At 62.6% G+C, this 115,343-nt stretch carries 98 protein-coding genes, 5 tRNA genes and 1 riboswitch (2 of these 104 only partly in view); of the genes, 69 read left to right on the forward strand and 34 right to left on the reverse strand.

Translation table 11 applies throughout. The features are described 5' to 3' along the window. Positions 1–9,714, forward strand: the 3' portion of a protein-coding gene (locus tag LOY22_RS08405; protein ID WP_258597111.1) for a non-ribosomal peptide synthetase. It extends 3,249 nt beyond the left edge of the window; only the last 9,714 of its 12,963 coding nucleotides appear in the window; its start codon lies off the left edge, out of view; its stop codon occupies positions 9,712–9,714. Positions 9,715–9,718: 4 nt separating this feature from the next. On the opposite strand, the gene LOY22_RS08410 is transcribed toward LOY22_RS08405, so the two are convergent. The 4 genes from LOY22_RS08410 to dsbD form a co-directional block, all read right to left on the reverse strand. Continuing rightward, complete coding sequence (locus tag LOY22_RS08410; RefSeq protein WP_045200489.1) at positions 9,719–10,198, reverse strand: YkgB family protein; 480 nt, start codon at positions 10,196–10,198, stop codon at positions 9,719–9,721. Between the two features lie 76 nt (positions 10,199–10,274). After that, positions 10,275–11,039 carry a thiol:disulfide interchange protein DsbG gene (dsbG, locus tag LOY22_RS08415; protein ID WP_045200491.1) on the reverse strand — a complete coding sequence of 255 codons (765 nt, stop codon included), beginning with the start codon at positions 11,037–11,039 and terminating at the stop codon, positions 10,275–10,277. Next, on the reverse strand, positions 11,024–11,881 hold the full coding sequence (locus tag LOY22_RS08420) for a TlpA disulfide reductase family protein (protein ID WP_045200576.1): 858 nt from the start codon (positions 11,879–11,881) through the stop codon (positions 11,024–11,026). The genes dsbG and LOY22_RS08420 overlap by 16 nt, the downstream gene beginning before the upstream one ends. After that, complete coding sequence (dsbD, locus tag LOY22_RS08425) at positions 11,881–13,584, reverse strand: protein-disulfide reductase DsbD (RefSeq protein ID WP_258597112.1); 1,704 nt, start codon at positions 13,582–13,584, stop codon at positions 11,881–11,883. The genes LOY22_RS08420 and dsbD overlap by 1 nt, the downstream gene beginning before the upstream one ends. Before the next feature lie 174 nt (positions 13,585–13,758). Here dsbD and LOY22_RS08430 point away from each other — a divergent pair, with 174 nt between their 5' ends. The 3 genes from LOY22_RS08430 to LOY22_RS08440 all read left to right on the forward strand — a co-directional run bounded on the left by LOY22_RS08430 (position 13,759) and on the right by LOY22_RS08440 (position 17,335). Next, the gene (locus tag LOY22_RS08430; RefSeq protein ID WP_045200496.1) at positions 13,759–14,442 is read left to right on the forward strand and encodes a response regulator transcription factor; all 684 of its coding nucleotides are present in this window, start codon (positions 13,759–13,761) and stop codon (positions 14,440–14,442) included. After that, positions 14,439–15,764 (forward strand): ATP-binding protein, encoded by a 1,326-nt coding sequence (locus LOY22_RS08435; RefSeq protein ID WP_093385393.1) that lies wholly within the window; start codon positions 14,439–14,441, stop codon positions 15,762–15,764. The genes LOY22_RS08430 and LOY22_RS08435 overlap by 4 nt, the downstream gene beginning before the upstream one ends. A gap of 158 nt (positions 15,765–15,922) precedes the next feature. After that, the gene (locus LOY22_RS08440) at positions 15,923–17,335 is read left to right on the forward strand and encodes an aspartate aminotransferase family protein (protein ID WP_093385389.1); all 1,413 of its coding nucleotides are present in this window, start codon (positions 15,923–15,925) and stop codon (positions 17,333–17,335) included. Positions 17,336–17,549: 214 nt separating this feature from the next. On the opposite strand, the gene LOY22_RS08445 is transcribed toward LOY22_RS08440, so the two are convergent. Further along, positions 17,550–18,521, reverse strand: coding sequence for a siderophore-interacting protein (locus LOY22_RS08445; RefSeq protein WP_258597113.1), 972 nt, complete (start codon positions 18,519–18,521; stop codon positions 17,550–17,552). Positions 18,522–18,666: 145 nt separating this feature from the next. Here LOY22_RS08445 and LOY22_RS08450 point away from each other — a divergent pair, with 145 nt between their 5' ends. After that, positions 18,667–20,289, forward strand: a complete 1,623-nt coding sequence (locus LOY22_RS08450; protein ID WP_213602012.1) for a twin-arginine translocation signal domain-containing protein — start codon at positions 18,667–18,669, stop codon at positions 20,287–20,289. A 79-nt stretch (positions 20,290–20,368) separates the two neighbouring features. Here LOY22_RS08450 and LOY22_RS08455 read toward each other — a convergent pair whose 3' ends face one another. Genes LOY22_RS08455 through LOY22_RS08465 form a run of 3 tightly spaced genes read right to left on the reverse strand, consistent with a single transcriptional unit; the run spans position 20,369 to position 24,919 of the window. Continuing rightward, positions 20,369–21,769, reverse strand: coding sequence for an efflux transporter outer membrane subunit (locus tag LOY22_RS08455; RefSeq protein ID WP_258597114.1), 1,401 nt, complete (start codon positions 21,767–21,769; stop codon positions 20,369–20,371). Between the two features lie 3 nt (positions 21,770–21,772). Beyond that, entirely contained in the window at positions 21,773–23,740 is a 1,968-nt protein-coding gene (locus tag LOY22_RS08460; RefSeq protein ID WP_093385375.1) for a MacB family efflux pump subunit, read from the reverse strand. Next, on the reverse strand, positions 23,741–24,919 hold the full coding sequence (locus tag LOY22_RS08465) for an efflux RND transporter periplasmic adaptor subunit (RefSeq protein ID WP_213602007.1): 1,179 nt from the start codon (positions 24,917–24,919) through the stop codon (positions 23,741–23,743). It abuts the gene before it with no gap. A gap of 227 nt (positions 24,920–25,146) precedes the next feature. Here LOY22_RS08465 and LOY22_RS08470 point away from each other — a divergent pair, with 227 nt between their 5' ends. The 4 genes from LOY22_RS08470 to LOY22_RS08485 all read left to right on the forward strand — a co-directional run bounded on the left by LOY22_RS08470 (position 25,147) and on the right by LOY22_RS08485 (position 28,331). After that, positions 25,147–25,626: a sigma-70 family RNA polymerase sigma factor gene (locus tag LOY22_RS08470; RefSeq protein ID WP_093387632.1), complete on the forward strand. Its 480-nt coding sequence runs from the start codon at positions 25,147–25,149 to the stop codon at positions 25,624–25,626. Between the two features lie 181 nt (positions 25,627–25,807). Next, a complete protein-coding gene (locus tag LOY22_RS08475; protein WP_045200513.1) occupies positions 25,808–26,293 on the forward strand; it encodes a hypothetical protein in 486 nt (161 codons plus the stop codon). A 96-nt stretch (positions 26,294–26,389) separates the two neighbouring features. After that, a complete protein-coding gene (locus LOY22_RS08480; protein WP_093385367.1) occupies positions 26,390–27,700 on the forward strand; it encodes an MFS transporter in 1,311 nt (436 codons plus the stop codon). A gap of 229 nt (positions 27,701–27,929) precedes the next feature. Next, positions 27,930–28,331 carry a type II TA system antitoxin MqsA family protein gene (locus LOY22_RS08485; RefSeq protein WP_045200518.1) on the forward strand — a complete coding sequence of 134 codons (402 nt, stop codon included), beginning with the start codon at positions 27,930–27,932 and terminating at the stop codon, positions 28,329–28,331. 63 nt (positions 28,332–28,394) lie between these two features. Here the strand turns inward: LOY22_RS08485 and LOY22_RS08490 are convergent, their stop codons facing one another. Then, the gene (locus LOY22_RS08490; protein ID WP_045200520.1) at positions 28,395–30,059 is read right to left on the reverse strand and encodes an electron transfer flavoprotein-ubiquinone oxidoreductase; all 1,665 of its coding nucleotides are present in this window, start codon (positions 30,057–30,059) and stop codon (positions 28,395–28,397) included. Between the two features lie 544 nt (positions 30,060–30,603). Between LOY22_RS08490 and LOY22_RS08495 the strand changes: the two genes are divergently transcribed. The 10 genes from LOY22_RS08495 to LOY22_RS08540 all read left to right on the forward strand — a co-directional run bounded on the left by LOY22_RS08495 (position 30,604) and on the right by LOY22_RS08540 (position 38,408). Continuing rightward, positions 30,604–31,353 carry an electron transfer flavoprotein subunit beta/FixA family protein gene (locus tag LOY22_RS08495; protein ID WP_010224703.1) on the forward strand — a complete coding sequence of 250 codons (750 nt, stop codon included), beginning with the start codon at positions 30,604–30,606 and terminating at the stop codon, positions 31,351–31,353. Further along, entirely contained in the window at positions 31,354–32,283 is a 930-nt protein-coding gene (locus LOY22_RS08500) for an electron transfer flavoprotein subunit alpha/FixB family protein (RefSeq protein WP_045200521.1), read from the forward strand. It abuts the gene before it with no gap. A 113-nt stretch (positions 32,284–32,396) separates the two neighbouring features. Next, entirely contained in the window at positions 32,397–33,221 is an 825-nt protein-coding gene (locus LOY22_RS08505; RefSeq protein ID WP_093385362.1) for an ABC transporter substrate-binding protein, read from the forward strand. A gap of 9 nt (positions 33,222–33,230) precedes the next feature. Continuing rightward, on the forward strand, positions 33,231–33,584 hold the full coding sequence (locus LOY22_RS08510; protein ID WP_045200525.1) for a DUF4398 domain-containing protein: 354 nt from the start codon (positions 33,231–33,233) through the stop codon (positions 33,582–33,584). Next, complete coding sequence (locus LOY22_RS08515; protein ID WP_045200527.1) at positions 33,581–34,390, forward strand: OmpA family protein; 810 nt, start codon at positions 33,581–33,583, stop codon at positions 34,388–34,390. Before LOY22_RS08510 ends, LOY22_RS08515 begins: the two co-directional genes overlap by 4 nt. Positions 34,391–34,796: 406 nt before the next feature. Continuing rightward, on the forward strand, positions 34,797–34,982 hold the full coding sequence (locus LOY22_RS08520) for a hypothetical protein (protein ID WP_258597115.1): 186 nt from the start codon (positions 34,797–34,799) through the stop codon (positions 34,980–34,982). 425 nt (positions 34,983–35,407) lie between these two features. Next, the gene (locus LOY22_RS08525; RefSeq protein WP_045200530.1) at positions 35,408–36,853 is read left to right on the forward strand and encodes a PLP-dependent aminotransferase family protein; all 1,446 of its coding nucleotides are present in this window, start codon (positions 35,408–35,410) and stop codon (positions 36,851–36,853) included. Between the two features lie 217 nt (positions 36,854–37,070). After that, positions 37,071–37,388 carry a translation initiation factor 2 gene (locus tag LOY22_RS08530; RefSeq protein ID WP_309475569.1) on the forward strand — a complete coding sequence of 106 codons (318 nt, stop codon included), beginning with the start codon at positions 37,071–37,073 and terminating at the stop codon, positions 37,386–37,388. A 127-nt stretch (positions 37,389–37,515) separates the two neighbouring features. Beyond that, a complete protein-coding gene (locus LOY22_RS08535; protein ID WP_045200534.1) occupies positions 37,516–37,770 on the forward strand; it encodes a YkgJ family cysteine cluster protein in 255 nt (84 codons plus the stop codon). Positions 37,771–37,802: 32 nt separating this feature from the next. After that, a complete protein-coding gene (locus LOY22_RS08540; protein WP_213602003.1) occupies positions 37,803–38,408 on the forward strand; it encodes an START domain-containing protein in 606 nt (201 codons plus the stop codon). Between the two features lie 142 nt (positions 38,409–38,550). Here LOY22_RS08540 and gltA read toward each other — a convergent pair whose 3' ends face one another. Further along, the gene (gltA, locus tag LOY22_RS08545; RefSeq protein WP_010224685.1) at positions 38,551–39,840 is read right to left on the reverse strand and encodes a citrate synthase; all 1,290 of its coding nucleotides are present in this window, start codon (positions 39,838–39,840) and stop codon (positions 38,551–38,553) included. Between the two features lie 350 nt (positions 39,841–40,190). Here gltA and sdhC point away from each other — a divergent pair, with 350 nt between their 5' ends. The 11 genes from sdhC (at position 40,191) to LOY22_RS08600 (ending at position 54,145) form a co-directional block, all read left to right on the forward strand. Continuing rightward, the gene (gene sdhC / locus LOY22_RS08550; RefSeq protein WP_174242293.1) at positions 40,191–40,577 is read left to right on the forward strand and encodes a succinate dehydrogenase, cytochrome b556 subunit; all 387 of its coding nucleotides are present in this window, start codon (positions 40,191–40,193) and stop codon (positions 40,575–40,577) included. Next, a complete protein-coding gene (gene sdhD, locus LOY22_RS08555; RefSeq protein WP_028945358.1) occupies positions 40,571–40,939 on the forward strand; it encodes a succinate dehydrogenase, hydrophobic membrane anchor protein in 369 nt (122 codons plus the stop codon). Before sdhC ends, sdhD begins: the two co-directional genes overlap by 7 nt. A gap of 3 nt (positions 40,940–40,942) precedes the next feature. Further along, the gene (gene sdhA, locus LOY22_RS08560; protein ID WP_045200538.1) at positions 40,943–42,715 is read left to right on the forward strand and encodes a succinate dehydrogenase flavoprotein subunit; all 1,773 of its coding nucleotides are present in this window, start codon (positions 40,943–40,945) and stop codon (positions 42,713–42,715) included. An 11-nt stretch (positions 42,716–42,726) separates the two neighbouring features. Then, entirely contained in the window at positions 42,727–43,431 is a 705-nt protein-coding gene (locus LOY22_RS08565) for a succinate dehydrogenase iron-sulfur subunit (protein ID WP_010224678.1), read from the forward strand. A 246-nt stretch (positions 43,432–43,677) separates the two neighbouring features. Then, positions 43,678–46,509 carry a 2-oxoglutarate dehydrogenase E1 component gene (locus LOY22_RS08570; RefSeq protein ID WP_045200540.1) on the forward strand — a complete coding sequence of 944 codons (2,832 nt, stop codon included), beginning with the start codon at positions 43,678–43,680 and terminating at the stop codon, positions 46,507–46,509. A gap of 42 nt (positions 46,510–46,551) precedes the next feature. Further along, complete coding sequence (odhB, locus tag LOY22_RS08575; RefSeq protein WP_045200542.1) at positions 46,552–47,772, forward strand: 2-oxoglutarate dehydrogenase complex dihydrolipoyllysine-residue succinyltransferase; 1,221 nt, start codon at positions 46,552–46,554, stop codon at positions 47,770–47,772. Positions 47,773–47,877: 105 nt separating this feature from the next. Continuing rightward, the gene (lpdA, locus tag LOY22_RS08580; protein WP_038996215.1) at positions 47,878–49,314 is read left to right on the forward strand and encodes a dihydrolipoyl dehydrogenase; all 1,437 of its coding nucleotides are present in this window, start codon (positions 47,878–47,880) and stop codon (positions 49,312–49,314) included. Between the two features lie 175 nt (positions 49,315–49,489). Continuing rightward, entirely contained in the window at positions 49,490–50,656 is a 1,167-nt protein-coding gene (gene sucC / locus LOY22_RS08585) for an ADP-forming succinate--CoA ligase subunit beta (protein ID WP_010224674.1), read from the forward strand. Continuing rightward, entirely contained in the window at positions 50,656–51,540 is an 885-nt protein-coding gene (gene sucD, locus LOY22_RS08590; RefSeq protein WP_045200545.1) for a succinate--CoA ligase subunit alpha, read from the forward strand. The genes sucC and sucD overlap by 1 nt, the downstream gene beginning before the upstream one ends. A 361-nt stretch (positions 51,541–51,901) precedes the next feature. After that, positions 51,902–53,215, forward strand: a complete 1,314-nt coding sequence (gene brnQ, locus LOY22_RS08595) for a branched-chain amino acid transport system II carrier protein (protein WP_045202210.1) — start codon at positions 51,902–51,904, stop codon at positions 53,213–53,215. Between the two features lie 189 nt (positions 53,216–53,404). After that, positions 53,405–54,145 carry a DUF599 domain-containing protein gene (locus LOY22_RS08600; RefSeq protein WP_045202208.1) on the forward strand — a complete coding sequence of 247 codons (741 nt, stop codon included), beginning with the start codon at positions 53,405–53,407 and terminating at the stop codon, positions 54,143–54,145. 86 nt (positions 54,146–54,231) lie between these two features. Here the strand turns inward: LOY22_RS08600 and LOY22_RS08605 are convergent, their stop codons facing one another. Continuing rightward, a complete protein-coding gene (locus LOY22_RS08605) occupies positions 54,232–54,507 on the reverse strand; it encodes a hypothetical protein (RefSeq protein ID WP_045202206.1) in 276 nt (91 codons plus the stop codon). 152 nt (positions 54,508–54,659) lie between these two features. On the opposite strand from LOY22_RS08605, the gene LOY22_RS08610 reads away from it, so the two are divergent. From LOY22_RS08610 to LOY22_RS08625, 4 genes are all read left to right on the forward strand, one after another. Beyond that, a complete protein-coding gene (locus LOY22_RS08610; protein ID WP_045202204.1) occupies positions 54,660–55,136 on the forward strand; it encodes a PaaI family thioesterase in 477 nt (158 codons plus the stop codon). Further along, a complete protein-coding gene (locus LOY22_RS08615) occupies positions 55,133–55,594 on the forward strand; it encodes a PaaI family thioesterase (protein ID WP_045202202.1) in 462 nt (153 codons plus the stop codon). Before LOY22_RS08610 ends, LOY22_RS08615 begins: the two co-directional genes overlap by 4 nt. 94 nt (positions 55,595–55,688) lie before the next feature. Next, positions 55,689–57,593, forward strand: a complete 1,905-nt coding sequence (htpG, locus tag LOY22_RS08620; protein ID WP_093385340.1) for a molecular chaperone HtpG — start codon at positions 55,689–55,691, stop codon at positions 57,591–57,593. Between the two features lie 56 nt (positions 57,594–57,649). Beyond that, positions 57,650–58,375 (forward strand): dienelactone hydrolase family protein, encoded by a 726-nt coding sequence (locus LOY22_RS08625; RefSeq protein ID WP_213601999.1) that lies wholly within the window; start codon positions 57,650–57,652, stop codon positions 58,373–58,375. A gap of 84 nt (positions 58,376–58,459) precedes the next feature. On the opposite strand, the gene LOY22_RS08630 is transcribed toward LOY22_RS08625, so the two are convergent. Then, on the reverse strand, positions 58,460–59,320 hold the full coding sequence (locus tag LOY22_RS08630; protein WP_093385334.1) for a pirin family protein: 861 nt from the start codon (positions 59,318–59,320) through the stop codon (positions 58,460–58,462). Between the two features lie 104 nt (positions 59,321–59,424). On the opposite strand from LOY22_RS08630, the gene LOY22_RS08635 reads away from it, so the two are divergent. From LOY22_RS08635 to LOY22_RS08645, 3 genes are all read left to right on the forward strand, one after another. Then, positions 59,425–60,432 (forward strand): amidohydrolase family protein, encoded by a 1,008-nt coding sequence (locus tag LOY22_RS08635; protein ID WP_195883428.1) that lies wholly within the window; start codon positions 59,425–59,427, stop codon positions 60,430–60,432. Between the two features lie 66 nt (positions 60,433–60,498). Then, positions 60,499–60,963, forward strand: coding sequence for a DUF3859 domain-containing protein (locus tag LOY22_RS08640; protein WP_045202191.1), 465 nt, complete (start codon positions 60,499–60,501; stop codon positions 60,961–60,963). A gap of 139 nt (positions 60,964–61,102) precedes the next feature. Next, positions 61,103–62,728: a methyl-accepting chemotaxis protein gene (locus LOY22_RS08645; protein WP_045202189.1), complete on the forward strand. Its 1,626-nt coding sequence runs from the start codon at positions 61,103–61,105 to the stop codon at positions 62,726–62,728. 57 nt (positions 62,729–62,785) lie between these two features. On the opposite strand, the gene fabB is transcribed toward LOY22_RS08645, so the two are convergent. The 5 genes from fabB to LOY22_RS08670 form a co-directional block, all read right to left on the reverse strand. Then, positions 62,786–64,006: a beta-ketoacyl-ACP synthase I gene (gene fabB, locus LOY22_RS08650; RefSeq protein WP_045202187.1), complete on the reverse strand. Its 1,221-nt coding sequence runs from the start codon at positions 64,004–64,006 to the stop codon at positions 62,786–62,788. 11 nt (positions 64,007–64,017) lie between these two features. After that, positions 64,018–64,533 carry a 3-hydroxyacyl-[acyl-carrier-protein] dehydratase FabA gene (fabA, locus tag LOY22_RS08655; RefSeq protein ID WP_045202185.1) on the reverse strand — a complete coding sequence of 172 codons (516 nt, stop codon included), beginning with the start codon at positions 64,531–64,533 and terminating at the stop codon, positions 64,018–64,020. Between the two features lie 205 nt (positions 64,534–64,738). Beyond that, positions 64,739–66,667, reverse strand: coding sequence for an ATP-binding protein (locus LOY22_RS08660; RefSeq protein WP_045202183.1), 1,929 nt, complete (start codon positions 66,665–66,667; stop codon positions 64,739–64,741). Then, the gene (locus tag LOY22_RS08665; protein ID WP_258597116.1) at positions 66,664–67,557 is read right to left on the reverse strand and encodes an ABC transporter substrate-binding protein; all 894 of its coding nucleotides are present in this window, start codon (positions 67,555–67,557) and stop codon (positions 66,664–66,666) included. The genes LOY22_RS08660 and LOY22_RS08665 overlap by 4 nt, the downstream gene beginning before the upstream one ends. Beyond that, entirely contained in the window at positions 67,557–69,668 is a 2,112-nt protein-coding gene (locus tag LOY22_RS08670; protein ID WP_195883432.1) for a TonB-dependent siderophore receptor, read from the reverse strand. Before LOY22_RS08670 ends, LOY22_RS08665 begins: the two co-directional genes overlap by 1 nt. A 171-nt stretch (positions 69,669–69,839) precedes the next feature. Here LOY22_RS08670 and LOY22_RS08675 point away from each other — a divergent pair, with 171 nt between their 5' ends. The 8 genes from LOY22_RS08675 to LOY22_RS08710 all read left to right on the forward strand — a co-directional run bounded on the left by LOY22_RS08675 (position 69,840) and on the right by LOY22_RS08710 (position 75,842). After that, positions 69,840–70,865, forward strand: a complete 1,026-nt coding sequence (locus tag LOY22_RS08675) for an NAD(P)H-dependent glycerol-3-phosphate dehydrogenase (RefSeq protein ID WP_045202177.1) — start codon at positions 69,840–69,842, stop codon at positions 70,863–70,865. Between the two features lie 13 nt (positions 70,866–70,878). Continuing rightward, positions 70,879–71,226 carry a DUF4389 domain-containing protein gene (locus LOY22_RS08680; protein ID WP_045202175.1) on the forward strand — a complete coding sequence of 116 codons (348 nt, stop codon included), beginning with the start codon at positions 70,879–70,881 and terminating at the stop codon, positions 71,224–71,226. Next, positions 71,223–71,678: a phosphohistidine phosphatase SixA gene (sixA, locus tag LOY22_RS08685; protein ID WP_045202173.1), complete on the forward strand. Its 456-nt coding sequence runs from the start codon at positions 71,223–71,225 to the stop codon at positions 71,676–71,678. The genes LOY22_RS08680 and sixA overlap by 4 nt, the downstream gene beginning before the upstream one ends. 100 nt (positions 71,679–71,778) lie before the next feature. Further along, entirely contained in the window at positions 71,779–72,126 is a 348-nt protein-coding gene (locus LOY22_RS08690; protein WP_045202171.1) for a hypothetical protein, read from the forward strand. A 92-nt stretch (positions 72,127–72,218) separates the two neighbouring features. After that, the gene (locus tag LOY22_RS08695) at positions 72,219–73,013 is read left to right on the forward strand and encodes an alpha/beta fold hydrolase (protein WP_093385316.1); all 795 of its coding nucleotides are present in this window, start codon (positions 72,219–72,221) and stop codon (positions 73,011–73,013) included. After that, positions 73,010–73,864 carry an alpha/beta hydrolase gene (locus tag LOY22_RS08700; protein ID WP_093385311.1) on the forward strand — a complete coding sequence of 285 codons (855 nt, stop codon included), beginning with the start codon at positions 73,010–73,012 and terminating at the stop codon, positions 73,862–73,864. The genes LOY22_RS08695 and LOY22_RS08700 overlap by 4 nt, the downstream gene beginning before the upstream one ends. A 145-nt stretch (positions 73,865–74,009) precedes the next feature. After that, complete coding sequence (locus tag LOY22_RS08705) at positions 74,010–74,777, forward strand: DUF4892 domain-containing protein (RefSeq protein WP_249744445.1); 768 nt, start codon at positions 74,010–74,012, stop codon at positions 74,775–74,777. Between the two features lie 12 nt (positions 74,778–74,789). Further along, on the forward strand, positions 74,790–75,842 hold the full coding sequence (locus LOY22_RS08710) for an AI-2E family transporter (protein WP_045202231.1): 1,053 nt from the start codon (positions 74,790–74,792) through the stop codon (positions 75,840–75,842). Positions 75,843–75,851: 9 nt separating this feature from the next. On the opposite strand, the gene LOY22_RS08715 is transcribed toward LOY22_RS08710, so the two are convergent. The 10 genes from LOY22_RS08715 to LOY22_RS08760 all read right to left on the reverse strand — a co-directional run bounded on the left by LOY22_RS08715 (position 75,852) and on the right by LOY22_RS08760 (position 85,310). After that, on the reverse strand, positions 75,852–76,346 hold the full coding sequence (locus LOY22_RS08715; protein WP_010224632.1) for an Lrp/AsnC family transcriptional regulator: 495 nt from the start codon (positions 76,344–76,346) through the stop codon (positions 75,852–75,854). A 12-nt stretch (positions 76,347–76,358) separates the two neighbouring features. Continuing rightward, on the reverse strand, positions 76,359–77,210 hold the full coding sequence (locus LOY22_RS08720; protein WP_258597117.1) for an ABC transporter ATP-binding protein: 852 nt from the start codon (positions 77,208–77,210) through the stop codon (positions 76,359–76,361). A 3-nt stretch (positions 77,211–77,213) separates the two neighbouring features. Next, entirely contained in the window at positions 77,214–77,927 is a 714-nt protein-coding gene (locus tag LOY22_RS08725; RefSeq protein WP_258597118.1) for an ABC transporter permease, read from the reverse strand. After that, complete coding sequence (locus LOY22_RS08730; protein WP_038996184.1) at positions 77,924–78,649, reverse strand: ABC transporter permease; 726 nt, start codon at positions 78,647–78,649, stop codon at positions 77,924–77,926. The genes LOY22_RS08725 and LOY22_RS08730 overlap by 4 nt, the downstream gene beginning before the upstream one ends. Before the next feature lie 75 nt (positions 78,650–78,724). Continuing rightward, the gene (locus LOY22_RS08735; protein WP_045202161.1) at positions 78,725–79,504 is read right to left on the reverse strand and encodes an ABC transporter substrate-binding protein; all 780 of its coding nucleotides are present in this window, start codon (positions 79,502–79,504) and stop codon (positions 78,725–78,727) included. Between the two features lie 248 nt (positions 79,505–79,752). After that, entirely contained in the window at positions 79,753–80,799 is a 1,047-nt protein-coding gene (locus LOY22_RS08740) for an ornithine cyclodeaminase (RefSeq protein ID WP_093385303.1), read from the reverse strand. A gap of 20 nt (positions 80,800–80,819) precedes the next feature. Then, a complete protein-coding gene (gene ctlX / locus LOY22_RS08745; protein WP_093387627.1) occupies positions 80,820–81,737 on the reverse strand; it encodes a citrulline utilization hydrolase CtlX in 918 nt (305 codons plus the stop codon). A 133-nt stretch (positions 81,738–81,870) separates the two neighbouring features. Further along, positions 81,871–82,803 (reverse strand): ABC transporter substrate-binding protein, encoded by a 933-nt coding sequence (locus LOY22_RS08750; RefSeq protein WP_093385298.1) that lies wholly within the window; start codon positions 82,801–82,803, stop codon positions 81,871–81,873. Further along, positions 82,800–83,186: a ferredoxin gene (locus LOY22_RS08755; protein WP_045202155.1), complete on the reverse strand. Its 387-nt coding sequence runs from the start codon at positions 83,184–83,186 to the stop codon at positions 82,800–82,802. Before LOY22_RS08755 ends, LOY22_RS08750 begins: the two co-directional genes overlap by 4 nt. A gap of 105 nt (positions 83,187–83,291) precedes the next feature. After that, a riboswitch (cobalamin riboswitch) is annotated at positions 83,292–83,496 on the reverse strand. 5 nt (positions 83,497–83,501) lie between these two features. Beyond that, on the reverse strand, positions 83,502–85,310 hold the full coding sequence (locus LOY22_RS08760) for a sigma-54-dependent Fis family transcriptional regulator (protein ID WP_258597119.1): 1,809 nt from the start codon (positions 85,308–85,310) through the stop codon (positions 83,502–83,504). 244 nt (positions 85,311–85,554) lie between these two features. Here LOY22_RS08760 and LOY22_RS08765 point away from each other — a divergent pair, with 244 nt between their 5' ends. The 6 genes from LOY22_RS08765 to LOY22_RS08790 are packed head-to-tail and all read left to right on the forward strand — an operon-like array spanning position 85,555 to position 91,489. Continuing rightward, the gene (locus LOY22_RS08765) at positions 85,555–86,649 is read left to right on the forward strand and encodes an ABC transporter ATP-binding protein (RefSeq protein ID WP_213601983.1); all 1,095 of its coding nucleotides are present in this window, start codon (positions 85,555–85,557) and stop codon (positions 86,647–86,649) included. Beyond that, the gene (locus tag LOY22_RS08770) at positions 86,649–87,746 is read left to right on the forward strand and encodes an ABC transporter ATP-binding protein (protein ID WP_093385287.1); all 1,098 of its coding nucleotides are present in this window, start codon (positions 86,649–86,651) and stop codon (positions 87,744–87,746) included. Before LOY22_RS08765 ends, LOY22_RS08770 begins: the two co-directional genes overlap by 1 nt. Further along, positions 87,743–88,606 carry a carbohydrate ABC transporter permease gene (locus tag LOY22_RS08775; RefSeq protein WP_045202147.1) on the forward strand — a complete coding sequence of 288 codons (864 nt, stop codon included), beginning with the start codon at positions 87,743–87,745 and terminating at the stop codon, positions 88,604–88,606. Before LOY22_RS08770 ends, LOY22_RS08775 begins: the two co-directional genes overlap by 4 nt. Before the next feature lie 9 nt (positions 88,607–88,615). After that, complete coding sequence (locus LOY22_RS08780) at positions 88,616–89,416, forward strand: carbohydrate ABC transporter permease (protein WP_045202146.1); 801 nt, start codon at positions 88,616–88,618, stop codon at positions 89,414–89,416. A gap of 10 nt (positions 89,417–89,426) precedes the next feature. Further along, the gene (locus tag LOY22_RS08785) at positions 89,427–89,699 is read left to right on the forward strand and encodes a DUF2160 domain-containing protein (protein ID WP_045202145.1); all 273 of its coding nucleotides are present in this window, start codon (positions 89,427–89,429) and stop codon (positions 89,697–89,699) included. 50 nt (positions 89,700–89,749) lie between these two features. Next, the gene (locus tag LOY22_RS08790) at positions 89,750–91,489 is read left to right on the forward strand and encodes an ABC transporter substrate-binding protein (RefSeq protein ID WP_045202144.1); all 1,740 of its coding nucleotides are present in this window, start codon (positions 89,750–89,752) and stop codon (positions 91,487–91,489) included. Positions 91,490–91,549: 60 nt separating this feature from the next. Here the strand turns inward: LOY22_RS08790 and folD are convergent, their stop codons facing one another. Beyond that, positions 91,550–92,404: a bifunctional methylenetetrahydrofolate dehydrogenase/methenyltetrahydrofolate cyclohydrolase FolD gene (gene folD, locus LOY22_RS08795; RefSeq protein WP_093385281.1), complete on the reverse strand. Its 855-nt coding sequence runs from the start codon at positions 92,402–92,404 to the stop codon at positions 91,550–91,552. 285 nt (positions 92,405–92,689) lie between these two features. Here folD and LOY22_RS08800 point away from each other — a divergent pair. From LOY22_RS08800 to LOY22_RS08850, 11 genes are all read left to right on the forward strand, one after another. Next, positions 92,690–92,766, forward strand: a tRNA-Arg gene (locus tag LOY22_RS08800). Between the two features lie 41 nt (positions 92,767–92,807). Next, a tRNA-His gene (locus LOY22_RS08805) sits at positions 92,808–92,883 on the forward strand. A 53-nt stretch (positions 92,884–92,936) separates the two neighbouring features. Beyond that, positions 92,937–93,021, forward strand: a tRNA-Leu gene (locus LOY22_RS08810). An 83-nt stretch (positions 93,022–93,104) separates the two neighbouring features. Continuing rightward, positions 93,105–93,180, forward strand: a tRNA-His gene (locus LOY22_RS08815). Between the two features lie 53 nt (positions 93,181–93,233). Further along, positions 93,234–93,318: transfer RNA gene (locus LOY22_RS08820), tRNA-Leu, on the forward strand. A 210-nt stretch (positions 93,319–93,528) separates the two neighbouring features. Continuing rightward, entirely contained in the window at positions 93,529–95,940 is a 2,412-nt protein-coding gene (locus tag LOY22_RS08825; protein WP_093385278.1) for a TonB-dependent receptor, read from the forward strand. An 11-nt stretch (positions 95,941–95,951) separates the two neighbouring features. Then, entirely contained in the window at positions 95,952–96,872 is a 921-nt protein-coding gene (locus tag LOY22_RS08830) for a ChaN family lipoprotein (protein ID WP_258597120.1), read from the forward strand. Positions 96,873–96,896: 24 nt separating this feature from the next. Then, the gene (locus LOY22_RS08835) at positions 96,897–97,817 is read left to right on the forward strand and encodes a ChuX/HutX family heme-like substrate-binding protein (RefSeq protein ID WP_213601979.1); all 921 of its coding nucleotides are present in this window, start codon (positions 96,897–96,899) and stop codon (positions 97,815–97,817) included. Next, complete coding sequence (locus LOY22_RS08840; RefSeq protein ID WP_093385269.1) at positions 97,814–98,644, forward strand: hemin ABC transporter substrate-binding protein; 831 nt, start codon at positions 97,814–97,816, stop codon at positions 98,642–98,644. The genes LOY22_RS08835 and LOY22_RS08840 overlap by 4 nt, the downstream gene beginning before the upstream one ends. Beyond that, complete coding sequence (locus LOY22_RS08845) at positions 98,641–99,651, forward strand: iron ABC transporter permease (RefSeq protein ID WP_213601975.1); 1,011 nt, start codon at positions 98,641–98,643, stop codon at positions 99,649–99,651. The genes LOY22_RS08840 and LOY22_RS08845 overlap by 4 nt, the downstream gene beginning before the upstream one ends. 1 nt (position 99,652) lies before the next feature. Beyond that, positions 99,653–100,420 (forward strand): ATP-binding cassette domain-containing protein, encoded by a 768-nt coding sequence (locus tag LOY22_RS08850; RefSeq protein ID WP_258597121.1) that lies wholly within the window; start codon positions 99,653–99,655, stop codon positions 100,418–100,420. Positions 100,421–100,427: 7 nt separating this feature from the next. Here LOY22_RS08850 and LOY22_RS08855 read toward each other — a convergent pair whose 3' ends face one another. The 3 genes from LOY22_RS08855 to LOY22_RS08865 all read right to left on the reverse strand — a co-directional run bounded on the left by LOY22_RS08855 (position 100,428) and on the right by LOY22_RS08865 (position 102,385). Then, positions 100,428–101,387: a FecR domain-containing protein gene (locus LOY22_RS08855; protein WP_258597122.1), complete on the reverse strand. Its 960-nt coding sequence runs from the start codon at positions 101,385–101,387 to the stop codon at positions 100,428–100,430. Beyond that, positions 101,384–101,899 carry a sigma-70 family RNA polymerase sigma factor gene (locus LOY22_RS08860; RefSeq protein WP_093385250.1) on the reverse strand — a complete coding sequence of 172 codons (516 nt, stop codon included), beginning with the start codon at positions 101,897–101,899 and terminating at the stop codon, positions 101,384–101,386. The genes LOY22_RS08855 and LOY22_RS08860 overlap by 4 nt, the downstream gene beginning before the upstream one ends. Positions 101,900–101,971: 72 nt before the next feature. Further along, a complete protein-coding gene (locus tag LOY22_RS08865; protein ID WP_258597123.1) occupies positions 101,972–102,385 on the reverse strand; it encodes a hypothetical protein in 414 nt (137 codons plus the stop codon). A 262-nt stretch (positions 102,386–102,647) separates the two neighbouring features. On the opposite strand from LOY22_RS08865, the gene LOY22_RS08870 reads away from it, so the two are divergent. The 7 genes from LOY22_RS08870 (at position 102,648) to LOY22_RS08900 (ending at position 111,696) form a co-directional block, all read left to right on the forward strand. Beyond that, entirely contained in the window at positions 102,648–102,947 is a 300-nt protein-coding gene (locus LOY22_RS08870) for a DUF6388 family protein (protein ID WP_093385240.1), read from the forward strand. A 271-nt stretch (positions 102,948–103,218) separates the two neighbouring features. Beyond that, on the forward strand, positions 103,219–104,532 hold the full coding sequence (gene tig / locus LOY22_RS08875) for a trigger factor (RefSeq protein WP_045202127.1): 1,314 nt from the start codon (positions 103,219–103,221) through the stop codon (positions 104,530–104,532). Positions 104,533–104,623: 91 nt separating this feature from the next. Continuing rightward, entirely contained in the window at positions 104,624–105,265 is a 642-nt protein-coding gene (clpP, locus tag LOY22_RS08880) for an ATP-dependent Clp endopeptidase proteolytic subunit ClpP (RefSeq protein WP_010224369.1), read from the forward strand. Positions 105,266–105,373: 108 nt separating this feature from the next. Then, positions 105,374–106,657 carry an ATP-dependent Clp protease ATP-binding subunit ClpX gene (gene clpX, locus LOY22_RS08885; RefSeq protein WP_010224368.1) on the forward strand — a complete coding sequence of 428 codons (1,284 nt, stop codon included), beginning with the start codon at positions 105,374–105,376 and terminating at the stop codon, positions 106,655–106,657. A gap of 151 nt (positions 106,658–106,808) precedes the next feature. Then, positions 106,809–109,205, forward strand: a complete 2,397-nt coding sequence (lon, locus tag LOY22_RS08890) for an endopeptidase La (RefSeq protein WP_045202125.1) — start codon at positions 106,809–106,811, stop codon at positions 109,203–109,205. Between the two features lie 148 nt (positions 109,206–109,353). Further along, positions 109,354–109,626 carry an HU family DNA-binding protein gene (locus LOY22_RS08895; protein ID WP_045202124.1) on the forward strand — a complete coding sequence of 91 codons (273 nt, stop codon included), beginning with the start codon at positions 109,354–109,356 and terminating at the stop codon, positions 109,624–109,626. 198 nt (positions 109,627–109,824) lie between these two features. Further along, positions 109,825–111,696, forward strand: a complete 1,872-nt coding sequence (locus LOY22_RS08900) for a SurA N-terminal domain-containing protein (RefSeq protein WP_045202122.1) — start codon at positions 109,825–109,827, stop codon at positions 111,694–111,696. Positions 111,697–111,821: 125 nt separating this feature from the next. Here LOY22_RS08900 and LOY22_RS08905 read toward each other — a convergent pair whose 3' ends face one another. The 3 genes in view from LOY22_RS08905 to LOY22_RS08915 are tightly spaced (at most 1 nt apart) and all read right to left on the reverse strand, a layout consistent with a single transcriptional unit that may run on beyond the window. Next, the gene (locus LOY22_RS08905; RefSeq protein ID WP_258597124.1) at positions 111,822–113,432 is read right to left on the reverse strand and encodes an ABC transporter ATP-binding protein; all 1,611 of its coding nucleotides are present in this window, start codon (positions 113,430–113,432) and stop codon (positions 111,822–111,824) included. A gap of 1 nt (position 113,433) precedes the next feature. Next, positions 113,434–114,453, reverse strand: coding sequence for an ABC transporter permease (locus LOY22_RS08910; protein WP_045202118.1), 1,020 nt, complete (start codon positions 114,451–114,453; stop codon positions 113,434–113,436). A gap of 1 nt (position 114,454) precedes the next feature. Beyond that, positions 114,455–115,343: the 3' portion of a microcin C ABC transporter permease YejB gene (locus LOY22_RS08915; RefSeq protein WP_045202116.1), read on the reverse strand. Its footprint extends 185 nt past the window's final position; only the last 889 of its 1,074 coding nucleotides appear in the window; its start codon lies off the right edge, out of view; it ends in the stop codon at positions 114,455–114,457.

Here is a 115,343-nt window from a genome sequence, read left to right on the forward strand (position 1 = left end):
CAACTGGTCGGCTTGCTGGAGCAAGTCTGCGCGCAACCGCAGGTCGCCATCGGTGCGCTGCAACTGCTGGACGCCGATGGCCGTGCGCAATTGCTCGCCTGGGGCCAGGCGCCAGCAGCGCCGGCACAACAGTGGTTAGTTGAGCAGCTCAACGAACAAGCCCGCCAGACTCCGGAACGCACCGCCCTGGTGTGGCAGGGCGGCAGCCTCGATTACGCCAGCCTGCATCAGCAGGCCAACCGCCTGGCCCATTACCTGCGCGACAAGGGCGTTGGCCCGGATGTGTGCGTGGCTATCGCCGCCGAGCGTTCGCCGCAACTGCTGATCGGCCTGCTGGCCATCCTCAAGGCCGGGGGGGCCTATGTGCCGCTGGATGTCGATTACCCTGCAGAACGCCTGGCCTACATGCTCGCCGACAGTGGTGCCAGCCTGCTGCTGAGCCACAGCGACGTGCTCGAGCGCCTGAGCCTGCCCGCAGATGTCAGCGCCATCGCCATGGACCGCCTCAAGCTCGACAGCTGGCCGTGCCAGCCACCGGGCCTGCACCTGCACGGCGACAACCTTGCCTATGTGATCTACACCTCCGGCTCCACCGGCCAGCCCAAGGGCGTCGGCAATACCCACGCGGCACTTGCCGAGCGCCTGCAGTGGATGCAGGACAGCTATCAACTCAATGACAGCGACGTGCTGATGCAGAAGGCGCCGATCAGCTTCGACGTGTCGGTGTGGGAATGCTTCTGGCCGCTGGTCAACGGTTGCCAACTGGTGCTGGCCGGCCCCGGCGAGCACCGTGACCCGCAGCGTATCGCCGAGCTGGTGCGCGAGCATGGCGTGACCACCTTGCACTTCGTCCCGGCCTTGCTCCAGGTGTTTGTCCAGGAGCCGTTGGCGGCACAGTGCAGCAGCCTGCGCCGGTTGTTCTCTGGCGGTGAGGCGCTGTCGGCCAGCCTGCGTGAGCGGGTGCTGCAGGTATTGCCGCAGGTGGCCCTGCACAACCGTTACGGCCCGACCGAAACCGCCATCAACGTTACCCACTGGCCGTGCAGCGCTGCCGACGGTACGCGTTCGCCGATCGGCCGGCCGCTGGCTAACGTACTGTGTAGGGTGCTCGACGATGAACTCGAACTTACCTCGCCCGGCGTGCCGGGTGAACTGTACCTGGGCGGCGTCGGTCTGGCCCGGGGTTACCTGGGACGCGCGGGACTGACCGCCGAACGTTTCGTGCCGCAGCCCGATGGCGACGGCCAGCGCCTGTACCGCAGTGGTGACCGGGCGCGCTGGCTGGCTGACCTGGGGGCGCTGGAGTACCTGGGCCGCCTTGATCAGCAGGTCAAGCTGCGCGGTTTTCGGGTCGAGCCCGAAGAGGTCGAGGCTTGCCTGCTTAAGCAGCCCGGCGTCGAGCAGGCGCTGGTGATGATTCGCGACACCCCTGCCGGCCCGCAACTGGTCGGCTACTACAGCGGTATCGACGCGAGCGGGCAGATGCTGGCCGCCCTGGCCGAGCAATTGCCTGCCTATATGGTCCCGGCGCAACTGGTTCACCTGGCGCAGATGCCGCTGGGCCCGAGCGGCAAGATCGAGCGCAAGGCCTTGCCCGAGCCGCAATGGCAATCGCGTGAACACATCGAGCCGGGCAGTGCCCTGCAGCAGCAGATCGCCGCGATCTGGCGCGAGGTGCTGGGCATCCCGCGGGTTGGCCTGCAGGATGACTTCTTCGCCCTCGGTGGCCACTCGTTGCTGGCCACCCAGATCATTTCCCGTACCCGCCAGGCCTGCAACGTCGAGTTGCCGCTGCGCACGCTGTTCGAGGCCAGCGAACTGGGGGCCTTTGCCGCTGCGGTTGAGGCGATCCAGCACAGTGGCGCGCGCAACCTGCAGGGCGAAATCCAGCGCATCGACCGTCGCCAGGCGGTGCCGCTGTCCTACTCCCAGCAGCGTATGTGGTTCCTCTGGCAGATGGAACCCGACAGCCCGGCCTATAACGTCGGCGGCATGGCGCGCCTGAGCGGGGTGCTGGATGTCAGCCGCTTCGAGCAGGCGTTGCAGGCACTGATCGTGCGCCACGAAACCCTGCGCACCACCTTCCCGAGCATCGACGGCGTGCCGTACCAGTGCGTGGCCGAAGACAGCAACCTGCAGATGAGCTGGCTGGATTTTTCCAGTTATGGCGTGGTGGACCGCCAGCAACGCCTGCAGGCCTTTGCCGATGAGCAGGCGCACCAGCCGTTTGACCTGGAGCGCGGGCCGCTGCTGCGCGCCTGCCTGGTCAAGGCCGGCGAGCGTGAGCATTATTTCGTCCTGACGTTGCACCACATCGTCACCGAAGGCTGGGCCATGGACATCTTTGCCCGCGAGCTGGGCGAGCTGTACGAGGCCTTTGTCGACGAGCGCGAATCGCCGCTGCAGCCCTTGCCGGTGCAGTACCTGGACTACAGCGTATGGCAGCGCCAGTGGCTGGAGAGCGGCGAGCGTCAGCGCCAGCTCGACTACTGGCAGGCCAAGCTGGGCGATGAGCACCCGGTGCTGGAACTGCCTGCCGACCGCCCGCGTCCGGCGGTGCAAAGCCACCGTGGCGAGCTCTATCGTTTCGACCTGAGCCCGGAGCTGGCGGCGCGGGTGCGTGCCTTCAATGCCGAGCGCGGTCTGACCCTGTTCATGACCATGACCGCCACCCTGGCGGCGCTGCTGTACCGCTACAGCGGCCAGCGCGACCTGCGCATCGGCGCGCCGGTGGCCAACCGCATTCGTCCGGAAAGCGAAGGCCTGATCGGCGCCTTCCTCAACACCCAGGTGCTGCGTTGCCAGCTCGACGGGCAGATGCGCGTTAGCGAGCTGATCGAGCAGGTACGCCAGACCGTGATCGATGGCCAGTCCCATCAGGACCTGCCTTTCGATCAATTGGTCGAGGCCCTGCAGCCGCCCCGCAGCAGTGCCTACAACCCGCTGTTCCAGGTGATGTGCAACGTCCAGCGCTGGGAGTTCCAGCAAAGCCGCGAGCTTGCCGGCATGCAGGTCGAGTACCTGGTCAACGACGCCCGTGCGACCAAGTTCGACCTCAACCTGGAAGTCACCGACCTCGACCGCCGCCTGGGTTGCTGCCTGACTTACAGCCGCGACCTGTTCGACGAACCACGCATCGCACAAATGGCCGGCCACTGGCAGAACCTGCTGGTGGCGCTGCTGGGTGATCCCGAGCAGCGCCTGGGCGAGTTGCCGTTGCTGGCGGCGGTCGAGCAACAGGCGTTGTGCGACTCGCTCAAGGGTGACAACAGCCTGGCGCTGGATCAGACCCTTGAGCAGCTGTTCAGCGAACAAGCTGCGCGCCAGCCCGAGGCCCTGGCCCTGACCTTTGCCGGTCAGCACCTGAGCTATGCCGAGCTCGATGCCCGCGCTAACCAGTTGGCCCGGGTGCTGCGCGAGCGCGGCGTCGGCCCGCAGGTGCGTGTCGGCCTGGCCCTGGAGCGTTCGCTGGAACTGGTGGTGGGCTTGCTGGCGATCCTCAAGGCTGGCGGCGCCTATGTGCCGCTCGACCCTGAGTACCCGCTGGAGCGCCTGCACTACATGATCGAGGACAGCGGCATCGCCCTGTTGCTGGGCCAGCGGGCACTGTTCGAAGCCCTCGGCGAGTTGCCGGCCAAGGTCGGCCGCTGGTGCCTGGAAGACGACCGTGACGGCCTCGCCGCGTATAGCCGCGAAGCCTTGCCGTCGCTGACCCTGCCGGCCCATCAGGCCTACCTGATCTACACCTCCGGCTCCACCGGCAAGCCCAAAGGCGTGGTGGTCAGCCACGGTGAAATCGCCATGCACTGCCAGGCGGTGATCGAGCGCTTCGGCATGCGCAGCGACGACTGTGAGCTGCATTTTTACTCGATCAATTTCGACGCGGCCAGTGAGCGCCTGCTGGTGCCGCTGCTCTGTGGCGCGCGGGTAGTGCTGCGTGCCCAGGGGCAGTGGGGCGCGGAAGAAATCTGCACGCTGATCCGCGAGCAGCAGGTATCGATCCTTGGCTTTACCCCAAGTTACGGCAGCCAGCTGGCGCAATGGCTGGCCAGCCGCAACGAAGCGCTGCCGGTGCGCCTGGTGATCACCGGCGGTGAAGCACTGACCGGCGAGCACCTGCAGCGCATTCGCCAGGCCTTTACCCCGCAGCAGTTTTTCAACGCCTATGGCCCGACCGAAACCGTGGTCATGCCCCTGGCGTGCCTGGCCCCCGCGCAACTGGAAGCCGGCGCCGCTAGCGTGCCGATCGGCAGCGTGGTCGGTGCGCGCACCGCGTACATCCTCGATGCCGACCTGGCCCTGTTGCCGCAAGGCGGCATTGGCGAGCTGTACGTCGGTGGCGCCGGCCTGGCCCAGGGTTACCACGAGCGCCCGGGCTTGAGCGCCGAGCGTTTTGTTGCCGATCCGTTCAGCGCCAATGGCGGGCGCCTGTACCGTACCGGCGACCTGGTGCGCCAGGGTGCTGACGGGCTGGTGGAGTATGTCGGTCGAATCGACCATCAGGTGAAGATTCGCGGCTTTCGTATCGAGCTGGGTGAGATCGAAACCCGCCTGCTTGAACACCCGGCGGTGCGCGAGGCTGTGGTGCTGGCCCTGGACATGCCCGGGGGCAAACAACTGGCGGGCTATCTTGTCTGCGACCAGGCCCTGGCGGATGCCACCGAACAGGCCGCGCTGCGTGATGCACTGAAGGCGCAGCTGCGCCTGCAGCTGCCGGACTACATGGTGCCGACTCACCTGGTACTGCTTGAACAGCTGCCGCTGATGGGCAATGGCAAGCTAGACCGCCGCGCCTTGCCGGCGCCGGACCTTGAGCAGGGCCGCCAACGATATGAAGCGCCGCGCAGCGAGCTGGAACAGCAACTGGCGACGATCTGGCGCGAGGTACTGAACGTTCAGCAGGTTGGCCTGCAGGACAACTTCTTCGAACTGGGCGGTGACTCGATCCTGTCGATCCAGGTGGTCAGCCGTGGGCGTCAGGCGGGGCTGCATTTCACCCCGCGCGATCTGTTCCAGCACCAGACCATCCAGACCCTGGCGACCGTGGTCAGCCGCAGCGAAACCAGCCAGATTGATCAGGGCCCGCTGAGCGGCCGCGCGGCGTTGACGCCGATCCAGCACTGGTTCTTCGACAGCGATGTGCCGCACCCTCAGCACTGGAACCAGGCGGTATTGCTGGCACCCGCCGAGCGTTTGCACGGCAAGCCCCTGGAGCAGGCCTTGCAGCAGTTGCTGCAGCAGCATGATGCCTTGCGCCTGCGCTTCACCCAGGCAGGCGGCCAGTGGCACGGCGAGTACGCCCAGGCCGACCAGCGCGAGTTGCTCTGGCAGGCCTCGGTAGCCGACCTGGGCGACTGCCAGGCGCTGTACAGCGATGTCCAGCGCAGCCTCGACCTGGCAGACGGGCCGCTGCTGCGCGCCTTGCTGGTCGAAGACGGCGAGGGCCGCCAGCGGCTGTTGCTGGCGATCCATCATCTGGTGGTCGATGGTGTGTCGTGGCGGGTGTTGCTGGAAGACCTGCAAGCGCTGTACCGCGGTCAGCCGCTGGCGGCCAAGACCCGCGCCATGAGCGACTGGGCGGCGCGCCTGCTGGCTTATGCCGGCAGCGACTCGCTGCGTGACGAGCAAAGCTGGTGGCAAGCGCAACTGAGCCGCGCCAGCCGCGAACTGCCCTGCGATCACCCGCAGGGGGCGAACCTGCACCAGCAGGCGCAGACCCTCAGCGTACAGTTGGACGCGACCCATACCCGGCAATTGCTGCAGGAAGCGCCCGCTGCTTATCACACCCAGGTCAACGACCTGCTGCTGACCGCCCTGGCTCGCGTGCTGTGCCGCTGGAGCGGCGACAGCTCGGTGTTGGTGCAACTGGAAGGCCATGGTCGGGAGAACCTGTTCGAAGACATGGACCTGACCCGCAGCGTCGGCTGGTTCACCAGTGCCTATCCGCTGAGCCTGAGCCCGCATAACGTCGAAGAGGCGGCTGGGCAGGGCGCTTCGATCAAGGCCATCAAGGAGCAATTGCGCACGGTGCCGCACAAAGGCCTGGGCTACGGTGTGCTGCGCTACCTGGCCGATGCGCCGGTGCGCGAAGCCATGGCCGCGTTGCCCCAGGCGCGGATCACCTTCAATTACCTGGGCCAGTTCGACCAGCAGTTCCAGGCCGGCGCGCTGTACCAGCCGGTGGATGAAAGCGTCGGGCTTGCCCATGCGCTGGAGGCGCCGCTGCCCAACTGGCTGAGCGTCGATGGCCAGGTGTACGGTGGTGAGTTGCAGTTGCGCTGGACCTTCAGCCGTGAGCGCTATGACCAGGAAACCATCGAAACCCTGGTCGAAGCCTACCGGCTCGAACTGATTGCCCTGATCGAGCATTGCCTGGCGCCGGGCACTGGCAGCTTCACGCCATCGGACTTCCCGCTGGCGCAATTGAGCCAGGAGCAGATCGATGCCTTGCCGGTCGCCGCTGCACAAATCGACGACGTCTATCCGCTGACGCCGATGCAGGAGGGCCTGCTGCTGCATACTCTGCTGGAGCCGGGCACCGGCATCTACTACATGCAGGACCGCTACCGGATCAACAGCGCGCTGGACCCGCAGCGCTTTGCCCAGGCCTGGCAAGCGGTGGTTGGCCGTCACGAAGCCTTGCGCGCCTCGTTCTGCTGGAACGCCGGCGAGGCCATGCTACAGATCATTCACAAACCGGGGGCGACGGCGGTCGACTATCAAGACTGGTCGGGTATCCCTGAAGCTGAACAGGAAGCGCGCCTGCAGGCATTGCACAAGCACGAGCGCGAGGCCGGTTTCGACCTGCTTCAGCAGGCGCCGTTCCACCTGCGCCTGGTGCGGGTGGGCGAGGACCGCTACTGGTTCATGATGAGCAACCACCACATCCTCATCGATGCCTGGTGCCGTTCGCTGCTGATGAATGACTTCTTCGAGATCTACCTGGCCCTGGGCGAGGGCCGTCAGGCGCAACTGCCGGTGCCGCCGCGCTACCGCGACTACATCAGCTGGCTGCAGCACCAGAACCTGGACGAGGCGCGCCAGTGGTGGCGCAACAACCTCGAAGGTTTCGAGCGCAGCACCGCGGTGCCCAGCGACCGGCCATTGCTGCGTGACCATGCGGTGGAAAATGCCGGAATGGTCGTCGGCGATTGCTACACGCGCCTCGATGCCACCGATGGCGCCCGCTTGCGCGAGCTGGCCCAGGCTCATCAGCTGACCATCAACACCTTTGCCCAAGCCGCCTGGGCGCTGGTGCTGAGCCGCTACAGCGGCGAGCGCGACGTGGTTTTCGGCGTCACCGTGGCGGGCCGGCCGGTGAGCATGCCGCAGATGCAGCGTACGGTCGGGCTGTTCATCAACAGTATCGCCCTGCGGGTAAAACTGCCGGCCGCGGGCGAGCGCTGCAGCGTGCGCCAGTGGCTGCAAGGCCTGCTGGAACGCAACATGGAACTGCGCGAGTACGAGTACCTGCCGCTGGTGAGCATCCAGGAATGCAGCGAACTGCCCAAGGGCCAGCCGCTGTTTGACAGCCTGTTCGTGTTCGAGAACGCGCCGGTGGAGGTTGCCGTACTCGATCGCGCGCAAAGCCTCAACGCCAGCTCCGATTCCGGGCGCACCCACACCAACTTCCCGTTGACCGCGGTCTGCTACCCGGGCGATGACCTGGGCCTGCATTTGTCGTTCGACCAGCGCTACTTCGACACTGCCACGGTCGAGCGCTTGCTGGCCGAATTCAAGCGCCTGCTGCTGGCCCTGGCCGACGGCTTCCAGGGCGAGGTCAGCGAGTTGCCATTACTCGGTGAAGCCGAGCGCAGCTTCTTGCTCGACGACTGCAACCGCAGCGAGCAGGCCTACAGCCTTGAGCAAAGCTACGTCGAACTGTTTGAGGCGCGGGTTGCCGCGCATCCACAACGCACTGCTGCGCGCTGCCTGGAACACTCGCTGAGTTACCTCGAGCTCAACCGCCAGGCCAACCGCCTGGGCCATGCGCTGGTGGCCGCCGGCGTGGCAATCGATCAGCCAGTGGCGCTGCTGGCTGAACGCGACCTGCCGCTGCTGGGCATGATCGTCGGCAGCTTCAAGGCCGGCGCCGGTTACCTGCCGCTGGACCCTGGCCTGCCGGGTGCACGCCTGCAGCGGATCATCGAACTCAGTCGTACCCCGGTGCTGGTGTGCAGCGCAGCCTGTGCCGAGCAGGGCCGTGCTCTGCTTGATGAGCTCAGCTGTGCCGGGCGGCCGAAGTTGCTGGTCTGGGAGCAGGTCCAGGCAGTCGTCGGGCCGGATGCTAATCCAGGTATCTACAGCGGGCCGGACAACCTTGCCTATGTGATCTATACCTCAGGCTCCACCGGCCTGCCCAAGGGGGTGATGGTCGAGCAGCGCGGCATGCTCAACAACCAGTTGAGCAAGGTGCCGTACCTGCAACTGGACGAGCAGGATGTGATTGCCCAGACCGCCTCGCAAAGTTTCGATATCTCGGTCTGGCAGTTCCTCGCCGCACCGCTGTTCGGGGCCCAGGTAGCCATCGTGCCGAACGCCATTGCCCACGACCCGCAAGGGTTGCTGGAACACGTGCAGGCTACCGGCATTACCGTACTGGAAAGCGTGCCGTCGCTGATCCAGGGCATGCTCGCCAGCGAGCAGCAACAGCTCGATGGCTTGCGCTGGATGCTGCCGACCGGTGAGGCGATGCCGCCGGAGCTGGCTTGGCAGTGGCTGCAGCGCTACCCGCACATCGGCCTGGTCAATGCCTATGGCCCGGCCGAGTGTTCCGATGACGTGGCGTTCTTCCGCGTCGATGCTGCCTCGACCCGTGGCAGTTACCTGCCAATCGGTACGCCGACCGACAACAACCGCCTGTACCTGATAGGCGACGATCAGCAACTGGTGCCGCTGGGCGCCGTCGGTGAGTTGTGTGTGGCCGGTACCGGTGTCGGCCGTGGTTATGTCGGCGACCCGCTGCGCACTGCGCAAGCCTTCATCCCGCACCCGTTCGGCGCACCGGGCGAGCGCCTGTATCGCAGCGGCGACCTGGCGCGCCGGCGGCCTGACGGCGTGCTCGAATACGTCGGCCGTATCGACCATCAGGTGAAGATCCGCGGCTACCGCATCGAGCTGGGCGAGATCGAAGCGCGCCTGCATGAGCAAAGCGCGATTCGCGATGCGGCGGTCGGCGTGCAGGACGGGGTCAATGGCAAGCACCTGGTCGGCTATCTGGTGGCCAGCACTGCGGGTGTCGATACCAGCGTGCTGCTGGAGCAAGTCAAGCAGCGCCTGCGTGCCGAGTTGCCGGAGTACATGGTGCCGCTGCACTGGGCCTGGCTCCAGCAACTGCCGCTCAATGCCAACGGCAAGCTCGACCGCAAGGCCTTGCCGGCCATCGACATCGGCGCCCAGCACAGCCAGGCCTACCTGGCGCCGCGCAGCGAACTGGAGAGCACCCTGGCCGGGATCTGGGCCGAGGTGCTCAAGGCCGAGCGGGTCGGGGTGCGCGACAACTTCTTCGAGTTGGGCGGGCATTCGCTGCTGGCCACCCAGATCGCCTCGCGGGTGCAAAAGGTGCTGCAACTGAACGTGCCGCTGCGGGCGATGTTCGAGTGCAGCACGGTCGAGGAGCTGGCAACCTATGTCCAGAGCCTGAAGGCCAGTGAGCTGAGCGATGACAAGGTCGACCGTCTCAGTGACCTGATGGCTGAACTGGAAGCGCTGTAGGGCTTCAGGCCGGGGTGGGGCTGTTGCGCTGCAGGTCGTGCTTGAGCAAGGCGACTGAAGCGGCCAGCAGCACGGCGTCCTTGATCAGGAAGGACGTCGCCCCGCCCATGGCCGGGAACCCGCCAGCACTGTTCTCCCAGCCGCCCGGAGTGGTAACGATCAGGGTCAGGGTGGTGGCGTAGGTGAGCACCGAGCCCAGGGCGCCGATCACCGCCAGCCGTGGTTGCCAGATGCCGGCCAGCAACGCCGCGCCAATCGCCCATTCCGCCACGCCCAGCGCATAGCTGGCGCCGTGGATGCCGAAGGCCAGGTGCAGCCAGGACAGCAACGGGCTGTTGTCGATCAGCGGGATCAGGGCCTGGGCTTCGTAATCGAACCACTTGGCATAGCCAAAGCCGAAGAAAATCAGGATCAGGCTCCAGCGCAGCAGCTGGATGTCCAGGGAGGAGCGGATGAAGCGGTCAAGGTAGGCAGGGCGGGTCATGGCGAGGTCCTGTGGTGGGATGAGGCAGGTATCCTCAAGACGCCGTGACCGCCCTGTTGTTACATCAATCGCGTGCTCAACGCTTGCCGAGGATCTTGCCCAGCAGCTCCGGACGCGGAGCGCCCTGTTGGGTTTGCAGTTGCTGCTGGTCGTCGAGGTAGAAGATCGCCGGGGTTGCTGACAAACCGAGTTCTTCCATGACCGCGAGGTTGGCGTCGAGCTTGGCTTGTACCGCTTCGGGAACCTTGTCCAAGGCCTTGAGGGTACTGGCCTTGCCGGCCTTTTCATGTTGCGCCAGGGCCTTGGCCGGGTCCTTGCTGGCCAGCAGGGCGGCCGATTTGCCCGGGCTGTCTTCGCGGATGATACCGACCATGATGTGCCGCAACTGCACCTTGCCCGATTCGACCCAGGGCCGCGCCTGCTGCCAGAACATGTTGCAGTACGGGCAATTGGGGTCGCTGAACAGGTAGACGATGCGTGGTGCATCGGCCTTGCCGTCGGCGATCCAGGCGGTTTTTTCCATCTTTGCCCAGACCTCCTTGGCCATGGGGGCGTACACCAGTTTTTCCAGCGGCGCCTGGCTCAGGTCCTTGCCTTGCTCGTCGAACAGGCTGCCCACCAGCACATGCTTGCCATCGGCGGTCAGGTACAGTGCCAGGCCGCGGTTCTGGTATTCGGCCGCGTAGCCACGCAGGCCATCGGGGGCGTCGAAGCTGCCTTTGATTTTTGCGCCTTTGGCCTCCAGTTGCTGGATGGCCTTGGGGAGTGTTTCAGCCAGCGCCAGCTGGCTGGTCATCAGGCCCACGGCCAGGGTGAGGGGCAGTTTCAGCAGAGATCGCATGCGACGTTCCTTGTGGGGGATGGGGCGGCAGGCGCGGGCGCGTGCTCGAAAGATTGCAGGGCATGGCTGAGGCTGGCCCGCGACAGCTCGCCAAGATGGCTGCCGACCAGGCGACCCTCGGCGTTATAGAACAAGGTGGTGGGCAAGGCCATGGAGCCGACCTTCTGCGCCAGCTGGCCGCCGCTGTCGAACAGCACGTGGGACAGATTAAGGCCGGTGGTGGCGAGGAAGGTGACCACGGTCTGTGGCGCCTCGCCCTGGTTGACGAACAGGAAGGTGATGTCCGGGTAATCACCCTGGGCCTGTTGCAGCACCGGCATCTCGCGCCGGCACGGCGGGCACCAGGTAGCCCAGAGGTTGATCACCAGTGGCTTGCCGCGGTAGTCGGTGAGCTCGACGGACTGGCCACTGGCCTTGCGCAAGCTCATTTCCGGCAGTTGAGTGCCCTGGTCATACAGGTGGCTGGCCAGGCTGCCGAGCAGCCAGAACAGGCCACCGCTGAGCAGGCCCCAGCCCAGCGGCCGGCGCAGGGCCGGGCGGCGATAGCCGAGGCAGAAGGCGCCGATGGCTACCGCCAGCAGGCCTGGCCAGAGCAGAAAGCCGCCATCGCGCAGGTCGATGACCTGCAGCAGGTCTTCGCGGTACATCGCCCAGTACTGGATGACAAAGCCCAGGCGTGCACTGAGCAGGCCGAGCAGGAACAGGCCGAACAGCACCGACTCGGGGTTGTCGCCGCCGCGCTTGGCGACGCGCCAGCCAACAAGGCTGGCCAGGGCCAGGGCGCAGATCAGCAGCAGGTGGTTCAGGGCCATGGTCAGTGGCCCGAGTGCGACGGTCAGCATCATCCTTGGCTCCGGGTAGCGGCCCAGTGTTGGAGGAAGTTCGCCGCATCGATTTCACCGGTGATGCGCCGGGCCCGGCGCTCGTTGCCCTCCGGGCCGATCCAGATCAGGCTGGGCGGGCCCGGGACCTGGTAGCGCTGCAGCAACTCGCGACTGGACGGTGCGTCGGCGGTCACATCCAGGCGCAGCAGGCGCACGCCGCCAAGCGCCGCCAGTACGTCGGCGCGGGCGAACACCTGTTTCTCCATGACCTTGCACGACACGCACCAGTCAGCATAGTAGTCGAGCATCACCCACTGGCCCTGGGCCTTGGCCGCCTCCAGCTCGCGCTGCAGTTCGGCCGGCTGGCTGACGGTGGTGAAGGCATCATGCGGCACGGCAAGGCCCATTGGCGCGCTGGCGGCGGTGAACGGCTGCAGCGGCTGCCAGGGGTCGTTGCCACCGGCTGCCGCGCCGACGATCAACAGGCTGCCCCACAAGCCCAGCAGCAGCGACAGTGCCCGAAGCGCCCGCATAGCTTGCAAGGCCGGCCACGCAGCCCAGGCCAGGGCGATCAGCCAGGCACCGGCCAGGCCCAGCCACAATGAAGGCTCCAGCACTGCGCGCAAGGTATACAGGGCCATGGCCAGGAAGACGAAGCCGAACAGGCCCTTGACCCGGTTCATCCAGGCGCCCGGGCGCGGCAGGTAGCGGTTGCCGAGGGTGACCAGCAACAGCAACGGCAGGCCCATGCCCAGGCCGAGGGTGAACAGTACCAGGCCGCCATGCACGGCATTGCCGCTCTGGGCGATGTACAGCAGGGCGCCGGCCAGCGGTGCGGTCATGCACGGGCCCATCAGCAGGCCCGACAAGGCCCCGAGCAAGGCCGCGCCGTACAGGTTGCCGCCGCGGGTGCCATTCCCGGCACGCTCCAGGCGGTCGCGGATCCATACAGGTAGCTGCAGCTCGAAGGCGCCGAACATCGGCAGGGCCAGTAGCACGAACAGCCCGGCCAGGGTGCCCAGCAGCCAGGGTTGCTGCAGCCAGGCCTGAAAGCTTGCGCCCAGCAATGCGGCAACCACGCCCAGGGCGGCGTAGACCAGGGCCATGCTCAGCACATAGACGCTGGCCAGCAACCAGCCGCGGCGGGCACTGGCACCACTGCCCAGTACCAGACCTGCAAGAATCGGCAGCATCGGCAACGAGCACGGGGTGAAGGCCAGCAGCAGGCCCAGGCCGAGGAAGGCCAGCAGGTTCCAGGCCAGGGTCGACTGTTGCAGGCCGCCGGCCAGGGCCTGGTCGCTGGCCTGCGCGGCGGCGCTTGTACCACCCAGGCTGACCACACTGGTTTGTGGCGGGTAGCACAGCCCGGCGTCGGCGCAGCCCTGCCAGCCCATGCGCAGTTCGCCGCTGGCGCTGGCGGGCAGGATCAGCTCGAGCTCGCCACGGTAGACCTGGGTTTCACCAAAGTACTCATCGCTGTGGGGCAGGGCGGGTGGCAGTTGCGGTTGCTGCTCGGAGGCCAGGCCGTCGAATTTCAGGCGTTTCTGGTACAGGTAGTAACCATCGGTGATCTGCCAGTGCAGGCGCATTTGCCCCGACTCCAGGCGTTCGCTGCTGAACACGAAGGCCTTGTTGACCGGCAAAAAATCGCTCTGGGCAAAGGGGTTGGCCTGGCTCAGGCCGCTTAGCAGGAACATCAGGGCAAACAGAAAAACGCGCATGTCGACGCCTTGGCAATGCGATGAAGGGCTCAGCTTGGCCCAGTCCGATTAACCGAAAGTTAACCCGTTGGCTGACGGCTGTCGCCAAGGCCGCGACGGCTGTGGCCTGGCGCGGCATAATCCTGGGTTAATCCGCCTGGGCTTGAATAAGCCTTTTAAGATCGAGACCCGACCATGCACGTACTGCTCTGCGAGGATGATGACCTGATCGCCAGCGGCATCAGCGCCGGCCTGGGCGCCCAGGGCATGACCGTCGACCGGGTGGCCAGCGCCGGCGCGGCCCAGGCCATGCTCCAGGCCGCGGCGTTCGACGTCATGGTGCTCGACCTCGGCCTGCCCGACGAAGACGGCCTCAAGCTGCTGCAGCGCCTGCGCCAGCAGGGCCATGAGCTGCCGGTGCTGATCCTCACCGCCCGCGATGCGGTCACTGACCGGGTCGAGGGCCTGCAGGCCGGTGGCGACGATTACCTGCTCAAGCCGTTCGACCTGCGTGAACTGGCCGCACGTCTGCACACCTTGCTGCGCCGCGCCGCCGGGCGAGCGGTGAACATCATCGAGCATGGCCCGCTAAGCTACGACCCCAGCAGCCGCGAAACCTGCCTGGGTGGCCGCCCGGTCGACCTGTCGCGGCGCGAGCAGGCGCTATTGCAGGCGCTGCTGCACAACCGTGGCCGGGTGCTCTCCAGCGAACAGCTCAAGGACAGCGTCTATGGCTTTGGCGACGAGGTCGAGAGCAACGCCCTGAACGTGCATATCCATCACCTGCGGCGCAAACTGGGCAACGGTATCGTCGAAACCGTGCGCGGCCTGGGTTATCGCCTGGGCCCGGCGCAACTGCCGGAGGAGCCGCAAGCATGACCCTGCGTTTGCGCCTGACCCTGATCCTGGGCACTGCCTTCATCGTCATCTGGGTGCTGGCCGCGGCGTGGATGCTGCGCGACCTGCGCATGCAGATGATGTTCTCCCTCGACCAGCGCCTGGTGGCATCGGCACGCATGGTTGCCGGCCTGGTCGACCAGTTGCCGCAACCGCTGTCGAGCAAGGGCGAGGGCACGCGCCTGAGCGCCGACCAGTTGAGCGTCGACGGCATGGCCTGCCAGGTCAGCTCGCTGCGCGGCGAGATTCTTGCCCGCAGCCACAATAATGAGCAGCCCCTCGACGACCAGCGCAGCGGGTTTCGCGACCAGACCATCGACGGCGCTCGCTGGCGCAGTTTCACCTATGCCCATGGCGATGTGCGCATTACCACCGCCGACCGCCATCAGGAGCGCGAGGCCCTCAACCGTTCGATCCTGCTGGCGGCCTCGGCACCGGTGCTGATGGCCTTGCTCGGCAGCCTCGGCTTGCTATGGATGGGTGTTGGCAAGGGGCTGGCGCCGCTCAACCGGATGCGCGATGCCTTGCGCCGGCGCAGCCCGGACTCCCTTGAGCCCTTGCAGGTGCGCGGCTTGCCCAGTGAGCTGCAACCCTTGCTGGAAACCCAGAACCAGCTGTTTTTGCGCATTGGCCAGACCATCGAGCGCGAACGGCGCCTGACCGATGATGCCGCCCATGAGCTGCGCAGCCCGCTGACCGCGATCAAAACCCACCTGCAGGTGGCACGGATGACCGACGGCGAGGTGCGCGAGCAGGCCCTTGAACACGCCGAGCAGGGCGCCGATCGTCTGCACCGGACTCTTGAACAACTGTTGCTGCTGGCCCGGGTGGAAGGCCGACTGTCGTTTGAAGACGGCCTGCAGTGCAACGCCGAGCAGATCGCCCGCCAGGCAATCCTGGACACCGGGGTCGACAACACCGGGCGCATCGATCTGCAGTTGGCGCCCGGCGCCGCCCAGCTCTACCTCGGGATGCCCACGCCACTGGCGGTCACGGCCCTACGCAACCTGCTCGACAACGCCCTGCGTCATACCCGTGGCAGCGAACCGGTGGAGCTGGCAGTGCAGATGGAACAGGACCGGGTGGCATTTTTGGTGCGCGATCACGGCCCCGGTATTCCCGAACAGGACATCGAGCACCTGACCGAGCGCTTCTGGCGCCATAGCCAGAGCGGCGGATGCGGGTTGGGCCTGGCGATTGTCCAGGCGATCGTCCAGCGCTGTGCCGGCAGCTTGCGCTTTGACAGCCGCAGCGATGGCTTGCGGGTGTTGTTGCACATTCCGTTGCGTGCAAACCCGTCGTAACCGGTAAGTGCAAAGCGGCAGTTGAAAAAATCCGCAGCGTTGATGGGCATCGGCTAAATCCGCAGGGCGCTGAAGCGTTTTTCAAGCGATAACAACCCGCACTCCTCTGGCAACAGGCGCGTGACGGGCACATCCGCTTGCTTGCGAGGGTTTCCCAGATGTCAGTCGCTATCAGCCTTGCCCAGGCGCTGCCGGTGTCTTCCACCGCAGACGCTGCTGAAACACTTTATGCATTCAATGAGTCGCCGTTGCTGGCCCGCCAGAGCCTGCAGGAATCCAATGCCCGCAGTTACCCGCGGCGCATTCCGCTGGCGCTCAAGCGCGCCCGTGGCATCTATGTCGAAGACGTAGAAGGGCGTCAGTTCATCGACTGTCTGGCCGGCGCCGGGACCCTGGCGCTGGGGCATAACCATCCGCTGGTGATCGAAGCGATCCAGCAGGTGCTGGCCGATGAACTGCCGCTGCACACCCTGGACCTGACCACGCCGGTCAAGGACCAGTTCGTCCAGGACCTGTTCAGCCTGCTGCCCGAGCAACTGCGCGGCGAAGCGAAGATCCAGTTTTGCGGGCCGACCGGCACCGACGCGGTGGAAGCGGCGTTGAAACTGGTGCGCACCGCTACCGGGCGTAATACCGTGCTGTCGTTCCAGGGCGGCTACCACGGCATGTCCCAGGGCGCCCTGAGCCTGATGGGCAGCCTGGGGCCGAAGAAGCCGCTGGCCGCCTTGCTGGCCAATGGCGTGCAGTTCCTGCCGTACCCTTATGACTATCGCTGCCCTTTCGGGCTGGGCGGCGAAGAGGGCGTGAAGGTCAACCTGCACTACCTGGAAAACCTGCTCAGCGACCCGGAAAGCGGCGTGCAACTGCCGGCGGCGGTGATCGTCGAAGTGGTCCAGGGTGAAGGTGGGGTGATCCCGGCGGACATCGAATGGCTGCGCGGTGTGCGGCGCATTACCGAGAAGGCCGGTGTGGCGCTGATCGTCGACGAGATCCAGAGTGGCTTTGCCCGCACCGGCAAAATGTTTGCCTTCGAGCATGCAGGCATCACTCCGGATGTGGTGGTGCTGTCCAAGGCCATTGGCGGCAGCCTGCCGTTGGCGGTGGTGGTCTATCGCCAGTGGCTGGACACCTGGCAGCCGGGGGCGCACGCCGGTACTTTCCGTGGCAACCAGATGGCCATGGCCGCAGGCTCGGCGGTGATCAACTACCTCAAGTCACACGACCTGTGCAGCCATGCCCAGGCCATGGGCGAACGCCTGGCCGGCCATCTGCGCCGCTTGCAGGCGGACTTCGCGCAGTTGGGGGATATTCGTGGCCGTGGCCTGATGCTGGGGGTCGAGCTGGTTGATCCGCAAGGGCAGCTCGATGCCCAGGGGCATCCGCCGGTCTGCCCGCGCCTGGCACCGCTGGTGCAGCGCGAATGCCTAAAGCGTGGGCTGATTCTGGAACTGGGTGGGCGTCAGGGCGCCGTGGTGCGTTTCCTGCCGCCGCTGATCATTACTGCCGAGCAGGTTGATGAGGTGGCGGCGCGCTTTGCTCGGGCGGTTGCTGCGGCGGTGGCCAGACTGTAAACGGCCCAGGCATGTAAAAGCCCGGGGCAGTGCACCGGGCTTTTTTATGGATCTTCACGCTATCCTGGGGACTATGATTCTTGGGTTGGGTTGGGTTGGGATGTTGAGGCTGCGAGCTTATCCATTCAGTGTGGGGCCGGCAGCAGCGCCACAGCGAATGGATAAGCTCGCGCCCCCCAACCCAGGATTCAGTGAAGAGCCCTTTTTATGGCCCTCAGTCGAACGTGCGACCCGCGCGCCAGTAGCCCATCAGCGTCAGGGCGCTGCGATCCAGCCCGCGCTCGGTGATCAGGTAGCGACGGATATTCATCACCGCTGCCGACTCGCCGGCGATCCAGGCATAGAAGTCGCCGTTGCCGGGTTGAGCCAGTTCCCAGAGGATCTGCCGGTCGATATCGACCTCCTCCAGGGCGACCTTCGCACCTGTACGCGCTGCGGCTGCCGGCAGGCGCGCCAGCTCGCGGATGGCATGGATCATCGCTTCGCCGTGGGTGCAGTGCAGCACTTCGCGCGGCAGCCAGTTCAGTTCGGTGGCGCGGCTGCAGGTCAGGTCGAGGCAATCGGCTTCGCAGGGGACTTCGATGAACGCCTGTACCGGGACTTCGGGCAGGTCTGCGGCCATCTGCTCAAGGATGCCGGCAATTGCCGGCAGGGCGGTTTCATCGCCGATCAGCAGCAGGTTGCGCAGGTTCTTCGGGGGGCGCCATTCGTAGCCGCCGGGGTCGGCGTCGAAGGCCAGGTTCGGGGCGACCATCTGCAGGCGATCGCCGATGCGTGCCTGGGTCGCCCAGGTCGATGCCGGGCCGTTGACGCCGTGCAGGACGAAGTCGACATCCACTTCCAGTGCCTCGCGGCGCAGGTCGCGGATGGTATAGGTGCGCATCGGCGGGCTCTGCTCGGCGCTCAGGCCGCGACGCGCTTGCTGCCAGGAACCTTGCTTGGGCAGGTTCGGGTATTGGCCATCGGCAGAGGGAAAGAAGATCTTGATGCGCTGGTCGGCAGCCAGGGTACGCATCTGCCCGACATCCTCACCGCTGAACACGAAGCGGCTGAGGGACGGGCTGAGGGGCATGATGGCTTTGAGCTGCACATCGAACACTCCGTAGGCACTGGTTCTGGCAGGTTTGCCGACCAGCTTGCGCAGACCGTTGCCCAAGGCGTTGGTCAGGGAGGTGGAGGCTGACATGGGCGGTACCTTTTCCAAGGGAGGTTCCTTGAAAACGAAATAGCCGCCGATCGAATTAGCACAGGGCGGCAGTGGTTAAATTTCCCCCTCCAGGAAACGTCCTAGCTTGGATAAAGCCTGCTTCATGGCTGATACGGGTAGGACGATGACGATTTCGCGACGAGGATTCATAGCGGGCCTGGCGGTGGCGGGCGCGACCGTGCCAGCCGCCTATTACGCGCACAAGCAACTGACCCACGATCCACAGGACGACATCGTCACCCCCGGCGAGGCCAGCGTTGAGCTCGCGGATGCCGCTGGCCAGCACCTGGCCGATCAATTGCGCGGCGTCTGGGATTTGCGTTTGAGCGGTGCCGATGGCGAGCTCGCCGGGCTGCCTGTGGAAGGCTTGCAGATGTACCTCGACGTCGCCGCCAAAGGCCGTGGCCTGCGTGGTTTTGTCGATACCGAACTGGTTCTGCGCAGCGACGCCCCGGCCGCCTACCGAGTGCTTGGCGACCTGGTCGGGGCGTCCACCGCCACGGTGCGCTGGCGGCTGATGAGCACCCAGGGCGGGCCGGGTTATGAATGTACCGCGAGCCTGGATGAAGTCTGGGGCAGTTTTGGCAACGCTGGCAGCGCTACCCTCAGTGGCCGCTTGCAACCGCTGGATCGCTCGATGGTCTTGCCCTTGGCCGACAGTCACTTTGTTGCCGTCAAGCGCCTGTTTCCTGAAGCCCGTGAGCGGCTGCCCTATACTCCGCAGTTGCAAGCCTGGCTGATCAGCGCCGAGCACCGCTTGTTCCATCAGCTCTGGCACGCGACCCGTGACAAATGGCATCGGCTGTCTGAAGAAAAACACGGTGCCTTGCGTGGCCTGGGCTGGCAGCCCGGCCCGCGTGACAAGGAGCGTGATGCCCGCGGCCCGCGCAAGCATCGCAATGGCTCGGGGGTGGACTTTCTGTTCATGCACCGGCATATGCTCGGTACGGCGCGGTCGATGCAGGACCTGCCGTCATGGCCGCATTTCCCCTTGCCGCAACCCAGCGTCGAACACGACCGCCAGGGTTTTGCCCGCTATTACGACAACCATGACGGTTACTGTGTACCGCCCGGTTGGCGGGCACCGGGCGACGAGGCTTATGGCGTATGGGTCTCGGCGATCAAGGCCGGCGAGACCTTCTGCAGTAATTTCCAGGTCTGGGAATCGCAGTACCAGGACCCGCTGTACCTGTCGAAGCTGACCCTCGGTGCATTCGGTTCGGAGCTGGAAATGAACCTGCACGATTGGCTGCACATGTGCTGGGCCTCGGTGCCACGTGATCCGGTCAACGGTGCACCAGTGCCGTTTGCCCGGGACCCGGCTGATTTTGCCGGGCGCTGGTACGAGGCGGAAAACGACTTTCTCGGCGATCCGTTCTCGTCTCACGTCAACCCGGTGTTCTGGGGTTTCCATGGCTGGATCGATGATCGCATCGAGGATTGGTACCGCGCCCATGAGCGCTACAACCCGGGGCAGGTTCGGCGTCTTGAGGTCAATGGCGTGCAGTGGTTCGCCCCGGGGCGCTGGGTCGAGGTCGACGACCCGTGGCTGGGGCCGGTGACCCATGGCTGCAGCACCACGCCGGGGATGTTCCCGGGCAAATCGGTGGAAATGGATGTCGAGATCATGAAGCTGGCTCTGCGCATTACCTTTGGTGAAGACGACAAGATCGGCGACCTGGTGCGCCGGGTGCCGCAGCGGCCCTGGTATGCGCGGCATTTGTCGTTGCGCGGGATTGTGAGCTGATTGGCTGTATTGGGCCTGCTGTGCGGGCCATCGCCGGCAAGGCCGGCCCCCACAGGTTTTGTGCAGGCAGGTCAATGATTTAGCGAACCACCTGCCATCCGCCGCCCAATGCCTTGTACAGCGCCACGCTGCCTTGCAGGCGGGCCAGGCGCAGTTGCACCTGCTGGTCTTGCGCCTGGTACAGGGTGCGCTGGGTTTCCAGTACGGTCAGCAGGGTCTCGGCGCCGGCCTGGTAGCGGCGCTCGGAGAGGGTGAAAGCGATCTGCGCCTGCTGCACTTCCTCATCCTGCGACTGGCGCTGCTGGTCAACACCGCTGATGCCATTGAGCGCCTTCTCGACATCGGCAAAGCCGTTGATGATGCTGCTGCGGTAATTCTCCAGTAGTTCGTCCTGCTTGGCGCGGGCCTTGTCGCGCTCGGCGCGCAGGCGGCCGTTGTTGAAGATCGGCGCAGCCAGCCCGGCACTCAGGGTGTAGTAGGGGCTGCGCAGCACCTGGGCAAAGGTGTCGGCACCCGAGCCCAGGTCGGCGCCCAGGGTCAGGCTCGGCAGCATTGCTGCGCGGGCAACCTGCACGTCTGCCTGGGCGGCGGCCAGGCTGGCTTCGGCGGTGGCAATGTCGGGACGGCGGCTGAGCAGCTCGCTGGGCACGCCGCTGCCGATCTGCGGCCAGTTCAGGCGGGTAATTGATTCTTCAAGGGCGGGCAGCGCCTGCACCGGCTCGCCGAGCAAGGTTGCCAGGGTGATGCGCGCCTCTTGCAACTGCTGCTCGAACAACGGCACCTGGCGTTGCTGGCCGGCGACCAGGCTGCGTTGCTGGGCCAGTTCCAGAGCGGTGGCCGAGCCAGACTGATAGCGGGTTTCGACCAGGTGCAGGACATCCTCGGCGTTGCTCAGGTTGAGGCGGGCAATACGCACCTGCTCACGCAGGGCCAGGCTCTGCAGGTAGCTGTTGGCAACGCCGCTGAGCAAGGTCAGCTCGACGGTCTGGCGATCGAAACGGCTGGCATCGAGGTTGAACAGGGCGCTGTCGCGTGCGGCCGTTTTACCGCCCCAGAAATCCACTTCGTAGCTGGCGCTCAAGCGGGTGCCGAACGAGGTGCTGGTGCGTTCGCGGCTGCTGGCATCGAGTTGGTCGAAGGCGTTGCCATGCAGCAGGCGTTGGCGTCTGGCATCCAGGCCGAACTTGAGTTCAGGCAGCAACGGCGCGCCGGCAATGACCGCCGAGGCCTGAGCCTGGCGAATACGCGCGGCGGCAGCGGCCAGATCGAAGCTGTTGCGCCGGGCGTGTTCGATCAGTTGATCGAGCGCGGGGCTGGAGAACTGCTGCCACCAGTTCTCGTGGGGCAGCGGGGTGCTGGCTGCCTGGCCCTGCCACTGCGCTGGCGCCTGCAGGCCACTCGAAGGTGCAGGGGTGGTTGAGGTACAGGCGGCAAGCACCAAACTGATCGACAGGACACTGAGACGGCTGGGCAGGTTCATGGATTATTCGCTGGTAAGGGCTTTGACCGGGTCGAGGCGGGCGGCTTTGCGCGCGGGCATGAAGCCGAACACCACGCCGGTGACCACCGCGCAGGCAAAGGCGCCAAGCACGGCAGGCAAGGAGAAGGCCACGGCAATATCGGCCAGCAGCAACACGCCGCCAATCAACAGGGCCAGGGCAATGCCGGTGACCCCGCCGACCATCGACAGCAGCACCGCTTCGCTGAGAAACTGGCGCAGGATGTCGCGCTGGCGGGCGCCAGTGGCCATGCGGATGCCGATCTCGCGGGTACGCTCGCGCACCGTCATCAGCATGATGTTCATCACCCCGATACCGCCGACCAGCAGCGAGATCGCGGCGATCGAGCCGAGCATCAGCGACAGGGTATTCTGCGTGCGCGCTTCGGCCTGGATCAGCGCCGCGTCGTTGGTCAGTTCATAGTCGTGCTTGCCGTTGTGAAGCTTGCGCATCAGGTGGTCGATGGCCGCTTCCGTGTCGGCCACGCGCCGTGAGTCGGCGGCGGCGATGGTCACGTACTCCGGGTTGCGGCTGCCGAACAGGCGGATGGCGGCGGCCGAGTAGGGCACCACGATGCGCTCGTCGCTGTCCTGGTCGCCCGAGCTTGCGCCTTTGCCGGCGAGAATGCCGACCACCTGGAAGGGCACGTTTTCGACCAGGATGTACTGGCCGATGGGGTCGTTACCGGCTCCAAATAGTTTCTCCCGCACCTTCTGGCCGATGACCGCCACGGCTGCCGCGCTCTGTTCATCGGCCTCGGTGAAGAAGCTGCCTTCGACCACCGGCCAATTGAAGATTTCGCTGAAGTGGGTGTTGTTGCCACCCACATAGAACTGCTGGTTATTGTTGCCGTAGCGCACCATCAGCGAGTTGCCGATCACCGGCATGATCATCTTCACCTGCGGCAGGCTGGATACTGCGGCGACATCGTCGAGGGTGATGACCCCGGCCGGTTCACGCAGTGTCGGGGCGCTGCCGCTCAGGTACAGGATGTTCGAGCCGAAGGCTGCCATCTGCGCCATGACCTGGCGCTTGCTGCCTTCGCCGACGGCCAGCATGACCACTACCGAAGCCACGCCGATGACGATCCCGAGCAGGGTCAGGGCGGTGCGGAAACGGTTGATCCACATGATCCGCCAGGCCGCCTGCAGGGCTTCGACCAGCTCGCCTTTCCAGGCGCCGCTGGCAGTGGCGCCGAGGTTCAGGCGCTGGCGCAGGTCTTCGGCTTGCAGGCCGGGAGCGCTGGCGGCGGGAGCAGCAGATTGCTCTGCCGAATCACTGAGCACCAGGCCGTCACGAATCTCGATGACCCGCTTGGCCCGCGCCGCGACTTCGCGGTCGTGGGTAATCAGGATCACCACGTGGCCCTGGCTGGCCAGTTCGTCGAGCAGGGCCATGACTTCGGCGCCGCTCTGGCTGTCCAGTGCTCCGGTCGGTTCGTCGGCGAGGATGATGTGTCCGCCGTTCATCAAGGCGCGGGCGATCGACACCCGCTGTTGCTGGCCGCCAGACAACTGGTGCGGGCGGTTGCCGGTGCGGCTGGCCAGGCCCAGGCGTTCGAGCAAGGCGGCGGCGCGGGCATGGCGTTCGGCGGCGGGGGTGCCAGCATAGATGGCCGGCATCTCGACGTTTTCCTGGGCCGAGCCCGAAGCGATCAGGTGATAGCCCTGGAACACGAAGCCGAAGGCTTCACGGCGCAACCAGGCCAGCTCGTCGCTGTCGAGGTCGGCGACGTCCTTGCCGGCGAAGTAGTAGTTGCCTGAGGTCGGACGATCAAGGCAGCCGAGGATGTTCATCAGCGTCGACTTGCCGGAGCCGGAGGCGCCGACAATGGCGACGAACTCGCCGGGATGGATGGCCAGGCTGATGCCGCGGACCACCTCGACCTTGGGCGTATCGACACCACCGTAGGATTTGCGGATGTCGCGCAGTTCGATCAGGGGCGTGGACATTCAACCCCCGCTTGCGGCAGGTGCGCCGATCAGCAGGCGCTCGCCCTCGGCAAGGCCGTCGAGCACCTGCACCCGCAAGCGGTCGCTGAGGCCGGTGCGGACCTGGCGCTGGTTGACCTTGCCCTTGCTGTCGAGCACCTGGGCAATGCGCAGGTCATTGCCGTCGGCATGATCATCCAGGGCTGCCACCGGTACGGTGAGCACCTTGCTGGCACGCCCGGCAACGAAGAACACCTGGGTGGTCATCTCTGCCATCAGGGCGTTGTCCGGGTTATCGACATCCAGCAGTACGGTATAGAGCACCACTTTGCTGCTGGCGCCGCTACCACTGGCGCTGGCCGGGCTGCCACCGCCCTGGCTGGATTGATCGAGGGGTTTGGGCGGCACCGGCAGAATTTGCCGCACACTGCTGGTCCAGCGGCGCTTGCCGCCGGCCAGGGTGGTGAAGTAGGCGCTCATGCCCGGTTTGACATGGCCGATATCGGCCTCGGACACCTGGGCCCAGACGGTCATTGGCGACAACTTGGCGATGCGCAGGATCAGCGGGGTTTGCTGTTGGGCGTTAAGGGTCTGGCCTTCGCGGGCATCGACGGCGACCACGGTGCCGGCCATCGGTGCATAAATGCGCGTGTAACCCAGCTCAGCCTCGTCGCTGCGCAGGCTCGCCTGGGCCTGGCGAATCTGTGCGCGGTACATGTCGATGCGCGCCTGGGTGACCTTCAACTGGGCCTGGGCGCTTTGCACGTCTTCCTCGCGGGTGGCGCCGCCGGCGGCCAGGTTGCGCTGGCGCTTGAACTGTTGCTCGGCCAGTTGGTACTGAGCCTTCTGTTCATCCAGCTGGGCCTTGAGGTTGTCGATCGAGAAACGCCCGGCATCAAGCTTTGCCTGCTGCGTGGAGGGGTCGATCTCAACCAGCAACTGACCTTCCTTGACCTGATCTCCCACCTCGACGTGCAGTTTGCGGATCTGCCCGGAGGCCTGGGCACCCACGTCCACATAACGCCGCGGCTGCAAGGTACCCAGGGCCGTGACGCTGCTTTCGATGTCGGTACGGGTCACGGTAACGGTGCTCAACGGGTCGCCACCGGCGGGCAGGGTTTTCCAGGCGAGCAGGGCGCCCAGGCTGAGCAGGCCGAGGCCACACAACAGCAGGCGACGAGTATTCGGTGAGCGTTTCATGCAGGGTTCCAGCCGGATGGAATGGCCCGTGACATCTCACTGCCGAAGCGGCACGGCAGACACGGGAGGCTCCCAGGTAAACGAGGTGGGGGCCGTGGAATTTACCGGGATCAAGGTCTGATCTTGCTGAGAATAATTATAATTTGTATTATTGCATACTGCCATCATTCAGATCCGCTCAACCACGAGTCAGGGAACCCCCGCAGATGTCGCGGCCAGGTGTTGTGTTGGAAAACTACTATCGCGAACTGGTGAGTTTTCTCTGTGCCCGCCTGGGTAACCGGCAGGCGGCTGAAGACGTTGCCCACGATGCCTATATCCGCGTGCTCGAGCGCAACGGTGAAGACGATATCGAGCATCCCCGGGCGTTTCTCTATCGCACCGCTCTGAATCTTGTGATCGATGGGCATCGACGTGGTTTGCTGCGCCAGTCCGAGCCGCTTGAAGTGCTCGACAGCGATGAGCGTTTCTTTACCCCCGCGCCATCCCAAAGCATGGACCTCAATCAGCGCCTGGACCTGATGCAGCGCGCCCTGGCCGAACTCAGTCAGCCTTGTCGCGAGAGTTTTCTGCTGCGCAAGCTCGACGGCCTTTCTCACCCGCAGATCGCCGAGCGCCTGGGCATCTCGCGCAGTGTGGTGGAGAAACATATTGTTAACGCCATGAAACACTGCCGGCTGCGCATGCGTCAGTGGGAATCGCAGTAACCGGCCAACGTCGAAAAAATGTGAAAATTCCGTCATGGCCTTGCTTGATTTATGGCGATTTCCCGACAACTATCAGTAAAGACCCTCTCTCTGGCGAAGTGCCCGCCAATAGCCTGCAATTGATGATCTGGCGCAGTATGGTCAAGGAACGTCTCTAACGCTCTCTGCCTTGGTCATGACGATGCCGAACAAATCGCTGCGGATCCTGATTGCCGACGAACACCCGATGCAGTTGCTGCAACTGGAACGGATGCTCAATGGCATGGGCTATTACCGCATAGCCCCGGTCGAGAGCTTCGAGGATCTGCAACGCCTGGTGCAGAGCGCACTGCAACCGTTCAACCTGCTGCTGGGCAACATCGACCTGGCCAGCCATGCCGGCGTTGATCTGGAACGGTTCTGCCGGGTCAATCCGCTGATCCAGCACGCCTTGCTGTACGAATCGCAACACTTGAAGATCCCCTCGATTCCCGACAACCAGCGCCGCGCGGTGAATGTCAGCCTGTCCAAGGTTCCGGACAACGAGACCATCCAGTCCTTCATGCATATCATTGACTCGCCGCAGGTGATCGGCCATTTGCCGGGCATCCCCGAGCGCACCGCCAGGCCGGCGTACAACCCACGGCGAATGGACCTGGCCCAAACCGCGTTTTGCCGCCAGTCCTGAAGCCGCGCTGGGTGTGGCCGGGTAGCTTTTGCTATCCTCTTGCGTTTGCCTTGGTGCGCCTGTCGTACCGGCACTCGATCACTTGCGGATACCCCTATGACGGCCACTGACCCTGCGCGCCCGCTGCAGCTATCGCGCAGCGACCACAAGACCCTGAGCCTGGCGGCCCTGGGCGGGGCGCTGGAGATCTACGACTTCATCATATTCGTGTTCTTCGCCCTGACCCTTAGCCAGTTGTTCTTCCCACCGCAGATGCCCGAATGGCTGCGTTTGCTGCAGAGCTTCGGGATTTTTGTAACCGGTTATCTGGCGCGGCCGCTGGGCGGCATCCTGATGGCCCATTTCGCCGACCACCTGGGGCGCAAACGGGTGTTCAGCCTGAGCATCCTGATGATGGCCTTGCCGTGCCTGCTGATCGGGGTGATGCCCACCTATGCCGATATTGGCTACGCAGCGCCGCTGATCCTGCTGGCCTTGCGCATCCTTCAGGGTGCCGCGGTAGGGGGCGAGGTGCCGAGCGCCTGGACCTTCGTCGCCGAGCACGCCCCGCCCGGGCGCCGCGGCTACGCCCTGGGTTTTTTGCAGGCAGGGCTGACCTTCGGTTACCTGCTCGGCGCCCTGACCGCCACGGCGCTGGCACAGCTGTTCAGCCCCCAGGAAATCCTCGATTACGCCTGGCGCTACCCGTTCCTGCTCGGCGGCGTATTCGGCGTGATCGGCGTCTGGCTGCGCCGCTGGTTGAGCGAGACACCAGTGTTCCTGGCCTTGCGCGAGCGCCGTGAGCAGCCGCCGGCTTTCCCCTTGCGCACCGTGTTGCGTGAGCATCGCCGGGCGCTGATACCGGCAGCGCTGCTCACCTGCGTGCTGACCTCGGCGGTGGTGGTGCTGGTGGTGATCACCCCGACGGTGATGCAGCAGCGCTTCGGCATGAGTGCCGGGCACACCTTCGCCTTGAGCAGCATGGGCATTGTTTTTCTCAATATCGGTTGTGTGCTGGCCGGCTTGCTGGTGGACCGTATCGGCGCCTGGCGGGCCTTGATGATCTACAGCCTGCTGCTGCCCTTGGGCATCGCCGGCCTTTACGCCAGCCTGGTGGCTGGCTGGGGCTGGACCGGGCTGGCCTATGCCATTGCTGGCCTGTCTTGTGGCGTGGTGGGGGTGGTGCCATCGGTGATGGTCGGCTTGTTCCCGGCGCAGATTCGCGTCTCGGGCATTTCCTTTACCTACAACATTGCCTACGCCCTGTGGGCGAGCACCACGCCATTGCTGCTGATCGCCCTGATGCCGTGGAGCCCATGGGTGTGCGTGGGCTTTTGCCTGGTCATGGGTGTGGTTGGCTTGCTTACGGCACTGTACTTTGGCGCACGTGAAGCGGTGCCCTTCGAAGATGAGGCGGTGCGCTGCTGAGTTCATCTGCTGTGACAATGGTTCCCTGCTGCCTGGGCGCTGATCGGGCAGACTCTAGAGCGGGGCAAATGGATTAACCTATTTGCCAAATTGAACCTATTAGGTTAATTTGCTCATGGAGAAAGGCACGCCTCATTGCAGGCTTTCGACGGTCAGGGCGCTGGCGGGTCTACCTGAAACTGACGGTCATCGATGATGTGCTCATCGTGTCCTTCAAGGAGTTGTGAAAATGAAATGTCCAGCCTGTGGCGCGGCTGAGCTGGTCAGTGCCAGGCGCGATCTGCCGTACACCTACAAAGGTGAGACAACCCGGGTGACTGATGTTGCCGGGGATTACTGCCCTGCCTGCGCTGAGAGGGTGCTCAGTGATACAGAGTCGCGGCGTGTCAGTGCGGCGATGCTCGCTTTCAATCGGCAGGTCAATGCTGCGGCTGTCGACCCGCAATTTATTGCTGCCGTACGCAAGAAGCTGGCACTTGATCAGCGTGAAGCAGCGGAAATATTCGGCGGCGGGGTCAATGCATTCTCCCGTTACGAAAACGGCAAGACCAAGCCTCCCTTGGCCCTAGTCAAATTGCTCAAGCTACTTGATCGCCACCCTGAGTTGTTCGAAGAAGTCAGAACAGCCTGACACAAGCGATAAAAAAGCCCCCTGGCCACAACGGCGAGAGGGCTTTTTTAGTTGCCGGCAGACTTACATGTTCGGGTAAGTCGGGCCGCCGGCGCCTTCCGGGGTGACCCATGTGATGTTCTGCGAAGGGTCCTTGATGTCACAGGTCTTGCAGTGCACGCAGTTCTGGGCGTTGATCTGGAAGCGCTTGCTGCCGTCTTCCTGGCTGACTACTTCGTACACGCCAGCCGGGCAGTAGCGCTGGGCCGGTTCGTCGTACAGCGGCAGGTTGGTGCCGATCGGGATGCTCGCGTCAGCCAGTTTCAGGTGGCACGGCTGCTCTTCTTCATGGTTGGTGCTGGAGAGGAATACCGAGCTCAGCTTGTCGAAGCTCAGCTTGCCATCCGGTTTTGGATAGTCGATTTTTTTCGAGTCGGCCGCCAGCTTCAGGCAGGCGTAGTCCGGCTTGGTGTCGTGCAGGGTGAACGGCAGTTTGCCACCGAACCAGTTCTGGTCGAGGTAGTTGAACGCCGCGCCGAGCATCGGGCCGAACTTGTGCATGGCCGGGCCGAAGTTACGGCTGGAGAACAGCTCGTCATACAGCCAGCTGGCTTTGAACGCTGTAACGTAGCTGTTGAGTTGATCGCCGCCTTCACCACCTGCCAGCAGGGCTTCGGCCACCGCATCGGCGGCGAGCATGCCGGATTTCATGGCGGTGTGGCTGCCCTTGATTTTGGCCACGTTCATGGTGCCCAGATCGCAACCGATCAGGGCGCCGCCGGCGAAGACCATTTTCGGCAGCGAGTTCAAACCACCTTTGGCCAGGGCGCGGGCGCCGTAGCTGATGCGCTTGCCGCCTTCGAGGTACTGGCTGATCACCGGGTGGTGTTTCAGGCGCTGGAATTCGTCAAACGGCGACAGGTAGGCGTTGGAGTAGGACAGGTCGACGATCAAACCTACGACTACCTGGTTGTTTTCCAGGTGATAGAGGAACGATCCACCGGTGTTTTCCTTGGCCATGACATCCAGCGGCCAGCCTGCGGTGTGCACAACCAGGCCTTGTTCGTGCTTGGCCGGATCGATTTCCCAGATTTCTTTCAAGCCGATGCCGTAATGCTGGACGTCGGACTCGCTGTCGAGGTTGAAACGCTTGATCAGCTGTTTGCCGATGTGGCCACGGCAGCCTTCGGCGAACAGCGTGTACTTGCCGCGCAGCTCCATGCCTGGGGTATACAGGCCTTCTTTCGGGTTGCCTTCACGGTCGACGCCGAGGTCGCCGGTGATAATCCCGCGGACCACGCCGTTTTCGTCGAACAGGGCTTCCTGGGCGGCGAAGCCCGGGTAGATCTCGACGCCCAGGTTCTCCGCCTGCTGGGCCAGCCAGCGGCACAGGTTACCCAGAGAGATGATGTAGTTGCCTTCGTTGTGCATGGTCTTGGGCACGAACAGGTCAGGGACCTTGATCGAGCTGCCAGCATCCTTGAGCACATAGATGTCGTCGCGTTTGACTTCGGTGTTGAGCGGGGCGCCGAGCTCTTTCCAGTCCGGGAACAGTTCGTTCAGGGCGCGAGGTTCGAACACCGCACCGGAGAGGATGTGGGCGCCGACTTCCGAGCCTTTCTCGACCACGCAGACGCTGATTTCGTTACCGGCTTCGGCGGCCTTCTGCTTCAGTCGGCAGGCGGCGGACAGGCCAGCCGGGCCAGCGCCGACAATGACCACGTCGAATTCCATGTATTCGCGTTCCACAGGTTCTCTCCTACTCAAGGCTCATCGGTTTTTCTTTGTTGGCGGGTGTCAGGCGGTCATTTTTCAGACGCTCGGGCTGTAGCTCGAGCGATGACGGACTACACCGCTTTCTCTTGGCCGCGCATTATATCTACACCACTCGCGGGGTCCAATACAAACGTTTGTTTGAATTTGCCGCAGGCCAGTAAAATCAAAGAAGCGCGGCTTGAAGCTGACCGGTTTGCCGTATTGACCGGATTGGGCGTTACGGTCAAGATACGAGCGGTTTTGCGCTCGCCGTAGGCTGACCGCAGGATGCAGGAGCACCCCTAAAAACCAGGCGAAAAGCAGGGCAGTTACGCCACAACCCGCTTTGTAGTGGAGTTTACACGCCACGACAAATAATGACCCACGGGTTTTACAACTGACAGGCCGAAACGAGACCGCTGGGTCAGGGTTAAATTCGTCCACCTGTGATCGTTTTTAGAGGTGCCCTTGTGCCCACGCGCAATCGCCGGGTTTGCCCCAGGCGACATTCTTTTCACCGGAGAGTAACGAGGAATCCATGAAGGTTCTTGTAGCTGTCAAACGAGTGGTCGACTATAACGTCAAGGTTCGCGTCAAGGCGGACAACTCCGGCGTCGACCTTGCTAACGTCAAGATGTCCATGAACCCCTTCTGCGAAATTGCCGTAGAAGAAGCCGTGCGCCTGAAAGAGAAGGGCGTTGCGAGCGAGATCGTCGTCGTTACCGTCGGCCCGGCCACTGCCCAGGAGCAACTGCGTACTGCCCTGGCACTGGGTGCCGACCGCGCCATCCTGGTCGAATCGGCTGAAGAGCTGACTTCGCTGGCTGTGGCCAAGCTGCTCAAGGCAGTGGTCGACAAAGAACAACCGCAGCTGGTGATCCTTGGCAAGCAAGCCATCGACAGCGACAACAACCAGACCGGCCAGATGCTGGCTGCACTGAGCGGTTACGCCCAGGGCACCTTCGCCTCCAAGGTCGAGGTTGCTGGCGACAAGGTCAACGTTACCCGCGAAATCGACGGCGGCCTGCAGACCGTTGCGCTGAACCTGCCAGCCATCGTCACCACCGACCTGCGCCTGAACGAGCCGCGCTACGCGTCGCTGCCGAACATCATGAAGGCCAAGAAGAAGCCGCTGGAGACCGTTACTCCAGACGCGCTGGGCGTTTCCACCGCCTCTACCAACAAGACCCTGAAAGTCGAAGCGCCGGCTGCCCGCAGCGCCGGTATCAAGGTCAAGTCGGTTGCTGAACTGGTCGAGAAACTGAAGAACGAGGCGAAGGTAATCTAAATGACTATCCTGGTTATCGCTGAACACGAAAACGGTGCCGTTGCCCCGGCCACCCTGAACACTGTTGCTGCTGCCGCCAAGATCGGTGGCGACATCCATGTGCTGGTCGCAGGCCAGAACGTCGGTGGCGTCGCTGAAGCCGCGGCCAAGATCGCTGGCGTTGCCAAGGTCCTGGTTGCCGACAACGCCGCCTACGCTCACCAGCTGCCAGAAAACGTCGCACCGCTGGTAGCCGAGCTGGGCAAGGGCTACAGCCACGTGCTGGCTCCTGCCACCTCCAACGGCAAGAACATCCTGCCGCGCGTTGCCGCGCTGCTGGACGTCGACCAGATTTCCGAGATCATCTCGGTTGAATCGGCTGACACCTTCAAGCGTCCGATCTACGCCGGTAACGCCATTGCCACCGTGCAATCGAACGCTGCCGTCAAAGTCATCACCGTCCGTGCCACCGGCTTTGACGCCGTTGCCGCTGAAGGTGGTTCGGCTGCCGTTGAAGCTGTCGCTGCTGCCCACGACGCAGGCAAATCGGCCTTCGTTGGCGAAGAGCTGGCCAAGTCCGACCGCCCTGAGCTGACCGCTGCCAAGATTGTCGTTTCCGGCGGTCGTGGCATGCAGAACGGTGACAACTTCAAGCACCTGTACGCCCTGGCCGACAAGCTCGGCGCTGCCGTCGGTGCTTCGCGCGCTGCGGTCGACGCAGGTTTCGTACCCAACGACATGCAGGTCGGTCAGACCGGCAAGATCGTTGCACCACAGCTGTACATCGCCGTCGGTATTTCCGGCGCGATCCAGCATCTGGCCGGCATGAAAGACTCCAAAGTGATCGTTGCGATCAACAAGGACGAAGAAGCGCCGATCTTCCAGGTGGCCGACTACGGCCTGGTGGCTGACCTGTTCGAAGCCATCCCTGAGCTGGAGAAGCTGGTTTAATCCAGTCGCTTCACTTATAAAAGAGCCCGGTCCGTTCGGGCTGTGCAGGCCTGCCTTGCACAGCCCGGCAGATCGGGCTTTTTCATTCTGGCTAGAAAGTAGGGAGTGGTTGCATGGGATGGCGTGGCCAGATAAATACGGCGCTGGTGTTCGCTGCGGTGCTGATGCCGTTGCAAGCGTGGGCGGTGGGCAAGTGCGAGCGGCTGGTGGCCACCGGCAGCCCCGATGCGCCGCCGTACTCGTGGCGCGATCCGCAAGACCCCAAGCACCTGATGGGCGCCAACGTCGACCTGTTCAGGCAGGTAGCCAGCGAGCTGGGCCTGAAGGTTGAAGTCCTCGACAGCGGCAGCCGCAGCCAGGCCCTGGAAGAGGTGCGCAGCGGTCGTGTCGATTTGCTGATCGATTCACCCTTCGCGGTGGCCGAGCTGACTACGGTCGACTTCGTCCATCCCTCGCTGCTGAGCAACGAATACGTGGTGTGGACTCGCCACGATTCGCCGCTGGTCTATAACACCCTGGCCGATTTGCACGAGCATCGCGGCAGCGTCTCGGAAAAAGCGCGCATGACCCCGGAATTTACTGCCTACGCCAAGAGCCAGTTGCAGCTGGCACCTTCGCAGAATCTGACCCAGGCCTTCCAGAAGTTGCTGCTCGGTCAGGTCGACTATGTGCTGGCCGGGCGCTACGCCGGGATGGCCATGGCTCAGGCCCTGGGCATGAACAACGAGCTGATTGCCCGCGGCTTGCCTCTGGATCGCCCGGGCCTGTACCTGGCGCTGTCGCATAATTCGGCATGCAATGACGCCTGGTTGCGCGGACAACTGGCAAAAAAGCTGACAGAATTGCCGGCCTCCGGCGTGTCCCAGGCGGTGCTGCAACGTAATGTCGAACGCTGGAAAGCGCAGATGCAGGCGCCGCTGGATGCCCCTAAACAGTAGGAAGATTGCGTGAGAACTCATCCATTATTCGCCGCTCTGGCACTGCTGGCCCTGGCCGGATGTGCCAATGACCCGGCCCCGAATGAACAGTTGCGCCTGTCCGAGCAGGCACTGGAGCAGGCCAAGGCGGTGGGTGCCACCGACGAAGTGGCAGAGCTGAAGCAGGCCGAAGAAAAACTGGCTCGGGCCCGAGTCAACATGACCAGCGAATCCTACCGTGACGCGCGCATGCGCGCCGAGCAGGCCGAGCTGGACGCGCGCCTGGCCGAGGCGCGGGTGCTGACGGTCAAGAGCAAGGAGCAGCTGGACTTGCTGCAATCGCGGGTCAATCGCCTGCGTAAACAGTTGGGGGAGCAGCGGTGAGTTCGATCAAACCATTGGCAGCACTGTTGTTGGTCGGTGTGGTCGGCCTGCAGGGCTGCGCCAGCCAGCGCAGCGAGACGGCGCTGGACGAGGCCACGGCCAAGTTCCAGACGGTCAAGGACGATTCCAACGTTTTGCGCAGCGCGCCGCGTGACGTGATTCGTGCCGGTGAATCGCTGGCCCGTGCCGAGCGCCTGTCCAGTTATCTGGGGACCGGCGCCGATGTGCGCCATTACGCCTACCTGAGCCAGCGCTACAGCGATATTGCCCGCGAGCACAGCAATCTGGTGCTCAACCAGGAACGCCTGGCCAAGCTTGAGCTTGAGCGTCAGCGCCTGCAGCTGGCGTTGCGTGAGGCCAAGCTTGCCAGCGTGCAGCAGCAGGGCAAATGGCTGGAAGCGCAGATCGTCAGCCTGGCCACCGAGCAGAGCGACCGTGGCTTGGTGATGACCCTGGGCGACGTGCTGTTCGACACCGGGCATGCGGAGCTTAAAAACTCGGCCAGCCGCACGGTGCTCAAGCTGGTGCAGTTCCTCCAGCTCAACCCCAAGCGCATTATCCGTATCGAGGGTTATACCGACAGCACGGGCGCGCCTGAGGATAACCTCAAATTGTCCCGGGATCGGGCTCAGGCGGTAGCCGATATGCTGATCGACCTGGGTGTCGATGAAAAGCGCATCGAGGTCGAGGGCTATGGCGACCAGTATCCGGTCGAGGCCAATGCCTCGGAGCGGGGCAGGGCGCAGAACCGTCGGGTCGAGATCGTCTTTTCCGACGACAAGGGCAAGCTTGGCGCGGCGCGCTGAGTAATGGATGAAGAAACCCGGTGAGTGTTCCTCTCCGGGTTTTTTATGGCTCTTCAGGGGCTTGGGTTGGGTTTTTGAAGCTGGGGGCTTATCTATTCGGTGCGGTGCGGTGCGGTGCGGTGCGGTGCGGTGCGGTGCGGTGCGGCTGCCGGCCCCTTCCGCCTTTACGGCGGCCTACTTTTCTCTTGGGAAAAGTTGGCAAAACCGCTTGCCCCTGCATACGGCCCTACGCTGCGCTTCGGGTCCCCTCGCTACGGCACCTTCCGGGGCATCGCGGCCTACGACTTGCTACGCCAAGTCTACGTCTCGCGTCTTCGGCTGACGCCGAAGGTGCTGCGCACCGCCCCTACAGGCACCTACGCTCGGCCTCCTGAAGTCGCTTTTCGCGGCGCCTGGAAATGCGTGCATGAACATCAAGATCAAGATCAAGATCAAGATCAAGATCAAGATCAAGATCAAGATCAAGCAAGTTGGTACTCGTTTTGCCAGCGGGCTTGTCCCGCTCCTGGGTCAGCCTGGCTGCGCCAACATCTGCTTTCGCAGATACGCCAGTGCAGGCGCCGCCCGTAACTTCGCGACTTCAGGAGGCTGAGCGTAGGTGTCTGGAGGGGGCTGGTGCGTAGCACCCTTCGGCCTATGCCGAAGTCGCGAGACGTAGACTTGGCGAAGCAAGTCGTAGGCCGCGATGCCCCAGGAAGGCACCGTAGCGAAGGAACCCGGAGCGCAGCGTAGGGCCGTATGCTGGAGCGAGCGGTTTTGGTTCCTTTTGCCAAGAACAAAAGGGACCCGCCGTAAGGGCGGAAGGGGCCAGCAGCGGCGCCACATCGAATGGATAAGCTCGCAGCCTCAACATCCCCACCCTGGTTGTGACAAATGGCGCATCCCCGCCTCTGTCACACAACTGTATTGTCGACTATTCTGCAATCTGTCCCAGTACACTTCGCAACTGTTCCGGTATTCTTGGCCGAAAACAGCCGTACAAAAACAACTACATTGCCTGCGTGTCGAGAACTGATCATGACCAACCTGTTGCTCTACCAGCGCATCGCCCAGCAACTGGCCGAAGATATTCGCCGCGGTGTGTACCAGCCAGGTGAGCGGGTGCCGTCGGTGCGCAAGATGAGCTCGCAGCTCAATGTCAGCCATGCCACGGTGCTGCAGGCCTATGCCAATCTCGAAGACCAGGGCTTGATTCGCGCGCGGCCGCAGTCCGGCTATTACGTGCACCAGACCCCTGCGTTGACCGCACAGACGCCGGATATCGCCCGGGTCGAGCGCCCGGGGCTGGTCACGCGCAGCAGTATCATTCAGCAGGTATTGACCGAAGCCCGGCGCGACGGGGTGTTTCCCTTTGGCGCGGCGGTGCCGCATGTCGACTATTTGCCGGTGCGCGCGTTGCACCAGCAATTGGCCAAGGTCACCCGCTTTCATAGCCCGCGGGCGTTCAGCTACATGTTCAGCCCGGGTTTCGAGCCGTTGCGCCGGCAGATCGCCATTCGCATGCGCGATGCCGGCGTGGTGGTCGACCCCAGCGAAGTGGTGGTCACCCATGGCTGCGTCGATGCCCTGCAGATGTCGTTGCGGGTGCTGACCCGGCCGGGCGACCTGATCGCCGCCGAATCACCGACCTACTACGGTTTGCTGCAACTGGCCGACCTGCTTGGCCTGAAAGTCATCGAGATCCCCAGCGATCCATCCACCGGCATCAGCCTCGAAGCGTTGCAGTTGGCGGCCAACCAGTGGTCGATCAAGGCCCTGGTGCTGACCGCGCGCCTGAGCAATCCGCTGGGCGGCACCATTCCGGAAGATCGCCAGAAGCAGCTGTTGCGCCTGGCGTCGGATTTCGACATCCAGATCATCGAAGACGATATCTATGGCGAGTTGATGTTCGAGCAGGGCAAGACCAAGGCGCTCAAGGCCTTCGACCGGCTCGGGCGGGTGATCTATTGCTCAAGCTTTTCCAAGACCTTGTCTCCCGGTGTGCGTATCGGCTGGATGGTTGCCGGCAAGTACCAGGCGGAAATCCAGCGCTTGCAGACCTTTACCACCCACTCGGCCTGCAGCGTGACGCAGATGGGGGTGGCGTCCTACTTGGAGAACGGTGGTTACGACCGGCATCTGCGTTTCATCCGCCAGGAATATCGGAAAAATCTCAGCGCCTACCAGCTGGCGGTGCAACAGCATTTCCCGGAAGGTACGCAGATGACCCGGCCCACCGGCGGTTTCATTCTCTGGGTGAGCCTGCCGGGCCGGGTCAATACCCAGGAATTGCACGTGCGTGCGCTGCAGCAGGGCATCAGTATCGCCCCAGGGTTGATCTTCAGTAACACCGAGCAATTCAACCACTGCATTCGTCTGAACTGCGGCATCCCGTGGAATCGTGAGGCGGAGCGGGCGGTGATGACCCTGGGCATGCTCGCCAGCCAGTTGTGCCAGGAATCGGCCTCGGGCGCTTTTTTCTAGACTTGCCAGTCGTGTCAGGAACGGGGAGCATAAGCATTTTTAGGGATAATCGTCGGTGCCTATGAAAGCGTTGCGTTGTATCGGGCTGTCCCTGTGTTTGCTCGGTGGCTTGGCTTGCACCTGGGCAGCAGTGGCCGAAACCGCACCGGCCGGCAAAACCTCCACTAGCAAAAGCGCCAAGCCTGCAGCCAAGCCAAAGCAGGCAAAAGCGCCGCCGGTGCGTAAAAAGGCAAGCACCAAAGCCACCCAGCGCAGCGTACGCAAAAATGCCAAGGCGGCGCCCGCGCCATTGTCCAAGACCAAGCTCGACCTGAGCCTGCCCTCGGGCATGGTCAAGGAGCTCAAGCCCGATACCCAGGAGCAGGCACCTTTGCCCAAGCCATTGCTGCCCTACCTGTTTGGTGAGAAACCGCCTTCCGACAGCCCGTTTCAGCTCAATGGCCGGCTGATCAGCAACGAAATGCAGCTGCAACTGCGTAACGACAGTCGCAAGGATGTCGAAGGCGCGGCGATTGAGTTCGAGTTCAAGCAGTAGGGCGAAACTGACTGTCCAGTCACCCCTTTGGGGTTGATATTTCATCCTGCGAGCAATTTCAAACGCCTGTTTAAGCGGTTACTATCCGGATTCATTCATCATTTGTTACTCCGAGGATTCTGTTGTCATGAACTGCCGTGAAGGTTGTGGCGCCTGCTGCATTGCGCCCTCCATCAGCTCGCCGATACCGGGGATGCCCAAGGGCAAGCCCGCCGGTGAGCGCTGCCTGCACTTGTCGGTTGCCAACCTCTGCGGCTTGTTCGGCAAGCCCGAGCGCCCGCCGGTGTGTGGTGGTTTCAAGGCAGAGGCCGAGATCTGCGGCAACGACCGCGACGAGGCGATCAGGATCCTGGGGTGGCTGGAGCAAATGACGGCAGCTTGAAACGCGGATCTTCGACAATAAGGAACAAAAGCATGGGATCGTTTAAGCACATGGCACTGGTGTTGGGTCTGGGAGCGGCGCTGGTGCCCCTGGCGCATGCCGAGGACTGGAAGCAGGCCAAGAAAGAAGACGGAATCAAGATCGATCTCAGTGAGGTTGCCGGTTCCGACTACAAGGCCTATCGCGGCGTTACCTTTATCAAGGCGCCACTGGCCAAGGTCAGGGCCCTGCAGGAAGACGTTGCCGGGGCCTGCGCCTGGATTCATGAGTGCAAGACGCAAAAGCTGCTGAAAACCGAAGGTGACCAGAGCTGGACCTACACTCAATTTAATACCCCGTGGCCGGTCACTGCGCGTGATTCGGTCATGCATGTCACCACTACCGTAGCGGCTGATGGCAGCCTGATCCGCAAGCTTCAAGGCGTGCCCACGTACCTGCCGGAAGAGAAGGGCTTCGTGCGGGTGGCCAAGGTTGATGGGTTCTGGAAGCTGCAGCCAAAAGACGGCGGCACCGAAGTGACTTACCAGGTGCACACCGAGCCGGGCGGCAGCGTGCCGTCGATGGTGGCGAACAAGTTTGTGGTCGATGCGCCGTTCAATACCTTGAAGGCGTTGAAAGAGCTGGCCGAGAAGCCGTAAGTACAGTTGCATCAGTTGGCGGGCTTGAGGCAACTGTTGGGCAATCGCGGGGCAAGCCCGCTCCCACAGAACCGCAGCCCGCGATGAGCGCAATAAAAAAGGCTGCCCGAGGGCAGCCTTTTTTCGTGTTCGGCCCAAAGGCTTACTTGCGGTCTTCCAGTTTGACGATGTCGCGCGACTCGTAGCCGGTGTACAGCTGGCGAGGGCGGCCGATCTTGTACGGGCTGGAGAGCATTTCTTTCCAGTGCGAGATCCAGCCGACGGTCCGCGCCAGGGCGAAGATCACGGTGAACATGCTGGTTGGAATGCCGATCGCCTTGAGGATGATCCCCGAGTAGAAGTCGACGTTCGGGTACAGCGAGCGCTCGATGAAGTAAGGATCGGTGAGGGCGATCTCTTCCAGGCGCATGGCCAGTTCCAGCTGCGGGTCGTTCTTGATGCCCAGCTCGCGCAGGACTTCGTCGCAGGTCTGTTTCATCACGGTGGCGCGCGGGTCGCGGTTTTTGTAAACGCGGTGACCGAAGCCCATCAGCTTGAACGGATCGTTCTTGTCCTTGGCCTTGGCGATGAATTTGTCGATGTTCGAGACATCGCCGATTTCATCGAGCATGGTCAGTACCGCTTCGTTGGCGCCGCCGTGGGCAGGGCCCCACAGTGCAGCGATGCCGGCAGCGATACAGGCGAACGGGTTGGCACCCGAAGAGCCGGCCAGACGGACGGTGGAGGTCGATGCGTTCTGCTCGTGGTCGGCGTGGAGGATGAAGATCCGGTCCATTGCCTTGGCCAGCACCGGGCTGATCGGTTTGATCTCGCACGGGGTGTTGAACATCATGTGCAGGAAGTTTTCCGCGTACGACAGGTCATTGCGCGGATACATCATGGGCTGGCCCATGGAGTACTTGTACACCATCGCTGCCAGGGTCGGCATCTTGGCGACCAGGCGGACCGCGGAGATTTCGCGGTGCTGCGGGTTATTGATGTCCAGCGAGTCATGGTAGAACGCCGACAGGGCGCCAACCACGCCGCACATGACAGCCATCGGGTGGGCGTCGCGGCGGAAGCCGTTGAAGAAGGACTTCAACTGCTCGTGAACCATGGTGTGGTTCTTCACGGTGCTGACGAACTGAGCCTTCTGCTCGGCATTCGGCAGTTCGCCGTTGAGCAGCAGGTAGCAAGTCTCGAGGTAGTCGGATTTTTCGGCCAGCTGCTCGATCGGATAGCCGCGGTGCAGCAGGATACCCTTGTCGCCGTCGATATAAGTGATCTTCGACTCGCAGGATGCGGTCGCCATGAAACCAGGGTCGAAAGTGAAGTGACCCGTGGCCCCCAACCCTCTAACGTCGATAACATCGGGACCAACGGTGCCGGTTAAAATGGGCAGCTCGACGGGGGCTGCGCCCTCGATGACCAACTGCGCTTTTTTGTCAGCCATGTGGCCTCCTATTAATGCTTGAAATCATCAGACAGACCCCCCACGCAGGGCCCGCACCACTATAGTGAGATAAATTCGAATGTCAATTTGCCTAAAGCACGGTTGTAAAGGGCTTTGGGCGCTGTTTTTCCTCGAAATTACCGCCCGTTTACGCCTTTTGTTCGCTAAAGGCAATGCGCTATTTGGGCTAGGTGTCTGCGTTGTCATTAGTAGCCTAACTGTCTATAATCGGCCCCCGACCGCCAGGGGCTTGCAAGCCCGTGTTGCTGGGGTCGTCACTCCCTGGGTGGTGGGTACCTGACCAGTACACTTACCAACAACTTTGCCCTGCTTGCTAGGGGCTCTTCAGTGTGAAAAAAGCCGTGAAAAGCCAACGACCTGTAAACCTAGACCTAAGGACCATCAAACTCCCCATTACCGGCGTTACGTCATTTCTTCACCGTGTTTCCGGCATCATCCTCTTCCTCGGCCTTGGCTTCATGCTTTATGCATTGGGCAAATCCCTGGGTTCGGAGGAAGGTTTCGCCGAGGTGAAGGCATGCTTGACCAGTCCGCTGGCCAAGTTCGTGGCATGGGGCCTCCTGTCCGCCTTGCTGTATCACTTGGTAGCCGGTGTGCGCCACTTGATCATGGACATGGGCATCGGTGAAACGCTGGAAGGCGGCCGACTGGGCTCGAAAATTATCATCGCCGTTTCCGTGGTGGTGATTGTGCTGGCAGGAGTTTGGATATGGTAACCAACGTCACGAACCTCTCGCGTTCGGGCCTCTATGACTGGATGGCGCAGCGCGTTTCTGCGGTCGTTCTCGCGGCTTATTTCATTTTCCTGATCGGATACCTGGTCGCGCACCCGGGCATCGAGTTTGCCCAGTGGCACGCTCTGTTCTCCAACAACGCGATGCGTATTTTCAGTCTGCTGGCCCTTGTGGCCCTGGGCGCTCACGCCTGGGTCGGCATGTGGACCATTGCCACCGACTACCTGACGCCGATGGCGCTGGGCAAGTCGGCGACTGCCGTACGTTTCCTGTTCCAGGCGGTATGTGGTGTCGCGATGTTCGCGTACTTCGTCTGGGGTGTGCAGATTCTCTGGGGTATCTGATTCATGGCTAACATTCCTACGATTTCATTCGACGCCATCATCATTGGTGGCGGCGGTGCCGGCATGCGCGCAGCGCTGCAGCTGGCTCAGGGCGGTCACAAGACTGCCGTGATCACCAAGGTCTTCCCGACCCGTTCGCACACTGTATCGGCCCAGGGTGGCATCACCTGCGCCATCGCTTCGGCCGACCCGAACGATGACTGGCGCTGGCACATGTACGATACTGTCAAGGGTTCCGACTATATCGGTGACCAGGACGCTATCGAATACATGTGTCAGGAAGGTCCTGCTGCCGTGTTCGAGCTGGACCACATGGGTCTGCCGTTCTCGCGTACCGAGCAAGGCCGTATCTACCAGCGCCCGTTCGGCGGTCAGTCCAAGGACTTTGGTAAAGGTGGCCAGGCCGCCCGTACCTGCGCCGCTTCCGACCGTACCGGTCACGCGCTGCTGCACACCCTGTACCAGGGCAACCTGAAAGCAGGCACCACCTTCCTCAACGAGTACTACGCCGTTGACCTGGTGAAGAACCAGGAAGGTGCGTTCGTCGGTGTGATCGCCATCTGCATCGAAACCGGCGAAACCCTGTACATCAAAGCCAAGGCCACTGTTCTGGCCACCGGCGGTGCAGGCCGTATCTACTCCTCCACCACCAACGCCCTGATCAATACCGGTGACGGTATCGGCATGGCCCTGCGTGCAGGCGTTCCGGTGCAGGACATCGAGATGTGGCAGTTCCACCCGACCGGCATCGCCGGCGCTGGTGTACTGGTCACCGAAGGTTGCCGCGGTGAAGGCGGTTACCTGATCAACAAGCATGGCGAGCGTTTCATGGAACGTTATGCGCCTAACGCCAAAGACCTCGCCGGTCGTGACGTTGTGGCCCGTTCCATGGTTAAAGAGATCATCGCCGGCAACGGCTGTGGCCCTAACGGCGACCACGTGATGCTCAAGCTTGACCACCTGGGTGAAGAAGTACTGCACAGCCGCCTGCCAGGCATCTGTGAGCTGTCCAAGACCTTCGCTCACGTTGACCCTGTGGTCGCGCCGGTTCCTGTTGTGCCAACCTGCCACTACATGATGGGCGGCGTTGCCACCAACATCCATGGCCAGGCCATGACCCAGGACGCCGATGGCGTCGACCACATCATCCCGGGCCTGTTCGCGGTCGGTGAAGTGGCGTGCGTATCGGTTCACGGTGCCAACCGCCTGGGCGGCAACTCGCTGCTCGACCTGGTGGTCTTCGGTCGCGCCGCCGGCCTGCACCTGGAAAAAGCACTGAGCGACGGTATCGAATACCTCGACGCCAGCGACACCGACATTGATGTTGCCCTGAGCCGTCTGAACAAGCTCAACGAGCGCAACACCGGCGAAGACGTGGCTACCCTGCGTCGCGAACTGCAAAGCTGCATGCAGAACTACTTCGGTGTATTCCGTACCGGCGAATACATGCAGAAGGGTATCGAGCAACTGGCTGGCCTGCGCGAGCGTATCGCCAACGTCAAGATCAACGACAAGTCCCAGGCCTTCAACACCGCGCGTATCGAAGCGCTGGAGCTGCAGAACCTGCTGGAAGTCGCTGAAGCCACTGCCATCGCTGCAGAAGTCCGTAAAGAGTCCCGCGGCGCTCACGCCCGTGAAGACTTCGAAGACCGTGACGACGAAAACTGGCTGTGCCACACCCTGTACTTCCCGGGTGAGAAGCGCGTCGCCAAGCGCGCCGTCAACTTCGCGCCGAAAACCGTTCCGGCGTTCGAGCCTAAAGTCCGGACTTACTAAGGGTGGCCACAATGTTGCAAGTCGAAGTTTATCGTTACAACCCCGATACCGACTCGGCACCCAAGATGCAGGTGTTCCAGGTCGATACCGGCGGCAAGGACCTGATGGTTCTCGATGTCTTGGCACTGATCAAGGAACAGGACGAAGGTTTCTCGTATCGTCGTTCCTGCCGTGAAGGTGTTTGCGGTTCCGATGGCATGAACATCAACGGCAAGAACGGCCTGGCCTGCATCACGCCGCTGTCGGCCGTGGTCAAGCGCAACAAGCTGATCGTTCGCCCGTTGCCTGGATTGCCGGTCATTCGTGACCTGGTCGTCGATATGAGCATCTTCTACAAACAGTACGAGAAGGTGAAGCCATTCCTGCAGAACGATACGCCGGCTCCGGCCATCGAGCGTCTGCAGTCGCCGGAAGAACGCGAAAAGCTGGACGGCCTGTACGAGTGCATCCTGTGCGCTTGCTGCTCGACTTCCTGCCCGTCGTTCTGGTGGAACCCGGACAAGTTCCTCGGTCCAGCTGCACTGCTGCAGGCCTATCGTTTCCTGGCCGACAGCCGTGACACCAAGACCCAGGAGCGTCTGGCTTCGCTGGATGACCCGTTCAGCGTGTTCCGTTGCCGCGGCATCATGAACTGCGTAAACGTTTGCCCTAAAGGTCTGAACCCGACCAAGGCCATCGGTCACGTACGTAACATGCTGCTGCAAAGCGGTACCTGATTTTAAAAGTGTTGTACCCGTAGTACGCCAAGGTGCGGGCCCTTGCCCGCACCAAGGTGAAACCCGAGCTAGGGCCCACAAAGCCCAAGCTTTTACCTATGAAGATATGAGACCAGCAGGGGCTTCCGGGCTGGTACCCGGAAAATCTGTAGGATCCTTGGTGGCTTGGTTGGGTCGCTGCATTAGGACTTTTCCAGGCGTGCTGTGGCTCTTGCCGATCCGTCCCCTAACCGAGGGTGACCAAGCATGCAAGAAAGCGTGATGCAGCGCATGTGGGATAGCGCCCACCTTTCAGGTGGTAACGCTGCATATGTGGAAGAGCTCTACGAGCTTTACCTGCACGACCCTAACGCTGTGCCAGAAGAGTGGCGCACTTACTTCCAGAAGTTGCCCGCCGAAGGCAGCACCGCTACCGATGTATCGCACTCTACAATCCGCGACCATTTCGTACTGCTGGCAAAGAACCAGCGCCGCGCCCAACCGGTTTCCGCCGGGAGCGTGAGCAGTGAACACGAGAAGAAGCAGGTTGAAGTTCTGCGACTGATCCAGGCCTACCGTATGCGCGGCCACCAAGCCGCTAAGCTCGACCCCCTGGGGTTGTGGCAGCGCCCTGCGCCAGTAGACCTGTCGATCAATCATTACGGCTTGACCAATGCCGATCTTGATACGACCTTCCGTGCCGGCGACCTGTTCATCGGCAAAGAGGAAGCGAGCCTACGCGAAATCTTCGACGCTTTGCAGCAGACATATTGCCGCACCATTGGCGCCGAATTCACCCACATCGTCGACTCCGAGCAGCGCAGCTGGTTCCAGCAGCGTCTGGAGAGCGTGCGTGGGCGTCCAGTCTTCTCCGCGGATATTCAGAGCCACCTGCTCGAGCGCGTCACCGCCGCCGAGGGTCTGGAAAAATACCTGGGTACCAAATACCCGGGCACTAAGCGTTTCGGCCTGGAAGGCGGCGAAAGCCTGATTCCGATGCTGGACGAGCTGATTCAACGCTCCGGTTCCTACGGCACCAAGGAAGTTGTCATCGGCATGGCTCACCGTGGCCGTCTGAACGTCCTGGTCAACACCTTCGGCAAGAACCCGCGCGACCTGTTCGACGAGTTCGAAGGCAAGAAGAAGGTCGAGCTGGGCTCCGGTGACGTCAAATACCACCAGGGCTTCTCGTCCAACGTGATGACCGCCGGTGGCGAAGTTCACCTGGCCATGGCGTTCAACCCTTCGCACCTGGAGATCGTCTCGCCAGTGGTTGAAGGTTCGGTACGTGCCCGTCAGGACCGTCGCAACGACACCGTTGGCGACAAGGTACTGCCGATTTCCATCCACGGTGACGCGGCATTCGCCGGTCAAGGCGTGGTCATGGAAACCTTCCAGATGTCGCAGACCCGCGGTTTCAAGACCGGCGGTACCGTGCACATCGTGATCAACAACCAGGTTGGTTTCACCATCAGCAACCCGCTGGACTCGCGTTCCACCGAGTACGCCACCGACGTCGCCAAGATGATTCAGGCGCCGATCCTGCACGTCAACGGTGATGATCCGGAAGCGGTGCTGTTCGTGACCCAGCTGGCGGTCGATTACCGCATGCAGTTCAAGCGTGACGTGGTCATCGACCTGGTCTGCTACCGTCGTCGCGGCCACAACGAGGCCGACGAGCCGAACGGCACACAGCCGCTGATGTACCAGCAGATCGCCAAGCAGCGCACCACCCGCGAACTCTACGCCGAAGCCCTGACCCAGTCGGGCCGTCTTGACGCCGAACGCGTCCAGGCCAAGGTCGACGAGTACCGCAACGCGCTGGATAACGGCCTGCACGTAGTAAAAAGCCTGGTCAAAGAGCCGAACAAAGAGCTGTTCGTCGACTGGCGTCCGTACCTGGGTCACACCTGGACCGCGCGTCACGACACCCGCTTCGATCTGAAGACCCTGCAGGAACTGTCGGCCAAGCTGCTGGAGCTGCCGGAAGGTTTCGTGGTTCAGCGTCAGGTTTCGAAGATCTACGAAGATCGCCAGAAGATGCAGGCCGGTGGCTTGCCGATCAACTGGGGCTACGCCGAAACCATGGCCTACGCGACCCTGCTGTTTGAAGGTCATCCGATCCGCATGACGGGTCAGGATATCGGTCGCGGCACTTTCTCGCACCGCCACGCGGTACTGCACAACCAGAAAGACGCCAGCACCTACCTGCCACTGCAGAACCTGTACGCCGGTCAGCCTAAGTTCGACCTGTACGACTCCTTCCTCTCGGAAGAAGCGGTACTGGCCTTCGAATACGGCTACTCCACCACCACGCCGAACGCGCTGGTGATCTGGGAAGCCCAGTTCGGCGACTTCGCCAACGGTGCCCAGGTGGTTGTCGACCAGTTCATCACCAGCGGCGAGCACAAGTGGGGCCGTCTGTGCGGTCTGACCATGCTGCTGCCACACGGTTATGAAGGGCAGGGGCCTGAGCACTCCTCGGCACGTCTGGAGCGTTACCTGCAGCTGTGCGCCGAGCACAACGTCCAGGTTTGCGTACCGACCACGCCGGCTCAGATCTACCACCTGCTGCGTCGTCAGGTCATCCGTCCGCTGCGCAAGCCGCTGATCGTGCTGACGCCAAAGTCGCTGCTGCGCCACAAACTGGCCATCTCGACCCTGGAAGAACTGGCCGAAGGCTCGTTCCAGACCGTGATCCCGGAAATCGATACCCTCGATCCGAAGAACGTCACGCGCCTGGTTCTGTGCAGCGGCAAGGTCTACTACGATCTGCTGGAAAAACGCCGTGCCGAAGGCCGCGAAGATATCGCCATCGTGCGTATCGAGCAGCTGTATCCGTTCCCTGAAGACGACCTGGTCGAAATCCTCGCGCCGTACACCAATCTCAAAGATGTGGTGTGGTGCCAGGAAGAGCCAATGAACCAGGGCGCCTGGTACAGCAGCCAACACCACATGCGTCGCATTCTGACCCGTCACAACAAGGACCTGGTCCTCGAGTACGCCGGTCGCGATGCTTCGGCAGCACCTGCTTGTGGTTACGCTTCGATGCACGCCGAGCAGCAGGAAAAACTGCTGCAAGATGCCTTCACCGTTTAATGCCATCGCGCACCAGAAACCGAATTTAAGGAACCACTGATAATGGCTATCGAGATCAAAGCCCCTACTTTCCCGGAATCGGTTGCCGATGGCACCGTTGCCACCTGGCACAAGCAACCGGGCGAAGCGGTCAAGCGTGACGAGCTGATCGTCGACATCGAAACCGACAAGGTTGTCCTGGAAGTACTGGCTACCGCTGACGGCGTGCTGGGCGCTATCGTCAAGGGCGAGGGCGAAACCGTCCTGTCCGACGAAGTCCTGGGTTCGATCGAAGCAGGTGGTGTTGCTGCCGCGGCGCCTGCCGCTGCTGCCGCGCCTGCCGCCGCTGCTCCTGCTGCCGCTGCTGCTGGCGACGAAGACGCCATCGGCGCTCCGGCTGCCCGCAAGCTGGCCGAAGAAAACGGCATCGCCCTGAACAGCATCAAGGGCACCGGCAAAGACGGTCGCATCACCAAGGAAGACGTGGTTGCTGCCATCGAAGCGAAGAAATCCGCTCCGGCTGCCGCACCTGCCGCCAAGCCAGCCGCTGCTGCCGCTGCCCCGGTCGTCGCCACTGGCGATCGCACCGAGAAGCGTGTACCGATGACTCGCGTACGTGCAACCGTTGCCAAGCGCCTGGTCGAAGCTCAGTCGAACATGGCCATGCTGACCACCTTCAACGAAGTCGACATGACCGAAGTCATGGCCCTGCGTTCGAAGTACAAGGACCTGTTCGAGAAGACCCACAACGGCGTACGCCTGGGCTTCATGTCGTTCTTCGTCAAGGCTGCCACCGAAGCGCTGAAACGCTTCCCGGCCGTCAACGCCTCGATCGACGGTTCCGACATCGTCTACCACGGTTATGCGGACATCGGCGTTGCCGTTTCCAGCGACCGCGGCCTGGTGGTACCGGTACTGCGTAACGCCGAGCAGATGAGCCTGGCTGAAATCGAGAACGGCATCGCCACCTTCGGCAAGAAAGCCCGTGACGGCAAACTGTCGATCGACGAAATGACCGGCGGTACCTTCACCATCACCAACGGTGGTACCTTTGGTTCGATGATGTCGACCCCGATCGTCAACCCGCCGCAGGCTGCGATCCTGGGCATGCACAACATCATCCAGCGTCCTATGGCCGTTAACGGTCAGGTCGTGATCCGCCCGATGATGTACCTGGCACTGTCCTACGACCACCGTCTGATCGACGGTAAAGAAGCCGTGACCTTCCTGGTGACCATCAAGAACCTGCTGGAAGACCCGGCTCGTCTGCTGCTGGATATCTGATTGAGCAGCTGCAAGCTGCAAGCTTCAAGCGGCAAGCCTGAACGGTTTGCGCTTGAGCTTGTGGCTTGCAGCTTATCGCTTGCAGCTTTAAAGAGGATTTTCTGAATGTCGCAAAAATTTGATGTGGTAGTGATTGGCGCAGGTCCTGGCGGCTACGTAGCTGCCATCAAGGCTGCGCAACTCGGTCTGAGCACTGCCTGTATCGAGAAGTACACTGACGGCGAAGGCAAGCTGGCCCTCGGCGGTACCTGCCTGAACGTGGGTTGCATTCCTTCCAAGGCGCTGCTGGACAGCTCCTGGAAATACAAGGAAGCCAAAGAGAGCTTCAACGTCCACGGTATCTCCACTGGCGAAGTGAAGATGGACGTCGCCGCGATGGTTGGCCGCAAGGCTGGCATCGTCAAAAACCTGACCGGCGGTGTTGCCACCCTGTTCAAGGCCAACGGCGTCACCTCGATCCAGGGCCACGGTAAACTGCTGGCTGGCAAGAAAGTCGAAGTCACCAAGGCTGACGGCACCACCGAAATCATCGAAGCCGAGAACGTCATCCTGGCTTCCGGTTCGCGTCCGATCGACATTCCACCGGCTCCGGTCGACCAGAACGTCATCGTCGATTCCACCGGCGCCCTGGAATTCCAAACCGTACCTAAGCGCCTGGGCGTGATCGGTGCTGGCGTGATCGGCCTGGAGCTGGGTTCGGTCTGGGCTCGCCTGGGCGCAGAAGTCACCGTCCTCGAAGCCCTGGACACCTTCCTGATGGCCGCTGACGCCGCTGTCTCCAAGGAAGCGCTGAAAACCCTGACCAAGCAAGGCCTGGACATCAAGCTGGGCGCTCGCGTGACCGGCTCGAAGGTCAACGGCGCTGAAGTCGAAGTGACCTACACCGACGCCAACGGCGAGCAGAAGATCACCTTCGACAAGTTGATCGTTGCGGTCGGCCGTCGTCCGGTGACCACCGATCTGCTGGCTGCCGACAGCGGCGTGACCATCGACGAGCGTGGTTTCATCTTCGTCGACGATCACTGCGCGACCAGCGTACCGGGCGTTTACGCCATCGGTGACGTGGTTCGTGGCATGATGCTGGCGCACAAGGCCTCGGAAGAGGGCATCATGGTCGTCGAGCGCATCAAGGGCCACAAAGCCCAGATGAACTACGACCTGATCCCGTCGGTTATCTACACCCACCCGGAAATCGCATGGGTCGGTAAAACCGAACAGACCTTGAAGGCCGAAGGCGTTGAGGTTAACGTGGGCACCTTCCCGTTCGCGGCCAGCGGCCGTGCGATGGCTGCCAACGACACCGGTGGTTTCGTCAAGGTCATCGCCGATGCCAAGACCGACCGCGTCCTGGGTGTACACGTGATTGGCCCATCGGCTGCCGAACTGGTGCAGCAGGGTGCAATCGCAATGGAATTCGGCACCAGCGCCGAAGACCTGGGCATGATGGTTTTCTCCCATCCGACCCTGTCCGAAGCGCTGCATGAAGCCGCGCTGGCTGTGAATGGCGGTGCCATTCACGTTGCCAACCGTAAGAAGCGTTAAACAATAAGAAACCACGGCGGGTGGCCCGTCGTGAGTCTTGCGTGCATGACTCACCGCGGAAAGTCCGCCGGACTCGAACTCCCGGAGCATACCGGGGGCAAGTGGTCACAGGTGGCGCGGCACTCCCATGGAGCGCAGCGCCGAAGCGCAGTACCTAACGAAGACGGTAAAAAGCATGAATCTTCACGAGTATCAGGGTAAGCAGCTGTTCGCTGAATACGGCCTGCCAGTTTCCAAGGGTTTCGCAGTCGACACCCCTGAAGCTGCCGCAGAAGCCTGCGACAAGATCGGTGGCACCGAGTGGGTTGTCAAAGCCCAGGTCCACGCCGGTGGTCGCGGTAAAGCGGGCGGCGTCAAGCTGGTTCGCAGCAAGGAAGACGCCAAGGCGTTCGCTGCGCAATGGTTGGGCAAGCGTCTGGTAACCTACCAGACCGACGCCAACGGTCAGCCAGTGACCAAGATCCTGGTCGAATCCTGCACTGACATCGCCAAAGAGCTGTACCTGGGCGCTGTAGTCGACCGTTCGAGCCGCCGTATCGTGTTCATGGCTTCCACCGAAGGTGGCGTGGACATCGAGAAAGTCGCTCACGAGACTCCTGAGAAGATCATCAAGGCTACTATCGATCCACTGGTTGGCGCTCAGCCATTCCAGGGTCGTGAACTGGCGTTCCAGCTGGGTCTGGAAGGCAAGCAAGTTGCTCAGTTCGCCAAGATTTTCGTAGGCCTGGCCAAGCTGTTCAAAGAACACGACCTGGCCCTGCTGGAAGTAAACCCGCTGGTCATCAAGGCCGACGGCGACCTGCACTGCCTCGATGCCAAGATCAACATCGACGCTAACGCCATGTACCGTCAGCCTAAGCTGAAAACCTTCCACGACCCGTCGCAAGACGATCCTCGTGAAGCCCACGCTGCCAGCTTCGAGCTGAACTACGTGGCCCTGGAAGGCAACATCGGCTGCATGGTCAACGGTGCCGGCCTGGCCATGGGTACCATGGACATCGTCAACCTGCACGGCGGCAAGCCAGCCAACTTCCTCGACGTAGGTGGTGGTGCTACCAAAGAGCGCGTTACCGAAGCCTTCAAGATCATTCTGTCCGACAGCAATGTCGCGGCCGTTCTGGTCAACATCTTCGGCGGCATCGTTCGTTGCGACATGATTGCCGAAGGCATCATCGGCGCTGTGAAAGAAGTCGGCGTCAAGGTACCGGTTGTTGTTCGCCTGGAAGGCAACAACGCTGAACTGGGTGCTAAAGTACTGGCAGAAAGCGGTTTGAACATCATTGCGGCAACCAGCCTGACCGACGCTGCTCAACAAGTTGTCAAAGCTGCGGAGGGCAAGTAATGAGCGTCCTGATCAATAAAGACACCAAAGTCATCTGCCAGGGCTTCACCGGCTCGCAAGGTACTTTCCACTCCGAGCAAGCCATCGCCTACGGCACCAAGATGGTCGGCGGCGTGACGCCAGGCAAGGGTGGCTCCACCCACCTGGGCCTGCCAGTGTTCAACACTGTGAAAGAAGCAGTAGAAGCTACCGGCGCTGATGCGTCGGTCATCTACGTTCCAGCTCCTTTCTGCAAGGACTCGATCCTGGAAGCTGCCTTCGGCGGCATCAAGCTGATCGTCTGCATCACCGAAGGCATTCCTACCCTGGACATGCTCGATGCCAAGGTCAAGTGCGACGAGCTGGGTGTTACCCTGATCGGCCCTAACTGCCCAGGCGTCATCACTCCGGGCGAGTGCAAGATCGGCATCATGCCAGGTCACATCCACTTGCCAGGCAAGGTCGGTATCGTTTCGCGTTCCGGCACCCTGACCTACGAAGCGGTCAAGCAGACCACTGACGCCGGTTTCGGTCAGTCCACCTGCGTCGGTATCGGTGGCGACCCGATCCCGGGCTCCAACTTCATCGACATCCTGAAGCTGTTCCAGGAAGACCCGAAGACCGAAGCGATCGTCATGATCGGCGAGATCGGCGGTTCGGCTGAAGAAGAAGCAGCTGCCTACATCAAGGCCAACGTCACCAAGCCTGTGGTTTCCTACATCGCTGGTGTTACCGCTCCTGCGGGCAAGCGTATGGGCCACGCTGGCGCCATCATCTCCGGCGGCAAAGGCACTGCAGACGAGAAATTCGCTGCGCTGCAGGACGCTGGTGTGAAAACCGTGCGTTCGCTGGCAGACATCGGCAAGGCCCTGGCCGAGCTGACTGGCTGGGAAGTGAAGAAGTAAGCACTGCCCGGTAAACAAGAAAGGCCACCTTCGGGTGGCCTTTTTTGTTTACCGGGCAGCAGCGGCAAGGGGCAAGCTTCAAGCTGCAAGCTGCAAGAGGGTATTGCGGCAAGCATGCGGCTTCTAACTTGCCGCTTGAGGCTGTCGCGCAAGCGACACGCATATTCACACATCGGACAAGCAGCCCTGCAGCAGTGCGTTTCTGTGACAAATTCGTTAACCTATGCACTCATTTTGTGCCCGCTCCCCAAAAGGGAACGACACGCTAAACGGGTCTGGCTCATCCAGCCAGGCAGCATTTCCCTCACCCAAGGGGAAATCCCTCTCTAAATCCCGATTTCAGCAGTGTGGTATTTCCTTAATGAAAGTTTTAAAAGGCCAGGACATCCTGGCACTTGGTTTTATGACGTTCGCTTTGTTCGTCGGCGCGGGCAATATCATTTTCCCACCTATCGTCGGTCTGCAATCCGGTCCACACGTGTGGATGGCGGCGCTGGGTTTCCTGATCACTGCTGTGGGCCTGCCGGTTATCACTGTTGTCGCCCTGGCCAAGGTCGGCGGCGGCATGGATGCCCTGAGCAGCCCGATCGGCAAGGTCGCCGGCGGCCTGCTGGCGGCGGTGTGCTACCTGTCGGTAGGCCCGCTGTTCGCCACTCCGCGTACCGCCACCGTATCCTTCGAGGTGGGTGTTGCGCCGCTGACCGGTGAAAGCCCGCTGGCCCTGTTTATCTACAGCCTGGTGTACTTCCTGGTGGTGCTGGCGGTGTCCATGTACCCGGGCAAGTTGCTCGACACCGTCGGTCGCTTCCTCGCGCCGCTGAAGATCATCGCCCTGGCCGCACTCGGCATCGCCGCGTTCATGCTGCCCGCCGGTGGTATCGGTGAAGCGCAGCCGGCCTACGTTGCCGCACCGTTCTCCCAGGGCTTCATCAATGGTTACCTGACCATGGATACCCTCGGCGCCCTGGTGTTCGGTATCGTCATCGTCAACGCCATCCGTTCGCGCGGTGTCGAATCGCCGCGGCTGATCACCCGCTACGCGATCATCGCCGGCCTGATCGCCGGGGTCGGCCTGGCCCTGGTGTACATCAGCCTGTTCCGCCTGGGTGCCGGCAGCCATGAAATCGCCGCCGGTGCCAGCAACGGCGCAGCGGTACTGCATGCCTATGTACAGCACACCTTCGGCTCGCTGGGCAGCGGCTTCCTGGCCGTGCTGATCGCCCTGGCCTGTCTGGTGACCGCCGTTGGCCTGACCTGCGCCTGTGCCGAGTATTTCAGCCAGGTACTGCCGCTGTCGTACCGCACCCTGGTGGTGATCCTTGCCGGCTTCTCGCTGCTGATCTCCAACCTCGGCCTGACCAAGCTGATCATGTTCTCGATTCCGGTGCTGACGGCTATCTACCCGCCGTGCATCGTGGTCGTAGGCCTGAGCTTCTGCAAAGAACTGTGGAATTCCGAGGTACGCATCCTCGCGCCGGTGATGCTGGTTTCGCTGCTGTTCGGCATGATCGATGCCATCAAGGGCACCGCCCTGGCCAGCGAACTGCCGGAAATCCTCGCCCACCTGCCGCTGAGCGAGCAGGGCCTGGCCTGGCTGGTACCGTCGGTAGTGGCCCTGGGCGTTGCGGTGGTGTGTGACCGCATGCTTGGCAAGCCACGCGAAGTGCTGGCCTGAGAATTGGCCCTATGACGGACACCGGCCACAAGCCAACAGGGTGACCGTCACGGCAAATTCCGAGCCCCGTGTCCGCAAGGACGCGGGGCTTTTTCGTTTCTGCACGGCAGACGTGTCTTTTTCTGCGCTAAAGCGTCGAAAGCCGGTCAATGGGCTTTATTGTGCTCGAAACTTCAATCAGGACCTTGCATGAGCTTCATTCAAAGCAATCTGATCCACTTGCTGGCCGCCTGCTGGTTCGTTGTCTGCTGGGGCGGATACACCCGTTATGCCACTTGGAAGGGCCGCGATACCGCTTGCCTGGCCAGCGTGCTGCACCTGTACCGCGAAGACTGGATGCGCCGCATGCTGCTGCGTGACAACCGCATCGCCGATGCCAGCGTGATCGGTAACCTGGAGCGCAACGCCTCGTTCTTTGCCTCCAGCACCTTGATCATCCTGGCCGGTATTCTCACCGTGCTCGGCGCATCAGACCGTGCGGTATCGTTGCTGGCAGACCTGCCGCTGGTGCAGCAGGCGTCCCAGGGTATGTCGGAAATCAAGTTGCTGTGCCTGGCGATGGTATTTGTGTACGCCTTCTTCACTTTCAGCTGGTGCATGCGTCAATACAACTTCGCCGCCGTATTGGTGGGTTCGGCGCCGATGATCGGCGAGCGTCAGGTCAGCGAACTTGAGCGCAAGGCCTTTGCCCTTAGAGCGGCCAAGGTTATTTCCCTGGCCGCCAACCAGTTCAACTTTGGCCTGCGTTCCTATTACTTCGGCATGGCCATGCTCTGCTGGTTTATCAGCCCCTGGTTGTTTATGTTGATGAGTACCGGGGTAGTACTGGTGCTGTATCGCCGTGAATTCCACTCCGATGTGCTCGATGTGATGGTCTATACCCCGACCGAAGCGCCGGTGGCGGAACCCGGCAAAGAGAACCTCGCCTGAAGGTTATTGACTGAATCGTTTAACCCTATTGCAACAGGCATAAAAAAACCCGACAGCGTCGGGTTTTTTTATTCCGGCGGGCTTGCTTACTTGGCAGGCTCGGCAGGAGTAGCTGGAGCAGCAGGTGCAGCTTCTTTTGCAGCTTCTTCAGCGGCTTTCTGTTGCGCTTCGGCCTGATCTTTGGCGGCTTCGGCGTTTTCTTTCGCGGCCTCGTTCACTTTATCCTGAGCTTCACCCATCTTCTCTTGGGCTTGCTCGGCGTGTTGTTGAGCATCTTGGGCTTTGTTCTCGCTGGCTTTATCGCAAGCGGCCAGGCCCAGAGCAGCGGCGAGCATAACGGCAAAAGCAAAAGGTTTACGCATGGGGTGTTTCTCCTTGTGGAATAAGTTACTTGTTCCTTCGAGCTCAAGTAACCGGTAGAAGTTCCGCGCACAATACAGATATATAACAAATGGTTCTATATGGACATTTGCCAGACTGTGTGCATGTTCTCAATGGCCCGGGAGTTTTTCAAATGACCGACACTTCTTTGCTGGCAATGGCCGAACGTTTTCTCTCGGCATTGCGACATTGCCAGGTGCTGCAGATGCGCGTGCATCACGCTGATGCCCAAGGCATGACCCTGGTGTTGCCGTACTCGACGAAGATCGTCGGCAACCCACAGACCGGCGCCGTGCATGGCGGGGCGGTGACCACCCTGATGGACACCACCTGCGGCATGGCTACCCTTTGTGCGCTGCCTGAGTTCGAGGTATGCCCGACGCTAGACCTGCGCATCGACTACATGCAGCCGGCCGAGGCCGGCAAGGACATCTTCGGCCATGCCTACTGCTACCGCGTTTCTCGCGATGTGATCTTCACCCGTGGGCTGGCCTACCAGGACGACCCGCAGCAGCCGATCGCCCAGGTGGTTGGCACTTTCATGCGCCTGGGCAAGGGCATCAAGGGCGGCCTGAATTTCGCCAGCAAGCTCAAGGGGAGCGGCCAATGATTCCGCCAGAGGTACACCAGCAACTGCGCCAGGCCCATGCCGAAGGCAATTATGAGCCGCTGCTGCAGTTGATCCCTTATGCCGGATTGATTGGTATCCAGTGCAGCCGCCAGGGCGATGACCTGTTGTTTTGCCTGCCGGCCAGCCAGGACAACATTGGCAATCCGTTGCTGCCGGCGATCCACGGCGGGGTGATCGCAGGCTTCATGGAGCTGTCGGCGGCGCTGTACCTGCTGATTTTCAGCGAAAGCGCGGCGATCCCGAAGATCATCGACTTTTCCATCGACTACCTGCGCGCCGGCCACTACCGCGACACCTACGCCCGCTGCCAGCTATGGCGCCAGGGCCGGCGGGTAACCAACGTGGCCATAACCGCCTGGCAGGGCGACGCGGACGAACCGATTGCCACGGCGCGCGCGCATTTCAAGATCGAAGAAATGACTTCGCCCTTGAAATAGCCCCAGCCACCCCCATCTGTTGTGCATCCCGCCGTGAAAGCAGGCCGCCGGCCTGCCCAACGACAACTGCCATCAGATCGGAGTGTTGAAGACCATGAGTGTGGAAACTCAAAAAGAAACCCTGGGCTTCCAGACCGAGGTGAAGCAACTGCTGCACCTCATGATCCATTCCCTGTATTCGAACAAGGAAATCTTCCTTCGCGAACTGATTTCCAACGCCTCCGACGCCGTCGATAAACTGCGCTTCGAAGCCCTGGCCAAGCCAGAGCTGCTCGAAGGCGGCGCCGAGCTTAAAATCCGCCTGAGCTTCGACAAGGACGGCAACACCGTCACCCTCGAAGACAACGGCATCGGCATGAGCCGCGAAGAGGTCATCGCGCACCTGGGCACCATCGCCAAGTCCGGCACCGCCGACTTCATGAAAAACCTCACCGGCGACCAGAAGAAGGACTCGCACCTGATCGGTCAGTTCGGCGTGGGCTTCTATTCGGCCTTTATCGTCGCCGACAAGGTCGACGTATTCAGCCGCCGCGCCGGCCTGCCAGCTGCCGAGGGCGTGCACTGGTCGTCCAAGGGCGAGGGTGACTTTGAAGTTGCCACTGTCGACAAGGCCGAGCGCGGTACGCGCATCGTCCTGCACCTGAAAAAGGGTGAAGAAGAGTTCGCCGACGGCTGGCGCCTGCGCAACATCGTCAAGAAGTACTCCGACCACATCGCCTTGCCGATCGAGCTGCCAAAACAGGTCGAAGCCGGCGAAGGTGAAGAAAAGCCGGCCGAAGAATGGGAAACCGTCAACCGCGCCAGCGCCCTGTGGACCCGTCCGCGTACCGAGATCAAGGACGAGGAATACCAGGAGTTCTACAAGCACATCGGTCACGATTTCGAGAACCCGCTGGCCTGGAGCCACAACAAGGTCGAAGGCAAGCTTGAGTACAACTCGCTGCTCTACGTACCGGCCCGCGCGCCGTTCGACCTGTACCAGCGTGAAGCGCCACGCGGCCTGAAGCTGTACGTGCAGCGTGTGTTCATCATGGACCAGGCAGAATCCTTCCTGCCGCTGTACCTGCGTTTCATCAAGGGCGTGGTCGATTCCAACGACCTGTCGCTGAACGTTTCGCGCGAAATCCTGCAGAAAGACCCGATCATCGATTCGATGAAGTCGGCGCTGACCAAGCGCGTGCTGGACATGCTCGAGAAGCTGGCCAAGAACGAGCCTGAGCAGTACAAGGGCTTCTGGAAGAACTTTGGCCAGGTGATGAAAGAAGGCCCGGCTGAAGACTTCGCCAACAAGGAAAAGATCGCCGGCCTGCTGCGTTTCGCCTCCACCCATGACGAAAGCGGCGAGCAGAGCGTTGCCCTGGCCGACTACCTGGCCCGCGCCAAGGAAGGTCAGGACAAGATCTACTTCCTCACCGGCGAATCCTACGCGCAGGTCAAGAACAGCCCGCACCTGGAAGTCTTCCGCAAGAAAGGCATCGAAGTGCTGCTGCTGACCGACCGTATCGACGAGTGGCTGATGAGCTACCTGAGCGAATTCGACGGCAAGAGCTTCGTCGACGTCGCCCGCGGTGACCTGGACCTGGGCAAGCTGGACTCTGAAGAGGACAAGAAAGCCCAGGAAGAAGTCGCCAAGGAGAAAGAAGGCCTGGTCGAGCGCCTCAAGGCGGCGCTGGGCGAGAGCGTCAGCGAAGTGCGCGTGTCGCACCGCCTGACCGATTCGCCGGCGATCCTGGCTATCGGTGAACAGGACCTGGGCCTGCAGATGCGCCAGATCCTCGAAGCCAGCGGACAGAAGGTGCCGGACTCCAAGCCGATCTTCGAATTCAACCCGGGCCACCCGCTGATCGAGAAGCTGGACAACGAGCAGAGCGAAGACCGTTTCGCCGACTTCTCGCACATCCTCTTCGATCAGGCCGCGCTGGCGGCGGGCGATAGCCTCAAGGACCCGGCGGCGTACGTTCGTCGCCTGAACAAGCTGCTGGTCGAATTGTCGGCTTAAGTAGTTGCAGGAAAGCCCGCTTCGGCGGGCTTTTTTCATTGTGCAAGGAGGAGTGCATGAGCAAGGTTACCGTCGAATCGCTGGTCTATCATGTTGCCGGCAAAGCCTATGAGAGCCGCTTGTTCTTTACCCAGGGCGCCCGCGAGCAGCCTGGGCTTTTGATGGCACCAAACTGGATGGGGGTGGGCGAGGGCGCCGAGCGTATCGCCCGCGAAGTCGCCGCTCAGGGTTATGTGGTGTTGCTGGCCGACATCTACGGCCAGACCCTGCGACCGTCGAACATGGATGAAGCAGGGGCGGCGATGATGCCGCTGAAGAACGACCGCGTCGAGCTGCGCAAGCGCCTGAAGGCGGCGCTGGACCAGTTGCTGGGGCAATCGAAGGCGGTACTGGAGCCGGGCAAGCTGGCCACCTTCGGCTTCTGCTTCGGCGGTTGCTGCGCCCTGGAGCTGGCCCGCGAAGATGCCCGCCTGCTGGCTGCGGTGTCGTTCCACGGCACCCTCGATACGCCGCTGCCGGCGGTAGAAGGCAAGGTCAAGGCTTCGATGCTGGTGCTGCATGGCGCCGCCGACCCGTTCGTGCCCAAAGAGCAGTTGCCGGCCTTCGAAGTCGAGATGGATGCGGCCAAGGTCGATTGGCAACTGATCAGCTATGGCGGCGCGGTGCATTCGTTCACCGATATCGCGGCGAACATTCCCGGCAAGATGAAGTACGACGCCCGCACATCCAAGCGCGCGTTCCGGGCAATGTACAATTTGCTCGATGACGTGTTCCAGCGCTGAGTGAAGGGGCAAGGCTGGCTCCCACACTTGACCTTGTGGGCGCCAGCCTTGCCGGCGATCGACCGCGTAGCGCTCGCGATAACCTCAAGGCAGCTCGATCCTTTCAGTTTCCCCCGGCACCGTCGGCCACTCCCCGGCCGCCCAGCGTGCCCGCGCCTGCTCGATCAGCGCCGGATCGCTGGCAACAAAATTCCAGTTCATCCGCCGCGGCCCGTCCAGCGGCGCCCCGCCAAACAGCACCAACTGGCTTTCGCTGTCGGCATACAGGCTCATCTCTGCACCGTGCGGCAAGATCACCAGGCTGCACGGCTCGAGCGCTTCATTGTCGAGGCTGACTTCGCCATCCAGTACATACAGCGCACGCTCGGCATGCTCGGTGGGCACCGTCAGGGTAGTGGCCGCCTGCATCTGCACCAGCGCATACAGGGTCGGTGACAACACCGGCACTGGCGATTGCAGGCAAAAGCCGCTGCCGGCAATCATGCGAATGCGCACCCCCAGGCTGTCACTGACCGGCAGGCTCGCCGCCGGATGATGGCTGTAGTGCCCCGGGCCTTGCTCATGCGCTTTGGGCGATGCCAGCCACACCTGCAAACCGTGCAATCGCGAGCTGCCAGGCAGCAGTTCGGCCGGCGTGCGCTCGACATGGGCAATGGCGCTGCCGGCGGTCATCCAGCTGACTTCACCGGCCTTGACCCGTTGATCCGAGCCCAGGCTGTCCTTGTGCTGGATCTCGCCCTCGAACAGGTAGGTGAGGGTCGACAGGCCGATATGCGGGTGCTGGCGGATGTTCATGCCGCGCCCGGCCGGGTAGTCGGTTTCGAGCATGTGGTCGAAGAACACGAACGGCCCGACGCTGCGGCACTGGGCCGAGGGCAGGGGGCGCAGGATGGGTTGGCCTTCGACCGATTCGGCGCGAGGGCGGATGACCAGGGGAAGGCTCACGGTGTGCTCCAGGCCAGCAGGGAAAGTTCTTGTAGCATAACCTGCTGAACTGGCGTGTGTTCGCTCCGGTCTACCCTGTCTGAATCGGCCAGAAGGAATGCGAAATGATTGCCAGGTGTCTAGGCTGGGCGCTGTTGCTGGGGCTGTCGCTGCAGGCGGCGCAGGCGCGCGAGTATCACTACAGTGATGCGCACCTGCATTACGTCGATTTTTTCCAGGAAACCGCCGGCATGGACGCCTTGCTCAAGGCCATGGACCAGGCGCGCATCGACCAGTCGATGATTTCCGGCATCCCGGTGGCCAAGAAGTGGCACGAAGACGAGCCCAAGCGCCCGCGTTACTACGCGGGCGATGATGCCGATGCCTATTGGTACAGCGCCACCGACATCTACGTTGCTGCGGCGCTGGAAAAGCTTTCGCCTGAGCAGCGCCAGCGCTTTCATCCGTTTCTCACCGGCTTCAACCCGGTAGACAAGAACGCCGTGGCCCACATCGAACGCATGCTAGCGCTGCACCCGGGCCTGTGGCAGGGGATCGGCGAGGTGTTCACCCGCCACGACGACCTGACCGCGTTGACCAGCGGCGACACGCCGAGGGCCAACAACGAGGCCATGACCCGCATCTATCACCTGGCCGCCGAGCAGGACCTGCCGGTGCTGATCCATTCGAACATCACCTCCAAGCGCGAACGCAACCCGCTGTACCTGGCGGAAATCGAAGAGCCGTTGCGCAATCACCCGCACACCCGCTTCATCTGGGCCCATGCCGGCACCAGTATGGAGATTCATCGGCACCAGACGCAGCTGGATTTTCTGCTGCCGACCCTGACACGGATGCTCGAGGATTACCCGAACCTGTACATAGACCTGTCCTGGAGCGTGCTGCAGCCTTATCTGCTGGATGAGAAGGGCAAGCCCAGGGCTGAGTGGCTGGCGCTGGTCAAACGCTTCCCTGAGCGCTTCATGCTTGGCTCCGACGTGGTCGGGCGCTTCAACAGCCTGGGCGAGCAACTGCATGGCTTTGATCCGTTTCTCGATGCCTTGCCTGCCGAGGTGGCGCAAAAGGTCGCCCGCGACAACTTCCTCGCGGTGCTGCCCAAGGCACGTAAGTGACAGCACTGTCATCAGCTTGTCATGCCCGCGTCATAGCCTGCCGCCATCAACCTGATGGAGTGCACTATGTTTCCACGTCGTTTCAGCGCCCTGTGCGGGCTGTTGCTGGTCAGTGGCCTGGCCGCTGCCGAGGTTCGCGTCGAAGGCCCGGTCGAGTACGGCCTGTTCGAAACCCGCCACCAGAACTTCCAGCCCGGTGAACGGGTGCTGAGCCAGAGCAACCAGACCATCCAGCCCACCGATGAAATCCCGGCGCGCCTGGGTAGCAAGTTCGGTATGCGCTACCGGCTGGAAGGCAAGGTCGCCGAGGACACGCCGCTGACCCTGCTGTACCTCACCCCTGGCGTGCGCACACCCGACGGCAAGCGCCACGACAAGTTCGAAGTAGTACAAAAGCTGGTGCCCGGTGCGGTCCAGGATGTCATGGCCTACGAGTTCACCGAGAACCACGAAGTGGTGCCGGGGCAATGGCATTTCATGGTCTTTCAGGGCGATCGCCTGCTGGCTGAGCAGCGCTTTACCGTGCGCTGAGGCAGGGCGACCCTGGCGTCGCGATCATAAGGCCTTTTGATATCACGTTTTCGTCTTACGCAAATTTTCCACAGGCCGATACCGTCTAGAAGCAAGGACTGCTGCCCTATTGAGCAGCGCTTTTGGAGGGAGCCAGAAGATGAGCTTGAGAAGCATGAATATCGCGCCCAGGGCCGGCCTGGGCTTCGGCCTGGTGGCGGCGCTGGTGTTTGCCTTGGGTGCGTTTGCCTTGATGCAGATGACCAGCATGCGCCAGCAGTCCGAGCAGGTCGACAGCAACTGGTTGCCCAGCGTGATCTCGGTCGGGCAGATGACCCAGGACATGTTGCGCATCCGCGCCTTGACCCTGCGCCTTTTGGTCAATCGCGATGCGGCGGCGCTGGAGCAGAACAAGTCGCGCATCGAAGAGATCAAGTCCGGCCTGGACAAGGCCCAGCAGAAGTACCAGGCGCTGATCGTCCTGCCTGAAGAACAGACCCTGTTCGACCGCTACCTGGACCTGGAGCGGCGCTACCTCAAGCTGCAGGCCCAGGTGGTGCAGTTGTCCACCGAGCACCGGGTGGAAGAGGCGGTGGCCATGGTCAATGGCGAGATGAACCAGCTCGCCGACCAGATGACCGCCAGCCTCAACGAGCTGATCGCGCTCAATAATCAGCATGCCAACAGCGCCACCGACCTTGCCGAAGTCGTCTATACGCAGGCGCGGATCTGGGTGATCGGCTTGCTGATCGCCGCTGTGGTGCTCACCGTGGTCCTGGCCCTGACTCTGACCCGCAGTATCGTCCGGCCACTGGCGCAGTCGCTGCAGGTCGCCGAAGTGGTCGCTACCGGTGACCTGACCCCGCAGATCTCGGTGCAGGGCAAGGATGAGCCGGCGCGCTTGCTGGCGGCCTTGAAACAAATGCAGCAAAGCCTGCGCGATACCATCGGGCGCATCTCCGATTCTTCCAGCCAGCTGGCCTCGGCCTCCGAAGAGCTCAGCGCGGTAACCGAAGATGCCACCCGCGGGTTGATGCAGCAAAGCCAGGAAATCGAACAGGCGGCCACCGCGGTCAACCAGATGACCACGGCAGTGGAGGAGGTGGCGAGCAATGCCGTGGCCACCTCCGAAGCCTCGCGCGAGTCCGACCGCATCGCCCGTCAAGGGCGCGAGCAGGTGCGCCTGACCGTGACCTCGATCGAAGACCTGGCCGCTGGCGTCACCGCCAACGCCGAAGAGGTCGGGCAACTGGCGCAACAGGTGCATGGCATTACCAAGGTGCTGGATGTGATCGGCGCGATTGCCGAGCAAACCAACCTGTTGGCCCTGAACGCGGCGATTGAGGCGGCGCGCGCCGGTGATGCCGGGCGCGGTTTTGCCGTGGTGGCTGACGAGGTGCGGGCACTGGCCCATCGCACCCAGCAGTCGACCCGGGAAATCGAGCAGATGATCGACGGCATCCAGCAGGGCACCAATCGTGCGGTCGAGGGTATGCAGCAGACCAACGAGCGGGCGCGCGGCACCCTGGAAGGCGCACATGCCGCCGGGGCGGCGCTGGAGGAGATTGCCGCGGCCATCAGCCTGATCAACGAGCGCAACCTGGTGATCGCCAGTGCCTCGGAGCAGCAGGCGCAGGTGGCGCGGGAGGTGGATCGCAACCTGACCAATATTCGCGACCTGGCGATGCAGACGTCGGCGGGGGCGAATCAGACCAATGCGGCGAGCCAGGCGTTGTCACAGCTGGCGATTGAGCTCAATGGGCTGGTGGGGCGCTTTTCGGTGTAAGGCACAAACAAAAACGCCCCGACGAGTCGGGGCGTTTTGAGTGCAAGGGGCCAGCCCTTACTTGCCAGCCCAGCGCTTGAGTACCAGGGTAGCGTTGGTGCCGCCGAAACCGAAGCTGTTGCTCATCACGGTATCGATCTTGGCGTTTTCCTGGGTCTTGGTCAGTACCGGCAGGTCGGCCACTTCCGGGTCCAGCTCGTCGATGTTGGCGGAACCGGCAATGAAGTTGCCTTCCATCATCAGCATGCAGTAGATCGCTTCGTGAACGCCGGCGGCGCCCAGGGAGTGACCGGACAGGCTCTTGGTCGAGCTGATGGCCGGAGCCTTGTCGCCGAACACTTCGCGAACGCCCTTCATCTCGGCAACGTCGCCCACCGGGGTCGAGGTGCCGTGGGTGTTCAGGTAGTCGATCGGGGTGTCGACGGTGGACATGGCCATCTGCATGCAGCGGATGGCGCCTTCGCCGCTTGGCGCGACCATGTCGTAGCCATCGGACGTCGCGCCGTAGCCGACGATTTCGGCGTAGATCTTGGCGCCACGGGCCAGGGCGTGTTCCAGCTCTTCAACCACGACCATGCCGCCACCGCCGGCGATGACGAAACCGTCACGGTCAGCGTCGTAGGCGCGGGAGGCTTTTTCCGGGGTGTCGTTGCGCTTGCTGGACAGGGCGCCCATGGCGTCGAACAGGAACGACTGGCTCCAGTGCTCTTCTTCACCGCCACCGGCGAAGACGATGTCCTGCTTGCCCATCTGGATCTGTTCCATCGCGGTACCGATGCAGTGAGCACTGGTGGCGCAGGCCGAGGCGATGGAGTAGTTCAGGCCCTTGATCTTGAACGGGGTGGCCAGGCACGCCGAGACGGTGCTGCTCATGGTCCGGGTGACGCGGTACGGGCCAACGCGCTTGACGCCTTTCTCGCGCAGGATGTCCAGCGCTTCCATCTGGTTCAGGGTCGAGGCGCCGCCGGAGCCTGCGATCAGGCCGGTACGCGGGTTGGAAACCTGCTCTTCGGTCAGGCCCGAGTCCTTGATCGCGTCGGCCATTGCCAGGTAGGCATAGGCAGCGGCGTGACCAACGAAGCGGTAGATTTTACGGTCGATCAGTTCTTCGAGGTTGAGGTCGATGGAGCCGGAAACCTGGCTACGCAGACCCATTTCGGCATATTCCGGGTTGAATCGGATGCCAGGGCGGCTTGCACGCAGGTTGGCGGAGACGGTCTCTTTGTCATTGCCCAGGCACGAAACGATGCCCAGACCAGTGATAACGACGCGGCGCATGCGGATAACCCTTAGAAGTTGTCAGTGGAGGTGAAGACGCCGACCCGGAGGCCTTCGGCGGTGTAGATCTCGCGACCGTCGACACTGACCGAACCATCGGCGATGGCCATGTTCAGCTTGCCTTTGAGGACGCGCTTGATATGAATGTTGTAGGTGACTTTCTTGGCGGTCGGCAGGACCTGGCCAAAGAATTTCACTTCGCCCGAACCCAGGGCGCGGCCACGGCCCGGCAAACCTTGCCAGCCGAGGTAGAAACCGACCAGCTGCCACATGGCATCCAGGCCCAGGCAGCCCGGCATCACCGGATCACCTTCGAAGTGGCAGGCGAAGAACCACAGGTCCGGGGTGATATCCAGCTCGGCGACCAATTCACCTTTGCCGTACTTGCCACCCTCGGCGCTGATATGGGTGATGCGATCAACCATCAGCATGTTCGGGGCGGGCAGTTGCGCGTTACCTGGGCCGAACAGCTCACCGCGACTGCAGCGCAGCAGGTCTTCCCGAGTAAAGGCGTTTTGTTTGGTCATGCGAGCTCCTCAATAGTCCCCGTGCGGCAGGGGGCAAATCTTCCCGGCCGTCCCAAAACGCTAGCGTTTGAGCCGGCAGCCTACACATAGACTATTGCGTTGTAGTGAAAGTCACAGCGCACGGGGCAAAGAAGTACACTTGTGCACTGAAATTTTATTTTCAAGCCCTTCGCGGCGCTTGTCCAGTCTCTTAGACTGCCGCAATTTAGCATTTATCGCCAGTCACAGCTGTCTGACCGGGCAGCCAGCGTTGCAGAATTTGCTGCAGATCAGTGCGTTTGAACGGCTTGGCCAGGTAGTCGTTCATGCCGGCGTTCAGGCAACGCTCGCGATCGCCCTGCAAGGCATTGGCGGTCAGGGCGATGATCGGCATGGCCGCCGCCTGTGGCAGCAGGCGAATGCGCCGGGTGGCCTCGTAGCCATCGATGATCGGCAGGCGGCAATCCATCAGTGCGGCGGCAAAACGCTGACGTCCGGCCTGGGCCACGGCTTGGGCGCCATCAACTGCAACGCAGACTTCAAAGCCCAGGCTGCGCAGCATCGCTTCGATCACCGTCTGGTTCACCGGATTGTCCTCGACCAGCAGGATCCGTCGGCCCTGGCCGTCGTCTTCGGGGCGGGTCAGGCCACTGGGCAGGCGCGGCGTTTGCGCGGTCGACAGGGCCAGGGGCATTTCCAGGGTAAAAGTCGAGCCCAGGCCTTCACGGCTTTCGCCGCGCAGGGTTCCGCCCATCCGCTCGGCCAGGGTGCGGGCGATCGACAGGCCCAGGCCGGTGCCGCCATAACGGCGTGAGATCGAGCTGTCGGCTTGCTGGAAGGCAACGAACATCATCTCCAGGCGGGTGCTGTCGATGCCGATGCCGGTGTCGCGCACCGCGCAGGTGAACCAGATCAGCTGGCGGTCGAGCACCTGCCAGCGCGGTTCGATGTGCACGCTGCCGCGCTCGGTGAACTTCAGGGCGTTGCCGATCAGGTTGAGCAGCACCTGGCGGATGCGCGTCGGGTCGCCCACCACTTGCAGTTGTTCCATGCCCGGCGGCAGGCGCAGTTGCAGCTCCAGCTGGCGCTGCTGGGCCAGGTGCTGGAACGACTGCACACTGCTGCCGATCAGCTCGCCGAGGTTGAAGTCGATATGCTCAAGCTCGAGGTTGGTGCGCTCGATGCGCGAGAAATCGAGGATATCGTTGATGACCTTGAGCAGGTGCCCGGTCGACTCGCTGGCCACCGCGGTGTATTCGGCCTGCTCCTCGTTGAGCGGGGTTGTTTCCAGAAGTTGCAGCATGCCCATGACGCCGTTCATGGGCGTGCGCAGTTCGTGGCTCATCATCGCCAGGAAGTCGGATTTGGCCTTGTTCGCCTGTTCGGCTTCTTCGCGGGCCTGGATCAGTTGCGACATGGCTTGCTGTTGTTCATGGCTAGCTGTGCCCAGGGCGCTGGCAAGGTTGTTGATGTGCCGCGCCAGATGGCCCAGTTCGCTGTCGTCGACCACCGGCAGCGGCGCATTGAACTGCCCTTGCTGGATGGCCTTGACCGCATGGCCCATGTCGCTGATCGGCTTGGCCAGGCTCAGGGCCAGGCGCCGGGCGAGGATAAAGGTGAACAGCAGGGCAAACAGCGCGAGGATCCCGGCCTTGACCACGATTTCCTGCTGGCGCTCGCTGAAGGCATCGTCCGACATGCCGACGATTACCCGGCCCAGATAGTCGTCACCGATGCTCCTGGCCGGTGCGTTGCTGTGCAAAAAGTCGTTGTCCAGGCGGATCTGCTGCAGGCGAATGGGGGCCTGGAACACTTCGACCTGCTGTGCGCGGTTGTTGCTTTCGTCCGGCTGCTCGACATACACGAGGATATGGTTGCTGCTGTCCTGGACCTCGAGAAAGCGCACGTGGGGGATGCTCAAGGTCGCGCGCATGAGGCTTTCGAGCACTTCGTTATTACCGGCGATTACCCCGTATTCGGAGGCCGGGGCCAACTGGTTGGCGATCAACTGACCGGTGTGGTTGAGCTCCTGGCGCAAATCCTGGATACGCACGAAGGTAAAGAAGCTGATCAGCAGCAGGGTCAGCAACAGGGCCGGGCCGAGGCTGATGATCTGCGTGCGGGTGTGGATGTCCCAGCTCAGGCGCCGTCTCATGGTGTGCTTTCTCCTTCGGCCAGGGCCAGGGCGGCGGCGGACGGGTCAATCGCTTCGATGCCCAGGGCGCGGGCCACCTGCTGGTTGCCGAGCACGTTGAAGTGATCCGGATAGAGCGTGCGTGGCCAGCGACTGGGGGCCTGGTTGAGCAGCCGCTCGAGCACCGCCAGCCAGTCGTCCTGATCGCTCAGGGTACTGGCCAGGGCGCCGGCCTTGACGAAGCCGGCATTAGGCCCGATCAGCGCCATTTGCCGGCCATAGCTGCTGAGCAGAACGTTTTTCGCCGTTTTCGAGTTGTACAACTGTGGATCGTCGATGCCCAGCAGTACATCGCTGTTTTGCAGAAGACTTTGCAGTGGGCGGCTGTCGCGCAGGTCTGGCCAGGCTTCGGCGATGATCTCCAGGCCCAACGGGCTGGCCGCCTTGCGCAACTCGTCGAGCAGAAACTGGCTGTGCTCGGCATACAGCACGCCCACGCGCTTGGCCTGCGGCAACAGGTAGCGGGTCAGGCGCAGCTGGCGGGCCAGCGGCGGGTCGCTCCATAGCAGGCTCAGGTAAGGCGGGCGCAGGCTGCCCAGACGCTGTTGGGCCTGGACGCGGCTGACGCGCAAGGCCAGCGCCGGTGGACCGGCGCTTTCGCTCAGGCGCCATTCGAGGCTGGCGCCATCGAGCAGGATCAAGCGGGTGGCGGCTTTAATCTGGCTCGGTCGGGGCAGCTCGGCCACCGGTACGAAGCGCACCTGGTCAGCCGGGCGGCGCTCGCGCAAGGCGTCGACGAAGCTGCGTACGCCGGGGTTGTCCTGGCTGGCAGTGAGCAGGATCTCACTGGCCGACAGGCTGCCCAGGGGCCACAGGCAGACCAGCAGCAGCCAGCGCCGCAGGCGGCGCATCAGAACGCCAGCTCCGCACTGAAAGACAGCACGTGACGGCTGTCGTAGCGGTTGTCGTAGATGGTCGTCGGCTCGTCATCCAGGCGCTGCTGGAGCATGCCGGCCAGCTCCAGGCTGGTACGATTCCAGCGCAGGTGCTTGGCCACGCGTAAATCGACGCGTTCGAAGCGGTACTGGTTGAGGGCATCGTCGCCGTAGTAGAACAGCGCACTGGACCAGCCGCCGCCCCAGTTCCGCAGCCAGCCGGCCGAACCGCTGTTGTGGGCGCTCAGGCGCCGGTCGGCCGGGTTGCTGGCCCAGGCATCGACGTAGGCGTAGGTCAGGCGCAGGCGATCGGCCGGGCTCAGGCGCCAGTCCAGCTGCGCTTCGCTGCCGCTGAAGCGGGCCTTGTTGCTGTTGCTGGCAATGTACTGGTTGTTGCGCAGCGGTTCGCTGATCATGCCGGTGATTTCGTCGTAGAACAGCTTGAGGTCGACGCTCAGGTCGGCATCGGCGAAGTAACCGTTATAGCCCAGTTCCCGCGAGCGCATGCGCTCTTGCTCGAGATCGCCCGGGCCGCGGGTCTTGACGAAGTAATCGGCGTCGCGCTGGCCGAAGGCGCCAGGTTCCAGGTTATTGACCCGGTAGCTCCAGTTGACGTTGTTCTCGAACATGTCCGGCGAGCGCACCGCCTCCGAGTACACCGCGCGCAGGCCATGGCGCGGGGTGATCAGGTAGTTGACCGCCACCCGCGGGGTCAGCGAGCTGCCGGACAGCCGGGCATCTTCGTACATGGCCCCGCCCTGGAGGATCCAGTGCTCGTCGGCGCGCCATTCCAGGTGGCCGAACAGGCGCCAGGTGCTGTCGTCGAGGCTGCCATTGAAGTAAGTCTGCGAGTCGGCGCGGTCGTAGCGGTAATTGGCGCCACTGACCAGGCGCAGGCTGTCGGACAGGCTCAGGGTGTCCTGCACTTCAAGGTCGTAGCGGGTTTCCCGGGTGCTCTGGTCGATGTCGCCGCACACCTGCTGCGCGCCGCCGTTGCGCCATTGCTGCTGGACTTGCGTTGCCAGCGCGGTCTCCTCGCTGCTGCCGGCGGGCAGGGGTGAGGTGATGTTGCGCGCCACCTGCTCGGCGTAGTTCGGGTTCAGGCGCCAGAGCTGGGTCAGTTGCGGGCTGAACGACAGCGCCGCATCGCAGGCGCGCCACACCTGTTCACGTTCCCAGTGCTGGGCCGAGCCCTGGATGTACAGGCTATGGTTCGGGTTGAAGTCGATGTTCCAGCGCAGCGAGCCGGCGTAATCCTTGGCGTTGAGGTCGGCGTTGTTGCCGGCGGCAGTAACGTAGGGAAACACTGGTTTATAGGTATAAGGACGCTGGTCACTGCCTTCTTTGGCCGCGAACTGCCACTCCAGGCTCTGGTTGCTGGCCAGGGTGTGGCTGGCGCTGAGGTTCAGGCGGTTCAGGCGGCGGCTGTCGCGGTAGTCCTGGCCCAGGTGGTTCTCGTCGAAGCCGTCGTCCTGCATGCCCGACAATGACAGACGCAGGTCGCCACCGTCCCAGCCCAGGCCCTGGCTTGCGTACCAGTCATTGATGCCGCGCTGGCCACGGGTGACTTTCAAGCGCGTGCCGTGGCTGTCGGCCGGGCTGCGGGTGAGGATATTGACCACCGCCATCAGCGCATTGGCGCCGTAACTGACGGTGTTGGGGCCGCGGAACACCTCGATGCGCTCGATGTCTTCCATGGCCAGCGGGATATCGCTCCAGTCCACCGTGGCCAGGCCTGCGCGGTACACCGAGCGGCCGTCGATCAGCACCTGCATGCGCCGGGCATCGTTGACGTTGCTGCCGTGGTAGTTGACCGTCGGCTGGTTGCCGGCGCCGTAGCCGATCATCATCCCCGGCACCAGGCGCAGCAGTTCGGGTATGTCGCGGGCGCCGCTGGCGCGGATCAGCTCGTTGTCGAGCACGGTCATGCTGCCCGGCACCGCCGCTGGCGATTGCTTGAGGCGGGTGGCGGTGAGCACTTGCGGCAAAGCCTGGCTGTCGACGAACAGGTCGTCAGCCACACTGGGGCCGCTGAGCAGGGCAGTCAGCAGTAATAAAGGGCGTTTGCAGGTCGGGCCAAAAGACACAGTGCGGCCTTGGTAACAGGTTCAAGTCGGGCATGTTAACCGAGTGGTGGGCATTTTCCAGTCATGGCGCGACGCATCCCAACGGCGATTCGGTCATCTGCCACTGGCTCTGGCACCGGCGCTCCGTATAATGCGCAGGTCGCCACTTAAATTGGTTTTAACGGATTGGATATGACTGAACAGCAGCCAGTTGCAGTTCTGGGAGGCGGGAGTTTCGGCACCGCCGTGGCGAATCTGCTGGCAGAAAACGGTGTTCGGGTGCGCCAATGGATGCGCGACCCCGAGCAGGCCGAGGCCATGCGCAGCAACCGCGAGAACCCGCGCTACCTCAAGGGCATCAAGTTGCATGCCGGGGTCGAGCCGGTCAATGATCTGCTGGCGACCCTGCAGGCCTGCGAGCTGATCTTCGTCGCCTTACCTTCCAGCGCCCTGCGCAGCGTGCTGGCGCCCCACGCCCAGTTGCTGGGCGGCAAGATGCTGGTCAGCCTGACCAAGGGCATCGAGGCGCAAAGCTTCAAGCTGATGAGTCAGATCCTCGAAGAAATCGCCCCCCAGGCGCGCATCGGCGTGCTGTCCGGGCCGAACCTGGCCCGCGAAGTGGCCGAGCACGCGCTGACCGCCACCGTGGTCGCCAGTGAAGACGAGGCCCTCTGCCAGCAGGTCCAGGCTGTGCTGCACGGGCGCACCTTCCGTGTTTATGCCAGCGGCGACCGCTTTGGTGTCGAGCTGGGCGGGGCGTTGAAGAACGTCTACGCAATCATTGCCGGGATGGCCGTGGCCTTGGGTATGGGCGAGAACACCAAGAGTATGCTGATTACCCGCGCCCTGGCCGAGATGACCCGCTTTGCCGTCAGCCAGGGCGCCAACCCGATGACCTTCCTGGGCCTGGCCGGGGTCGGTGACCTGATCGTCACCTGCTCCTCGCCCAAGAGCCGCAACTACCAGGTCGGTCATGCCCTGGGCCAGGGCCTGAGCCTGGACGAGGCGGTCAGCCGCCTGGGCGAAGTGGCCGAAGGGGTGAACACCCTCAAGGTGCTCAAGGTCAAAGCCCAGGAGGTCCAGGTGTACATGCCCCTGGTCGCCGGCTTGCATGCGATCCTGTTCGAAGGCCGGACCCTGACCCAGGTGATCGAGCTGCTGATGCGTGGCGAGCCGAAAACCGATGTCGACTTTATCTCCACCAGCGGTTTCAACTAAGCAGGAGCAGGACATGAACGATTCTTCAAACCAGACCCAGCGCGAGTCGATCATCTTGCGCGTGCTGTGGATGCTGGTGTTCCTGGTGGTCTGGCAATTGGCCGAGCTGCTGCTCGGTGGCCTGGTGCTGGTGCAACTGATCTACCGGCTTATCTACGGCGCACCGAGTGCCAGCCTGATGAATTTCGGCGACAGCCTCAGCCAGTTCCTGGCCCAGATCGGCCGCTTCGGCAGCTTCCACAGTGACCAGAAGCCCTGGCCATTCGCCGACTGGCCAACCCCGCGCGCGCCTGAAGGCGAGGCTGCCCACAGCGTGCCGCCGGCAGCGCACCCGGTGCGCGACGAAGAGCCGAAGCTGTGAAGTTGTGGGTGCTGCGTCACGGCGAAGCCGAGCAGCGGGCCAACACCGATGCCGAGCGCCGTCTCACCGCCCATGGCCGCGAGCAGGTGCTGCGTAGCGCGGCGCAGTTGCTCGGGCAGCCGCTGCAGGTGATTCTCGCCAGCCCCTATGTGCGCGCCCAGCAGACTGCGGCGCTGGTCCACGAAGCCCTCGGCTTCGGCAAACCGGTGCAGACTGTGCCGTGGCTGACCCCCGATAGTGACCCGCACGCGGTAATCAGCGAGCTGGAGAACCTGGGCGTGAACGAAGTGTTGCTGGTCAGTCACCAGCCGCTGGTGGGCAACCTGGTCAGCCTGCTGGCGCATGGCAGCCGCCAACCTCCGGCGCCGATGAGCACCGCCAGCCTGGCCGAACTCGAGGGTGAGTGGCCGCTGGCGGGGCTGATGACCTTGCGTGGCCTGAATCATCCATAAATCCGCTGATCGACCTAGCATTTTTACCAGTTGTCCTGCCCGGTACACCTTGTTAGCGTGCAATCAAGTTGCGGGGCAGGGTGTCCCAGGGAATTGGACTATGAGCAGTAGACATCTGGATCTGGTGTACTCGGCCGACGTGCAGCCGGCGCTCGACAAGGTGCAAAAGCACCAGGCGCTGGACTTTGCCGAGTACCGCATGTTGCAGGACAGCGCCGACGCCAAGCTCGACTACCTGCTGCGCAAGTTCGAAGGCCAGTACGAGCTGGAGCAACTGCGCCAGGCCAGCATTCGCATGTCACACCTGCTGCAGACCAGTTGCCTGGCCCTGCGCCGGCTTGAGCTCGATGTCGAAGACAAGCGTCGCGCCCGCGAAGCCCTCGAGCAGCAACTGGCCTATATGCAGGCCTGCCTGCGCCGCTCGATGGCCAGTTTCGGCGAGTATTGACCTGATTGCCGTCGCCGATGGCTTTTCCGGACATTGCCGCCACGGGTGCGGTTGCCGACAATGAGCCATCACTTCCTTCTGGATTGGCGGCCATGTCGCAGCAGATCTTCTTCGCCCATGCCAATGGCTTTCCCTCGGCCACCTACGGCAAGCTGTTCGCGGCGCTGGCGCCGGACTATCAGGTCAGCCACCTGGCCCAGCATGCCCACGATCCGCGCTTTCCGGTCAACGACAACTGGCAGAACCTGGTCGACGAGCTGATCCATCACCTGGAGCAACAGCCGGGCCCGGTCTGGGGCGTCGGGCATTCTTTGGGGGGTGTGTTGCATCTGCATGCGGCGCTGCGCTGCCCGCAGTACTACCGCGGCGTGGTGATGCTCGATTCGCCGGTGTTGACCCGGGTCGACCAGTGGCTGATCCAGGCCGCCAAGCGCATGGGCTTCATCGATCGCATCACCCCGGCCGGGCGCACCCTGGGCCGCCGCGAAGCCTTTGCCGACCGTGACAGCGCACGGGCCTATTTCGCTGGCAAAACGCTGTTCCGCCATTTCGATCCCGAATGCCTGGACGCCTACCTTGAGCATGGCTTGCAGCCCGGCGCAGACGGCTTGCGCCTGCGCTTTGACCCGGCTACCGAGATCAGCATCTACCGCAGCCTGCCGCACACCAGCCCGAGCCCGGCCAAACAGCTGCAGCTGCCCCTGGCCATGGTCCGTGGCAGCCACAGCCGGGTGGTCAAGCGCCATCACGCCCTGGCCGTGCGTGGCATGCCCAGGGGCGAATACCACAGCCTGCCGGGCGGTCATATGTTTCCGCTGGAGCACCCGAGCGATACCGCCAGCCTGATCAAGGGCCTGTTCGAGCGCTGGCAGGACACCCCGACATGAGCACTGAAATGGAAGAAGTACGCCTGAACCTGGGCCATATCGAGCTGGCCGCGCACCTGTTCGGCCCGGCCGACGGCTTGCCGGTGATTGCCCTGCACGGCTGGCTGGACAACGCCAACAGCTTTGCCCGCCTGGCGCCCCGGCTCAAGGGCCTGCGCATCCTCGCCCTGGACCTGGCCGGCCATGGCCATTCCGAGCATCGCCCGGCCGGCGCCGGCTACGCCCTGGCCGACTACGCCCACGATGTACTGCGGGTGGCCGAGCAGATGGGCTGGGAGCGCTTTGCCCTGCTCGGGCACTCGCTGGGGGCGATCATTTCGGTGCTGCTGGCCGGCGCCTTGCCCGAACGCATCACCCGCCTGGCCTTGATCGACGGGGTCATCCCGCCCACCAGCGGCCCGCAGGATGCCGCCGAACGCATGGGCATGGCCCTGCAGGCGCAACTGCGCCTGGACAGCAAGCGCAAGGCCGTGCACTCGACCCTCGAGCAGGCCATCGAGGCACGCATGAAGGGCCTGGTGGCGGTCAGCCGCGAGGCGGCCGAGCTACTTGCCCAGCGTGGGCTGATGCCGGTACCCGGTGGCTACACTTGGCGCAGCGACAGCCGCCTGACCCTGCCATCGCCCACGCGACTGAACCAGGCCCAGGCCATGAGCTTCGTGCAACGCATCGCCTGCCCGGCGAAACTGGTGGTGGCCGCCGACGGCATGCTGGCGCGCCACAGCGAGTTGCTCGAGCAGCTACCCTTTGAGCGAGAACAACTGCCGGGCGGTCATCATCTGCACCTGAATGACGAGGCCGGCGCAACCCTTGTTGCAGACTGTTTCAATCGCTTCTTTGGCATTTCTTGACTTGTGACCGGCAACTGTCGAGGCTTGGCGGGTTGAACAGGGAGACAACCATGAACGAGCAAGACAACGCCACATCATTTGACCACCTTGACGCCCCGCGCTCGGTGACGAGCCTATGAGGCTCAAATTGCTTACCCGGGCGGCCATGGCCGGGCTCGGCGTTCTCGCCAGCCTGCCGTTGCTGGCCGACGGCCTGCCGGTTCCGCTGGACGCCAAGGTGGTCGATCAGCGCGCGGCGGTACCGCAGGAGCGCATCTACCCCTTGGGCGGCCTGCGCAAGATCAGCAATCAGCTGCGGGTCGAGGGCAAGATCGAAAGCCGCGGCCAGGTCAGCTCCACCACCTATGAGCTGCCCCGCGAGCGCAGTGCCAACGAAGCCTTCACCGCCGCCCGCGAAGCCCTGCAGAACGATGGCGGTTATCCGTTGTTCTGGTGCCAGGCGCGTGATTGTGGCGAGAACAGCCTGTGGGCCAACGAGGTGTTCAAGAACCGCACGTTGTCGGGTGCCGACGAGCAACAGGCGTTCATTCTGCTGCGCCGCTCCGCCGAGCAGAGCAACACCCTGGTCGCCCTGTACAGCATCACCCGTGGCAACAAGCGTGCTTACCTGCACGTCGAAGAGTTCGTCGCCGATGCGCCCCTGGGCGAGTTGCTGCCCACGCCAGCCACCTTGATGCGCGAACTGCTCGACACCGGCAAGCTCGACTACCCTGACTTGAACGGCGAGCCGCCTGCGGCCTGGGTCAACCTGATCGGGCGCAGCCTGAACAACAACACCACCTTGCGCGTGAGCCTGAGCGGGGCCAAGGCGCAAGACTGGCGTGAGCAACTGGTAAAGGCCGGGGTGCGTCCAGCGCGACTGGAAGTGGGTAGCGCCGAGACTGATGGTTTCCACGTCGAACTGATTCGTTGATCGAGAAACATGATGCCCAATAATGACCGCCTGCTGGTGCAGATCATCCTGCTGGCGCTGCTTGGCGCAGGCCTCTGGGTGATGGCACCGTTCATTTCGGCGCTGCTCTGGGGGGCCATCCTGGCCTACGCCAGCTGGCCGCTGATGCGTCTGTTGACGCGCCTGCTCGGCGGTCGCGAAACCCTCGCCGCAGGGTTGTTGACCACCTTGTGGATATTGCTGGTGGCGTTGCCGCTGGTGTGGCTGGGCTTCAACCTGGCCGACCATATTCGCGATGCCACCGCCTTCGTGCGCGACGTGCAGGTCGATGGCCTGCCCGATGCGCCGGGCTGGCTGGGCAGCGTGCCTTTTGTCGGCGAGCGCCTGGTGGGCATGTGGAACACCATTGACCAGCAAGGCGCTGCGTTGTTGGTCACCATCAAGCCGTACCTGGGCCAGGTCGGCAACTGGCTGCTGGCGCGCAGCGCGCAGATCGGCAGCGGCATTCTCGAGCTGACCCTGAGCCTGGTCTTCGTGTTCTTCTTCTACCGTGACGGGCCGCGCCTGGCGGCGTTTGTCCTGCGCCTGCTGGACCGCCTGATCGGCGAGCGCGCCGAGTACTACCTCGAACTGGTGGCAGGTACCGTGCAACGGGTGGTCAACGGCGTGATCGGCACCGCTGCGGCGCAAGCGGTACTGGCGCTGATCGGCTTCCTGATTGCCGGTGTGCCAGGGGCGCTGGTGCTGGGGATCGTCACCTTCATGCTCAGCCTGATTCCCATGGGCCCACCGCTGGCCTGGGTGCCGGCTACCGCCTGGCTGGCCTGGCAGGGCGAGTACGGCATGGCGGTGTTCCTCGGCCTCTGGGGTACCTTCATCATCAGCGGCGTCGACAACGTGCTCAAACCCTACCTGATCAGCCGTGGCGGTAACCTGCCGCTGGTGATCGTCTTGCTCGGGGTGTTTGGCGGCTTGCTGGCCTTCGGCTTTATCGGCCTGTTCATCGGCCCGACCTTGCTGGCGGTGGCCTACAGCCTGTTGCTCGATTGGTCGCGCAGCGGGCCGGTGGCGCCGCCGCGTACCTGAGTTGGTGGCCTAGAGCTGGGGGGCGGTGTTCTTCACCACCGCCAGCTCCGGGTGGGCGACCAGCTTGTCGATGTGCAGCTCGTCGTTGTTCATCCAGGTTTCGGTCAGCACCCGGTAGTGCTCCATGTCACGGCAGCGCATGCGCAAGCTGTAGTCGAAGTGGCCACTGATCAGCTGGCAGTCGAACACCTGCGGGCAGGCGCGCACGCAGGCCTCGAAGGCCTTTTGCGCGGCGCGCCCGCTCTGGTTGGAGAGGGCCACCAGCACCAGCAGCGACAGCCCCGGCGAAACCATCTGCACATCGATGATCGCGCCATAGCCGCGAATCACTCCGCGCCGTTCCAGCTTGCGCACCCGTTCCAGGCATGGGCGAGGGGTGAGGTGCACCAGCGATGAGAGCTTTTCATAGGTGATGCGCCCGTTGTGGCGCAACACATCGATGATCGCTTCGTCGATCCGGTCCAGGGGCGGCGTGGTCTGTGGGCTGTTGACCTTGGTATCCATGCAGGTTCGGCTTCACTTCAAACGGTTGGAAAGAAATTGCTGCAGGCGTTCGCTCTGCGGCTGGTCAAGTATCTCGGCGCTTCCTTGTTCCTCGACCCGGCCCTGATGCAGAAACAGCACCTGGCTCGACACTTGGCGGGCAAAGCCCATCTCGTGGGTGACCATGAGCATGGTACGGCCTTCCTCGGCCAGCGTCTGTATGACTTTCAGCACTTCACCAACCAGCTCCGGGTCGAGGGCCGAGGTCGGTTCATCGAAGAGGATGATTTCCGGCTCCATGGCCAGGGCCCGGGCAATCGCCACCCGCTGTTGCTGACCACCGGAAAGAAACGCCGGGTACTGGTCAGCGGCGCGGGCCGGCAGGCCGACCTTGTCCAGGTACTTGCGTGCCCGCGCTTCGGCTTCCTGGCTGCTGACCCCGAGCACCCGCCGCGGCGCCATGCAGATGTTCTCAAGCACCGTCATGTGGCTCCACAGGTTGAAGTGCTGGAACACCATGGCCAGGCGCGTGCGCAGGTTCTGCAACTGCGCCGGGTGCGGCGCCCGGCTGCCGGCGCGGCCCTGGCGCATTTTGATGGTCTGCTGATCGAGGGTGATGACCCCGGCATCGGGTTGCTCAAGGAAGTTGATGCAGCGCAGCATGGTGCTCTTGCCTGAGCCGCTGGCACCGATCAGGCTGATCACGTCGCCTTTGCGCGCCTGCAGCGAGACACCCTTGAGCACTTCATGATCGCCGTAGCGTTTGTGCAGGTCGGCAACGCTCAGTTTTACCGTGGCGTCGGCGGCGACGTTGGCAATGCGCGGGCTTGGACGTGTGCTGTGAGTGTGTTCGCCGGTCGACAAGGCGTGTGCGGTAGTGGTCATGAGTTAGCCTCGGGCAGGAACAAGAAAACCCATCCAGCGCCGCTCGGCCAGGCGAAACAGCCCGACCAGCGCGAAGGACAGCAACATGTACAGCAGTGCCGCGGTTCCGAAGGCCTGGAAGGTCAGGAAGGTGGCGGCATTGGCATCGCGGGCGACTTTGAGGATGTCGGCGATGGTGGCGGTAAAAGCCAGCGAGGTAGCGTGCAGCATCAGGATCAGCTCGTTGCTGTAAGCCGGTAATGAGCGGCGCAGAGCCGCCGGCAGCACCACGAACAGGTTCAGCTTCCAGCCGTGCAGGCCGTAGGCCTGGGCCGCTTCGATCTCGCCATGGGGGATATTGCGAATCGCCCCGGCGAAAATCTCCACGGTGTAGGCGCAGGTATTGAGCACGAAAGCCAGCAGGGTGCAGTTCAGCGCATTGCGAAAGTACTGGTCGAGCAGGGCGTGATCGCGCACCACCTCCAGCCCGTACAGGCCGGTGTAGCAGATCAACAGCTGGATATACAGCGGCGTGCCGCGGAACACGAAGGTGTAGAACTCCACCGGCCAGCGCAACCACAGGCTGCGCGAGACCCGCGCCAGGGCCAGCGGCAGCGACAGGAAAAAGCCCAGGACCATGGTGATGACGAACAGCCACAGGGTCATGGCCAGCCCGGAAAGCCCGGCGCCGTCACTGTAGAGGTAGGCCTGGCCGTATTGCTCAAAGAGTTCGATCATCGTGCCAGCCCCTTGATACCGGTGTTGTAACGCCGCTCCAGGTGCTTGAACAGACGGTTGGAGAGGGTGGTGATCAGCAGGTACACAAGCCCGGCGATGATCAGGAAGTACAGGGTGTTGTTGGTGGTCTTGCCGGCGTTTTGTGCGGCCTTGACCAGGTCGGCCAGGCCGATGATCGACACCAGCGCAGTGGACTTGAGCAGCACCAGCCAGTTGTTGCCAAGGCCCGGCAGGGCGAAGCGCATCAGTTGCGGGAACAGCACCAGGCGAAAGCGTTGCGCGCGGCTCAGACCGTAGGCCGTGGCGGCTTCCAGTTGCCCGGCCGGGACGCTGAGGATCGCCCCGCGAAAGTTCTCGGTGAAATAAGCGCCGTAGATAAAGCCCAGGGTGATGACCCCGGCGGTGAACGGGTCGATCTCGAAGTAGTCCCAGCCGAGCAGCTCGGTCAGGTCGTTGAGCCACAATTGCAAGGTGTAGAAAATCAGCAGGATCAGCACCAGGTCCGGCACACTGCGAATCAGCGTGGTGTACAGAGTGGCCGGTACCCGCAGCAGTTTCAGCCGCGAGAGCTTGGCGCTGGCACCGAACAGGCCCAGTGCCAGGCTCAGGGCCAGCGACAACAGCGCCAGTTTCAGGGTCATCCAGGTCCCTTGCAGCAACAGCGGGCCGAAGCCCTGCAGGCTCAAGGCCTGCCAGCCATGGGAGTGAAGGAAGTCGTTCACGGGAAAAATCTCGGTAGGACGCAGGGCAAATGCGGGCGCGATCAGCTCAGGGCGAGCCGATCGCGACTACACGGCTTACTCGTTGTAGATATCCAGGTCGCCGACGTATTTTTTCTGGATTTCGGCGAAGGTACCGTCGGCGTGCACCGCGGCAATGCCTTTGTCGAGCAGGGCCTTGAGCTCGCTGTCGTTCTTGCGCAGGCCCATGGCGATATCCAGGGGCAGGGTCGGGTCCTTGATCGCCGGGCCGCTCTTGAAGTCGGCGCCTTCGGGTTTGGAAAGGAAGTTGAGCTGGGCTTCGAGCTTGTCGGTCAAGGTGGCGTCGAGACGGCCGTTGAGCAGGTCGGCGTAGTTCTGGTCCTGAGCCTGATAAGCCTTGACCTGGGCCCCCAGCGGCGCCAGTTTGGCGCGGGCGTAGGCTTCCTGCAGCGAGCCTTGCAGCACGCCGACCTGCTTGCCTTTGAGCGATTCCGGGGTATCGCCGAAGTCGGCGCTCTTGCGCACGATAACCGAGGTCGGGCTGAGGAACAGTTTGGCGCTGAAATCGATCTGTTTCTGCCGCGCCGGGGTCACCGCCATCGACGACATGATCGCGTCGAACTTGCGTGCCCGCAGGGCCGGGATCATGCCGTCGAATTCGTTGTGCACCCAGGTGCATTTGACCTGCAGCTTGGCGCAGATGGCGTTGCCCAGCTCGATGTCGAAGCCTTGCAGGCTGCCATCGGCAGCAACCGATTCAAAAGGGGGGTATTCGGGGTAGACGCCGAAACGGATCTCGGTCCATTCCTTGGCCTGCACCGCACTTGCGCACAGTGGCAGGAGCAGCACGCTGAGGAGCTTTCGCAGCGAAGTCATATGAGTATCCCTGAGTTTTATAGTTGATGTAGGGCAGTGGTGCGCTTCTGGTCTTTTAGTGACTCTCTGGTCGGGCTCAGAATGCGCGATGACGACGTTTTTTTTGTGTCGTTTGCGCCGGCGTCGGCTGCCGGATTATGCTGTTAACGCGTGAATGGCAGCCGAATCGGCTGGAGCACCTCCTGTTTGAGCTTCGTGTGCAGCGGTTTCCGATCTGCCGCACCGCGGCGCGGCAGAATCGGTCGGCCTCAGGCGCGTTTTTTCTGCAGGTCTGCAACCGGGGCGCGCAGCAGCGCGAACAGGTCTTTCGGGTCCTTGAGCTCCGGCACCAGGGCAATCTCGCTGCCGATGTCCAGGGCCTTGGCGACGTCCAGCACATAGCGCAGGGCCGAATAGTCCTCTAGAGCAAAGCCGACCGAGTCGAACAGGGTCACTTGCTCGGCGTTTTCGCGCCCGGCGGCCTGGCCGTTGACCACTTGCCAGAATTCGGTGGTGGGCGAGTCGGCAGGCATTTGCTGGATTTCGCCTTCGATGCGGCTTTGCGGTTCGTACTCGACGATCACCCGGGCGCGCTCGACGATCTCGCGGTGCAGTTCGGTCTTGCCCGGGCAGTCGCCGCCGACGGCATTCAGGTGCATGCCAGGTTCGATCATTTGCGGAGTGAGGATGGTGGCGTAGGCCTTGTCGGCAGTCACCGTGGTGACAATATCGGCGCCGCGCACCGCGTCGGCGACAGAGCCGGCAACGCTGACCTTGATGGCCGGGAAGGCGGCGAGGTTGGCCACCAGCTTGGCGCTGGCCGCAGGGTCCAGGTCATACAGGCGGATGTCGTCGATGCCCAGCAGGGCATGGAAGGCCAGGGCCTGGAACTCGCTCTGTGAGCCGTTGCCGATCAGCGCCATGCTGCGGCTGTTTTTGCGCGCCAGGTAGCGCGCGGCCAGGGCCGAGGTGGCGGCGGTGCGGATGGCGGTGGTCAGGGTCATCTCGCTAAGCAGCACCGGCGCGCCGCTATCAACGTCGCCCAGGGCGCCGAAGGCCATCACTGTGAGCATGCCGCGCTGGGTGTTTTTCGGGTGGCCGTTGACGTACTTGAAGGCGTACAGGTTGGCATCGGACACCGGCATCAGCTCGATCACCCCGTCGGCCGAGTGGTTGGCCAGGCGCGCGCATTTTTCGAAGTCGTGCCAGCGCAGGTAGTCCTCACGGATGTACTCGGCCATCTCGCTGATGCAGGTGCTCAGGCCTTTGCGTGCCACCAGGCGGCTGAGGTCGGTAACGTCGATATAGCGGGTCATGGTGAACTCCTTTGTTGTAATCAGTGACGGACAGGCAGGTGCACTTCGGCGAGCATGCAGCGCGCGCTGCCGCCGCCGATGCGCTCGATATGGTCGATGTTCACCACCACCGGGTGGCTGTGCTGCTCGACCTGCCGGCGTTGTTCTGGGGTGAGCGAGCGCCAGGCGCTGCGCGACATCACCAGCAGTGGCTGGCCTTGCTTGTCGTGGACTTCGAGCATGTTGCCGGCAAAACCTTCGAGCTGGTCGAAGTCCAGGGCCAGGATGTCCTTGCCGGTGTCGCGCAGCGAATGCTCCAGGGCGCGACGCTCATCGGCCTCGGGCAGCGCCTGCAGGCAGACCACCGAGAGCCCGCGGCCGACGCTCATCATCACGTTGCTGTGATAGATCGGTGCCTGGTGGCGGTCGACGGCGTGGAACAGGCACAGGCGATAATCGAGCTGTTCGGCGAACAGGCGCAGGGCCTGGGTGTGGGTGCGCCCGGAGTGGCAGGCGTAGCTGATCCGGTGTTCGCGATCGAGGACCATGCTGCCGGTCCCTTCCAGATACATACTCTGCTGTTCCAAGGGGCTCAGATCGATGGTCTGACGGACGGCGAAGCGCTCTTCAAGCACCTTGAGCACGCCCTTGCTGCGCTCCAGGCGGCGGTTCTGGCCCTCCATCGGGTAGAGCACCAGGCTGCCGTCGGCGTGGCTGCTCCACCAGTTGTTGGGGAAGATCGAATCAGGGGTGTGCGGCGCCGGGGTGTCCTGCACCACCAGCACTTCGACACCGTGCTGGCGCAGGGTATCGACGTAGCCATCGAACTCTTCCAGCGCTTTCTGCTGTGCCTGCTGCGGGTCGAGCAGGGCTTGCTGGAAACGGTTGTTGAGGGCGGTGTCCGGGTTGAAGGCGAACCGCGCCGGGCGGATCATCAAGACTGTATTTGTTGTTTGCATCGAGGCACGCATCCGGGGTTGGCTGTGTGCTTATTGTCGACGTGATCAAGGATAAATCCCGGCTGAAGCGCATTGGGTGCTCAGCCGGTAAAGCTGAAATAGTGGGTTTGGCAGCGGATTCTGCTGCGACGGGTCAAGGCCGCTGTTGCTTCAAGGCGAGCAGTTGGCGCGCCAGGGTCAGGGCGGTACGGGCGCTGTGTTCGCCGGGCACGATATGGCTGAAGGGCAGGTCGATCAGGCGGTCGTCGCGCACCGCGCGCAGGTGCGAAAGCGCCGGGTGCTGGCGCAGGTAGGCGCGCTTGCCGGCGGCCGGTGACCACACCGCATCGGCAAGGATGATCACGTCAGGATCGGCGCGCAGCAGGCGCTCGGCATCGACCGTAACCCGGTTCAGCTCCACCTCGGCGTACAGGTTGCGCCCGCCTGCTGCGTCGATCAACTGGGTGATGAAACCGCGCTTGCCTTCGCTTTGCAGGCCGTTGACCTCGCTGTCGAGGTAGAACACCGACAGCGGCGGGCTGTGCCCGGCGATGGTTTTGGCGGTGGCCAGGTCCTGGCGCTGGCGGGTGATCAACTGGCTGGCCCGGGCCTCGCGCTGCAACAGGTGGCCAAGGCTGCGCAGGTCTTGTTCAATGGCGGCAAAGCCGTTTCCCGGCGCTGGCGCGCAGGCGTTTTCCAGCAGGTAGCTGGCGATGCCGTTGGCCTGCAGGGTGGTGCGCGGCGCGACCCCGTCGCGGTCACGAAAGGCGCTGGCAAAGCCGCCGACCAGCAGGTCGTAACCTTGGGCATAGACCACCTCGGTTGCCGGGTAGCGACGCGACAGCAGGGGGACGCCGCGATAGCGTCCGCTGGTCAACGCCTGGGCGTCATCATCTATATAGCTGACGGCGGCCAGCGCCGGGCCGGCGTCCAGGGCCAGCAACAGGTCGGCGGCGTGCTGGTTGAGGGCCAGGATGCGTTGCGGGCGCTCCTGTGGCAGTTGCCAGGTGTGTCCGCAGTTCTGATAGTCCAGGGCCATGGCGCTGCTGCTCAACAGGGCCAGCACGCTGGCGCCCAACCCCCTCATGAGCCCTGGCCGTTGAGCAGCAACTCGGGCACCGGTTGGCCGTCGATCAGGTGCACACGCACCAGGCGCTGAGCGTCTTCGGCGTTGGCTACCCGGTACCAGCAGCGGTCCGGATATACCGTCAGCACCGGGCCGAGGTTGCACGGGAACTGGCAATGGCTGCGGGTCAGCAGCACGCCGTCAGTGGTTTCGATGCGGTTGGCCACCAGCAGCTCGCGGCGCAGGACTTTCCACAGTGGCAGGGCACCGCGTTGTACGCAGCGCGGGCCGGTGCAGAGCATCACATGGCGGGTATGCTCGGGGATCTGCGACCACTCCGGCTTGCTCTGGATTTGCTCTTCGGCGAGGCGGCCGCGGCGACGTTTGGGGGTTGTTGCTGTCATGGACTTCTCGAAAAATATTCGCGAAGCGCACAGGAGGGCCCCGGCCAACACGCGCCAGGCAGCCGGCTCGTGCCCGCCCTCCGCAGGTTTGCCTAATTGACTGCATGCAGTCGTGGGGCTTCAGGCCGGTCTCCGGGCTTGCGAGGCGTAAAGTCATTCGCCTTCCCGTGCCTGTGGGCACAGTGGCGTGTTGAATGCTTCACTCGCTTACCGTTGCGGGGGCAGCGCCGGACTGGTCGATAACGACGCACCGGCTTCCCGTTTCACCTGACGCACGGCGGCGGCAGGCACCTGAAACTGGCAGGCATCTGACCATCAGCCCAGGCGTTCGTCAACTGCGCCGGCATGGCCCTGGGTGTGCAGGCGCTTGTACAGGGTGGTGCGGCTGATGCCGAGGGCCCGGGCCAGGGCCGAGATATTGCCATTGAGGGCACGCAGGCGCTGGCCGAGATCGTCAGTGTTTGCCGGCGTGGCCAGCACTGGCGCGGCGGGCTTGGTCTCAGGCAGGTCGGCAAAGAAACTGTCGGGCAGGTGCTCCACGGCAATCGGCCGTTCGCCGGCCAACGCCAGGGCCACCTGCAGCACGCTGGCCAGTTGTCGCAGGTTGCCCGGCCAGGGATGCTGAAGCAGCAGTTCCAGCACTTTGCCGGGCAATTGCGTCGGTGCCCCCGGTTCGCGGTACTGCTGGTGGAGCTGTTCGATCAGGGCCAGGCGGTCGCTGCGTTCGCGCAGCGGTGGCAGCATCAGGCTCAGGCCGGCGATGCGGTAGTACAGGTCCTGGCGAAAATGACCCAGGCGCACCTGTTCGGCGAGGTTGTGGTTGGTCGCCGAGACCACGCGGATATCCACCGGCGTCGGTTCGCCGCTGCCCAGTGGCTGGATGCTGCGGGTTTGCAGAAAGCGCAGCAGGCGTGCCTGGGTGGGCAGCGGCATGTCGCCGATTTCGTCGAGAAACAAAATGCCATGGTCGGCCTTGCGGATCAGGCCGATGTTGCCCTTGTGGTGGGCGCCGGTGAACGCGCCTTTCTCGTAGCCGAACAGCTCCGACTCGACCAGCTCGGCCGGAATCGCCGCGCAGTTCACCGCAATCAATGGCTGCGTGGCGCGGCTACTGGCGCGGTGCAGGGCGGTGACAAAGACCTCCTTGCCGGCGCCGGTTTCGCCCTCGATCAACAGCGGGATGTCTTTTTCCAGCAGCAACCCGGCCTGGCGCAGGGCCTTGTCGATACGCGGATCGCAGCTTGGTTGCGGGCGGTTGAGCGCTGCTGCTGGTGATGCTGTGGGGGCATGCAGCAGGCAATGGAAGCGGTTGCGCCCGGCCACCTGCAGCGCAAATGGCTGGTCAGCCCGGTGGGCCAACAGTTGCGCCAGCGGCGTGCGGAACAACTGCTCCAGGTTCAGTTGCAGTGGGTTCTGCCCAAGCAGACTGTCGGCCCGACGGTTGGCCGCCAGCACCCGGCCCTGGTCATCGAACACCAGCAGCCCGGCCCATTGGCTGTCGAGGTTGTTGGCCCCGGTGTTGAAGCTCAGCTGTTGGTAGTGCCCGGCAAAACGCGCCAGGATCAGGCGGTTCTCCAGGCTCTGGCTCATCATCCGTACCAGGCCCTGAGTTTGCGCCGTCGGCAGGTAGCTGTCGCTGGACACATCGAGCACGCCGATCAGCTGGCGCTCGGCATCGAACAGCGGCGCGGCGGCGCTGGCCATGAAGCGGTTGAGCTTGAGGAAGTGTTCGTCCTGGCTGACATGTACCGCTTCGCCGGTGGCCAGGGCTGTGCCGATGGCGTTGGTGCCCACCCCTTGCTCGCGCCAGCAGGCACCGGCGATAAAGCCGTGGCGCTGGCGCGGGTCGATAAAGCGCCGGGTGCCCCAGGCATCGAGCAACTGGCCGTGATCGTCGCTGAGCATGATCAGGTAGCTGGAGTTACCCAGCAGGTGCGCGTACTGCGGCAGCACCTCGTCGCGAGTGGTGCCCAGCAGCGAGTGCTGGCGTTCGAGCAGCTCGCTGACCTGCACAGCAGATGCGTCGCCGAACTGCGGTTGCGACTGGTGGTCCAGGCCGTAGGCGCGGCAGCGCTGCCAGGACGCCTGGATCAGTTGCGCATGGGCGCTGGTGGATGCGGCCATGGGCCCGTCCTCTGCCGGCGGCAGTGTTGTTGTTTTTGTGTGATCCAGTGTTGTTCAGTCCTGTTCATTGTCAATGCCGCGGCTGTTCAACCGTGCAGTGAAGGTTGTTCATTTGTGTTCAGGAGTGAACCTTGGCAAAGCCACAATCTGCTGAAAGTCCTTTGCCGACAACGGCTTGGCCAGCGCTGGCATGAATCTCGCTCTATAGCAGGCGCCTGTCCGCTAACAACAAGAAGGCCGCGCCATGTCGCTCACCCTTGAGCATGTCAGCCGTACCGTGGATAACCAGCTGTGCATCGACGATGCCTGCCTGCGCTTCGAGCCCGGCTCGTTCAATGTGCTGCTCGGCCGCACCCTGGCCGGCAAGACCAGCCTTATGCGCCTGATGGCCGGGCTTGATCGGCCAGACCGCGGCCGGGTGCTGATGAATGGCGAGGATGTCACCGGCCGGCCGGTGCGCCAGCGCAACGTGTCGATGGTCTATCAGCAGTTCATCAATTATCCGACCTTGAGTGTGTTCGAGAACATCGCCTCGCCCTTGCGCCAGGCGCGCATGGGCGAAGCGCTGATCCGCGAGAAGGTCCAGCAGACCGCGCAGATGCTGCGTATCGAACCGTATCTGCAGCGCTTGCCGCTGGAGCTTTCCGGTGGCCAGCAGCAACGCACGGCCATGGCCCGGGCACTGGTCAAGGATGCCGAACTGATCCTCTTCGACGAGCCGCTGGTGAACCTTGACTACAAGCTGCGCGAAGAGCTGCGCCAGGAGATGCGCGAGCTGTTCGCCGCGCGCCACTGCATTGCCGTGTACGCCACCACCGAACCCAACGAGGCCCTGGCCCTGGGCGGCACCACCACCATCCTCCATGAAGGGCGCATCGTCCAGAGCGGGCCCACTGCTCAGGTTTACCACCAGCCGCGCACGGTGCTGGCCGCCGAGCTGTTTTCCGAACCGCCGATCAACCTGATGCCCGGGCGTATCAACGGCAACGAAGTGAGTTTTGCCGGTGCTGTGCATTTCGCCATGAACGCCGACCTGCGCCGCATCGGCGATGGCGACTACCGCTTCGGCGTGCGCCCGAGCCATATCAGCCTGGTGCCGTCCAACGACGATGACCTGGAGCTGGCGGTGCTGGTGGAGCTGGCGGAAATCAGCGGCTCGGAAACCTTCCTGCATGTGCGCAACGAGCACTTTCGCCTGGTCCTGCACTTGCCAGGGGTGCACGAGTACCACGTCGATGCGCCGATCCGGGTGTTCATCCCCACCCACAAGCTGTTTGTCTTCGACCCCGCCGGGCAACTGGTGCAGGCCCCGGGCTTGCGTGAAACGAGGGTCGCCTGATGGCCGAGATTCGTCTGCAGCAGCTGGCCCATAGCTACAGCCGTGCCCCCCAGGGTGCGGACGACTATGCCTTGCGTGAGCTTGAACATGTCTGGGAGCAAGGCGGCGCCTACGCCTTGCTCGGCCCATCGGGGTGCGGCAAGTCGACCTTGCTCAATATCATTTCCGGGTTGCTCAGCCCGTCCCACGGCCAGGTACTGTTCGATGGCAAGGTGGTCAACGAACTGTCGCCACAGGCGCGCAACATCGCCCAGGTGTTTCAGTTTCCGGTGGTCTACGACACCATGACGGTGTTCGACAATCTGGCCTTCCCGCTGCGCAACCAGGGCCTGGATGAAGCGCGCATTGCCAGCAAGGTGGCCGAGATCGCCGAGGTGCTCGATCTCGGCAACCTGCTGAAGAAAAAAGCCCGCAACCTTAGCGCCGATGAAAAGCAGAAGGTCTCCATGGGCCGTGGGCTGGTGCGCGACGACGTCTCGGCGATCCTCTTTGACGAGCCGCTGACGGTGATCGACCCGCACCTTAAGTGGAAGCTGCGGCGCAAGCTCAAGCAGATCCACGAGCAGTTCAATATCACCATGATCTACGTCACCCACGATCAGCTCGAAGCCTCGACCTTCGCCGACAAGATCGCGGTGATGTATGGCGGCCAGATCGTCCAGTTCGGCACCCCGCGCGAGTTGTTCGAGCGTCCGCGCCATACCTTCGTCGGCTATTTCATCGGCAGCCCGGGGATGAACCTGATCCCGGTGCAGGTGCAGCCTGGTGGCGTCGGCTTCGCCGGCATTCACCTGGCGTTGCCGCTGGAGTTGCAGGCGCGCCTGGCTGCGACCAGTGCCGTGCGCCTGCAAGTGGGCATCCGCCCGGAATTCGTCCAGGTCTGGGACACCCCGTTCGACGAAGGCTTCAGCGCCCGGGTGGTGGATGTCGAAGACCTGGGTACCTACAAGATTCTCAGCCTCGACCTGCAAGGCGTGCCGCTCAAAGTGCGCCTGGGCGAGGACCGCACGCTGCCCGAGGGCCAGGCCTGGATCAGTTTTCCGGCGCAGTGGCTGATGCTCTATGCCGATGACGTACTGCTGGAGGCCCGGCCATGAACAAAGTGCCCAACAACAAGGCCTGGTGGCTGGTGCTGCCGGTGTTCCTGCTGGTGGCGTTCAGCGCTGTGGTGCCGATGATGACCGTGGTCAACTACTCGGTGCAGGACATTTTCGACCAGTCCAGTCGCTACTTCGTCGGCGCCGACTGGTACCGCCAGGTGCTGCAGGATCCGCGCCTGCACGACTCGCTGTTGCGCCAGTTCATCTATTCGGCCTGCGTGCTGCTGATCGAAATCCCCCTGGGCATCGCCATCGCCCTGACCATGCCGACCAAGGGCCGCTGGTCGTCGCTGTGCCTGATCGTCATGGCCATTCCGCTGCTGATCCCGTGGAACGTGGTCGGCACCATCTGGCAGATTTTCGGCCGCGCCGACATCGGCCTGCTGGGCGCTTCGCTCAACCAGCTGGGCATCAGCTACAACTACGCCGCCAACACCATGGACGCCTGGGTCACGGTGCTGGTGATGGACGTCTGGCACTGGACCTCGCTGGTGGCGCTGCTGTGTTACTCCGGCTTGCGCGCAATCCCCGATGTCTATTACCAGGCGGCGCGCATCGACCGCGCTTCGGCCTGGGCAGTGTTCCGGCATATCCAGTTGCCGAAGATGAAGAACGTGCTGTTGATCGCGGTGATGCTGCGCTTCATGGACAGCTTCATGATCTACACCGAGCCGTTCGTGCTCACCGGTGGCGGGCCTGGCAATGCCACCACTTTCCTCAGCCAGACCCTGACGCAGATGGCCGTGGGGCAGTTCGACCTGGGTCCGGCGGCGGCGTTCTCGCTGGTGTACTTCCTGATCATCCTGCTGGTGTCGTGGCTGTTCTATACCGCCATGACCCACGCCGACAAACAGTAGGGGCCGCCCATGAACCTGCGCAAGACGCTGGCGCTGCTGCTGTACATTCTGTTCCTGCTGGTGCCGATCTACTGGCTGCTGAACATGTCGTTCAAGAGCAACACCGAGATCCTCGGCGGCCTGACCCTGTGGCCGCAGAACTTCACCTTCGACAACTACCGGGTGATCTTCACCGACCCCAGTTGGTACAGCGGCTACATCAACTCGCTGTACTACGTGTGCCTGAACACAGTGATCTCGCTGAGCGTGGCCTTGCCGGCCGCCTATGCCTTTTCGCGCTACCGGTTTCTGGGCGACAAGCACCTGTTCTTCTGGCTGCTGACCAACCGCATGGCGCCGCCGGCGGTGTTCCTGCTGCCATTCTTCCAGTTATATTCCTCCATTGGCCTGTTCGATACGCACATTGCCGTGGCCCTGGCCCACTGCCTGTTCAACGTACCGTTGGCGGTGTGGATCCTTGAGGGCTTCATGTCCGGGGTGCCCAAGGAGATCGACGAAACCGCCTACATCGATGGCTATAGCTTCCCGCGGTTCTTCGTGAAGATCTTCGTCCCGCTGATTGGCTCCGGCATCGGCGTCACGGCGTTTTTCTGCTTCATGTTTTCCTGGGTCGAATTGCTGCTGGCGCGCACCCTGACCTCGGTGAATGCCAAGCCGATTGCCGCGGTAATGACCCGCACGGTGTCGGCCTCGGGGATCGACTGGGGCGTGCTGGCCGCCGCCGGGGTATTGACCATTCTGCCGGGCATGCTGGTGATCTGGTTTGTCCGCAACCATGTGGCCAAGGGCTTTGCCCTGGGCCGGGTCTGAGGAGCGCGCTATGGACTGGATGGCCTGGACCCTGCCGACGGCGATCTTCTTCGCCGCGATCGGCCTGTTGCTGCTGGGCATGACGGTGTACGAGCTGCGCCGGCCATGCGTCGAGCGTCGCGGCTTTCTGCCGATTGCCACCACCCGTGGCGACCGGCTGTTCATTGCTTTGCTGGGCAGCGCTTACCTGCATTTGCTGGTAATCGGGCTCAGCGACTGGAACCTGTGGGTGGCCTCGCTGCTGTCCCTGGCCTGGCTGTTGGTGGTGATGCGCTGGGGGTAGCCGAGGGCAATCGGCGCGCCTGGGTGAAAATACTCAATCGGGAGATCACAATGTTCGACAACAACAAGAACCGGCGACATTTGACCCTGGCAGCCCTGCTGGTGCTGGGCAGCTTTCACGCCAGCGCCTGGGCCGATGCCTACGAAGATGCCGCGAAAAAATGGATCGGCAGCGAGTTCAAGCCTTCGACCCTGACTCCCGAGCAGCAGCTCGAAGAGTTGAAGTGGTTCATCAAGGCTTCCGAGCCGTTTCGCGGGATGAAGATCAACGTGGTGTCGGAAACCATCGCCACCCATGAATACGAGTCCAAGGTGCTGGCCAAGGCCTTCAGCGAGATCACCGGGATCAAGCTGACCCACGACCTGCTGCAAGAAGGTGACGTGGTAGAAAAACTGCAGACGCAGATGCAGTCGGACAAGAACATCTACGACGGCTGGGTCAATGATTCCGACCTGATCGGTACGCACTTTCGCTACGGCAAGACTGAGTCGATCACCGACCTGATGGCCAATGAAGGCAAGGACTACACCTCGCCAACCCTGGACCTCAAGGACTTTATCGGCATCTCCTTCACCACCGCGCCGGACGGCAAGGTTTACCAGCTGCCCGACCAGCAGTTCGCCAACCTCTACTGGTTCCGCGCCGACTGGTTCGACCGCCCCGACCTCAAGGCCAAGTTCAAGGAAAAGTACGGCTACGAACTGGGCGTGCCGGTGAACTGGTCGGCCTATGAAGACATCGCCAAGTTTTTCAGCGAGGACGTCAAGGAAATCGACGGCAAGCGTGTCTACGGACACATGGACTACGGCAAGAAAGACCCGTCACTGGGCTGGCGCTTCACCGACGCCTGGTTCTCCATGGCCGGCGGCGGCGACAAGGGCTTGCCCAATGGCCTGCCGGTGGACGAATGGGGGATTCGCGTCGAGGACTGCCACCCGGTCGGTTCCAGTGTCACCCGTGGCGGCGATACCAACGGCCCGGCGGCGGTGTATGCCACGCAAAAATATGTCGACTGGATGCGCGCCTATGCGCCGCCCGAGGCCCAGGGCATGACCTTCTCCGAGTCCGGGCCGGTGCCGTCCCAGGGCAATATCGCCCAGCAGATCTTCTGGTACACCGCCTTTACCGCCGACATGACCAAGCCGGGCCTGCCGGTGATGAACGCCGACGGCACGCCGAAGTGGCGCATGGCGCCGTCGCCCAAGGGGCCGTACTGGGAGGAGGGTATGAAGCTGGGTTATCAGGACGCCGGCTCCTGGACCTTCCTCAAGTCGACCCCGGAGAAGCAACGCCTGGCGGCCTGGCTGTACGCCCAGTTCGTCACCTCCAAGACCGTCTCGCTGAAAAAGACCATCGTCGGCCTGACGCCGATCCGCGAGTCTGATATCAACTCCCAGGCCATGACTGACCTTGCGCCCAAGCTCGGCGGCCTGGTGGAGTTCTACCGCAGCCCGGCGCGGGTGCAATGGACCCCGACCGGCACCAACGTGCCGGATTACCCGCGCCTGGCTCAGCTGTGGTGGAGCCATATTGCCGAGGCGGCCAGTGGCGAGAAAACCCCGCAACAGGCGCTCGACGGCCTGGCCAAGGATCAGGACGCGATCCTTGCTCGTCTGGAGCGTTCCAAGGCCCAGGCCACCTGTGCGCCGAAGCTCAATCCCGAGAAAGATGCCCAGTACTGGTTTGATCAGCCCGGTGCGCCGAAGCCGAAACTGGCCAACGAGAAGCCCCAGGGCGAGACCGTGAGCTACAGCGAGCTGCTCAAATCCTGGGAGGCTGCGCGCAAGTAACCACACAGGCACAAAAAAACGGCACCTTCACAGGTGCCGTTTTTATCCCGCCATCAGCACTTACTTATGCAGCTCTTCGGCCGCATACAGGGTGTTTTCCAGCAGGCAGGCGCGGGTCATCGGCCCGACGCCACCCGGTACCGGGGTGATCCAGCCGGCGCGGGGCAGGGCGGTCTCGTAGACCACATCGCCCACCAGCTTGCCATCTTCCTGGCGGTTGATGCCGACGTCGATGACGATCGCGCCTTCCTTGATCCACTCACCCTTGACCAGGCCCGGCTTGCCGGCAGCCACTACCACCAGGTCGGCGCGGCCGACGTGACCGGCCAGATCCTTGGTGAAGCGGTGGGTGACGGTCACGGTGCAACCGGCCAGCAGCAGTTCCATGGCCATCGGCCGGCCAACGATGTTGGAGGCGCCAACGACCACCGCGTTCATGCCGTACAGGTCCTGGCCGGTGCTTTCGAGCAGGGCCATGATGCCTTTTGGCGTGCACGGGCGCAGCAGCGGGATACGCTGGGCCAGGCGGCCGACGTTATACGGATGGAAACCATCGACGTCCTTGTCGGGGCGAATGCGCTCGAGCAGCAGCGAGGCATCCAGGTGCGCCGGCAATGGCAGTTGCAGGAGGATGCCGTCGATGTTCGGGTCGTCATTGAGGCGATCGATCAGCTCGGTCAGGGCTTGCTGCGTGGTATCGCTGGGCAGGTCGAAGGCCTGGGAGTTGAAGCCGACCTCTTCGCAATCCTTGCGCTTGTGCGAGACATAGACTTGAGAAGCGGGGTCGGTGCCGACCAGGATCACCGCCAGGCCAGGCGTACGCAGGCCTTGCTGGCGACGCTCCACGACACGTTGGGCGATCTGCTGGCGCAGGCTGGCGGCGATCGCCTTGCCGTCGATAAGGTGTGCAGTCATGACGCGTGATTAACCATCGAGAGGGAATAAAAAGAGCGCGCATTCTCGCATGAAGGGGCCCGAGGGCAAAGGCGCTTGGTCTGGCAATTGCCCTAAGCCCTTAAATAAAATGAATTTTTTTTAGAAAACTGTTGACGACCTTTCCACTCGTCTATAAGATTCGTCGCACTTGTCGGGCAGAGCCTAGCACTGGTTAGCAAGGTCAGGCAGAATGAGCAGATTTTTTAGCTTGTTCGGTACGGCTAAAAGTTAATTTGTAATCGTCACAGAAAGCAGATTAAATATGCGCCCGTAGCTCAGCTGGATAGAGCATCCGCCTTCTAAGCGGATGGTCGCAGGTTCGAGTCCTGCCGGGTGCGCCAATCGGCAGCTTTGGCACAAGTAAAGCGGTAACTGCAATATGGTGGACGTAGCTCAGTTGGTAGAGCGCAGGATTGTGATTCCTGTGGTCGTGGGTTCGATTCCCATCGTCCACCCCATATTCCAAAAGGCGCCTGATGAAAGTCTGGCGCCTTTGCTTTAAAAGCGTCATGCGGACGTGGTGAAATTGGTAGACACACTGGATTTAGGTTCCAGCGGCGCAAGCTGTAAGAGTTCGAGTCTCTTCGTCCGCACCATCCAACGTTTCACCGCCCTTCGCTGAAGCGCGTGAATGTTTCAAAAGCAGCTTTGACAGGTGCAAAGCGGCACATGCAATATGGTGGACGTAGCTCAGTTGGTAGAGCGCAGGATTGTGATTCCTGTGGTCGTGGGTTCGATTCCCATCGTCCACCCCATATTCCCAAAGGCGCCCGATGAAAATCCGGCGCCTTTGTTTTAAACGCTTCATGCGGACGTGGTGAAATTGGTAGACACACTGGATTTAGGTTCCAGCGGCGCAAGCTGTAAGAGTTCGAGTCTCTTCGTCCGCACCATCCAAGCTTTCACCGCCCTTCACTGAAGCGCGAGAAAGCCTCGAAAAAGCCGCCTTGTGCGGCTTTTTTCGTTTCCAGGGTTTGATTCCTGCCTGCTGGTTCCCCCCCAAATAGAAAATAGTTTCAGATGGAACTGATTTTCATTTCACTTTTTGCTTCCCTCGCGTGACCTCTCCTACAAGATCATTTCAATCTGCAAGGGAGCGCCTCGTGAAGAGCACACAGCCGGCCGCCGTTCAGCGGCTGCAGCCAAACAACAAAAACGCTGCACGCAAGATTGCCTGCAGTGCGCTGACCGCACTGGCTTTGGCGGGCGGCAGCAACGCCTGGTCGTTGGCCAATGCCGCTGAAAGAGGCGCGACCCAGCAGGCGCCGCTGCGCAAGCATTATGAAATTGCGCCAGGGCAACTGGCGCCGGCCTTGAACCAGTTGGCCACCGCTACCGGGGTGATCCTCACCTTCGATCCGCAACTCAGCGAGAACCGCAGCACCCAGGGCCTGAGCGGCGAGTACACCCTCAAGGAGGCTTTCGACCTGCTGCTGATGGGCACTGGCCTGTGGGTTGAGCGGCTCAAGGATCATACCTACGTGCTGCGCATGCACGAACGCAGCGACAGCGCGCTTGAAGTCGGCCCGACCATGGTCGGCGCCCTGGCCGAGCGGCCCGGGGCAATCCAGAGCAGCCGGGAAGTGCATGCCGAGCGCCAGGACCTCAACAGTGTGGTGCGCTCGATACCCGGTACTTACACCTTGCACTCGCGCAGCCAGCCGGGGGTGTCGGTGAACATTCGTGGCCTGGCCGGCCTGGGCCGGGTCAACACCATGATCGATGGCGTCACCCAGACCTTTCGCAATAATGCCGGCCACGGCTCGGGTGGGCCGATGGCCTTTGTCGACGCCAACCTGCTGGCCGGGGTCGATGTACAGCGTGGTTCGGTGGACGGCGCCGAAGGTGCCAACACCCTGGGCGGCTCGGCGAACTTTCGTACCTTCGATATCGATGACATCGTCAAACCAGACCACCGTGTAGGCCTGCGCACGACTTATCGCACCGGTAACAACGGCTACGGCAACACCCGCATGTTTGCCGCCGGTGCCCGCACCCGTCCGGAAGATGTCGAGGGTGTCTACGGTCTGGTCGCCGCGGTGAGCAGCACCCAGACCGGCGAGTACAAGACCACCAACGGCCAGTCCAACGAATACGACACCACCAAGCAGAACCCACGCTCCGGCTTGCTCAAGCTGCGCCTGCAGCCCAACGACATGCACCGCCTTGACCTGAGCGGGGTGAAGTACCGCAACGAGTTCTATCACAACTACCCCTGGCAACTGGACAACGAGACCTATCGCGCCAAGTACGCCTACACGCCCTACAGCGAATGGGTGAACCTCACGGTCAATGCCTACCAGAACAAGACTGAGCTTGAGTACCCGCCGGTAGAAGAGTCCCACTACATTGGCCGCAAAACCCGCGACGACGCCCACGGCTTTGACCTGACCAACGTCAGTCGTTTCAACCTCGGGCCGGTGGAGGCGAGCTGGAGCAATGGCGCGCGTTACTACACCGACGACTTCGTTGCCCAGACCCCGGAGAAACGCGGCGCCAACCCCGAAGGCAAGCAGGCTACCCATAGCCTGTTCAGCACCCTGGAATTCAACTACGACATCTATGCCCTGACCCTGGCCGGCCACTATGACGGCTACAAGGTCAGCGGCCATGTGCCCAAGTGCTCGATCATTGGCCAGTGCCGCGGCATCGATGGCGGTGACGTGGATATCACCCGTCGTGAACACAGCTTCAACCCGCGGGTGGGCTTCGCAGTCAAGCCTTATGACTGGATGCAGCTCTACAGCAGCTGGTCGCGCACCTCGCGGGCGCCGCGGGTGCAGGAAATGTTCTTCGAGAAAGTGCCGCTCGAGGCCGATGCCAGCGACGCCGATGGTGTCGGCGCCAACCCGTTCCTGCGTCAGGAACGTTCGACCAACTACGAGTTCGGGGTCAATTTCAGCCGCGCCGGGCTGTTCAGCAACGACGACTACGGGCAACTGAAGATCAACCGCTTTATCAGCAAGATCGATGGCTACATCACCCCGCAGTCGTTCGACATCCTTGATGACGACGGCGAAGAGTCGGCGAAGATGAACTGGGTCAACTGGCCGGAAGAAGTGCGCATGAGCGGCTATGAGCTGGAAGGGCGCTACGACGCCGGCTTCTTCTACGCCAATCTGTCGTGGACCAAGGCCACGACCAAGTCGCCGACCACCTCCGGCATCGAGCTGGAAGACATCAACAGTCAGCCGGACCGCTTCTGGACCCTCGACCTTGGCACCCGCTGGTTTGACGAACGCCTGGTGCTGGGCGCCCGTGGCGAGTACGCCGGCCCGTCGGAAACCAGCTGGGACTGGTACGAGACGAAAAAATCCAACTCCACCGGGGTGATCTGGGACCTGTACGGCAGCTACCGGGTGCAGGACAACCTGAGCCTGTTCTTCAACGTCGAGAACGTCGGCAACAAGGTCTACAACAACAGCGCCTCGGTGGACTACCTGATGTCGGCGGTGATGGACCAGGGCAACGGCCGTGGCCGCACCACCTCGTTCGGCTTCACCCTCGAATACTGACAGGACCCTTCATGTTCAAGTCTTCTTTTATAGGGGCAGGGCTGGCGCTGCTCGTCGGTTGCGCCAGCGTCAATGCGCCGGTGGCCGACAGCGCCTACACCCGGGTCGAAAGCCATATTCCCGAATGGGGCGCGATCATCGAGTTGGGCAGTGGCAAGCAGGTTTCGCCGACGCAACTGCTTGATGAGCTGGCGCCAGCGCACACGGTGATGGTCGGCGAAGTGCACGACAACTTCGCCCATCATCTGATCGAGCAATGGCTGGCGACCCACCTGGCCAAGCGCCGGCCCCAGGGGGCGGTGGTCCTGGAGATGCTCGACAGCGACCAGCAGCGCCCGGTCGCCGAAGTCCAGGCCTGGCTGGGCCAGGGCAATCAGGTGCGTAGCCAGCGCCTGCAACAGATCATCCATTGGGACCCGCGCTGGAGCTGGGAGCAATATGGCACGCTGATGGTAGCGCTGATGCCGGCGCCAGCGGCACTGCTGGCCGGCAACCTGTCGGGCGCCGAGCGCAAGCGTCTGATGGCAACAGCGCCAGCCAACCCCGACGGTCTGTTCCCGTCGCCCGCCATCGCCGCCCGCCAACGCCAGCAGATCAAGCAGATGCACTGCGGGCAGATCGGTGCCGCGCGCATGAATGCAATGCTGGCGATCCAGCACGCCCGCGATCAGCGCATGGCGCAGGTGCTCGATAACGCCCAGGCGCCGCGACTGCTATTGGCGGGTGTGCTGCACACGCTCAAAAGCCTGGGCGCCCCGCCATACCTGGGGCAAGGGGCGAGCGACCCGGGGCTGAAAGTACTGGTGATCGCTGAGCAGGATCATCGCCTGAGCGCCAGCGACGCCGACTACGTCTGGATGCTGCCGAGCGCGGATGCCGAGGGCGCCGCCCTGGTTACCGACGCGGGTGGTTGCGACCAGCCCGCCCATTGAAACCTTCATTACAAGGAATTAGCCATGACTCAACTGACTGAAAGCGGATTCAACCCGCTGTGCCTGGACCTGCCCGCCGTGGAGGTAGCCGCACAGCTGCATAGCCTGGGCCTGGTGCGCACGTGTACGCCGGCTAACCATGCCGTGATCGAACAACTGGGGCGTTATCCGCAATCCGACGATATCAGCGAAGCGGGGCTGGTGATTGGCGAGGACGGCCTGGACCTGCGCTTGAATCTGCGTGCCTGGTACTGGATCGGCATGGCTCATGATGCCAGTGGCTACCGCCTGAGTGTCTTCGATCGCCACGGCAAAGTGCTGCTGCGCCTGGCCTCGACCGAGCAGTCGTCGATGGCCGGCTGGGCAGGACTGTATGAGCAGTGCATCGACAAGCCGGCAGTTTTCAGCGAGCCGCCTTCGTTCGGCAAGCGTGATCTGCAGGTGCCCGGCCTTGTTGAGGAATGGGCGGCGATGGCCAATGTCCATGAGCACTTTGCCCTGCTCAAGCGCCACGGCCTGACCCGTTACGAAGGTAACGCGCTGGTGGCCCCGGATTTTGCCCGGCAACTTTCGCAGACCAGCCCGGTGGCGATGTTCCGTGAGCTGGCCGCCAGCGCGCTGGAGCTGATGCTGTTCGTCTACAGCGCCGGTAGCGTGCAGATCTTTACCGGCCGGCTGACGGGTGTGAGCGAGTCGGGCGCCGAGCTGCTGTTCGACATGCCCGCCAGTGACCAGGCGGCGGCTACCTGCTTCAGGATCGCCGATGCGCCGGATGCGCAGATCTGGCGGGTTTACAAACCGAACCAGGTCGGCGGCGTCACCAGCCTCGAGTTTTTTGATGCCGAGCAGCGTCTGATTGTCCAGGTCTTTGCTCGTCGTCCGGCGGGGCAGCCTGAACAACCGGCCTGGCGTGAGTGGCTGGATGCCCTGGAGGCGGCGCGATGAAGGCTTTGCTGCTTGGCGTGCTGGCGGCCTGTGCGGTCATGACCGTGCAGGCCGAAACCGCCGATACGCTGGTGATCGGCAACGACCTGGCGGAAATTGTCGAGCGCCTGGGCGGTACTTCGCGCCTGGTCGGGCGCGATGATTCCAGTCGCTTTCCGCAGGCCATCGCCAACCTGCCGTCGGTGGGGTACATGCGCCAGCTCTCGGCAGAAGGGGTGCTGGCGCTCAAGCCACAACGGCTGCTGATCAGCGATGCTGCCCGTCCGGCTATCGTGCTGCGCCAGTTGAGCGGCCTGGGGCTTGAAGTGCTGAGCATTGCCCGCGGCAAGGGTGTCGGCGATATCCCGGCAAAGATCGAGCAGGTGGCGGCGGCCATGAACCTACAGGCGCAGGCGCAACCGTTGCTTGATGAGCAGCGCCAGTTGGCTGGGCAGTTGGCCAAGACGCCGGCGCTCAAAGGACCGAAGGCGCTGTTCATTTTCAATCATGCCGGCATGACGCCGCTGATCATGGGGCAAGGCACCGAAGCTCAGGCGGCACTGGCGCAGGCGGGGATCGAAAACTGCGCGACCTTCAATGCCTACAAGCAAGTGGCGGCTGAAGCCATGGTGTCGCTGGCGCCGGATTTCGTCATCGTCAGCCGCGCCGGGCTGGCGGCACTTGGGGGTGAAGACAACCTGTGGAAACTGGGCGGCCTGGCCCATACCCCGGCCGGACAGCATCGGCGCTTGGTGCAGGTCGATGACCAGGCGCTGCTCAACCTCGGGCCGCGCACGGTGCAGGCCATGCTGCAGCTACGCCAGGACGCAGGAGCGCTGTTTCCATGAGGCGCGCAAGCAGCGTCTCGCTGCCGATACTGATGCTGATGCTGGCAGGGCTGTGCGCCCTGCTGGTGGTGTGTTCGCTGGTCGGTAGTATCGGCTTGTCGCCACGGATTGTGTTCGGTGATCTGCCCACCGCCCTGGAGTGGCAGGTCTGGAGCGAAGTGCGCCTGCCGCGTCTGCTGCTGGCAGTGCTGGTGGGCTCGACCCTGGCGGTGGGCGGCACGGCGATGCAAGGCCTGTTTCGCAACCCGCTGGCCGACCCGACCCTGCTCGGCCAGGCCAGCGGCGCCGGGCTGGCGGTGTCGATCTGGGTCGTACTGTTCAACGGCCGCTTTGCCGGGCTGGAGCTTTATGGGCAGTTTTTCGCAGGCTTTATTGGCGCGTTGCTGGTGACCCTGGTGATTTTTCGTATTGGCCGCGGCTACAAAGGGCGCGAGTCGACCATCACCTTGTTGCTGGCCGGCTTGGTCATCAACACCCTGACCGGTGCCCTGGGCGGCATCCTCACCTTTGTCGCCAGCGAAGAGCAGTTGCGCCAGCTGAGCTTGTGGGGCATGGGCAGCCTGAGCAGCGCCGAGTGGTCGAGCGTATCGGTGGCCGCCCTGGTCTTGCCCCTGAGCTTGTGGGTGCTGGCGCGTTGCGCGGGCGATCTGGACTTGTTTCAGCTGGGCGAGGTGTCTGCACACGCCGCCGGGCTGGATGGCGACCGGCTGAAAAACCGCGTGGTGCTGGCTTCGTCGCTGGGTGTGGGGCTGTGCGTGGCGCTGAGCGGCATCATCGGGTTTATCGGCCTGCTGGTGCCGCATTGCCTGCGCCTGTATTTCGGCCCCGGCCACCGTTTGCTGATTCCTGCGTCGATGCTCTGCGGCGCGATCCTGTTGCTGGTCGCCGATACTCTGGCGCGCAGCCTCACCAGCCCGGCGGAGATTCCCGTCGGCCTGGTCACCAGCATTATTGGCGGGCCGTACTTTCTCTGGTTGTTACTCGGTCGCAAGGTGCGGGAGTTTTGACATGCTTGAACTGATCAATGTCAGCCTGGAGCAGCCGTTTGCCCTGGCGCCGTTCAGCGAACAGATAAGGGCGGGGGAGCTGCTGGGGTTGATCGGCCCCAATGGCGCGGGCAAAAGCACGCTGTTGTCGTTGATATCCGGTTACCTGCAACCGGCGGGCGGGCAGGTCGAGTTGCTCGGTCGAGCGTTGCCCGCTTATTTGCCCGGGCAACTGGCGCGCCGGCGCGCGCTGGTGACGCAGCAGATGGACAGTGCTTTCGATTGGCGGGTCGAAGAATTCATTCGTCTCGGTCAGCAGCACCCTGGCGAGCCGTGCCCGGGCATTATCGATGCGCTGGATGTCCGTCACTTGCTTGGCCGGGGAGTGTTGTCGCTGTCTGGCGGCGAGCTGCAGCGGGTAACCATTGCCCGGGCCATGAACCAATTGGCAATCAGCCCGCTGACTGACGCCTGGGACGATGGTCGCGGCTGCCTGCTGTTGCTGGACGAACCCACCAGCGCCCTGGATATCGGCCAGCAGCAGAACCTCATGCGGGTGTTGCGCACGCTGACCCGTTCGCCGCGTATTGCCGTGGTCTGTGTGTTACACGACCTGAACCTGGCTGCGCGCTACTGCGACCGCCTTTGGCTGCTCGAAGGCGGCCGGCTTTGCGCCAGCGGCGCGCCGGCCCAGGTGCTCAGCGAGCAGCGCATTGCCCAGGTGTTTGGTGCGCAGGTACGGGTAACGGCGGGTAAACACCACCAGGTGAGCATTGAGCTGGCGCCGTAAGTGGCGTCTAGCGCTGACTCAACGTAACCCAGTAGCGTGAGCGCCGCAGCACCTGCACGGACAATGACAGGGGCAGGGCGTCGAGCACCGCATCGGTGTCGGCCAGCGGATAAACGCCGGAGATACGCAACGCAGCGATCTCGTCGCTGCAGCGCAACAGGCCAGGCCGGTAGCGGCTGAGTTGCTCGACAAAGGCATCCAGGCGCATGTTGTCGGCCACCAGCAAGCCCTTGCTCCAGGCCGGTTCGGCCGAGGTGCCGGTGGCCGGTTCGATGCGGGTCGGGGTGAAGCGCGCGCGCTGCCCGGGAGCCAGGCGCAGGGGGTTGGCGGGTAATTGCCGCGCCTGCACCTCGACTGCACCGTCGAACAGCTCGACCTGCGTGGCTGGCTCTTGCAGCTCGACACTAAAACGCGTCCCCAATGCCCGTACCTGGCCATGTACGGTGTAAACGCTTAACGGGCGTTGATTGGCGTTCGAGGGGTGGCCACTGCGGATCAACAGGCGCCCGGCGAGCAGTTGCACGCGCCGCTGGCGGCTGTCGAACAGCACGGTGATTTCGGTACTTGCGTCGAGGGTCAATTGGCTGCCGTCTTCCAGCTCGATGTGTTGTGGGGCGCTGGCACCATTGCGGTAGGTCAGTTCCGGGCCCGGCTGCCAGACGTTGCGATAGGCCAGTTGCCCGGCGCAGCCGAACAGGCCGAGCACCGCCAGTGCCTTGAGCGCTTGCCGGCGACTGCGGCCCTGGCTGCCCCGGGAAAGGCTCTGGTAGCCGGCATGTGGCTCCAGCCCGGCCATGCGTCGACGCAGGGCCTCGATGTGCAGCCAGGCACGTTCGTTGTCCGGATGGGCGGCGCGCCACTGCTCAAGCGCCCGCTGCTGCTCGGGGCTGAGTGCGCCTTCCATGGTTTCGGTGAGCCACTGTGCGGCTTCGCGAGTAGTACGCGGGTTAAAGGGGGAGGGGGTCATGGCTGGTCAGCAAAAAAGCAATGCTGGTTGGCCCGCACCAGGTACAGCTTTACCGAGCGGCTGCTGACCTGCAGGCGTTCGGCGATTTCGGCGATCTTCAGGCCCTGCAGGTGCGACAGTAAGAAGGCTTCGCGGACCTTGGCCGGCAGGGCGTCGAGCATGCGATCGAGCAGGGTCAGAGCTTCAAGTGCCAGCACGCGGACTTCGGGTGACGGTTCAACTGCTTCAGGCAGGCTGGCCAGTGTTTCCAGGTACGCCTGCTCGACCAGGCGGCGGCGATAGACATTGGCCATCAGTCGCCGCGCCACGGTCGAGAGAAACGAGCGGGGTTCGCGGATCCTGAACAGGTCTTTGGAGCCGAGGATGCTCAGGAAGGTATCGTGGGCAATGTCGGCGGCATGTTCCGGGCAGCCGATACGATTGCGTAGCCATCGGTGCAGCCAATTGTGATGGTCGTTGTACAGGGTGCTCAGGCACGTATTCAGTCCAGGTGTAGCGGGGCGGGTGTCCATCGGGTGCGTGGCCGGCGTAAAGCGGAACGGACGCCCATTATAGCGAGAATGATTATCAATTGATAATTATTGTTATTGAGAAATGCTGGTCACCGGCTGGCCGTGAGCGGATTTGCCGGGCGGCCCAGCTGCCGCAGTGCCTGCTTGCACGCTTTCGTCGCAGACTACCTGGCTGATGGCTCTGGACAGTGAGCCTTTGAAGATCGGAGTGAGCTCGTTGTCGGCCTCGGCGTCCTGAAGGTCCTCCAGCGAAGATCCCGAGCCCATGAAGCGTACTGTGCGTGCGCTGCAATCGAACTGGCGGGCACTGTAGCTGGTCCCGCTGATGCCGACACGCTGGGTGATTACAGTGCGCTGGGAAGGATCACCCGACACGCTCACGATCGAGTAGCGGGCGTCTTGATCGAAGGAGGTTTGCAGCACTGTAGCGCTGACGAGGGAACAGCAAAGTGCCAGGCAACAGCCAGAGATGAGTTTGATCAGCACGGGTACTTCCTTGCATTGGCGCTGTGATTTTGCAGGAGGTGCCAAGCGATAATGAATCGTATTAACGATGTGGCACGTTGCTAGCTTAGTGGGCAAGCTATTCCTAGACAACGGCCCACCCCCCATTGTTCATGAAATTTCCGACAATCGGGGTGGATTATTCATGCATGTTTTGACGGCCTGGTGACAATCGACGAAAAGCTGATAAATTTCAGCCGGTTGAAACAGTGGCCGGGTTTAGGGTCGCAAAAAGGAAACCACCATGATTTCACCAGAACGTCAGGCCATCGCCCTGCAGCGCTATGCCGAAGCCAACCCGCAGATGCGTGAAGAGATCGCCGGGCTCAGCGAGCACGAGCAGGCTCAGCAGGTCCTCTGGGCCTTCGAGGATGCCGCGCAGGAGCAGGGGGTCGAACCCTGGGAGCTGACCTTGCAACTGATTGCCGAGTCCGACGAGGAGCTTGCGGCCCTGCGCCTTGAGGTGCATCGCGAGGTTGCCGAGGCGCTGGGGATGGCGTGGGAAGAGTATTGCGAGTTCAACGAAATCGAACAGGATTCGTAACGCTGCAACTCGGATTTGTAGTGTTTTGACAAGATTTTATGCAGCCCAGGGGCTGGATCATCATGGCTTCAGCTGTGGCGTCCAGGCCAGGGGCTGCGTGTGTTGAGCGGCCTTGGGCAAGGTTTTTGCCAGGGTCTTTGAATTAAATGGACCGGCGTACTTTCCCGTCGTCCTGAACGGGGTGACTTCTGGTCTTTGAGCCACTAGAATGCTTGCCCTTGATTCTGGAGTCGGGTATCGCCGGCTAACGTCTGTGCAACGAGGAATATCCATGCAAGTTTCTGTTGAAAATACTTCTGCTCTCGAGCGCCGCATGACCATCGCCGTTCCGGCCGAGCGCGTCGAGACCGAAGTCAACAAGCGTCTGCAACAGACTGCCCGTCGCGCCAAGGTCCCAGGCTTCCGTCCTGGCAAAGTGCCGATGAGCGTGATCCGTCAGCGCTACGAAGACGCCGCCCGTCAGGAAGCCTTCGGCGACCTGGTCCAGGCTTCCTTCTACGAAGCCGTGGTCGAGCAGAAGCTGAACCCGGCTGGCGCCCCTGCCGTCGAGCCAAAATCGTTCGAAAAGGGCAAAGATCTCGAATACGTCGCCATTTTCGAAGTATTCCCTGAGTTCACCGTTGCCGGTTTCGACTCGATCGCCGTCGAGCGCCTGAGCGCCGAAGTGGCTGACGCCGACCTGGACAACATGCTCGAAGTGCTGCGCAAGCAAAACGTGCGTTTCGAAGCCGCTGACCGCGCTGCCCAGAACGAAGACCAGCTAAACATCGATTTCGTCGGCAAGGTCGACGGTGAAGTGTTCGCTGGCGGTTCGGCCAAGGGCACCCAGCTGGTACTGGGTTCCGGCCGCATGATCCCGGGCTTCGAAGAAGGCCTGGTCGGCGCCAAGGCCGGTGAAGAGCGCGTTCTGAACCTGACCTTCCCCGAGGACTATCAGAACCTGGACCTGGCTGGCAAAGCCGCCGAGTTCACCGTTACCGTCAACAGTGTTGCCGAGCCAAAGCTGCCTGAGCTGACCGAAGAGTTCTTCGCCCAGTTCGGTATCAAGGAAGCAACCCTGGAAGGTTTCCGCACCGAAGTTCGCAAGAACATGGAGCGTGAACTGCGTCAGGCGATCAAGACCAAGGTCAAGAACCAGGTAATGGACGGCCTGCTGGCTGCCAACCCGATCGAAGTCCCGAAAGCCCTGCTGGAAAACGAAGTGAACCGCCTGCGCGTTCAAGCCGTTCAGCAGTTCGGTGGCAACATCAAGCCTGAGCAACTGCCGGCCGAGCTGTTCGAAGAGCAAGCCAAGCGCCGCGTCGTGCTGGGCCTGATCGTCGCCGAAGTGGTCAAGCAGAACGAACTGAAGCCGGACGAAGACCGCGTTCGCGAAATGATCCAGGAAATGGCTTCGGCTTACCAGGAGCCTGAGCAGGTCGTGGCTTGGTACTACAAGAACGACCAGCAACTGAACGAAGTCCGTTCGGTTGTGCTGGAAGAACAAGTTGTGGATACTGTTCTGCAGAAAGCGACTGTGACCGACAAATCGGTCTCGTACGAAGAAGCCGTAAAACCAGCCCAGGCACCTGCCGCCGCTGAGTAATACGCCAGCTTCGTAGGAAAACACCACAAGCCAGCCTTCGAGCTGGCTTGTGCGTATTCAAGACATGACTATTTGGGAGTGAGTGCAGGACATGTCCCGCAATTCTTATTATCAGCAGAGCTCTGACATCCAGGCCGCAGGCGGCCTGGTCCCGATGGTTATCGAGCAATCCGCTCGTGGCGAACGCGCCTATGACATCTACTCGCGCCTTCTGAAGGAGCGGGTGATCTTCCTGGTCGGCCCGGTAGAGGACTACATGGCCAACCTGGTAGCGGCGCAGATGCTGTTCCTTGAAGCGGAAAACCCGGACAAGGATATCCATCTCTACATCAACTCGCCGGGCGGTTCGGTGACTGCCGGCATGTCGATCTACGACACCATGCAGTTCATCAAGCCGGACGTCTCGACCATCTGCATCGGCCAGGCCTGCAGCATGGGCGCCTTCCTGCTGGCCGCAGGTGCCAAGGGCAAGCGTCACTGCCTGCCGAACTCGCGGGTGATGATTCACCAGCCACTGGGCGGTTTCCAGGGCCAGGCCACGGATATCGAGATCCACGCCAAGGAAATCCTCTCCATCAAGTCGCGTCTGAACGAGCTGCTGGCCTACCACACAGGTCAGGACCTGGAGACCATCAAGCGCGATACTGAGCGCGACAATTTCATGAGCGCCGAGCGCGCAGCCGAATACGGCCTGATCGACTCGGTCTACGACAAGCGGCAACTGGCCTCCTGAATCCGGGTGCCAGAGCAGGCGGGCGCGCATTGCGCCTACCTGCGGACTTGAAAAAGCCCGCAATTGCCTTCATCTTGTGTTGCAAGCCTACCGGATTGGATCGATCGAATGACTGACACCCGTAACGGCGAGGACAACGGCAAATTGCTCTATTGCTCCTTCTGCGGCAAAAGCCAGCACGAAGTGCGCAAGTTGATTGCCGGCCCCTCGGTATTTATCTGCGACGAGTGCGTCGACCTGTGCAACGACATCATCCGTGAGGAGGTGCAGGAAGCCCAGGCCGAGAGCAGCGCGCATAAACTGCCTTCGCCGAAAGAAATCAGCACCATCCTGGACCAGTACGTCATTGGTCAGGAGCGTGCGAAAAAGGTACTGGCGGTAGCGGTGTACAACCACTACAAACGCCTGAATCAACGCGACAAGAAGAACGACGACGTCGAGCTCGGCAAGAGTAACATCCTGCTGATCGGTCCGACGGGCTCGGGTAAGACCCTGCTCGCCGAAACCCTCGCGCGTCTGTTGAATGTACCGTTCACCATCGCCGATGCCACCACCCTGACCGAAGCCGGTTACGTGGGTGAGGACGTCGAGAACATCATTCAAAAACTGCTGCAGAAGTGCGACTACGACGTGGAAAAGGCCCAGATGGGCATTGTCTACATCGACGAAATCGACAAGATCTCGCGCAAGTCGGACAACCCGTCCATCACCCGCGACGTTTCGGGCGAGGGCGTGCAGCAGGCGCTGCTCAAGCTGATCGAAGGCACGGTCGCTTCGGTACCGCCGCAAGGTGGCCGCAAGCACCCGCAGCAGGAATTCCTGCAGGTCGATACGCGTAACATCCTGTTTATCTGTGGCGGTGCGTTCTCGGGCCTCGAAAAGGTCATCCAGGCGCGTTCCACCCGCGGCGGCATCGGCTTTGGTGCCGAAGTACGCAGCAAGCAGGAAGGCAAGAAGGTTGGCGAGTCGCTGCGTGAAGTCGAGCCTGACGATCTGGTCAAGTTCGGTCTGATCCCGGAGTTCGTCGGTCGTCTGCCGGTTCTGGCGACCCTCGACGAGCTCGACGAAGCTGCCTTGATGCAGATTCTGACCGAGCCGAAGAACGCCCTGACCAAGCAGTATGCCAAGCTGTTCGAAATGGAAGGCGTGGACCTGGAGTTCCGCAGTGATGCGCTCAAGTCGGTGGCCCGCAAGGCCCTGGAGCGCAAGACCGGGGCCCGTGGCCTGCGTTCGATCCTCGAAGGCATCCTGCTCGACACCATGTACGAGATTCCTTCGCAGAAGGATGTCAGCAAGGTGGTGATCGACGAGAGCGTCATCGATGGTTCTTCGCAGCCGCTGTTGATCTACGAGAACAGCGAGCCGCAAGCCAAGGCTGCACCCGACGTCTGAGTCGCCACGCGGCTCGATTCAAGCAAGGGGCCTTCGGGCCCCTTTGCTTTTCCTGTCGCAGAGCTTGTTTTTTTGCGGGCCTGCCCCCACATTAACTCCACGCTCAAAATCCATCGGTTTCCGGCCATAAGGCCGCTGTAGAGGCGAAATCATGAAGACCACCCTCGACTTGCCTCTCTTGCCATTGCGCGATGTCGTCGTCTATCCGCACATGGTCATCCCACTGTTCGTGGGGCGCGAGAAGTCCATCGAGGCCCTTGAGGCCGCGATGACGGGCGAGAAGCAGATTCTCCTGCTGGCCCAGAAGAACCCCGCTGACGACGATCCAGGCGAAGACGCCCTGTACCGCGTCGGTACCATTGCCACCGTCCTGCAACTGCTGAAACTGCCCGATGGCACCGTCAAGGTGCTGGTCGAAGGCGAACAGCGCGGTGCGGTCGAGCGTTTCAACGAAGTCGACGGCCACATTCGTGCCGAAGTTTCGCTGATCGACGAATCCCAGGCTGCCGAGCGCGAGTCTGAAGTCTTCGTCCGCAGCTTGCTGTCACAATTTGAACAATATGTTCAGCTGGGCAAGAAAGTCCCGGCTGAAGTCCTGTCGTCGCTCAACAGCATCGATGAGCCCGGGCGCCTGGTCGACACCATGGCAGCGCACATGGCGCTGAAGATCGAGCAGAAGCAGGAAATCCTCGAGATCCTCGACCTATCGGCCCGTGTCGAACACGTGCTGGCGCTGCTGGATGCCGAAATCGACCTGCTGCAGGTCGAGAAGCGTATCCGTGGCCGGGTCAAGAAACAGATGGAGCGCAGCCAGCGCGAGTACTACCTGAATGAGCAGATGAAGGCCATTCAGAAAGAGCTCGGCGACAGCGAAGAAGGTCACAACGAAGTCGAGGAGCTGAAAAAGCGTCTCGACGCTGCCGGCCTGCCGAAGGACGCCTACGCCAAGGCCCAGGCCGAGCTGAACAAGCTCAAGCAGATGTCGCCGATGTCGGCCGAAGCCACCGTGGTGCGCTCGTACCTCGACTGGCTGGTGCAGGTGCCGTGGAAGGCGCAGAGCAAGGTGCGTCTGGACCTGGCCAAGGCCGAGGAAATTCTCGACGCCGACCATTACGGCCTGGAGGAGGTCAAGGAGCGCATCCTTGAGTACCTCGCAGTGCAAAAACGGGTGAAAAAGATCCGTGGTCCGGTACTGTGCCTGGTCGGGCCGCCTGGCGTGGGTAAAACCTCGCTGGCCGAGTCGATCGCCAGTGCCACCAACCGCAAGTTCGTACGCATGGCCCTCGGTGGCGTGCGCGACGAGGCCGAGATTCGCGGTCACCGCCGTACCTATATCGGTTCGATGCCCGGTCGTCTGATTCAGAAAATGACCAAGGTTGGCGTACGCAACCCGCTGTTCCTGCTCGACGAAATCGACAAGATGGGCAGCGACATGCGCGGCGATCCGGCCTCGGCGTTGCTGGAAGTGCTCGACCCCGAGCAGAACCACAACTTCAACGATCACTACCTGGAAGTCGACTACGACCTCTCGGACGTGATGTTCCTCTGCACCTCGAACTCGATGAACATCCCGCCAGCCTTGCTGGACCGGATGGAAGTCATCCGCCTGCCGGGTTACACCGAGGACGAGAAGATCAACATCGCGGTCAAGTACCTGTCGCCCAAGCAGATCAAGGCCAACGGCCTGAAAAAGGGCGAGCTGGAGATCGACGTCTCGGCGATCCGCGACATCATCCGCTACTACACCCGCGAAGCCGGCGTGCGGGGCCTGGAGCGCCAGATCGCGAAAATCTGCCGCAAGGTGGTCAAGGAGCACGCCGGCCTCAAGCAGGTGGCGGTGAAGGTTACTGGCGAGCAGCTCGAGCACTACCTGGGCGTGCGCAAGTACCGCTACGGCCTGGCCGAGCAGCAGGATCAGGTTGGCCAGGTCACCGGCCTTGCCTGGACCCAGGTGGGCGGCGAACTGCTGACCATTGAAGCTGCAGTGATTCCGGGCAAGGGTCAGCTGATCAAGACCGGCTCGCTCGGTGACGTCATGGTCGAGTCCATCACTGCCGCGCAAACCGTGGTGCGCAGCCGCGCCCGCAGCCTGGGGATTCCTGCCGACTTCCACGAGAAGCGCGATACCCACATCCACATGCCCGAAGGCGCCACGCCCAAGGATGGTCCAAGTGCCGGTATCGGCATGTGCACCGCCCTGGTTTCGGCCCTGACCCAGATCCCAGTGCGTGCCGATGTGGCCATGACCGGCGAGATCACCTTGCGTGGTCAGGTGCTGGCAATCGGTGGTTTGAAGGAAAAACTGCTGGCCGCTCACCGGGGTGGAATCAAGACGGTGATCATTCCGGAAGAGAATGTGCGTGATCTGAAGGAAATTCCTGAGAATATTAAGCAGGATCTGCAGATTAAACCGGTCAAATGGATTGACGAAGTCCTCCAAATTGCGCTGCAATACGCCCCGGAGCCCTTGCCCGATGTGGCTCCGGAGATTGTCGCCAAGGATGAAAAGCGCGACAGCGATTCCAAGGAAAGAATCAGCACACATTAGTACGTATTTGGCTGGGGGGCTTTCTTGACAGTATTTTCAGGCCCTTGTTATAAAGCGGCACTTAAGTGTCAACAGGCCACCCAGCGCTCGTTTAGCTTTTCATTACATACTTAGAAACAAACTCAATAGAGATATAAGGGGACTTAGAGTGAACAAGTCGGAACTGATTGACGCTATCGCCGCATCTGCTGATATTTCGAAAGCTGCCGCTGGCAAAGCGCTGGACGCAGTAATCGAATCCGTCACCGGCGCCCTGAAGGCAGGTGATTCCGTGGTACTGGTAGGTTTCGGTACCTTCTCGGTCACCGACCGTCCAGCTCGCACCGGCCGCAACCCGCAAACCGGCAAGACTCTGGAAATCCCTGCCGCCAAGAAGCCTGGCTTCAAGGCTGGCAAGGCTCTGAAAGAAGCCGTCAACTAAGTCGCTTCCTTCAGGCTCACGCCTAACCGAGCCGGGCTCACGCCTGGTCCGGCTGCCGAGCGCCGGGAGGCCTGATACCAGGTTCCCGGCGCTCGGCCAGTTACGAGAAGGCGCATCCTCGGATGCGCCTTTCTTCTATCAGGACTCTACCCACGCTCCACGGTTGGTTCATTCAGTACAACCGTTTCTGGGGGACGCATGCTGCAGAATATCAGGGACAATTCACAAGGTTGGATTGCCAAGACCATCATCGGTGTCATCGTAGCCTTGATGGCACTGACCGGCTTCGATGCCATCTTCCAGGCCACCACCCACAGCCAGGACGCTGCCAAGGTCAATGGCGACAAGATCAGCCAGAACGAGCTGAGCCAGGCCGTCGACATGCAACGTCGACAGCTGATGCAACAGCTGGGCAAGGATTTCGATCCGGCCATGCTCAACGAGCAAATGCTGCGTGAAGCCGCGCTCAAGGGCTTGATCGATCGCAAGTTGCTGCTTCAAGGCGCCGAAGACGCCAAGTTCGCTTTCTCCGAAGCTGCCCTCGACCAACTGATCCTGCAAACCCCTGAGTTCCAGGTGGACGGCAAGTTCAGCCCCGAGCGCTTCGATCAGGTCATTCGCCAGATGGGCTACGGCCGTCTGCAGTTCCGCGAAATGCTGGCTCAGGAAATGCTCATCGGCCAACTGCGCACCGGCCTTGCCGGCAGCGGTTTTGTTACCGACGACCAGGTCGACGCTTTCGCCCGTCTGGAAAAACAGACCCGTGATTTCGCTTCGCTGACCTTCAAGGCCGACCCGGCCGCGGTCAAGGTTACCGACGAGCAGATCAAGGCGCACTACGACGAACACGCCAAGGAGTTCATGAGCCCCGACCAGGTCGTCATCGACTACATCGAGCTGAAGAAATCCGCGTTCTTCGACCAGGTTGAAGTCAACCAGGACGAGCTCAAGGCGCTGTACGAGAAAGAAATCGCCAACCTGGCCGAGCAGCGGCATGCCGCGCACATTCTTGTTGAAATCAATGACAAGGTGAACGAGGGGCAGGCCAAGGCCAAGATCGAAGAAATCCAGGCGCGCCTGGCCAAGGGCGAAGACTTTGCCACCCTGGCCAAGGAGTTCTCCCAGGACCCGGGCTCGGCCAGCAATGGCGGTGACCTCGGTTATGCCGGCCAGGGCGTTTATGATCCGGCCTTCGAAGACGCGCTGTATGCACTGAACAAGGACCAGGTCTCGGGCCCGGTGCGTACCGAATACGGTTTCCACCTGATCAAGCTACTCGATGTGCAGGCGCCTGAAGTGCCAAGCTTCGACAGCCTGAAAGACAAGCTGACCCGTGAGCTGAAAACCCAGCAGGTCGAACAGCGCTTTGTCGAAGTGACCAAGCAGCTGGAAGACTCGGCCTTCGAAGCCTCCGACCTGGCCCAGCCGGCGCAGGAACTGGGCCTGAAGGTGCATACCTCGCCAGCGTTCGGTCGTGAAGGCGGTGAAGGCATCACTGCCAACCGCGCGGTGATCCAGGCGGCATTCAGCACTGAAGTGCTGGAAGAAGGCTCCAACAGCACGGCGATCGAGCTGGATCCGGAAACCATCGTGGTGCTGCGCGTCAAGGAACACCGCAAGCCTGAGCAACTGGGCCTTGAAGTGGTCTCCGAGAGCATCCGCAAGCACCTGGCCAAAGAGCAGGCGACTGCTGCCCTGAAGACCAAGGCCGATGCCCTGATCGCCGGTCTGCGCGATGGCAAGATTGCCTTGGCGGCCAGCCAGGACGGTCAGGCCTGGAAGGTTCAGGAGGCGGTATCGCGTAGCCAGGACGGTATCGACCCGGTCGAGCTGCAGGCACTGTTCCGTATGAGCAAGCCTGAAGCCAAGGACAAGCCTGTGTACGCCAGCGTCACCCTTAACGATGGTAGCCTGGTGGTACTGCGTCTGAACGGCGTCAACGAAGGCACAGCGGCCACTGAAGAAGAGAAAGCGAGCTACCGCCGCTTCCTCGCTTCGCGCGCCGGCCAGCAGGACTTCGCGGCATACCGCAAGCAGCTGGAAGCCAAAGCGGATATCACTCGCTACTGAGTGCTGGATGCTTGAAACAGAAAAGGCCGCTTATGCGGCCTTTTCTGTTTTCATCGCGGGGCAAGTCGGGTCGCCGCACCGCCGCTACCGCCGGTTTGTAGGAGCAGGCTTGCCCCGCGAAGAGGCTACTGAACGGCAGCTGGCACCAGAAACGCCGCCTCCAGCAACTGCCGGGTATACGCATGCTGCGGGTCGGCAAAGATGTCCGCCGCCACCCCTTGCTCCACCACCTGGCCTTGCTTGACCACCATCAACTGGTGGCTGAGCGCCTTGACCACCGCCAGGTCGTGGCTGATGAACAGGTAGGTGAGGTTGTACTTGCTCTGCAATGAGCGCAACAGCTCGACCACCTGGCGCTGCACGGTGCGGTCCAGGGCCGAGGTCGGCTCATCGAGCAGGATAAGTGCCGGTTTGAGCACCAGTGCCCGGGCAATGGCGATGCGCTGGCGTTGGCCGCCAGAGAACTCGTGCGGGTAACGGTGCCGCGCCTGCGGATCAAGGCCGACCTCTTGCAGGGCGGCAATGATTGCCTGCTCCTGCTCGGCGGCGCTGCCCATGCGGTGGATGCGCAGGCCTTCACCGACGATGTCGCTGACGCACATGCGCGGGCTGAGGCTGCCGAACGGGTCCTGGAAAACCACCTGCATCTGCCGGCGCAGCGGGCGTACCTGCTGCTGGGTCAGCTGCTCAAGGCTCGTGCCCTGAAAGCGGATGCTGCCCTGGCTGCCCACCAGGCGCAGGATCGCCAGCCCCAGGGTCGACTTGCCCGAACCGCTTTCGCCGACAATGCCCAGGGTCTGGCCCTGGGGCAGGTCGAAGTTGATGCCGTCCACCGCCTTGACGTAATCGACGGTGCGTCGCAACAGACCCTTCTTGATCGGGAACCACACGCGCAGGTTCTCGACCTGCAGCATCGGCGCGCCGGGCGGGTTGCCGGCCGGGCCGCCGCTGGGCTCGGCACCGAGGAGCATCTGCGTGTAGGGATGCTTGGGGTGGCGGAACAGTGCATCACAGTCGGCTTGCTCGACGATCTGGCCCTTTTGCATCACGCAGACCCGGTGGGCAATGCGCTTGACCAGGTTGAGGTCGTGGCTGATCAGCAGCAGCGCCATGCCCAGGCGTGCCTGCAGGGACTTGAGCAACTCGAGGATCTTCAACTGCACGGTGACGTCCAGCGCCGTGGTCGGTTCGTCGGCGATCAGCAGGTCAGGCTCGTTGGCCAGGGCCATGGCAATCATCACACGCTGCCTCTGGCCGCCTGAGAGCTCGTGTGGCAGCGCTTTGAGGCGTTTGTGCGGCTCGGGTATGCCGACCATCGCCAACAGCTCCAGGGTGCGCTCGGTGGCCGCCTTGCCGCGCAGGCCCTTGTGCAGCAGGAGGATCTCGTTGATCTGCTTTTCGATGTTGTGCAGCGGGTTGAGCGAGGTCATCGGCTCCTGGAAAATCATCGCCACGCGGTTGCCGCGTATGCGCCGCATCTTTTTCTCGTCGAGGGTCAGCAGGTCTTGCCCTTCGAACAGGATGCTGCCGCTCGGGTGGCGGGCCAGCGGGTAGGGCAGCAGGCGCAGGATCGAGTGCGCCGTCACCGACTTGCCCGAACCGCTTTCACCGACCAGGGCCAGGGTTTCGCCGCGGCGGATGTCGAAGCTGACACCTTCGACCACCCGCTGGGATTGATCGCCGGTGACGAACTCGACGGCCAGGTCACGGACTTCGATCAAGGTTTGCTTGCTCATCTCATTTCCTCGGGTCGAAGGCATCGCGGGCGGACTCGCCGATGAACACCAGCAGGCTGAGCATCAAGGCCAGCACCGCGAAGGCGCTCATGCCCAGCCAGGGCGCTTGCAGATTGGACTTGCCCTGGGCCACCAGTTCGCCCAGCGACGGCGCGCCGGGCGGCAGGCCGAAGCCGAGGAAGTCCAGGGCGGTCAGGGTGCCGATGGCGCCGGTGAGAATGAACGGCATGAAGGTCATGGTCGAAATCATCGCGTTGGGCAGGATATGCCGGTACATGATCGCGCCGTTCTGCATGCCCAGCGCCCGTGCCGCGCGCACGTACTCAAGGTTGCGCCCGCGCAGGAACTCGGCGCGCACCACATCCACCAGGCTCATCCACGAGAACAGCAGCATGATCCCCAGCAGCCACCAGAAGTTCGGTTGCACGAAGCTTGCGAGGATGATCAGCAGGTACAGCACCGGCAGCCCCGACCAGATTTCCAGGAAGCGTTGCCCGGCCAGGTCCACCCAGCCGCCGTAAAAACCCTGCAGGGCACCGGCGATCACGCCGATGATCGAGCTGAGGATGGTCAGGGTCAGGGCAAACAACACCGAGATACGGAAACCATAGATGACCCGCGCCAGCACGTCGCGGCCCTGGTCGTCGGTGCCCAGCCAGTTCTGCGCCGACGGCGGGGCGGGGGCCGGGACCTTGAGGTCGTAGTTGATGCTCTGGTAGCTGAACGGGATCGGCGCCCACAGCACGAAGCTGTCCTTGGCGGCGAGCAGTTCGCGGATGTACGGGCTCTTGTAGTTGGCTTCCAGCGGGAACTCGCCGCCGAAGGTGGTTTCCGGGTAGCGCTTGAGCGCCGGGAAATACCATTGGCCGTCGTAGCGCACGGCCAGTGGCTTGTCATTGGCGATCAGCTCGGCGCCCAGGCTCAGGCCGAACAGGATCAGGAACAGCCACAGCGACCACCAGCCGCGGCGGTTGGCCTTGAAGCGCTCGAAGCGCCGGCGATTCAGAGGTGACAGGTTCATCTCAGTGCTCCCGGCTGTCGAAGTCGATACGTGGGTCGACCAGGGTGTAGGTCAGGTCGCCAATCAGCTTCACCACCAGCCCGAGCAGGGTGAAGATGAACAGGGTGCCGAAGACCACCGGGTAGTCGCGGTTGATCGCCGCCTCGAAACTCATCAGGCCCAGGCCATCGAGGGAGAAGATCACCTCGATCAGCAGGGAGCCGGTGAAGAAGATACCGATGAACGCCGACGGGAAACCGGCGATCACCAGCAGCATGGCGTTGCGAAACACATGGCCGTAGAGCACGCGGTTAGGGCTCAGGCCCTTGGCCTTGGCGGTGACCACGTACTGCTTGTTGATCTCGTCGAGGAAGCTGTTCTTGGTCAGCAGGGTCATGGTCGCGAAGTTGCCGATCACCAGGGCGGTGACCGGCAGCACCAGGTGCCAGAAGTAATCGAGCAGCTTGCCGGCGGTGCTCAGCTCGTCGAAATTGTTCGAAGTCAGGCCGCGCAGCGGGAACCAGTCCAGGTAGCTGCCGCCAGCAAAAAGCACGATCAGCAGGATGGCGAACAGGAACGCCGGAATGGCGTAGCCGATGATGATCGCCGAGCTGGTCCAGACGTCGAAGTGGCTGCCGTGGCGGGTGGCCTTGGCGATGCCCAGGGGGATCGACACCAGGTACATGATCAGCGTGCTCCACAGCCCCAGGGAGATCGACACCGGCATCTTCTCGACGATCAGGTCGATGACCTTCGCATCACGGAAGAAGCTGTCGCCAAAATCCAGGTGGGCGTAGTTCTTGATCATGATCCACAAGCGTTCCGGCGCCGATTTGTCGAAGCCGTACATCTGCTCGATTTCCTTGATCAGGGCAGGGTCCAGGCCCTGGGCGCCGCGGTAGTTGGAACCG

Source organism: Pseudomonas sp. B21-035, assembly GCF_024748945.1.
Lineage (GTDB): Bacteria > Pseudomonadota > Gammaproteobacteria > Pseudomonadales > Pseudomonadaceae > Aquipseudomonas.

Bases quoted from the DNA above. Each gene is read 5' to 3' on its own strand.
- LOY22_RS08410 (WP_045200489.1), bottom strand. From the start codon at position 10,198: ATGACCCGCCCTGCCTACCTTGACCGCTTCATCCGCTCCTCCCTGGAC.
- dsbG (WP_045200491.1), bottom strand. From the start codon at position 11,039: ATGCGATCTCTGCTGAAACTGCCCCTCACCCTGGCCGTGGGCCTGATG.
- LOY22_RS08420 (WP_045200576.1), bottom strand. From the start codon at position 11,881: ATGCTGACCGTCGCACTCGGGCCACTGACCATGGCCCTGAACCACCTG.
- dsbD (WP_258597112.1), bottom strand. From the start codon at position 13,584: ATGCGCGTTTTTCTGTTTGCCCTGATGTTCCTGCTAAGCGGCCTGAGC.
- LOY22_RS08430 (WP_045200496.1), top strand. From the start codon at position 13,759: ATGCACGTACTGCTCTGCGAGGATGATGACCTGATCGCCAGCGGCATC.
- LOY22_RS08435 (WP_093385393.1), top strand. From the start codon at position 14,439: ATGACCCTGCGTTTGCGCCTGACCCTGATCCTGGGCACTGCCTTCATC.
- LOY22_RS08440 (WP_093385389.1), top strand. From the start codon at position 15,923: ATGTCAGTCGCTATCAGCCTTGCCCAGGCGCTGCCGGTGTCTTCCACC.
- LOY22_RS08445 (WP_258597113.1), bottom strand. From the start codon at position 18,521: ATGTCAGCCTCCACCTCCCTGACCAACGCCTTGGGCAACGGTCTGCGC.
- LOY22_RS08450 (WP_213602012.1), top strand. From the start codon at position 18,667: ATGACGATTTCGCGACGAGGATTCATAGCGGGCCTGGCGGTGGCGGGC.
- LOY22_RS08455 (WP_258597114.1), bottom strand. From the start codon at position 21,769: ATGAACCTGCCCAGCCGTCTCAGTGTCCTGTCGATCAGTTTGGTGCTT.
- LOY22_RS08460 (WP_093385375.1), bottom strand. From the start codon at position 23,740: ATGTCCACGCCCCTGATCGAACTGCGCGACATCCGCAAATCCTACGGT.
- LOY22_RS08465 (WP_213602007.1), bottom strand. From the start codon at position 24,919: ATGAAACGCTCACCGAATACTCGTCGCCTGCTGTTGTGTGGCCTCGGC.
- LOY22_RS08475 (WP_045200513.1), top strand. From the start codon at position 25,808: ATGCCGAACAAATCGCTGCGGATCCTGATTGCCGACGAACACCCGATG.
- LOY22_RS08480 (WP_093385367.1), top strand. From the start codon at position 26,390: ATGACGGCCACTGACCCTGCGCGCCCGCTGCAGCTATCGCGCAGCGAC.
- LOY22_RS08485 (WP_045200518.1), top strand. From the start codon at position 27,930: ATGAAATGTCCAGCCTGTGGCGCGGCTGAGCTGGTCAGTGCCAGGCGC.
- LOY22_RS08495 (WP_010224703.1), top strand. From the start codon at position 30,604: ATGAAGGTTCTTGTAGCTGTCAAACGAGTGGTCGACTATAACGTCAAG.
- LOY22_RS08500 (WP_045200521.1), top strand. From the start codon at position 31,354: ATGACTATCCTGGTTATCGCTGAACACGAAAACGGTGCCGTTGCCCCG.
- LOY22_RS08505 (WP_093385362.1), top strand. From the start codon at position 32,397: ATGGGATGGCGTGGCCAGATAAATACGGCGCTGGTGTTCGCTGCGGTG.
- LOY22_RS08520 (WP_258597115.1), top strand. From the start codon at position 34,797: ATGAACATCAAGATCAAGATCAAGATCAAGATCAAGATCAAGATCAAG.
- LOY22_RS08525 (WP_045200530.1), top strand. From the start codon at position 35,408: ATGACCAACCTGTTGCTCTACCAGCGCATCGCCCAGCAACTGGCCGAA.
- LOY22_RS08535 (WP_045200534.1), top strand. From the start codon at position 37,516: ATGAACTGCCGTGAAGGTTGTGGCGCCTGCTGCATTGCGCCCTCCATC.
- LOY22_RS08540 (WP_213602003.1), top strand. From the start codon at position 37,803: ATGGGATCGTTTAAGCACATGGCACTGGTGTTGGGTCTGGGAGCGGCG.
- gltA (WP_010224685.1), bottom strand. From the start codon at position 39,840: ATGGCTGACAAAAAAGCGCAGTTGGTCATCGAGGGCGCAGCCCCCGTC.
- sdhD (WP_028945358.1), top strand. From the start codon at position 40,571: ATGGTAACCAACGTCACGAACCTCTCGCGTTCGGGCCTCTATGACTGG.
- sdhA (WP_045200538.1), top strand. From the start codon at position 40,943: ATGGCTAACATTCCTACGATTTCATTCGACGCCATCATCATTGGTGGC.
- LOY22_RS08565 (WP_010224678.1), top strand. From the start codon at position 42,727: ATGTTGCAAGTCGAAGTTTATCGTTACAACCCCGATACCGACTCGGCA.
- LOY22_RS08570 (WP_045200540.1), top strand. From the start codon at position 43,678: ATGCAAGAAAGCGTGATGCAGCGCATGTGGGATAGCGCCCACCTTTCA.
- odhB (WP_045200542.1), top strand. From the start codon at position 46,552: ATGGCTATCGAGATCAAAGCCCCTACTTTCCCGGAATCGGTTGCCGAT.
- lpdA (WP_038996215.1), top strand. From the start codon at position 47,878: ATGTCGCAAAAATTTGATGTGGTAGTGATTGGCGCAGGTCCTGGCGGC.
- sucC (WP_010224674.1), top strand. From the start codon at position 49,490: ATGAATCTTCACGAGTATCAGGGTAAGCAGCTGTTCGCTGAATACGGC.
- sucD (WP_045200545.1), top strand. From the start codon at position 50,656: ATGAGCGTCCTGATCAATAAAGACACCAAAGTCATCTGCCAGGGCTTC.
- brnQ (WP_045202210.1), top strand. From the start codon at position 51,902: ATGAAAGTTTTAAAAGGCCAGGACATCCTGGCACTTGGTTTTATGACG.
- LOY22_RS08600 (WP_045202208.1), top strand. From the start codon at position 53,405: ATGAGCTTCATTCAAAGCAATCTGATCCACTTGCTGGCCGCCTGCTGG.
- LOY22_RS08605 (WP_045202206.1), bottom strand. From the start codon at position 54,507: ATGCGTAAACCTTTTGCTTTTGCCGTTATGCTCGCCGCTGCTCTGGGC.
- LOY22_RS08610 (WP_045202204.1), top strand. From the start codon at position 54,660: ATGACCGACACTTCTTTGCTGGCAATGGCCGAACGTTTTCTCTCGGCA.
- LOY22_RS08615 (WP_045202202.1), top strand. From the start codon at position 55,133: ATGATTCCGCCAGAGGTACACCAGCAACTGCGCCAGGCCCATGCCGAA.
- htpG (WP_093385340.1), top strand. From the start codon at position 55,689: ATGAGTGTGGAAACTCAAAAAGAAACCCTGGGCTTCCAGACCGAGGTG.
- LOY22_RS08625 (WP_213601999.1), top strand. From the start codon at position 57,650: ATGAGCAAGGTTACCGTCGAATCGCTGGTCTATCATGTTGCCGGCAAA.
- LOY22_RS08635 (WP_195883428.1), top strand. From the start codon at position 59,425: ATGATTGCCAGGTGTCTAGGCTGGGCGCTGTTGCTGGGGCTGTCGCTG.
- LOY22_RS08640 (WP_045202191.1), top strand. From the start codon at position 60,499: ATGTTTCCACGTCGTTTCAGCGCCCTGTGCGGGCTGTTGCTGGTCAGT.
- LOY22_RS08645 (WP_045202189.1), top strand. From the start codon at position 61,103: ATGAGCTTGAGAAGCATGAATATCGCGCCCAGGGCCGGCCTGGGCTTC.
- fabB (WP_045202187.1), bottom strand. From the start codon at position 64,006: ATGCGCCGCGTCGTTATCACTGGTCTGGGCATCGTTTCGTGCCTGGGC.
- fabA (WP_045202185.1), bottom strand. From the start codon at position 64,533: ATGACCAAACAAAACGCCTTTACTCGGGAAGACCTGCTGCGCTGCAGT.
- LOY22_RS08660 (WP_045202183.1), bottom strand. From the start codon at position 66,667: ATGAGACGGCGCCTGAGCTGGGACATCCACACCCGCACGCAGATCATC.
- LOY22_RS08665 (WP_258597116.1), bottom strand. From the start codon at position 67,557: ATGCGCCGCCTGCGGCGCTGGCTGCTGCTGGTCTGCCTGTGGCCCCTG.
- LOY22_RS08675 (WP_045202177.1), top strand. From the start codon at position 69,840: ATGACTGAACAGCAGCCAGTTGCAGTTCTGGGAGGCGGGAGTTTCGGC.
- LOY22_RS08680 (WP_045202175.1), top strand. From the start codon at position 70,879: ATGAACGATTCTTCAAACCAGACCCAGCGCGAGTCGATCATCTTGCGC.
- LOY22_RS08690 (WP_045202171.1), top strand. From the start codon at position 71,779: ATGAGCAGTAGACATCTGGATCTGGTGTACTCGGCCGACGTGCAGCCG.
- LOY22_RS08695 (WP_093385316.1), top strand. From the start codon at position 72,219: ATGTCGCAGCAGATCTTCTTCGCCCATGCCAATGGCTTTCCCTCGGCC.
- LOY22_RS08700 (WP_093385311.1), top strand. From the start codon at position 73,010: ATGAGCACTGAAATGGAAGAAGTACGCCTGAACCTGGGCCATATCGAG.
- LOY22_RS08705 (WP_249744445.1), top strand. From the start codon at position 74,010: ATGGCCGGGCTCGGCGTTCTCGCCAGCCTGCCGTTGCTGGCCGACGGC.
- LOY22_RS08710 (WP_045202231.1), top strand. From the start codon at position 74,790: ATGCCCAATAATGACCGCCTGCTGGTGCAGATCATCCTGCTGGCGCTG.
- LOY22_RS08715 (WP_010224632.1), bottom strand. From the start codon at position 76,346: ATGGATACCAAGGTCAACAGCCCACAGACCACGCCGCCCCTGGACCGG.
- LOY22_RS08720 (WP_258597117.1), bottom strand. From the start codon at position 77,210: ATGACCACTACCGCACACGCCTTGTCGACCGGCGAACACACTCACAGC.
- LOY22_RS08725 (WP_258597118.1), bottom strand. From the start codon at position 77,927: ATGATCGAACTCTTTGAGCAATACGGCCAGGCCTACCTCTACAGTGAC.
- LOY22_RS08735 (WP_045202161.1), bottom strand. From the start codon at position 79,504: ATGACTTCGCTGCGAAAGCTCCTCAGCGTGCTGCTCCTGCCACTGTGC.
- LOY22_RS08740 (WP_093385303.1), bottom strand. From the start codon at position 80,799: ATGACCCGCTATATCGACGTTACCGACCTCAGCCGCCTGGTGGCACGC.
- ctlX (WP_093387627.1), bottom strand. From the start codon at position 81,737: ATGCAAACAACAAATACAGTCTTGATGATCCGCCCGGCGCGGTTCGCC.
- LOY22_RS08750 (WP_093385298.1), bottom strand. From the start codon at position 82,803: ATGAGGGGGTTGGGCGCCAGCGTGCTGGCCCTGTTGAGCAGCAGCGCC.
- LOY22_RS08755 (WP_045202155.1), bottom strand. From the start codon at position 83,186: ATGACAGCAACAACCCCCAAACGTCGCCGCGGCCGCCTCGCCGAAGAG.
- LOY22_RS08760 (WP_258597119.1), bottom strand. From the start codon at position 85,310: ATGGCCGCATCCACCAGCGCCCATGCGCAACTGATCCAGGCGTCCTGG.
- LOY22_RS08765 (WP_213601983.1), top strand. From the start codon at position 85,555: ATGTCGCTCACCCTTGAGCATGTCAGCCGTACCGTGGATAACCAGCTG.
- LOY22_RS08770 (WP_093385287.1), top strand. From the start codon at position 86,649: ATGGCCGAGATTCGTCTGCAGCAGCTGGCCCATAGCTACAGCCGTGCC.
- LOY22_RS08775 (WP_045202147.1), top strand. From the start codon at position 87,743: ATGAACAAAGTGCCCAACAACAAGGCCTGGTGGCTGGTGCTGCCGGTG.
- LOY22_RS08780 (WP_045202146.1), top strand. From the start codon at position 88,616: ATGAACCTGCGCAAGACGCTGGCGCTGCTGCTGTACATTCTGTTCCTG.
- LOY22_RS08785 (WP_045202145.1), top strand. From the start codon at position 89,427: ATGGACTGGATGGCCTGGACCCTGCCGACGGCGATCTTCTTCGCCGCG.
- LOY22_RS08790 (WP_045202144.1), top strand. From the start codon at position 89,750: ATGTTCGACAACAACAAGAACCGGCGACATTTGACCCTGGCAGCCCTG.
- folD (WP_093385281.1), bottom strand. From the start codon at position 92,404: ATGACTGCACACCTTATCGACGGCAAGGCGATCGCCGCCAGCCTGCGC.
- LOY22_RS08830 (WP_258597120.1), top strand. From the start codon at position 95,952: ATGTTCAAGTCTTCTTTTATAGGGGCAGGGCTGGCGCTGCTCGTCGGT.
- LOY22_RS08835 (WP_213601979.1), top strand. From the start codon at position 96,897: ATGACTCAACTGACTGAAAGCGGATTCAACCCGCTGTGCCTGGACCTG.
- LOY22_RS08840 (WP_093385269.1), top strand. From the start codon at position 97,814: ATGAAGGCTTTGCTGCTTGGCGTGCTGGCGGCCTGTGCGGTCATGACC.
- LOY22_RS08845 (WP_213601975.1), top strand. From the start codon at position 98,641: ATGAGGCGCGCAAGCAGCGTCTCGCTGCCGATACTGATGCTGATGCTG.
- LOY22_RS08850 (WP_258597121.1), top strand. From the start codon at position 99,653: ATGCTTGAACTGATCAATGTCAGCCTGGAGCAGCCGTTTGCCCTGGCG.
- LOY22_RS08855 (WP_258597122.1), bottom strand. From the start codon at position 101,387: ATGACCCCCTCCCCCTTTAACCCGCGTACTACTCGCGAAGCCGCACAG.
- LOY22_RS08860 (WP_093385250.1), bottom strand. From the start codon at position 101,899: ATGGACACCCGCCCCGCTACACCTGGACTGAATACGTGCCTGAGCACC.
- LOY22_RS08870 (WP_093385240.1), top strand. From the start codon at position 102,648: ATGATTTCACCAGAACGTCAGGCCATCGCCCTGCAGCGCTATGCCGAA.
- tig (WP_045202127.1), top strand. From the start codon at position 103,219: ATGCAAGTTTCTGTTGAAAATACTTCTGCTCTCGAGCGCCGCATGACC.
- clpP (WP_010224369.1), top strand. From the start codon at position 104,624: ATGTCCCGCAATTCTTATTATCAGCAGAGCTCTGACATCCAGGCCGCA.
- clpX (WP_010224368.1), top strand. From the start codon at position 105,374: ATGACTGACACCCGTAACGGCGAGGACAACGGCAAATTGCTCTATTGC.
- lon (WP_045202125.1), top strand. From the start codon at position 106,809: ATGAAGACCACCCTCGACTTGCCTCTCTTGCCATTGCGCGATGTCGTC.
- LOY22_RS08900 (WP_045202122.1), top strand. From the start codon at position 109,825: ATGCTGCAGAATATCAGGGACAATTCACAAGGTTGGATTGCCAAGACC.
- LOY22_RS08905 (WP_258597124.1), bottom strand. From the start codon at position 113,432: ATGAGCAAGCAAACCTTGATCGAAGTCCGTGACCTGGCCGTCGAGTTC.
- LOY22_RS08910 (WP_045202118.1), bottom strand. From the start codon at position 114,453: ATGAACCTGTCACCTCTGAATCGCCGGCGCTTCGAGCGCTTCAAGGCC.